Annotated in this window: 89 protein-coding genes and 2 pseudogenes (2 of these 91 cut by a window edge); 35 read left to right on the forward strand and 56 right to left on the reverse strand. The window is 68.9% G+C overall.

Features of this window, described 5'->3' with window-relative positions; genetic code table 11:
- From BST44_RS00225 to BST44_RS00245, 5 genes and pseudogenes are all read right to left on the reverse strand, one after another.
- On the reverse strand, positions 1 to 607 hold the 5' end (the start) of the coding sequence (locus BST44_RS00225) for a non-ribosomal peptide synthetase (RefSeq protein ID WP_083174240.1). Its footprint begins 5,933 nt before the window's first position; the window shows 607 of its 6,540 coding nt (coding positions 1-607); its start codon is at positions 605 to 607; the stop codon falls past the left edge of the window.
- 4 nt (positions 608 to 611) lie between these two features.
- A pseudogene (gene mbtD, locus BST44_RS00230) lies at positions 612 to 3,618 on the reverse strand (mycobactin polyketide synthase MbtD); the annotation flags it as partial.
- Positions 3,618 to 4,934 (reverse strand): beta-ketoacyl [acyl carrier protein] synthase domain-containing protein, encoded by a 1,317-nt coding sequence (locus BST44_RS00235; protein ID WP_083174242.1) that lies wholly within the window; start codon positions 4,932 to 4,934, stop codon positions 3,618 to 3,620. The pseudogene mbtD and the gene BST44_RS00235, both read right to left, overlap by 1 nt.
- Positions 4,927 to 5,691, reverse strand: a complete 765-nt coding sequence (locus BST44_RS00240; protein ID WP_083174243.1) for a thioesterase II family protein — start codon at positions 5,689 to 5,691, stop codon at positions 4,927 to 4,929. The genes BST44_RS00235 and BST44_RS00240 overlap by 8 nt, the downstream gene beginning before the upstream one ends.
- Positions 5,688 to 9,191 carry a non-ribosomal peptide synthetase gene (locus tag BST44_RS00245; RefSeq protein ID WP_083174245.1) on the reverse strand — a complete coding sequence of 1,168 codons (3,504 nt, stop codon included), beginning with the start codon at positions 9,189 to 9,191 and terminating at the stop codon, positions 5,688 to 5,690. The genes BST44_RS00240 and BST44_RS00245 overlap by 4 nt, the downstream gene beginning before the upstream one ends.
- A 100-nt stretch (positions 9,192 to 9,291) precedes the next feature.
- Here BST44_RS00245 and BST44_RS00250 point away from each other — a divergent pair, with 100 nt between their 5' ends.
- Positions 9,292 to 10,947: a (2,3-dihydroxybenzoyl)adenylate synthase gene (locus BST44_RS00250; RefSeq protein WP_083174246.1), complete on the forward strand. Its 1,656-nt coding sequence runs from the start codon at positions 9,292 to 9,294 to the stop codon at positions 10,945 to 10,947.
- Between the two features lie 46 nt (positions 10,948 to 10,993).
- On the opposite strand, the gene BST44_RS00255 is transcribed toward BST44_RS00250, so the two are convergent.
- Entirely contained in the window at positions 10,994 to 11,422 is a 429-nt protein-coding gene (locus BST44_RS00255; RefSeq protein ID WP_083174248.1) for a cellulose-binding domain-containing protein, read from the reverse strand.
- 198 nt (positions 11,423 to 11,620) lie between these two features.
- Here BST44_RS00255 and BST44_RS00260 point away from each other — a divergent pair, with 198 nt between their 5' ends.
- Genes BST44_RS00260 through BST44_RS00280 form a run of 5 tightly spaced genes read left to right on the forward strand, consistent with a single transcriptional unit; the run spans position 11,621 to position 16,848 of the window.
- The gene (locus BST44_RS00260; RefSeq protein ID WP_083174249.1) at positions 11,621 to 12,631 is read left to right on the forward strand and encodes an alpha/beta hydrolase; all 1,011 of its coding nucleotides are present in this window, start codon (positions 11,621 to 11,623) and stop codon (positions 12,629 to 12,631) included.
- A 3-nt stretch (positions 12,632 to 12,634) separates the two neighbouring features.
- Positions 12,635 to 13,483, forward strand: coding sequence for an SDR family NAD(P)-dependent oxidoreductase (locus BST44_RS00265; protein ID WP_083174251.1), 849 nt, complete (start codon positions 12,635 to 12,637; stop codon positions 13,481 to 13,483).
- 24 nt (positions 13,484 to 13,507) lie between these two features.
- Complete coding sequence (locus BST44_RS00270) at positions 13,508 to 14,428, forward strand: reductase (RefSeq protein ID WP_083174252.1); 921 nt, start codon at positions 13,508 to 13,510, stop codon at positions 14,426 to 14,428.
- A 2-nt stretch (positions 14,429 to 14,430) separates the two neighbouring features.
- Positions 14,431 to 15,927, forward strand: coding sequence for a flavin-containing monooxygenase (locus BST44_RS00275; RefSeq protein ID WP_439330685.1), 1,497 nt, complete (start codon positions 14,431 to 14,433; stop codon positions 15,925 to 15,927).
- Positions 15,928 to 15,930: 3 nt separating this feature from the next.
- Positions 15,931 to 16,848 (forward strand): MerR family transcriptional regulator, encoded by a 918-nt coding sequence (locus BST44_RS00280; RefSeq protein ID WP_083174254.1) that lies wholly within the window; start codon positions 15,931 to 15,933, stop codon positions 16,846 to 16,848.
- Positions 16,849 to 16,879: 31 nt separating this feature from the next.
- Here the strand turns inward: BST44_RS00280 and BST44_RS31280 are convergent, their stop codons facing one another.
- The 3 genes from BST44_RS31280 to BST44_RS00290 form a co-directional block, all read right to left on the reverse strand.
- Positions 16,880 to 17,014, reverse strand: coding sequence for a hypothetical protein (locus BST44_RS31280; RefSeq protein ID WP_279628962.1), 135 nt, complete (start codon positions 17,012 to 17,014; stop codon positions 16,880 to 16,882).
- A gap of 142 nt (positions 17,015 to 17,156) precedes the next feature.
- Entirely contained in the window at positions 17,157 to 18,173 is a 1,017-nt protein-coding gene (locus BST44_RS00285; protein WP_083174255.1) for an acyl-ACP desaturase, read from the reverse strand.
- A 142-nt stretch (positions 18,174 to 18,315) separates the two neighbouring features.
- A complete protein-coding gene (locus BST44_RS00290) occupies positions 18,316 to 19,668 on the reverse strand; it encodes a salicylate synthase (protein WP_083174257.1) in 1,353 nt (450 codons plus the stop codon).
- Between the two features lie 385 nt (positions 19,669 to 20,053).
- Between BST44_RS00290 and BST44_RS00295 the strand changes: the two genes are divergently transcribed.
- From BST44_RS00295 to BST44_RS00305, 3 genes are all read left to right on the forward strand, one after another.
- Complete coding sequence (locus tag BST44_RS00295; protein WP_083174258.1) at positions 20,054 to 20,266, forward strand: hypothetical protein; 213 nt, start codon at positions 20,054 to 20,056, stop codon at positions 20,264 to 20,266.
- 289 nt (positions 20,267 to 20,555) lie between these two features.
- Positions 20,556 to 21,791 carry a sodium-dependent bicarbonate transport family permease gene (locus BST44_RS00300; protein WP_083174260.1) on the forward strand — a complete coding sequence of 412 codons (1,236 nt, stop codon included), beginning with the start codon at positions 20,556 to 20,558 and terminating at the stop codon, positions 21,789 to 21,791.
- A 201-nt stretch (positions 21,792 to 21,992) separates the two neighbouring features.
- Positions 21,993 to 23,219, forward strand: coding sequence for a sodium-dependent bicarbonate transport family permease (locus BST44_RS00305; protein ID WP_083174261.1), 1,227 nt, complete (start codon positions 21,993 to 21,995; stop codon positions 23,217 to 23,219).
- 3 nt (positions 23,220 to 23,222) lie between these two features.
- Here BST44_RS00305 and hemW read toward each other — a convergent pair whose 3' ends face one another.
- Positions 23,223 to 24,395: a radical SAM family heme chaperone HemW gene (hemW, locus tag BST44_RS00310; protein ID WP_083174263.1), complete on the reverse strand. Its 1,173-nt coding sequence runs from the start codon at positions 24,393 to 24,395 to the stop codon at positions 23,223 to 23,225.
- Between the two features lie 219 nt (positions 24,396 to 24,614).
- Here hemW and BST44_RS31505 point away from each other — a divergent pair, with 219 nt between their 5' ends.
- The 3 genes from BST44_RS31505 to BST44_RS00325 all read left to right on the forward strand — a co-directional run bounded on the left by BST44_RS31505 (position 24,615) and on the right by BST44_RS00325 (position 27,199).
- Positions 24,615 to 24,671, forward strand: coding sequence for an Ms4527A family Cys-rich leader peptide (locus tag BST44_RS31505; protein WP_368072687.1), 57 nt, complete (start codon positions 24,615 to 24,617; stop codon positions 24,669 to 24,671).
- Positions 24,672 to 24,779: 108 nt separating this feature from the next.
- A complete protein-coding gene (locus BST44_RS00320) occupies positions 24,780 to 26,459 on the forward strand; it encodes a nitrite/sulfite reductase (protein ID WP_083174266.1) in 1,680 nt (559 codons plus the stop codon).
- Complete coding sequence (locus BST44_RS00325) at positions 26,456 to 27,199, forward strand: phosphoadenylyl-sulfate reductase (RefSeq protein ID WP_083174267.1); 744 nt, start codon at positions 26,456 to 26,458, stop codon at positions 27,197 to 27,199. Before BST44_RS00320 ends, BST44_RS00325 begins: the two co-directional genes overlap by 4 nt.
- 12 nt (positions 27,200 to 27,211) lie before the next feature.
- Here the strand turns inward: BST44_RS00325 and BST44_RS00330 are convergent, their stop codons facing one another.
- The 5 genes from BST44_RS00330 to BST44_RS00350 all read right to left on the reverse strand — a co-directional run bounded on the left by BST44_RS00330 (position 27,212) and on the right by BST44_RS00350 (position 31,565).
- Positions 27,212 to 28,303, reverse strand: a complete 1,092-nt coding sequence (locus tag BST44_RS00330) for a sulfate/molybdate ABC transporter ATP-binding protein (protein WP_083174269.1) — start codon at positions 28,301 to 28,303, stop codon at positions 27,212 to 27,214.
- Positions 28,300 to 29,133, reverse strand: coding sequence for a sulfate ABC transporter permease subunit CysW (gene cysW / locus BST44_RS00335; protein WP_083174271.1), 834 nt, complete (start codon positions 29,131 to 29,133; stop codon positions 28,300 to 28,302). Before cysW ends, BST44_RS00330 begins: the two co-directional genes overlap by 4 nt.
- On the reverse strand, positions 29,130 to 30,017 hold the full coding sequence (gene cysT / locus BST44_RS00340) for a sulfate ABC transporter permease subunit CysT (protein WP_208619701.1): 888 nt from the start codon (positions 30,015 to 30,017) through the stop codon (positions 29,130 to 29,132). Before cysT ends, cysW begins: the two co-directional genes overlap by 4 nt.
- Positions 30,014 to 31,051, reverse strand: a complete 1,038-nt coding sequence (locus BST44_RS00345) for a sulfate ABC transporter substrate-binding protein (RefSeq protein ID WP_083174272.1) — start codon at positions 31,049 to 31,051, stop codon at positions 30,014 to 30,016. Before BST44_RS00345 ends, cysT begins: the two co-directional genes overlap by 4 nt.
- A gap of 319 nt (positions 31,052 to 31,370) precedes the next feature.
- Complete coding sequence (locus BST44_RS00350) at positions 31,371 to 31,565, reverse strand: hypothetical protein (RefSeq protein ID WP_083174274.1); 195 nt, start codon at positions 31,563 to 31,565, stop codon at positions 31,371 to 31,373.
- Between the two features lie 53 nt (positions 31,566 to 31,618).
- On the opposite strand from BST44_RS00350, the gene BST44_RS00355 reads away from it, so the two are divergent.
- Positions 31,619 to 32,854: an FAD-dependent oxidoreductase gene (locus BST44_RS00355; protein ID WP_083174275.1), complete on the forward strand. Its 1,236-nt coding sequence runs from the start codon at positions 31,619 to 31,621 to the stop codon at positions 32,852 to 32,854.
- Positions 32,855 to 32,919: 65 nt separating this feature from the next.
- Positions 32,920 to 34,959 carry a glycoside hydrolase family 15 protein gene (locus BST44_RS00360; RefSeq protein ID WP_083174277.1) on the forward strand — a complete coding sequence of 680 codons (2,040 nt, stop codon included), beginning with the start codon at positions 32,920 to 32,922 and terminating at the stop codon, positions 34,957 to 34,959.
- 28 nt (positions 34,960 to 34,987) lie between these two features.
- Here BST44_RS00360 and BST44_RS00365 read toward each other — a convergent pair whose 3' ends face one another.
- The 4 genes from BST44_RS00365 to lepA form a co-directional block, all read right to left on the reverse strand.
- On the reverse strand, positions 34,988 to 35,746 hold the full coding sequence (locus BST44_RS00365) for a sensor domain-containing protein (RefSeq protein ID WP_083174278.1): 759 nt from the start codon (positions 35,744 to 35,746) through the stop codon (positions 34,988 to 34,990).
- A gap of 150 nt (positions 35,747 to 35,896) precedes the next feature.
- Entirely contained in the window at positions 35,897 to 36,676 is a 780-nt protein-coding gene (locus BST44_RS00370) for a sensor domain-containing protein (protein ID WP_083174280.1), read from the reverse strand.
- Positions 36,676 to 37,401, reverse strand: coding sequence for a sensor domain-containing protein (locus BST44_RS00375; protein ID WP_083174718.1), 726 nt, complete (start codon positions 37,399 to 37,401; stop codon positions 36,676 to 36,678). Before BST44_RS00375 ends, BST44_RS00370 begins: the two co-directional genes overlap by 1 nt.
- A gap of 5 nt (positions 37,402 to 37,406) precedes the next feature.
- The gene (gene lepA, locus BST44_RS00380; protein ID WP_083174281.1) at positions 37,407 to 39,293 is read right to left on the reverse strand and encodes a translation elongation factor 4; all 1,887 of its coding nucleotides are present in this window, start codon (positions 39,291 to 39,293) and stop codon (positions 37,407 to 37,409) included.
- Positions 39,294 to 39,372: 79 nt separating this feature from the next.
- Here lepA and BST44_RS00385 point away from each other — a divergent pair, with 79 nt between their 5' ends.
- On the forward strand, positions 39,373 to 39,972 hold the full coding sequence (locus BST44_RS00385) for a type II toxin-antitoxin system PemK/MazF family toxin (RefSeq protein ID WP_083174283.1): 600 nt from the start codon (positions 39,373 to 39,375) through the stop codon (positions 39,970 to 39,972).
- Between the two features lie 74 nt (positions 39,973 to 40,046).
- Here BST44_RS00385 and BST44_RS00390 read toward each other — a convergent pair whose 3' ends face one another.
- The gene (locus tag BST44_RS00390; protein ID WP_040622910.1) at positions 40,047 to 40,475 is read right to left on the reverse strand and encodes a CBS domain-containing protein; all 429 of its coding nucleotides are present in this window, start codon (positions 40,473 to 40,475) and stop codon (positions 40,047 to 40,049) included.
- A 197-nt stretch (positions 40,476 to 40,672) separates the two neighbouring features.
- Between BST44_RS00390 and BST44_RS00395 the strand changes: the two genes are divergently transcribed.
- On the forward strand, positions 40,673 to 41,512 hold the full coding sequence (locus tag BST44_RS00395; protein WP_083174284.1) for a ribonuclease Z: 840 nt from the start codon (positions 40,673 to 40,675) through the stop codon (positions 41,510 to 41,512).
- Positions 41,513 to 41,578: 66 nt separating this feature from the next.
- Here BST44_RS00395 and BST44_RS00400 read toward each other — a convergent pair whose 3' ends face one another.
- The 3 genes from BST44_RS00400 to BST44_RS00410 are packed head-to-tail and all read right to left on the reverse strand — an operon-like array spanning position 41,579 to position 45,071.
- Positions 41,579 to 42,418 (reverse strand): transglutaminase family protein, encoded by an 840-nt coding sequence (locus BST44_RS00400; RefSeq protein WP_083174286.1) that lies wholly within the window; start codon positions 42,416 to 42,418, stop codon positions 41,579 to 41,581.
- Positions 42,418 to 43,395: an alpha-E domain-containing protein gene (locus tag BST44_RS00405; RefSeq protein WP_083174287.1), complete on the reverse strand. Its 978-nt coding sequence runs from the start codon at positions 43,393 to 43,395 to the stop codon at positions 42,418 to 42,420. Before BST44_RS00405 ends, BST44_RS00400 begins: the two co-directional genes overlap by 1 nt.
- Positions 43,395 to 45,071 (reverse strand): circularly permuted type 2 ATP-grasp protein, encoded by a 1,677-nt coding sequence (locus BST44_RS00410; protein WP_083174288.1) that lies wholly within the window; start codon positions 45,069 to 45,071, stop codon positions 43,395 to 43,397. Before BST44_RS00410 ends, BST44_RS00405 begins: the two co-directional genes overlap by 1 nt.
- 146 nt (positions 45,072 to 45,217) lie before the next feature.
- Here BST44_RS00410 and rpsT point away from each other — a divergent pair, with 146 nt between their 5' ends.
- Positions 45,218 to 45,478 (forward strand): 30S ribosomal protein S20, encoded by a 261-nt coding sequence (gene rpsT, locus BST44_RS00415; protein ID WP_083174290.1) that lies wholly within the window; start codon positions 45,218 to 45,220, stop codon positions 45,476 to 45,478.
- A gap of 15 nt (positions 45,479 to 45,493) precedes the next feature.
- Here the strand turns inward: rpsT and holA are convergent, their stop codons facing one another.
- Genes holA through BST44_RS00430 form a run of 3 tightly spaced genes read right to left on the reverse strand, consistent with a single transcriptional unit; the run spans position 45,494 to position 48,941 of the window.
- The gene (gene holA, locus BST44_RS00420; RefSeq protein ID WP_083174291.1) at positions 45,494 to 46,471 is read right to left on the reverse strand and encodes a DNA polymerase III subunit delta; all 978 of its coding nucleotides are present in this window, start codon (positions 46,469 to 46,471) and stop codon (positions 45,494 to 45,496) included.
- Positions 46,472 to 46,497: 26 nt separating this feature from the next.
- Positions 46,498 to 48,087: a ComEC/Rec2 family competence protein gene (locus tag BST44_RS00425; protein ID WP_083174293.1), complete on the reverse strand. Its 1,590-nt coding sequence runs from the start codon at positions 48,085 to 48,087 to the stop codon at positions 46,498 to 46,500.
- Positions 48,088 to 48,092: 5 nt separating this feature from the next.
- Positions 48,093 to 48,941, reverse strand: a complete 849-nt coding sequence (locus BST44_RS00430) for a ComEA family DNA-binding protein (RefSeq protein WP_083174294.1) — start codon at positions 48,939 to 48,941, stop codon at positions 48,093 to 48,095.
- Between the two features lie 195 nt (positions 48,942 to 49,136).
- Here BST44_RS00430 and BST44_RS00435 point away from each other — a divergent pair, with 195 nt between their 5' ends.
- From BST44_RS00435 to BST44_RS00445, 3 genes are read left to right on the forward strand one after another with little or no spacing between them, the layout of a single operon-like run.
- Positions 49,137 to 50,297: an acyl-CoA dehydrogenase family protein gene (locus tag BST44_RS00435; RefSeq protein ID WP_083174296.1), complete on the forward strand. Its 1,161-nt coding sequence runs from the start codon at positions 49,137 to 49,139 to the stop codon at positions 50,295 to 50,297.
- Between the two features lie 7 nt (positions 50,298 to 50,304).
- Complete coding sequence (locus tag BST44_RS00440) at positions 50,305 to 51,411, forward strand: acyl-CoA dehydrogenase family protein (protein ID WP_083174297.1); 1,107 nt, start codon at positions 50,305 to 50,307, stop codon at positions 51,409 to 51,411.
- 3 nt (positions 51,412 to 51,414) lie between these two features.
- Positions 51,415 to 51,846, forward strand: coding sequence for a PPOX class F420-dependent oxidoreductase (locus tag BST44_RS00445; RefSeq protein WP_083174299.1), 432 nt, complete (start codon positions 51,415 to 51,417; stop codon positions 51,844 to 51,846).
- 17 nt (positions 51,847 to 51,863) lie between these two features.
- On the opposite strand, the gene BST44_RS00450 is transcribed toward BST44_RS00445, so the two are convergent.
- On the reverse strand, positions 51,864 to 62,858 hold the full coding sequence (locus BST44_RS00450) for a type I polyketide synthase (protein ID WP_083174300.1): 10,995 nt from the start codon (positions 62,856 to 62,858) through the stop codon (positions 51,864 to 51,866).
- Positions 62,859 to 63,183: 325 nt separating this feature from the next.
- On the opposite strand from BST44_RS00450, the gene BST44_RS00455 reads away from it, so the two are divergent.
- The 6 genes from BST44_RS00455 to BST44_RS00480 all read left to right on the forward strand — a co-directional run bounded on the left by BST44_RS00455 (position 63,184) and on the right by BST44_RS00480 (position 73,539).
- Entirely contained in the window at positions 63,184 to 64,605 is a 1,422-nt protein-coding gene (locus BST44_RS00455) for a condensation domain-containing protein (RefSeq protein WP_083174302.1), read from the forward strand.
- 75 nt (positions 64,606 to 64,680) lie between these two features.
- Positions 64,681 to 67,680 carry an MMPL/RND family transporter gene (locus BST44_RS00460; RefSeq protein WP_279628963.1) on the forward strand — a complete coding sequence of 1,000 codons (3,000 nt, stop codon included), beginning with the start codon at positions 64,681 to 64,683 and terminating at the stop codon, positions 67,678 to 67,680.
- 79 nt (positions 67,681 to 67,759) lie between these two features.
- Positions 67,760 to 68,860: an acyltransferase PE gene (gene pe / locus BST44_RS00465; RefSeq protein WP_083174721.1), complete on the forward strand. Its 1,101-nt coding sequence runs from the start codon at positions 67,760 to 67,762 to the stop codon at positions 68,858 to 68,860.
- 76 nt (positions 68,861 to 68,936) lie between these two features.
- Entirely contained in the window at positions 68,937 to 69,995 is a 1,059-nt protein-coding gene (locus tag BST44_RS00470) for an NAD(P)H-dependent amine dehydrogenase family protein (protein WP_083174303.1), read from the forward strand.
- A gap of 209 nt (positions 69,996 to 70,204) precedes the next feature.
- The gene (locus BST44_RS00475) at positions 70,205 to 70,633 is read left to right on the forward strand and encodes an MmpS family transport accessory protein (RefSeq protein ID WP_244184693.1); all 429 of its coding nucleotides are present in this window, start codon (positions 70,205 to 70,207) and stop codon (positions 70,631 to 70,633) included.
- Entirely contained in the window at positions 70,630 to 73,539 is a 2,910-nt protein-coding gene (locus BST44_RS00480) for an MMPL/RND family transporter (RefSeq protein ID WP_083174306.1), read from the forward strand. The genes BST44_RS00475 and BST44_RS00480 overlap by 4 nt, the downstream gene beginning before the upstream one ends.
- On the opposite strand, the gene BST44_RS00485 is transcribed toward BST44_RS00480, so the two are convergent.
- The 10 genes from BST44_RS00485 to BST44_RS00530 form a co-directional block, all read right to left on the reverse strand.
- Complete coding sequence (locus BST44_RS00485) at positions 73,536 to 74,366, reverse strand: DegV family protein (RefSeq protein WP_083174308.1); 831 nt, start codon at positions 74,364 to 74,366, stop codon at positions 73,536 to 73,538. The two genes, BST44_RS00480 and BST44_RS00485, sit on opposite strands and share 4 nt — an antisense overlap.
- Before the next feature lie 6 nt (positions 74,367 to 74,372).
- Positions 74,373 to 75,110 (reverse strand): diglucosylglycerate octanoyltransferase, encoded by a 738-nt coding sequence (gene octT, locus BST44_RS00490; protein ID WP_083174310.1) that lies wholly within the window; start codon positions 75,108 to 75,110, stop codon positions 74,373 to 74,375.
- Positions 75,100 to 75,774 carry a glucosyl-3-phosphoglycerate phosphatase gene (gpgP, locus tag BST44_RS00495; RefSeq protein WP_083174312.1) on the reverse strand — a complete coding sequence of 225 codons (675 nt, stop codon included), beginning with the start codon at positions 75,772 to 75,774 and terminating at the stop codon, positions 75,100 to 75,102. Before gpgP ends, octT begins: the two co-directional genes overlap by 11 nt.
- Positions 75,771 to 76,160, reverse strand: coding sequence for a ribosome silencing factor (gene rsfS, locus BST44_RS00500; RefSeq protein ID WP_083174313.1), 390 nt, complete (start codon positions 76,158 to 76,160; stop codon positions 75,771 to 75,773). The genes gpgP and rsfS overlap by 4 nt, the downstream gene beginning before the upstream one ends.
- The gene (gene nadD, locus BST44_RS00505; RefSeq protein WP_279628965.1) at positions 76,157 to 76,813 is read right to left on the reverse strand and encodes a nicotinate-nucleotide adenylyltransferase; all 657 of its coding nucleotides are present in this window, start codon (positions 76,811 to 76,813) and stop codon (positions 76,157 to 76,159) included. The genes rsfS and nadD overlap by 4 nt, the downstream gene beginning before the upstream one ends.
- 155 nt (positions 76,814 to 76,968) lie before the next feature.
- Positions 76,969 to 78,417, reverse strand: a complete 1,449-nt coding sequence (locus BST44_RS00510) for a vWA domain-containing protein (RefSeq protein ID WP_083174316.1) — start codon at positions 78,415 to 78,417, stop codon at positions 76,969 to 76,971.
- A 10-nt stretch (positions 78,418 to 78,427) separates the two neighbouring features.
- Complete coding sequence (locus BST44_RS00515) at positions 78,428 to 79,303, reverse strand: AAA family ATPase (RefSeq protein ID WP_007169523.1); 876 nt, start codon at positions 79,301 to 79,303, stop codon at positions 78,428 to 78,430.
- Between the two features lie 34 nt (positions 79,304 to 79,337).
- Positions 79,338 to 80,597, reverse strand: coding sequence for a glutamate-5-semialdehyde dehydrogenase (locus BST44_RS00520; RefSeq protein ID WP_083174318.1), 1,260 nt, complete (start codon positions 80,595 to 80,597; stop codon positions 79,338 to 79,340).
- 105 nt (positions 80,598 to 80,702) lie between these two features.
- Positions 80,703 to 82,148 (reverse strand): mechanosensitive ion channel domain-containing protein, encoded by a 1,446-nt coding sequence (locus BST44_RS00525; protein WP_083174319.1) that lies wholly within the window; start codon positions 82,146 to 82,148, stop codon positions 80,703 to 80,705.
- Entirely contained in the window at positions 82,145 to 84,379 is a 2,235-nt protein-coding gene (locus BST44_RS00530; RefSeq protein WP_142274306.1) for an adenylate/guanylate cyclase domain-containing protein, read from the reverse strand. The genes BST44_RS00525 and BST44_RS00530 overlap by 4 nt, the downstream gene beginning before the upstream one ends.
- A 147-nt stretch (positions 84,380 to 84,526) precedes the next feature.
- Here BST44_RS00530 and BST44_RS00535 point away from each other — a divergent pair, with 147 nt between their 5' ends.
- The 3 genes from BST44_RS00535 to BST44_RS00545 all read left to right on the forward strand — a co-directional run bounded on the left by BST44_RS00535 (position 84,527) and on the right by BST44_RS00545 (position 86,656).
- On the forward strand, positions 84,527 to 85,204 hold the full coding sequence (locus tag BST44_RS00535; protein ID WP_083174321.1) for a cation efflux transmembrane domain-containing protein: 678 nt from the start codon (positions 84,527 to 84,529) through the stop codon (positions 85,202 to 85,204).
- A 64-nt stretch (positions 85,205 to 85,268) separates the two neighbouring features.
- Positions 85,269 to 86,147 (forward strand): PfkB family carbohydrate kinase, encoded by an 879-nt coding sequence (locus tag BST44_RS00540; RefSeq protein WP_083174323.1) that lies wholly within the window; start codon positions 85,269 to 85,271, stop codon positions 86,145 to 86,147.
- A gap of 101 nt (positions 86,148 to 86,248) precedes the next feature.
- Positions 86,249 to 86,656: a hypothetical protein gene (locus tag BST44_RS00545; RefSeq protein ID WP_083174724.1), complete on the forward strand. Its 408-nt coding sequence runs from the start codon at positions 86,249 to 86,251 to the stop codon at positions 86,654 to 86,656.
- Positions 86,657 to 86,706: 50 nt separating this feature from the next.
- Here BST44_RS00545 and BST44_RS00550 read toward each other — a convergent pair whose 3' ends face one another.
- Entirely contained in the window at positions 86,707 to 88,749 is a 2,043-nt protein-coding gene (locus tag BST44_RS00550) for an NAD(+) synthase (protein ID WP_083174324.1), read from the reverse strand.
- 59 nt (positions 88,750 to 88,808) lie between these two features.
- On the opposite strand from BST44_RS00550, the gene BST44_RS00555 reads away from it, so the two are divergent.
- Both BST44_RS00555 and BST44_RS00560 read left to right on the forward strand, forming a co-directional pair.
- Positions 88,809 to 89,348, forward strand: a complete 540-nt coding sequence (locus tag BST44_RS00555) for a cysteine hydrolase family protein (RefSeq protein ID WP_083174326.1) — start codon at positions 88,809 to 88,811, stop codon at positions 89,346 to 89,348.
- Between the two features lie 39 nt (positions 89,349 to 89,387).
- Positions 89,388 to 90,236, forward strand: a complete 849-nt coding sequence (locus tag BST44_RS00560; RefSeq protein ID WP_083174327.1) for an SIR2 family NAD-dependent protein deacylase — start codon at positions 89,388 to 89,390, stop codon at positions 90,234 to 90,236.
- Here BST44_RS00560 and BST44_RS00565 read toward each other — a convergent pair.
- A complete protein-coding gene (locus BST44_RS00565) occupies positions 90,233 to 91,510 on the reverse strand; it encodes a cytochrome P450 (RefSeq protein ID WP_083174329.1) in 1,278 nt (425 codons plus the stop codon). The two genes, BST44_RS00560 and BST44_RS00565, sit on opposite strands and share 4 nt — an antisense overlap.
- A gap of 102 nt (positions 91,511 to 91,612) precedes the next feature.
- Here BST44_RS00565 and BST44_RS00570 point away from each other — a divergent pair, with 102 nt between their 5' ends.
- The 3 genes from BST44_RS00570 to BST44_RS00580 are packed head-to-tail and all read left to right on the forward strand — an operon-like array spanning position 91,613 to position 93,261.
- A complete protein-coding gene (locus BST44_RS00570) occupies positions 91,613 to 92,293 on the forward strand; it encodes a TetR/AcrR family transcriptional regulator (protein ID WP_083174330.1) in 681 nt (226 codons plus the stop codon).
- Positions 92,294 to 92,326: 33 nt separating this feature from the next.
- On the forward strand, positions 92,327 to 92,818 hold the full coding sequence (locus BST44_RS00575; RefSeq protein ID WP_083174332.1) for a MarR family winged helix-turn-helix transcriptional regulator: 492 nt from the start codon (positions 92,327 to 92,329) through the stop codon (positions 92,816 to 92,818).
- Between the two features lie 23 nt (positions 92,819 to 92,841).
- Positions 92,842 to 93,261: a DUF5313 domain-containing protein gene (locus BST44_RS00580; RefSeq protein ID WP_083174333.1), complete on the forward strand. Its 420-nt coding sequence runs from the start codon at positions 92,842 to 92,844 to the stop codon at positions 93,259 to 93,261.
- Here BST44_RS00580 and proB read toward each other — a convergent pair whose 3' ends face one another.
- From proB to clpX, 16 genes are all read right to left on the reverse strand, one after another.
- Entirely contained in the window at positions 93,262 to 94,365 is a 1,104-nt protein-coding gene (gene proB / locus BST44_RS00585; protein ID WP_083174335.1) for a glutamate 5-kinase, read from the reverse strand.
- Complete coding sequence (gene obgE / locus BST44_RS00590; RefSeq protein ID WP_083174336.1) at positions 94,362 to 95,804, reverse strand: GTPase ObgE; 1,443 nt, start codon at positions 95,802 to 95,804, stop codon at positions 94,362 to 94,364. Before obgE ends, proB begins: the two co-directional genes overlap by 4 nt.
- A gap of 80 nt (positions 95,805 to 95,884) precedes the next feature.
- A complete protein-coding gene (rpmA, locus tag BST44_RS00595; RefSeq protein WP_083174338.1) occupies positions 95,885 to 96,151 on the reverse strand; it encodes a 50S ribosomal protein L27 in 267 nt (88 codons plus the stop codon).
- A gap of 15 nt (positions 96,152 to 96,166) precedes the next feature.
- Positions 96,167 to 96,478, reverse strand: coding sequence for a 50S ribosomal protein L21 (gene rplU / locus BST44_RS00600; protein ID WP_007169506.1), 312 nt, complete (start codon positions 96,476 to 96,478; stop codon positions 96,167 to 96,169).
- Positions 96,479 to 96,680: 202 nt separating this feature from the next.
- The gene (rne, locus tag BST44_RS00605; protein ID WP_083174339.1) at positions 96,681 to 99,500 is read right to left on the reverse strand and encodes a ribonuclease E; all 2,820 of its coding nucleotides are present in this window, start codon (positions 99,498 to 99,500) and stop codon (positions 96,681 to 96,683) included.
- A 327-nt stretch (positions 99,501 to 99,827) separates the two neighbouring features.
- Entirely contained in the window at positions 99,828 to 100,238 is a 411-nt protein-coding gene (gene ndk / locus BST44_RS00610; protein ID WP_083174341.1) for a nucleoside-diphosphate kinase, read from the reverse strand.
- A gap of 72 nt (positions 100,239 to 100,310) precedes the next feature.
- Positions 100,311 to 100,661 (reverse strand): DUF4233 domain-containing protein, encoded by a 351-nt coding sequence (locus tag BST44_RS00615; protein ID WP_083174342.1) that lies wholly within the window; start codon positions 100,659 to 100,661, stop codon positions 100,311 to 100,313.
- Positions 100,658 to 102,115, reverse strand: coding sequence for a bifunctional tetrahydrofolate synthase/dihydrofolate synthase (gene folC, locus BST44_RS00620; RefSeq protein ID WP_083174344.1), 1,458 nt, complete (start codon positions 102,113 to 102,115; stop codon positions 100,658 to 100,660). The genes BST44_RS00615 and folC overlap by 4 nt, the downstream gene beginning before the upstream one ends.
- A gap of 7 nt (positions 102,116 to 102,122) precedes the next feature.
- On the reverse strand, positions 102,123 to 104,780 hold the full coding sequence (locus tag BST44_RS00625) for a valine--tRNA ligase (RefSeq protein ID WP_083174346.1): 2,658 nt from the start codon (positions 104,778 to 104,780) through the stop codon (positions 102,123 to 102,125).
- A 62-nt stretch (positions 104,781 to 104,842) separates the two neighbouring features.
- Positions 104,843 to 106,102, reverse strand: coding sequence for a saccharopine dehydrogenase family protein (locus tag BST44_RS00630; RefSeq protein WP_083174347.1), 1,260 nt, complete (start codon positions 106,100 to 106,102; stop codon positions 104,843 to 104,845).
- A gap of 97 nt (positions 106,103 to 106,199) precedes the next feature.
- Positions 106,200 to 106,673, reverse strand: coding sequence for a transglycosylase family protein (locus tag BST44_RS00635; protein WP_083174726.1), 474 nt, complete (start codon positions 106,671 to 106,673; stop codon positions 106,200 to 106,202).
- Between the two features lie 1,041 nt (positions 106,674 to 107,714).
- Positions 107,715 to 108,323 (reverse strand): molybdenum cofactor guanylyltransferase, encoded by a 609-nt coding sequence (mobA, locus tag BST44_RS00640; protein WP_083174349.1) that lies wholly within the window; start codon positions 108,321 to 108,323, stop codon positions 107,715 to 107,717.
- 1 nt (position 108,324) lies between these two features.
- Positions 108,325 to 109,416, reverse strand: a complete 1,092-nt coding sequence (locus BST44_RS00645; protein WP_083174350.1) for a 2-oxoacid:ferredoxin oxidoreductase subunit beta — start codon at positions 109,414 to 109,416, stop codon at positions 108,325 to 108,327.
- On the reverse strand, positions 109,413 to 111,386 hold the full coding sequence (locus tag BST44_RS00650) for a 2-oxoacid:acceptor oxidoreductase subunit alpha (protein WP_142274307.1): 1,974 nt from the start codon (positions 111,384 to 111,386) through the stop codon (positions 109,413 to 109,415). The genes BST44_RS00645 and BST44_RS00650 overlap by 4 nt, the downstream gene beginning before the upstream one ends.
- Positions 111,387 to 111,617: 231 nt before the next feature.
- Positions 111,618 to 112,868, reverse strand: a complete 1,251-nt coding sequence (locus tag BST44_RS00655; RefSeq protein WP_142274308.1) for an MFS transporter — start codon at positions 112,866 to 112,868, stop codon at positions 111,618 to 111,620.
- A gap of 40 nt (positions 112,869 to 112,908) precedes the next feature.
- A complete protein-coding gene (gene clpX, locus BST44_RS00660) occupies positions 112,909 to 114,189 on the reverse strand; it encodes an ATP-dependent Clp protease ATP-binding subunit ClpX (protein WP_007169491.1) in 1,281 nt (426 codons plus the stop codon).
- Positions 114,190 to 114,571: 382 nt separating this feature from the next.
- Between clpX and BST44_RS30780 the strand changes: the two are divergent.
- Positions 114,572 to 114,677 (forward strand): annotated as a pseudogene (locus BST44_RS30780) (homocysteine S-methyltransferase); the annotation flags it as partial.
- Between the two features lie 83 nt (positions 114,678 to 114,760).
- On the opposite strand, the gene clpP2 reads toward BST44_RS30780, so the two are convergent.
- Positions 114,761 to 115,343 carry the 3' portion of an ATP-dependent CLP protease proteolytic subunit ClpP2 gene (gene clpP2, locus BST44_RS00665; protein ID WP_065445937.1) on the reverse strand. The gene runs 62 nt beyond the window's last position, so the window shows 583 of its 645 coding nt (coding positions 63-645); its start codon lies off the right edge, out of view; it ends in the stop codon at positions 114,761 to 114,763.

A 115,343-nucleotide genomic window follows, 5' to 3' on the forward strand; every position in this document is an offset into this window, starting at 1 on the left:
CGAAGCCGTCGGGATCGGTGTACGCGCGGGTCAGGTCGGCGAAGAATGGTGTCCACGACGCGTCGTCCCAGGCGATGTGGTGGGCGGTGATCAGCAGCATCAGCTCGTCGGCGGACAGACGGGCCACGGTCACCCGCAGCGGCGAATCCGTGGACAGGTCGAAGGGCCGCCGAAAGTCCCGCTGCGCCAGCACGTCCAGCCGCAACCGCCGGGCCTGGTCGGTGAGCCCCGAGAGGTCGTGTTCGGCCCACTGGGGCCGCAGCTCCGCGCGGACGACGGGATGCGGGTCGCCGTCCGCGCCCGTGCCGTACGTGGTGTGCAGCACGGGGTGCCGCGCCGCCACCGCGTCGACCGCGCGCCGCAAGCGCCCGGTGTCGACGCTGCCGGTGACGCGGTAGGACACACAGACGTTGAGCAGCGCGCTAGCCGGGTCCACCGACTGCACGAACCACATCCGGTGCTGGCCGACGGACATGCGCGGCTCTTCGCCGGTCGCCGCGGGGGCCTCGACGGCCGGTCTGGCCAGGCCCCGTTCGGCGATCTTGCGGCGCAGCAGTTCCAGGCGCTCGTCCTCGAGCCGGTTGCCGATCCCGGTGGTGTCCGTCACGCTGAGAGTCCAACCTTTCCAGCTTCGCGAGCGTCGAATGTTGCGTCCGATCCAGGCCCGCCCGTTGAGCCGGCGCGCAATGCGTCGATCAATTCGTCGAGGGTGATCCCGCCGAGCATGCGGGCGACCGGGACCGACCGTCCGACCGTGCGGCGCAGCCGCTTACGCAGATCGAGCGCGAGCAACGAGTCCACCCCGAGGTCGATCAGCGGCGCGGCCGGGTCGATCGACACCGAGTCGCCCAGGTGCAGCGTCGCGGCGAGCTGGTCGCGCACCACCTCGGCGAGCGGCTTGGCGAGTCGGCCGTCCACTCCCCCGTCGTCGTCTCGAGACGCGTCGAACGGCACGGCCATGCCCTGACTCTCGAAGAACACCCCGAGCCGGTCGGGGTCCGCGTCGAAGATCAACGGATCGCCGTCGTAGCGGTACAGGCCGGCCTCGATCGCCCGGTCCGGAACCATCGCGATCAGACCGGAGCGTTCTGTGCGGGCGATCTCGTCGGCCGCCACGACCCCGGCGGCCTGCCACAGTCCCCACCGGATCGCCGTGCAGTCGCGTCCCGTGCCGCGCAGCCGGGCGGCCAGCACGTCGAGCATCCGGTTGGAGGCGGCGTAGGCCGCGTGGCCGTAGCCGCCCCACACCCCGAACACCGAGGAGCAGGCCAGGATTCGGCAATCCGGTCGCAGCGGCCAGGACCCGGCCAGCAGGGCGAGGCCGCGCACCTTTGCCGCACACACCGCGGCGACACCTTCGCCGCTTAGGTCGGACCGGGAGTGGGCCTCGGCGATGCCGGCGGTATGAATCAGCAGCGACGCGCCGGTGCCGGCGTGCCGCGCGGCGACGGCACGCACGGCGGCCGCATCCGTGATGTCGCAGCGCGGTGCGTGCACGTCGGCGTCGTGGTTTTCGGTGAGCCGGCGCAGGGCGTCGCGGCCGATGCCGTTGCGGCTCAACAGGGTGACCGTGCGCGCGCCACGCTCGATGCAGTACCGCGCATATTGCAGGCCGATGGCCCCGCTGCCGCCGGTGATCACCACGTGCTCGAGCGCGGCGGCGTCCAGCGGCCGCCCGGTCGCCGTGTCGCGGCAGTTCCGGAAGGTCCGGACGTAGGCCCGCGGTGACCCGCCGTCGCGCAGCGCCACCTCACCGGGTTCGCCCAGCAGCGCGTCGACGACGGCGCTCGCCGTCCGGGGGTCGGCGTCGCGGCCACCCAGGTCGACATGCCCGAAGGCCTGGTCGGCGAATTCGAAGCCGACGCTGCGATGCATCGCGGCCAGCGCCGCCTGCGCCGGCCGGGCGTCGGCGTCACCGGCATCGACGGTCTCGGCGCACGCGGTGAGCAACCACACCGCCCGGCAGCGCGGGCCGATCAGGGCGGCGTAGTCGGGCAGGCCCGCGTCCGGCCGGGCGGCGAGCTGGTCGATCGCGGCGGTGGCGTCCGCCGCGTCGAGGGCGGGCGCGACGATGGCGAGGATCTCCGCGTCGTGCGGCGACACCAGTCGGCAATCACGGCGCGCCTCAATGGCTTCCGTCAGCCGTTGCGGTAAGGCGCCGTCGGCGGGGTCGGCGGCGACGACGCCGATGTCCGCCCCCGCCGCCGCCGGCGGCGTCGCTTGCCGCCAATGTTCGACGGCGGCGGTGAGCGCCGGGCCCGGCGGCGTGTCGATCAGCGGTTCTGGCGCGGCCCAAAGATGCACCGCCCGCATGGGCGCGTTCGGGAACCCGCGTAGCGGCGGGCGGGCGCCACCGGGGATGGCGTTGGCCCATCGGCAGCCGGGATCGGCGGCCGCCACGGCGGCGATGTTGGCCGCCAGCACGTCGGTGATCGCGCCGTCCCGGTGCCCCGAGCCGACGACGACGGTCGTCCGCTCGTCGACGAGGTCCGCCAACGGGTACAGCAGCGAGGGATGCGCGGACATCTCCACGAAGGCGGTGGCCCCGAGCCTCCGGGCCGACTCCACCGCGCGATCGAAACGTACTGTGCTGCAGAGGTTTTCATACCAGTAGTCGGTGAAGTCCGCGTCCGGGTCGACCTGCGCGCCGAAGGTCGACCCGACGAATCGCACCGGGCTGTCCCGGAATGCGGACTCCGGAATCAGCTCGACGAGCTTGGCGCGCAACCGCCGCAGGACGCTGGTGTGCCCCGGGTAGTCCACGGAGAGCTGGTGGGTGAACATGCCGCGCTGCCGGGCCAGTCGCACCGCGGCCGCCACGGCCTCATGGTCACCGGACACCACGGTCGACGACGGGCCGTTGACCGCCGAAACTTCCAGCCAGCCCGCCGTTTCCGCGATCAGGGACTCGGCCTCCCCCATGCCGGCGCCGAATACCGCCATGGCGTAGCGACCCGACAGTTGGTCGATGATCGCGGCGCGGGCGCCGACGAGCCTGACCGCGTCGGGCAACGATACGGTTCCCGCCACGTACGCCGCCGCGACCTCGCCGAGGCTGTGTCCGACGGTCATCGCGGGGAGCACGCCGTGGCATCGCCATTCGTGGGCGAGGCTGACCGCGTGGGTGAATTGCGCCCCCTGGATCTCGGTGCGCGACCAGTCGCGGTCGCGCTCCCCGGTCAGGTAGGGCAACGGGGAGGGCAACCCCGCGGCGCGGTATGCCTGGGCGCATCGGTCGGCCTCGGCCCGGTACGCCGGCAACTGGTGATAGGCCTGGGCGCCCATCGCCTGCCATTGGTTGCCCTGGCCGGGAAACACGAAGGCGATGCACGGCGCGGTGGGGAGGGAGGACCGGTGGACCAGCGGGTGCTCCTCGCCGCGGGTGAGGGCGGACAGCCCCGCGGCCAGTTCGGCCCGGTCGGCCGCCCGGACCACCGCGCGGTGCCGGCGCACCCGCCGCAGACGCAGCGGGGTGGACGCGATCGCCGCAATATCGGCGCCCGCGCCGGCCCCGCCCAGGAAGGCCATTACGGCCCCGGCGTCCTGACTGATCAGCTGTTCGTCGTGGGCGGACAGCAGCACCGGCAACCGGCCGTCGGGCAGCGGGGAGGTCAGCATCAGGCGACCTCGGGGAGGGAGACGATGACGTGCGCGTTGGTGCCGGCGATGCCGAACGCCGACGCCGCGGCGATCCGCTGCCCGCCGGCCGCGGGCCACGGGGTCAGGGTCTTCGCCAGGCGCAATCCTTGCTTTTCCCAGTCGATTTCGGGGCTCGGGTCCGCCGCGTGCAGGGTCGGCGGGATGGCGCCGTGCTCGGCGGCCACCATCACCTTGGCCAGCCCGAGCGCCCCGCTGGCTGCCAGCGCGTGCCCCACGTTCGATTTCACCGAGCCCAGCAGCGCACCGGCGCCGGGCGCCGTGTCGCCGTAGGTCTGCGCCAGCGACCGCAGTTCGGTGCGGTCGCCGAGCCGGGTGCCGGTCCCGTGGCCCTCGACCATTCCGACCTCTTCCGGCCGGATCCCGGCTTGTGTCATGGCCCGGCGGAACAGGCGGACCTGCGCCTCGCCGCTGGGGGCGCTCAGCCCGGCGCTGCGGCCGTCCTGGTTGACGGCCGTGGCGCGGACCTCGGCGACCACCCGCCGGCCGGCGCGCAGCGCGGCGGATTTGCGCTGCAGCACAAACATCGCGGCCCCCTCGGCCCACACCGTTCCGCTGGCCTGTGCGCTGTAGGGGCGGCAATGGCCGTCGTCGGAGAGGGCATGCTGCTTGGAGAACTCGACGAAGAACCCGGGCGAGCCCAGCACGTTGACCCCGCCGGCCAGCGCCAGGTCGCAGTCGCCGTTCTGCACCGATCGGACGGCCACGTGGAACGCCGCCAGCGCCGACGCGCACGACGAGTCCACCGTCAGCGCCGGCCCCGCCAACCCCAACGTGTAGGCGACCCGGCCGGAGATCACGCTCAGCGCCGTCCCGGCGAGCAGGTGGCCGCTGTGCGGGGAGAACGTGGCCATCTGCGGCCCGTATCCGGTGGCCGAGGCGCCGACGAAACACCCGGCGTCGTGGCCGGCCAGGTCGTCGGGGTTGATGCCGCTGTTCTCCAGCGCACGCCAGGACACCCGGAGCACCACGCGTTGCTGGGGGTCCATGGCGACGGCCTCGCGCGGCGAGATGCCGAAGAACTCGGGGTCGAACATCGTTGCGCCCGAGAGGAATCCGCCGCGGTCATGGATCTCCTTGAACCCACTGCGCCGCGACCCGGCGAGCAGCTCGCGGACCTGCCAACCCCGGTCGGCGGGGAACGGACCGAGCGCCTCACCGCCGTGCGCCAACAGCTCCCAGTACTTCTCGGCGGTGTCGATGCCGCCGGGCGCCTCGACGGCCATGCCGACGATCGCGACCGGGTCGTCCGTGGGGTCGAACCCGTCGTCAGACATCGCCGTTCACCCGCTCGGCCACGGCGTCGATGTGCTCGTTGAGGTAGAAATGGCCGCCGTCGTAGAGGAACAGCTCGAAGGCGCCGGCGGTGTGGCTTTCCCAGAGCCGCAACGCGGACTCCTCGACGCGGTGGTCGTCGCGCGCCCCGAGCACGCGGATGTCGGCGCGGATGCGGACGTCGGGGCCGCACTCGTAGCGGTTGACCGCTCGGTAGTCGGCCCGCACGGCCGCGGTCAGCAGCTCGGCGAACTCTTCGTCGGCGAGCAGTTCGGGGTCGGTGCCACCGAGATCGGCGATGTCGGCGAGCAATCCGTCATCGGTGGTGGGGAGTTCGGGCATCGCGGCGACCGCGGACGGCGCCGGTCCGGCCGAGACCCACAGGCGCTGCACCGCGGCGTCGTGAGATTCGGCGATCCTGGCGAACTCGAACGCGACGACGGCACCCATGCTGTGGCCGAACAGCCGCAGCGGCGCCACGCGATGCCACGGTCCGGCGTCGAACAGGCCCCGGGCGAGGTCGTGCACGGTGTCGGGGGCCGGGTGGCCGAGCCGGTCCGCGCGCTGCGGGTACTGCACGATGTAGGTGTCCCCACCCGCGGACAGCGCGGCCGCCAGCGCGCGGTAGCTTGCCGCGGCCGCCCCCGCGTGCGGGAACACCACGGTCGCGCCGGCGCGCGGGCCCGCGCCCCTACCGGGCACCCGCTTGATCCATGGCGCGAACTCGGAGGGCGCACTCAGCACCGGATCGGATGTCATTGCGGCGTCACGGCCTTCCCGGCCGGCCGCGAAGCCGAGAGCACCGTGTCGGCGTCCATCTGGCTGACCTCCAGGTACAGCTCGGCCACCTGGTCCAGCCGCGCGCCGCCGCCCTCCCGGTCGATGAGCAAAGCGGCGAGCGCCGCCACCGTTCTGGTGGCGAAGACGTCGGCGACCACGACGTGAGGCGTGTCCAGCCACGTGCGGATGCGACCCACGGCCTGGGTGGCCAGCACCGAATCGCCGCCGAGGGCAAAGAAGTCGTCGTCGCGACCGACGGTGTCCACGCCGAGCAGCTCCCCGAGGAGCGCGGCGAGAGCGGATTCCAGCGGCGTCGCCGGGGCCGAGTGGCCGGGCCGCTCGGACGCCGAAACGGCGGCGCCCAGGTCCCGGGCGACGGCGCGGCGGTCGATCTTGCCGGCGTCGGTGAACGGGATGCGCCGCACCAACGCGATGTGACGCGGAATCATGTGCGCCGGAACGAGTTCGGCCATCAGCTCCCGCATCCGCTCGGCGGTCAGCCCGGCACCCGGGCTCTCCGGGCAGACCGCCGCGGCGAGCGCCTCGGATCCACCCGCGCCGGGAAGCAGGGCGGCGACCGCGATCGCCACCCCCGGCAGCCGCCGCAACGCGGTCTCGATCTCGCCGAGTTCTACGCGGTATCCGCTGATCTTGACCCGGTGATCGGCGCGGCCGACGAACTCGAGCGTGCCGTCGGGCCAATACCTGGCCAGGTCACCGGTGCGGTACCACCTGCGCCCCGCGCGCTCGACGAAGCGCTCAGCGGTGAGATCCGGTCGGCCGCGATAGCCCCGCGCGATGCCGCGGCCGGACACCCACAGCTCGCCGGCGACCCAATCCGGGCAGTCGTCACCCGTGTCGTCGACGACGCGGCAGGCGTTGTTGGGCAGCGGCACGCCGTAGGGCAGGGCGGTCCAGTCCGCGGGCAGCGAGGCAGCGTCGGCCACCTCGAAAATGGTGTTGTGGACCGGGGTTTCGGTCGCGCCACCCAGACCGGCGAACCGCAGGTTAGGCGCCTCGGCCCGCAGGCGACGCGCCAGCTCGGGGCGCACCCAGTCACCGCCGGTGGGAATCACCCGCACCGAGGACAGCCGCCCGTGTCCGACTTCGATCAGCATCTCCAGCCAGCCCGGCATGAAGTGCAGGACCGTCACCTGGTGGGCGTCGATGAGCCGGGCCCAGGCGTCGGGGTCGCGGCGCTGCGCCTCGTCGACCACCACGATCGACCCGCCCGTCCGCAAGGTGACGAAGACGTCCATCACCGAGATGTCACCTTCCAGCGTGGACAGGGCCAGGCATCGATCCGCGGGGCCGATCTCGAAGTGGTGGGCGATGAATTCCACGGTGTTCATCGCGGCGTCGTGGGTCACCTCGACGCCCTTGGGCTCACCGGTCGAGCCGGAGGTGAACAGCACGTAGGCCAGCTGGGCGGGATCGACGCGCGGAAGGTCCGCGGCCGCGGGCGCCCCGCGCAGCACCTCGGCAAGGATCAGCTCGGGCACCGGCAGCGCCAGCAGCTGCCCCCCGCACACCAGGGCCAGGCGCACCGCGCCGGTCCGCAGGATGCGCTCCGCGCGGTCGCGGGGCTGGTCGATGCCGATCGGCAGGTAGACCGCGCCGATGCTCAGGATGCCCAGCAGCGCCGGTATCTGTTCGGCGGTCTTCGGGCCCGCCACCGCGACCGTGTCGCCAACGCCGACCCCGGCGGCGCGCAGGGCGGCGGCCACCGCCAGCGCCCGGTCGCGCAGCTGCGCGTAGCTGAGCTCACCGGAACTGGAGACTACGGCCGGCGCGTCGGGCCGCAGCCCGGCCTGCCGAAAGAACCCGTCGTGCAACGCTTCCCCGCTGGGCTCGGCGATGCGTCCGTTGACCCTGTCCCGCACCGCGCGCTGCGCCGCCGGCAGCGGCGACGGCCCGGGCGCGTCCCAGTCCTCGTCGGCCGAGGCGAGGCGGAGCAGTTCGTCGATGTGGTAGGCGAACATGGCCTCGACGACGCCGGGGGCGAAAACCCCTTCGCGCACATCCCAATTCACCAGTACGCCGCCGTCGAGCTCGGTGACCTGGGCGTCGAGCAGCACCTGCGGTCCCTGGGAGATGATCCACGCGGGTGCGCCGAATTGCGCGGTGACCTCGTCGCCGAACAGTGGGCCGAGGCCCAGCGCGCTGGTGAAGACGACCGGCGCCAGCACCTGGGTGCCGCGGTGCCGGCTGAGGTCGCGCAGCACCGACAGCCCGGGATAGGCGGCGTGCGCGGCGGCGGTCCGCATCGCGTCCTGCACGGCGGCCGCCCGCGCCGCCGCGGTCGGCGAGCCGGTGAGGTCGACGTCGAGCAGCAGCGAGGAGGTGAAGTCGCCGACGAGCGAGTCGACGTCGGGGTGCAGCGGCTGCCGACCGAACAGCGGCACGTTCAGCAGGAAGCGGGAGCTGGTCGACCAGCGGACCAGGGCGTGGGAGAACGACGCGGCCAGGGTCATCGCCGGGGTGAGCCCGCGGGCCCGGGCGCGGGAAAACAGGGCGTCGCGGGTTTCGGGATCCAGCCAATGCCACAGCCGGACGCTGCGACGCGAGCCGCGGTCGCCGGCGGTGGGCAGGCTCGGCGGGTCGGGCAGCTGCGGGATGCGTTGCGCCCACCAGTTCCGGTCGGCGTCGCGGGCCGGTTGCGGGCGCGCCTCGTCCGCCTCGACCGCGCGGCGGTACTGGCGGTAGCTGTAGTCCAGCGCGGGCAGGTCGTGACCGCGGTAGAGGGTGGCGAGGTCGGCCATCAGCGTTCGGTAGCTCATCGCGTCGGCGGCCTGCATGTCGAGGTCGACGTGCAGGCGCGAACGTTCGCCGGGCAGCCGGGTCAAAGCGAGCTCGAACACCGCCCCGTCAAGCTGCTGTTGTGATTTGGCGTCGCGGATGGCGGCCAGCCGCTGATCGACCTCCACGGCGCCCAGGTGGCGCAGGTCCTCGACCGCGACCGGGAATGCGTCGCCGGTTGCCGCGATCCGCTGCGTCCCGTCGGGCAGGAATTCCACCCGCAGCATGGGGTGGCGTCGGGCCAGCTCCGTGGCGGCCGCGCGCAGGCGCCCGGGGTCGATCGCGCCGCCGTCGAATTCGACGTAGAGGTGCCCGGCCACCCCGCCGAGAAGCTGGTTGTCCTGGCGACCGACCCACATCGCGTGCTGCATCGGGGCCAGGGCAAAGGGCTCGCCCGCGGCGTCGTCGGCCACTCCGGCGGGCGGCCGCTCGGTATCCTCGGGCGGGGCATCGGCGGTGACCAGGCCGGACCAGGCCTCGATCGTCGGGGTGGCGGCCAGCGTGGCGAAATCGACGGGAACGCCCCGCCGGCGCCAGCGGCCCGCCAGGGTCATCATCCGGAGGGAGTCCAGGCCCTGGCCGATCAGGTTGGTGCTGGGGTGGACGTCGTCGGCCCTCACGCCGAGCAGTTCGGCCACCTCCGCCCGGACGTCTACCGAGCGCGCCGAGGCACGCACCACGAACCCTCCCTGAATTAGCACAGGCTGCCCTAAGTTGTGGGGGTTACCCTATCCTTACTCACGGATCGCCGCCACCACGCCCCCCTGTCTGAGGACCTCGATGACCGCGAACGCACGGCAACCCCGGGCCGGGGCCCTCGACGGGTTCGTGCCCTTCCCCGCCGATCGGGCCGCCGCCTACCGGGCGGCCGGCTACTGGGCGGGACGAACCCTGGACACCATCCTGAGCGAGGCCGCGCGGCGCTGGCCGGAGCGCACGGCCGTGCTCGACGCCGCGGGCGGTGCCGGCCTGAGTTATGCCCGGCTCGACGAACACGCCGACCGCGCCGCCGCGGGACTGCACCGCCTGGGCATCGCCCCGGGGGACCGGGTGCTGTTGCAGCTGCCGAACGGTTGCCAGTTCGCGGTGGCGCTGTTCGGGCTGCTGCGGGCGGGCGCCATCCCGGTGATGTGCCTGCCCGGCCACCGGGCGGCCGAACTGGGACACTTCGCCGCCGTCAGCGAGGCCCGCGCGCTGGTGATCGCCGATACGGCAAGCGGTTTCGACTACCGCGCCATGGCGGAGGAGCTCGTCAAGGCCCACCCGGCGCTCGAGCACGTGATCGTCGACGGGGACCCCGGTCCGTTCACGTCGTGGGCGCGGCTGTGCGATCGGGCGGGCAGCCGTCCGCGGGTGCCGGCGCCGGATCCGGGATCGCCTGCTCTGCTGCTGGTTTCGGGTGGCACCACCGGCACCCCCAAACTCATCCCCCGCACCCACGACGATTACGTGTTCAATGCGACCGTGAGCGCGCGGGTGTGTGGGCTCACCGCCGACGACGTGTACCTGGTGCTGCTCTCGGCCGGACACAATTTCCCGTTGGCCTGCCCCGGCCTGCTCGGCGCGATGACCGTGGGCGCCACCACCGTCTTCGGTACCGACCCCAGCCCCGAGGCCGCCTTCGCCGCCATCGAGCGCCACGGCGTCACGGCCACCGCCCTGGTGCCGGCCCTGGCCAAGCTCTGGGCGCAAGCCTGCGAGTGGGAGCCGGTGACACCGAAGTCCCTGCGGCTATTGCAAGTTGGCGGGGCGAAGCTGGAGCCCGCCGACGCGCGCCTCATCCGGTCCGCGTTGACGCCCGGGTTGCAACAGGTGTTCGGGATGGCGGAGGGGCTGCTGAACTACACCCGCCCGGGCGATTCCCCCGCGCTCGTCGACCACACCCAGGGGCGGCCGCTGTGCGCGGCCGACGAATTGCGCGTCGTCGATGCCGACGGTGAACCGGTGGCGGCGGGTGAGGAAGGTGAGCTGCTGGTGCGCGGCCCGTACACCCTCAACGGCTACTACCGCGCCGAGCGCGACAACGAACGCTGCTTCGCTCCCGACGGTTTCTTCCGCAGCGGCGACCTGGTGCGGCTACGGCCCGACGGCTACCTGACCGTCACCGGGCGGGTCAAGGACGTGATCTGCCGTGCCGGTGAAACCATCTCCGCGGCGGACCTCGAGGAGCAGATGCTGCGCCACCCGTCGATCTTCTCGGCGGCGGCGGTGCCGCTGCCCGACCCCTACCTCGGCGAAAAGATCTGCGCGGCGGTGGTTTTCACCGGCCCAGCGATGACGCTGGCGGAGCTGAACGCCCACCTCGACCGGCAGGGCGTCGCCGCGCATTCCCGGCCCGACGTGCTGGTCCCGATGGCGGCGCTGCCGACGACGCCGATCGGCAAGGTCGACAAGAAGGCGATCGCCGGCAGGCTGTCGGCCGGTCAGGCGCGCTAGCCGACCTTATTGGCGCCCACCGGCCGCTTGCGCGGCCCGGCGGCCTCTAGGTGCACCGATACTGCCCGTTGAGCACGCAATTCGACGGTGGCGAGTAGGAGCCCGTGAGCAGGCCCCGGAAACCGCCCGTGGCCGACCCTCCGGGCGCAATGACGCGATTCCAGTTCGCGGGGGTGAGAACGTAGTGCGTGCCCGATTGAGCGACCGTGCTGTTCCACGTGTGCAGGATGGATTGCCCCGGCGGCATGTCGAATTCGAGCTTCCAATCGCTTAGCGGCGCCGCGCTCGCATTGGTGACGGCGAAGCGGGCGATGAAACCGGTCTGCCACGTATGTTCCACCGACAACGTCGCCGCGGCCGCGGCCGCATGAGCGACGGGGGCGGTGGCGAGCCCGAGGGCGGCAACGGTCAGAGCGGACACGGTTACGCGCAGCGCCGCACGCCAGCGCTGCAGGTAGTTGTCCAGTCGGGCCATAGCAGCCAACACTAAAGCCACACAGGCGAAATCGCCGTCGCATCGCCGGCAAGCTGCAGGACCTTTGCCCAACTGAAACCGACACGAAATTTTTGCCTTCACACACCTCGGCGCGACACGGCTCCGCGAGTTCGGCCCGCGGGCGCGTCGGCAATCCTGCCATTGACCAATGTCACCATTTGGTGTTGACTGCGTGGCATGACGGACGGCGTTCCGGCCCGCGGGTCGTTGCGGTCCCGCGGCGCGGCGGCGGTGAGTGCCTACACCCTGCGGCCGGTCACGGGTCTGCTGCCGCCCGAACGGGCATGGGGCTTGTGGGTATCTCGCCAGATCGTCGCCCGGATCATGGGAACGTTCGGCCCCCCGCTGGCGGGCACCCGCGTCGAACATGTCGACACGAGGCTGCCCGACGGCCGCCGCGTCAAGGGCGAATGGGTTCATGGACCGCGAACGCCGACAAGCGCTGCGCCGCGCTCGCTGCCGGCCGCCGGAGCCATCTATTACGTGCACGGCAGCGGTTACGCCGTGTGTTCGGCAAAGACGCACCGGCGGTTGACGTCCTGGCTGTCCTCGTCGACCGGCTTGCCGGTGTTCTGCGTCGATTACCGGCTTGCCCCCCGCCACCGTTTCCCCGCCGCGGCCGACGACGTGCGGACGGGCTGGGACTGGCTGACGCAGACATGCGGTGTACCGCCGAAACAAATGGTGATTGCCGGAGATTCGGCCGGCGGCCACTTGGCCGTCGACATGATGCTGCAACCCGACGTCGCCGACAACCATCCCGCCGCGCTCGCGCTGTTCTCCCCGCTCTACGACATCACCTTCGAGCTCTGCCTCGCCCGTGAACGCATGCGCCGCGATCCCGCGATCCGGGCGGCCGACGCGGCCCGCCTGGTCGGCATGTATCACGCCGGCGTCGACCCCGCCCACCAGCGGCTGACGCTGGACGTGGCCGCGGGCCCGCCGCTTCCGCCCACCCTGATCCAGGTCGGCGGCGCGGAGATGCTCCGAGACGACGCGCGCCAGCTCGCCGCCGACATCCACACCGCGGGTGGCCGGTGCGAACTGCAGATCTGGCCGCACCAGGTGCACGTCTTCCAGGCCTTGCCCCGCCTGACCCCCGAGGCCGCCAAGGCGGTGGCCTACGTCGCCCGGTTCGTCGCCCACGCGTTGCAGGACGCGCGCGCCACGGCCCAGGGGGTGCGCTGAGCGATGCTGGACAGGCTGCTGGGCAGATCGAAGACCAGCCGCGGCGCGTCGGCGGTCGTGACCGGCGCCGGCAGCGGCATCGGCGCGGCCTTCGCCATCGAGCTCGCCCGTCGCGGCGGGGCGGTCGTCTGCAGCGACATCGACGAAAGGGCCGCCCGCGCGACGGCCGACGCCATCGTCGAGCACGGCGGCAAGGCCACCGCAATCCGTTGCGATGTCTCGAAATTCGAGGACGTGCAGGCACTTGCCGAGCAATCGCAGGCCTGGTTCGCCGGCCCACCCACGCTGGTGATCAACAATGCCGGCGTCGGTGCCGGCGGCGCGGCCATCGGCGATGCGTCCCTGGACGACTGGGTGTGGACGCTGGGCATCAACCTGTGGGGCCCCATTCACGGCTGCCACGTGTTCACCCCGATCCTGCGGAATGCCGGGCCCGCGCACGCTCCCCGCGGCATCATCAACGTCGCCTCGGCGGCGGCGTTCGGTGCCGCCCCGGGCATGGCCCCCTACAACGTCAGCAAGGCCGGCGTGCTGTCACTTTCGGAGACCCTGGCTGCCGAATTGGCCGGTACCGGCATCAAAGTCACCGTGCTGTGCCCGACGTTCGTCAAGACCAACATCGTCGAGTCCGGGCGCATCAGCGCGCAATCCGGCGAGCTGGCCAACCGGCTGATGCGCTGGACCGGGTTTTCGCCCGACAAGGTCGCGCGGATCTGCCTGGACGCGCACGACCGCGGCGAGCTCTACTGCATGCCGCAACTCGACGCCAAGATCGGCTGGAACATCAAACGCCTGGCCCCCCAGGCGTACACGCGTGCGGCCGGCCTGGTGTCGCGCGTCAGCCTGCCCTGATCACCCAACGCAAAGGAGCTCCCGGTGGCCATCGACATGGAAGCCATGCTCGCCAAGATCAAGGACCGCCAGTGGGCGCTCGCCGACATCGACTGGGACGCCCCCGGCGCCGAAATGATCAGCGCTGAACAGCGGCCACAGCTCAAGGCATTCATGGCCGACCTGTGCTGGATCGAGAACATCGGCGCCAGGGGCTTCGCGGCGCTAGCGAAGAAGGCACCCACACCGACCATCGCCGAGATCTACCGCTACTTCCACGCCGAGGAGCAACGCCACGCCAACGCAGAACTGGCGCTGATGAAGCGCTGGGGCATGCTCGAGGACGGTGAGATCCCCGAGCCGAACGTGAACATCCGACTGGCGATCGACTGGTTGGACCGCTGGGCCGACGACATGCCGCTGTCTCTGCTGGGCACGGTCATTCCGATGCTCGAGGTCGCACTGGACGGCGCCCTGTTGAAATTCCTGCTCGACGAGGTGCACGACCCCATCTGCCACCAGGTCTTCGAGAAGATCAACAATGACGAATCACGCCACCTGGTCGTCGATTTCGAGGTCCTCGACATGATCGGGCACGCGAAGATCCGACGGTTACTGATCGACTTCGTCGGTCACAATGCCACTCCGGGTCTGATCATCGGTGCGATCATGGGCGCACCGCTGATCAACAGGATCCGCAACGAGATCACCGCCATGGGTATGGAGCCTGAGCGGCTTTACAGAGCTGTGAAAAGATTCAAAGAGCTTGGTGATCGCGGCGAACGTACCAGGCGGGTACCGACTTATCGATTCCTGAGGCGCTACGCGGGAGTGGTCACAAATCCACGCCACCCGTACCACCTGCTCGCGAATTCGATGGTATGGCTTTCCGACCGATATCCGCGGCCCCTGCTTCCGTCGATACCGACTTGGGTTGGAGAACTGACCCACGAGCCGGCGGCCTGACCGTGGCCGACAACCGCACCCATGCGGTGCTCATCATCGGAGCCGGCTTCACCGGGCTGGGGGCGGCGATCCGATTGGCCGACGCCGGAGTCGACGACGTCGTGATCGCCGAACGCGGCGACCGGGTGGGCGGAACCTGGCGCGACACGACGTATCCCGGCGCCAGCTGCGATGTGCCGTCGTTGCTGTATTCGTACTCGTTCGTCAAAAACCCCACCTGGTCGCGCACCTACTCCCCCGCCCCGGAGATCTGCCGCCACCTCGAAGACATGGCGACCAGGTTCGACGTCCGTCGCCACATCCGCTTCGGCCACGAGGTCAGCGGCCTGACCTTCGATGAGGCCGACGGGGTGTGGACCGCAACGACCAATCGTCGCACCCGATTCCGCGCCCGCACCGTGGTGCTGGCTTCCGGACCGCTGTCCGACGTCAGCTTCCCCGACATTCGCGGCCTGGACAGCTATCGCGGACACAAGGTCCACAGCGCCCGCTGGGACCACGACTACGATTTCGCGGGCAAGCGGGTCGCGGTCATCGGCACCGGCGCCAGCGCGATCCAGATCGTTCCCGAGCTGGTGAAGCAGGCCGGATTCGTCAAGGTGTTTCAGCGCACCCCGTGCTGGGTGTTGCCGCGCCTGGACACCGCCACCCCGCCGGCCGTGCAGAACCTGTTCACCAAAGTGCCTGCCGCCCAGCACCTTGCGCGGCAGGCGCTGTTCTGGGGTCACGAGGCCAGCGCCACGGCCCTGGTGTGGGACACGCCGTTGACGTCGCTGGTGGCGCGGTTGGGGCGGGCGCACCTGCGCGCCCGGGTCAAGGATCCGTGGCTGCGGCGCCAGCTGACGCCGGACTTCCGGCCGGGATGCAAGCGCATGCTGGTCTCCAGCGACTACTACCCCGCGCTGCAGCGGGAGAACTGCAAGCTCATCGACTGGCCGATCGCCACCCTCAGCCCGGCCGGCATCCGCACCAGCGACGGCATCGAGCACCACCTCGACTGCATCGTGTTCGCCACCGGCTACGACGTGCACCTGACCGGACCCCCCTTTGCGGTCACCGGGCTCGGCGGCCGGTCGCTGGCCGACGAATGGGCCGGCGGCGCACAGGCTTACAAGAGCATCAACGTGCACGGCTATCCGAATCTGTTCGTCATGACCGGACCCAACTCCGGACCGGGCCACAACTCGCTGCTGGTCTACATCGAGGGTCAGCTCGAGTACGCGGTGCGCGGCATCCGAGCCATCCTCGACGACGACCTGCGCTACCTGGATGTGCGCGAAGAGGCGCAGCGCCGGCACAACGCCGACCTGCAGCGCCGGCTCACCAGGACGACGTGGATGTCCGGCTGCCGCAGCTGGTATCTCACCAGGGACGGGTACAACGGGTCGATGTACCCCGGTTTCGCGACGCAGTATCTTCGCCAGATGAGGGATTTTCGCTACCAGGATTACCAAGCCGTGGCGCGCGGCGCCCGGGCGTATGCCGCCTCGTCGGGCTGACAGGTGGCACCCGAGCGCCCGCTCGACCGCTCGTCGCGACCCGAACCGGGCACGATCGCTAGCGTGCTGCACAACGTGCGGCGCGCGCCCAAGCGCGTGCGGCGCCAGTCGCGAGACTTCATCGAAACCGCAGTGTCGCAGCTTTTCGACGCGGCGGTGCGTCACCCACAGGGCGTACCCGCATCCGGTGAGTACCGGATCGAGGATCTGGCCCGGCTGGCCGGCACCACCACCCGCAATATCCGGGTCTACCGCGACCGCGGCCTGCTACCCCCGCCGTTGCGCGTCGGCCGCATCGCGCTCTTCAACGACACCCATCTGACCCGCCTGCGGCTGATCACCTCGATGCTCGACCGCGGATACAACATCGCGCACGTGCGCGAAATGCTCAGCGCCTGGGAGGAGGGCAAGAACCTGGGCGACGTGCTGGGCCTCGAGACGGCCATCGTCGGCACGTGGACGACCGAAAAACCGGAGACCATGCCGCTGGCCGACGCGCGGCGGCTCGTCGACGACCCGGACGCCTTCGAGCGGCTGGTGCGGCTGCAGGTCATCCGGCTCGATGGGGAGAGGGTCACCGTCACTCGCCCCAAGCTGATCGAGGCGTTCAACGAAATCCGCGGCTACGGCGTCAAATTGGAGAAGCTCGTCGACCTGCACGAGCAGATCGTGCCGGAAATCGACAAGATCAGCGACATGCTGGTGCGCGCCGGAGCCGAGCACGTGCTGGACCGCATCAAGCCGGGCGAGCCGCTGCCGGCGGACGCCGAGATCGCCGAGCTGATCACGATGCTGGTGCGCTTCCGCACGCAAGCCGTGGCGACGGTGACCGCCACGCTCGCGTCCTCGATCGAGTCGAACATCGAATCACTCGTCAGCCGTGTCCTGGCCGACTACCTCGAGTCCAGCCCCTCGACCTGAACGGTATTCGCTCAGTCAGGTCGTGACGTCGCTAGGCGCCGGTGCACGTGTACGGGGTGCAGTCCACCGTCACCGGCGTGACGCACGCCGACATCGGGGTCAACGAGAGCGCGAGCATCAGCGCAAGGACCACTTTGGATTTGACACCGGACACTGACCACTCCATCCGTCGAGGATGGGACGAATGCTAAGCGCGGCCCTCCGAAAAAACATGAGAATGGCCGATATTCGCTGGCACGTACCGGCCGGCTCGCGGATTTCGGCTCCGCTCGGACGGATGACACGCCTTCAGCTGGTCCTCGACCGGATCAGTGTCCGCTCAGGGTGAGCGTCCCTTCCGTTCTCAAAACTTTGCTGGCCGTGATTCTTTCGGTCTTGCGGGCTTCTCGCTCGAGATAACGCTGCTTGGACTCCTCGAATTTGTCGGAAGCCTGCTCGAGCTCCTTGACCAGCACGGCGAGATCGTCGCGCATCCGCGCGGCGTCGCCGGTGAAGTCCTCGCGTTCGAAGATGCGCCACTTCCTGAGCACCGGCATCACCACCTCGTCGAGATGGATGCGCGGGTCGTAGACGCCGCCGACGGCGATGATCACCGCCTTGCGCCGGAATTCGGGGACCGTGAATCCGGGCATCTTGAAGTTGCGCAGGATTCGGTGCACCGACTTCATCGCCTGATTCGGGGCGATGTCCAGCCCCGCCGCGCTGACGTCCCGGTAGAAGATCATGTGCAGGTTCTCGTCGTGCGAGACCCTGGCCATCAGTTGCTCCGCGATGGGGTCTTGGGAGGCCTTGCCGGTATTGCGATGGGAGACCCGGGTGGCCAGCTCCTGGAACGACACGTACATGACCGAGTCGAATAGGCTCTCGGCAAACATGTCACCCTGCTGGTTCTGCCCCGGGCTGAAGCCCCGCGTCATTTGCTCCAGGCGGAGTTTCTCCAGCGCCACCGGGTCGACGGAGCGGGTGACCACCAGGTAGTCGCGCAGCGCCGTGCTGTGCCTGGCCTCCTCGGCGGTCCACCGGTTGACCCACTGCCCCCAGGGCCCGTCCATGCTGAAGTTCATCGCGATCTCGCGGTGATACGAGGGGAGATTGTCCTCCGTCAGCAGGTTCTGCACCATGGCCACCTGCGCGACGTCGGGGAGCCGGCCCTGCCCGGGCTCCCAATCCTGACCGTCGAGCGCGTAGAAGTTCCTGCCGTCCGACCACGGGACGTAGTCGTGCGGGTTCCACTCCTTGAACATCGACAGGTGGCGGTTGAGCAGGCCCTCCACCACGGGCTCGAGCTCGTGAAGTAGCTGCAGGTTAGTCAGGTCCTTGGACACAAAGCCCTCCAGTTATGTGTGCCGTTGAGTTACGCGCAATGTATCTGTGTCATCCGGTTACATAAAGATGACACGCGCGAAACGCGGCCAACTAGGGCCAAAGGTCCCTACGCCCGCAGGACCGCCCAGAGCCGGGTGCGAATTACTGGCGCGCGACCAGATAGGGCGCCAGCGTGGAGAGCTTTTCGCAGGTCTCCTCGAATTCCCGCTCGGGCGTGGACGCTTCGATGATGCCGGCCCCGGCCCGCAACCACGTCCTGCCGTCGCGTTGGTAGGCCGCCCGCAACGTCAACGCCGCATCCAGTCCCCCGTCGGCCGAAAACATCACGACCGCGCCGGAATACAGACCGCGCGGGCTCTCGTCGAGGCGCAGGATCGCTTCCACGCCACCCGCTTTCGGGATGCCCGAGGCGGTGACGGCCGGGAACAGCGCTTCCAGCGCGTCCATCCGGTCGTTAGACGCCCCGAGCCGCCCGCTGACCGTGGAGCCGAGGTGCTGCACGCTCCCCCGCTCCCGCACCGTCATGAAATCGGTGACCACCGCACTGCCGGGTTCGGCGATCTCGCTCATTTCCTGCAGCGAACTTCGCACCGAAATCGCGTGTTCGACAATTTCTTTCGAGTTCGACTCCAGCTCGTCCCGGGCCTGCCGGTCACGCGCCACACCTCGGCCCAGCGCGCGGGTGCCCGCCAGCGGCTCGGTCACCACGATGCCGTCGTCATGGACGGCCGCGACAAGTTCCGGACTGTAGCCGACAGCGCGAATCCCGCCCAGCCGCAACAAGAACGAGCGCACCGGCGTGTTGTGCCGACGCCCCAGCCGATAGGTGGACGGGAAGTCCACCGGGAAGGGCACTTCCAGACAGCGGGACAGGATCACCTTGTGGTAGCGGCCCGCCGCGATCTCGCCCACGGCCGCCGCCACCCGATCGCGATAGCCCGACGCGTCGGCGATGACGTCGACGCCGCGGGGCCTGCGCACCTCGCGCACGCCGTCGTCCAGCAAGCGCAGGACCGCGTCGCGGTGAACCGCCGTCGCGCCCCACAGCTGGACCGAGTCCTGGCTCACCGCGATGCGAGTGCGCGGCCAAAACACCCGGGCCAGCGGGGTTCGCGGCGCCAGCCGCTGCTGCAGCCCATAGCGGTAGACGCCGAACTCGAAGGCGATCCAGCCGAAGAGCTGGTCGGTTTCCAGCAACAACCGGTCGACGGCCTCGCCCAGAACGTGGCCGGGCCGGCCCGACCACTGCTGCCGCCGAGTCACCCCGTCCCGCACGACACGCAACTCGTCGCTGTCCAGCTCGATCATCGCCCGCACACCACTGGCCAGCAACCATTGACCACCGCGCTCGTAGAGCAGATATTCCTCGCCGGTTTGTTCGGGCAGCACCGCGGCCAGCTCGGCGGCCAGGTCGGCCGGCTCGACATCAGGGGGAAGCGGAATCGGCGAGGACGCAGATCCGGCGGAACTCGTCTGAACGCTGACCTCGGTCACGGTTAGTAAATGTAGCCTAACCTATCTACGAGCGCGCAACCGCTCCCCGCCGGGACGTGCCGAGCCGGCCGAACTCCGCCGGAGTTCAACCGCCGGCCACCCGTCGGGCCCGCCACCAGCCGAACCGACAGCGCCCCGGTCGACCCACCGTTTTACCAGCGCAAGGGACGTGATCGGGGCCAGATTCCGCCGGACGCCGGCACCGAGCTACGCACACCGGGACACCAAACGTTTGCCAATCGTTTACGAGCCGGCCGCACAGCGACCGGCCGCCGCGACGGGATTGCTCATAAAATCACCGTCTAACCGTGCGAACCCGCTCGCCGGCGGAGTAGTTGGTTGCGCGCCCGATAGTTACCCACCGCCAACCATCGAGAGGAACACCATGTTCGTGATCCGGCTTGCGAACGGCGAAGAGGTCCAGGGCGCCGACAATGACGGGCTCGAAATCAACCAGGAAACGGGTGTCCTCACGGTCTCGCGTGTCGACGGTTTCGAGGAAATCACCACCCATTACTCGCCAATGGCGTGGCTGTCGGTGACCCACCGCAAGAAGGGCGCCGGCGTCAGGCCCTCGCTCATTTCCTCGGCGCGCTAATTTCCCGTTGACCCCACAGCAAATCCACAGGACTTTCACACCAAACCCACGCCCGCCGTTCCGGTGCCGCACCCCCGGAGAGGCATCGGTCACAGCCTTCTGACCAGCGACTTTACCCCGCGCCAGCCCGCCCGGCTCGGCCCGACACGCCCGTACTTCCTGCTTTGCATTCGAGTGGCGATTTGAGACCGGCGGGGATAAGTTTTGCTCGGTCGTCGGGATGTTCGTGGTGGCTCCGCTTGCGGACGGTGCTTTCCCTGATCACCGCACTCATCGAGGGAGGCATCGAATGCTGCAAGAGTTTTGGCAAAACTTCACCCACAACCTGTTCAAGCCGCTCCTGCTCTTCTTCTACTTCGGATTCCTGATTCCGATCCTGAAGGTGCGGTTCGAATTTCCCTACGTTATTTACCAGGGCTTGACCATGTACCTGCTGCTGGCCATCGGCTGGCACGGCGGCGAAGAACTCGCGAAAATCAGCGCGGGCAGCGTCGGGGTGATCGTCGGCTTCATGGTGCTGGGCTTCGTGCTCAACTTCGTGATCGGCGGCATCGCCTACCTGTTGCTGAATTGGCTGACGTCCCTTCGACGAATCGACCGCGCAACCGTCGCGGGGTACTACGGATCTGACTCGGCGGGAACGTTCGCCACCTGCGTCGCCGTCCTGACCGCCGTCGGCATGGCGTTCAACGCCTACATGCCCGTCATGCTGGCCGTGATGGAGATTCCCGGCTGCCTGGTGGCGCTCTATTTCGTGGCGCGCCTCCGCCACCGCGGGATGGATGCGGCGGGCAACATGGCCGACGAGCCCGGCTACATCGCACCGGTCAAGGTTTCGGTTGGCCCCGGTACGGCGGCCAAGCCGCCGCACGGCGGCAGCCTCGAGGCCGAGACCGAGCGTGGCATAGAGCAGGAACTCGAATTCTCCCTGGAGAAGCTCGACCACCCCGACTGGGAGCCCGACCAGAGCCCGCCGCACACGACCGGCAAGAGGGTGCCGATCTTCTCGCGGGAGCTGTTCCAAGAGGTCTTCCTGAACCCGGGGCTCGTCCTGCTCATGGGCGGCATCATCATCGGCCTGGTCAGCGGCCTGCAGGGTCAGAAGGTGGTCGCCGACGACGACAGGTTCTTCGTCCTGGCGTTCCAGGGCGTGCTCTGCCTGTTCCTGCTCGAAATGGGCATGACGGCCTCACGGAAGTTGAAGGACCTGCGGACGGCCGGCCCCGGTTTCATCTTCTTCGGCCTGCTCGCGCCGAATATCTTTGCACCCCTTGGCATCCTGGTCGCCCACATCTACGCCTCGCTCACCCACGCCGATTTCAAGCCGGGGACGTACGTGTTGTTCGCGGTGCTGTGCGGTGCGGCGTCCTACATCGCCGTCCCGGCGGTCCAGCGGCTGGCGATCCCCGAAGCCAGCCCCACCCTGCCGTTGGCGGCGTCGCTCGGCCTGACGTTCTCCTACAACGTCACCATCGGGATCCCGCTCTACATCGAGGTCAACCGGCTGATCGCGCACTGGTTCTAGATTCGCCGAACCGGCGGTCGCGCGGCCTGCCGAACATGGTGGCCGACATGCCTTTTGACGAGGCGCGGCAAGCCGGTTGTTAATTGTTCGTAAAGAGGGTGGAGCCGGGTCGCCCACGGCCGCGGGTTTCCACTAAGTTCGTGGGCGCCGCGAGTCGGGTCCGGGCTACGGCAGCACCGGACCGCGTCGCCGGGAGGCCACATGCTTGACGAGTTGTGGCAGAACTTCATCCACAACCTGTTCAAGCCGCTGTTGCTGTTCTTCTATTTCGGGTTTCTCATCCCGATCCTCAAGGTGCGGTTCGAGTTTCCGTACGTGATCTACCAGGGCCTGACCATGTATCTGCTGGTGGCCATCGGCTGGCAGGGCGGCGAAGAACTCGCCAAAGTGAAACCGGCCGACCTCGACAACATCGCCGGGTTCGTGGCACTGGGTCTCGCGCTGAACTTCGCGATCGGGGCGCTCACCTACGTCCTGCTGAGGTATCTGACCCGGCTGCGGCGGGTCGACCGGGCGGCGGTTGCGGGCTACTACGGGTCGGATTCGGCGGGCACGTTCGCCACCTGCGTCGCCGTCCTGGCCAGCGTCAAGATCGCCTCCGACGCCTACATGCCGGTCCTGCTGGCGTTCATGGAGATCCCCGGGTGCCTGGTGGCGCTGTACCTGGTGGCCCGGCTCAGGCATCGGGGGATGGACGAGACCGGGTTCATGCCGGACGAGGACGGCTACACGACGCCCGCCGCGGTGGGGCCGGGCGCGGCCGCCCAGCACGGGCGGCCCGAGGGCGTCGACGACCGGGCGGAGCGCGGGATCGAGGAAGAGCTGGAGCTCTCGCTCGAAAAGCGGGAGCACCCGGAGTGGTACGGGGACGGCCGGCAGCGCGCGAAGGCACCGCTGCTGTCGCGCGGGATAGCACAGGAAGTGTTTTTCAACCCCGGGCTCATCCTCCTCGTCGGCGGCATCGCCATCGGCTTCATCGGTGCGCTGCAGGGCCAGAAGGTGGTGCACGACCAGAACGAGCTCTTCGTCGCCGCGTTCCAGGGTGTGCTGTGCCTGTTCCTGCTCGAGATGGGCATGACGGCCTCCCGAAAGTTGCGGGATCTCAGGTTGGCCGGCGGCGGGTTCATCGCATTCGGCCTGGTCGCGCCCAATTTGTTTGCGACCCTGGGCATCGTGGGCGCCTACGCCTACGCGAACCTGACGGACACCCACTTCCAGCCGGGTACCTATGTGCTGTTCGCCGTGCTGTGCAGTTCGGCGTCGTACATCACGCTGCCCGCCGTGCAGCGGCTGGGCATCCCCGAAGCGAGCCCGACGCTGCCGCTGGCGGCCGCGCTAGGGCTGACCTTCTCCTACACCGTCACCGTCGGGATTCCGCTCTACATCGAGATCAATCGCGCGGTCGCGCACTGGTTCCCGACCAGCTGAGCACTATCCCAGGACGGTGCGCACCACCGCGTCGGCCAGCAGGCGTCCGCGCGGCGTGAGGACGAACCGGTCGTCGGCTGACACCAGCAACCCGTCGGCGACCGCGCCCTCGGCGCGCCGCCGTTCGGCCGGGTCCAGCACGTCGTGCGGAAGCCCTTGCCGCAGCCGGGTTTTCAACAGCACGTCCTCGGTGTGCAGGGCGTCGGGGTCCAGCAGCTCGAAGCCACCCACCGGGAGCGCGGCGCGGGCCAGCATCTCCGCATAGGCATTGGGGTGCTTGACGTTCCACCACCGCACGGCGCCGACGTGGCCGTGCGCTCCCGGGCCGGCGCCCCACCACTGGCCACCGTCCCAGTAGCCGAGATTGTGTCGGCATTCACCGCCCGGCCGCGACCAGTTGGACACTTCGTACCAAGTCAGCCCGGCCTCGGACAGCCGGGCATCGACCAGCTCGTAGCGGTGCGCGAGCACGTCGTCGTCGGGAGCCGCCAGCTCGCCCCGCCGAACGCGGCGGGCGAGTGCGGTGCCCTCCTCGACGACCAGGGCGTACGCCGACACATGATCGACGCCGGTCTCGACCGCCGTGTCGACCGAACGCAGCAGGTCGTCGTCCGACTCCCCCGGCGTGCCATAGATGAGATCGAGGCTGACGTGTTCGAAGCCCGCGTCCAACGCCTCGCGGGCCGCGGCCGCCGATCGGTTCGGGGTGTGAATGCGGTCCAGCACCCCCAGCACCGTCGGCGACACCGACTGCATGCCGAGCGACACCCGCGTGTAGCCGGCCGCGCGGGCGGCATCGAAGAAGTCCGGCCAGGCCGACTCGGGGTTGGCCTCGGTGGTGATCTCGGCATCGGGCGCCAACGCGAAATGCTCCCGCACCATGTCCAGCAACGACGCCACGCGCGCGCCGCCCAGCAGGGACGGCGTCCCTCCCCCGACGAACACGGTGTCCACGGTCGGCCCGGAGAGCCGCTCCGCGGCCAGTTGCAGCTCGGTCCGCAGCGCCGCCAGCCAGGCGTCGGGATTCACTCCCCCCAACTCGGCCGGGGTGTAGGTGTTGAAATCGCAGTAACCGCAACGGGTTATGCAGAAGGGAACGTGGACGTACACCCCGAATGGCCGCCCGGGGACGGGCCGCAACTCGGGCAGCGCGACCGCTTCCTCGCGAAGTGTCATGCCAAATCATCCCACGGCGCGCCGCCCGCGACCGGGCGCCGAGCCCGCCCGAACCGTGCCACGCGGCCGCTATTCCTGGGTTTCTTTACCCGCGTGGCCGGCTTGACCGTGGAATTCCGCTCACCGTGAACGGATATTTCACCTGGTGGCGTGACCCCCCGGTGGGCGTGGCACAATGGGGGCGTGACCGTCGCTTCGCCCAGCCTGCGCATTGCGCTCGTGGCGCGGCGGCACATTGATCTCAAGCGTGTTTGCAGCTGTTGCTGTCTCCCTTGATGTCGTAGACCCGCCCACCTGTACGTCCAGCTGGCATCGGATCTGCGCCGCCGATACCACCGGTGAGCTGTGCTTCTATGCCTGCGATGTCGAAAAGGAGACCTCTTGATGACCACAGCCCGTCCCGCTGGGGCGCCCAAGAAGGCCCGCAACGAGGGCCAGTGGGCGCTGGGAGATCGGGAGCCGCTCAACCCCAACGAGGAGATGAAGCACGCCGGCGCCCCGCTCGACGTGCGCGAACGCATCGAGAACGTGTACGCCAAGGCCGGGTTCGACAGCATCGACAAGAGCGACCTGCGTGGCCGTTTCCGCTGGTGGGGCCTCTACACCCAGCGCGAACAGGGCTACGACGGCACCTTCACCGGCGACGAGAACGCCGATCTCCTGGAGGCCAAGTACTTCATGATGCGGGTGCGCTGCGACGGCGGCGCGCTGTCGGCCGCCGCGCTGCGTACGGTCGGCCAGATCTCGATCGACTTCGGCCGCGACACCGCCGACATCTCCGATCGCCAGAACGTGCAGATGCACTGGATCGAGGTCGAGAACGTCCCGGAGATCTGGCGGCGGCTCGCCGACGTGGGCCTGCAGACCGCCGAGGCGTGCGGCGACTGCCCGCGCGTCATCCTCGGTTCGCCGCTGGCCGGCGAGTCCCTCGACGAGGTGCTCGATCCGACCTGGGCGATCGACGAGATCGTGCGCCGCTACATCGGCAAGCCTGAGTTCGCCGACCTGCCCCGCAAATACAAGACCGCGATCTCGGGTCTGCAGGACGTCGCGCACGAGATCAACGACATCGCCTTCATCGGCGTCCACCACCCCGAGCACGGGCCCGGCCTGGACCTGTGGGTCGGCGGCGGCCTGTCCACCAACCCGATGCTGGCCCAGCGGGTCGGCGCCTGGGTGCCGCTGGACGAGGTGCCCGAGGTCTGGGAGGCCGTCACGTCGATTTTCCGCGATTACGGCTACCGGCGGCTGCGGTCCAAGGCCCGGTTGAAGTTCTTGATCAAGGACTGGGGCATCGAAAGGTTCCGGGAAGTCCTCGAAACCGAGTACCTCAAGCGGCCCCTGATCGACGGCCCGGCCCCCGAGCCGCTGAAGCATCCGATCGATCACGTCGGCGTACAGCGGCTCAAGAACGGGCTCAACGCCGTCGGGGCGGCCCCGATCGCCGGACGCGTCTCGGGCACCGTCCTCTCGGCGGTGGCCGACCTGATGGAGGCCGCCGGCTCGGACCGGGTGCGGTTCACCCCCTACCAGAAGCTGGTCATCCTCGACGTCGCCGACGACAAGCTCGACGATGTGCTCGCCGGGCTGGAGGCGCTGGGACTGCAAACCACACCGTCGCGGTGGCGCCGAAACCTGATGGCCTGCACCGGGATCGAATACTGCAAGCTGTCGTTCGCCGAAACCCGGGGCAAGGCACAGGTTTTGGTGCCCGAGCTGGAACGCCGACTCGAGGACGTCAACGCGGCGCTCGACGTGCCGATCACCGTCAACATCAACGGTTGCCCGAATTCGTGTGCCCGGATACAGGTGGCCGACATCGGCTTCAAGGGTCAAATGGTCGACGACGGTCACGGCGGCTCCGTCGAGGGCTTTCAGGTGCACCTGGGCGGCAGCCTCGGACTGGACAGCGGATTCGGGCGGAAGCTGCGCCAGCACAAGGTCACCAGCGACGAATTGGGCGACTACATCGACCGGGTGGTGCGCAACTTCCTCAAGCACCGCAGTGCGGGAGAACGGTTCGCGCAGTGGGCGATTCGGGCGGAAGAGGACGATCTTCGATGAGTGGGCAGGCAACGAAACGGACCGAAGCAGAACTGCGGGACCTCGCGGCGCGTGGCGCCGCGGAGCTCGAGGGCGCCAGCGCCACCGAGGTGTTGCGTTGGACCGATGAGACCTTCGGCGGAGTCAACGGGCCCCGCGGCTGGGCGACCTGCAACTACGTGCTGACCTCCAGCATGCAGGAGGCCGTGTTGATCGATCTGGCGGCCAGGGTCCGGCCGGGCGTGCCGGTGGTCTTCCTGGACACGGGCTACCACTTCGCCGAAACCATCGGAACCCGGGACGCCGTCGAGTCGGTCTACGACATCCACCTGCTCGACATCACCCCCGAGCGGACGGTGGCCGAGCAGGACCGGTTGCTGGGGAAGAACCTGTTCACCCGCGATCCGGGCGAGTGCTGCCGGTTGCGCAAGGTGGTGCCGCTGCGGCGGGTACTGAGCGGATACTCCGCCTGGGTGACCGGATTACGCCGCAGCGAGGCGGCGACTCGCGCCAACGCGCCGGTGATCGCCTTCGACGAGGGCTTCAAGCTGGTGAAGATCAACCCGCTGGTGGCGTGGACCGACGAGGACATGCAGAACTACATCGACGAGCACGGGGTGTTGGTCAATCCGCTTGTCTACGACGGGTATCCGTCGATCGGCTGCGCTCCGTGCACGGCGAAGCCGCTCGCCGGCGCCGACCCGCGCAGCGGGCGCTGGCAGGGGTTGTCGAAGACCGAGTGCGGGCTGCACGCCTCCTGAGGCGCCCGCCGGTCAGGCCGACGTCAGCGTCGTCTGATCCTGGCCGGCGCCGGGATCGTCGCCACCGTTGGCCGACGCGTTGACGCTGATCGGCGGCACCCGAGTCGCCCGCACGTAAACGGTGTCGCCCTCGTTCAGGGCCAGCGCCTCGGCGTCGCCCCGGGTGATCTGGGCGATGAAGGAGCCGCCGGTGGCGGCGCTGGTCAGTTCCACCCGCACCTCGAAGCCCAGCACCACCACGCGATCGACGGTCGCCCGCAGGACGCCGGTGGATTCCCCGGTGCCGTCGGCCGCGGCGACCGCCATGTCCGGGGTGCGGCCGACCCGGATGTCGTGCGGCCGCACCAGCGTGCCGTTCAGCGTGGAAACCGCGCCCAGGAAGGACATCACGAACGCGTTCGCCGGGGCGTCGTAGACCTCCGTGGGGGTTCCGACCTGCTCGATGCGGCCCTGGTTGAGCACGGCGATCCGGTCGGCGACGTCGAGCGCCTCGGACTGGTCGTGGGTGACCAGCACCGTGGTCACGTGCACCTCGTCGTGCAGGCGGCGCAACCACGCCCGCAGGTCCTCGCGCACCTTGGCGTCCAGCGCGCCGAACGGCTCGTCGAGCAACAGCACCTGGGGGTCGACCGCCAAGGCCCGCGCAAGTGCCATCCGCTGTCGTTGGCCACCGGACAGCTGGTTGGGATAGCGGTTCTGAAACCCGCTCAGCCCCACCACTTCCAGCAGGTTGTCGACCTTGGCCTTGACCTCCGCCTTGGGCCGCTTGCGGATCTTCAACCCGTAGGCCACGTTGTCCCGGACGGTCAGATGCTTGAACGCCGCATAATGCTGGAACACGAAGCCGATCCCGCGGCGTTGCGGCGGCACCCGGGTCACGTCGAGTCCGTCGATCGTGACCGTTCCGCTGTCGGGCCGGTCGAGGCCGGCGATGGCACGCAACAGGGTCGACTTGCCGGAACCGCTGGGCCCCAACAACGCGGTCAGGGAACCGGCGGGCACGACGAAGTTGACGTTGTCCAGCGCCACGAAATCGCCGTAGCGCTTGCACGCGTCCCGCACGACGATCGCGTGTTCGGTGCGGGCCGCCCCCGGGCCGGTCATGCCCACATCTCCTTGTCGGCCCGGGCCGCTCGCGTCCGGCGGACGTCGAGCAGCACCTGGAAGATCAGCACCAGCACCGAGACCGCCATCAGCAGCGTCGACAGCGCGTAGGCCCCGTACTCGGCGCCCCGGTTGTAGCGATCCGACACAAGCAGCGTCAGCGTTTGCGATGTTCCCGGCAGGTTGGACGACACCATGATCACCGCGCCGTATTCGCCGAGCGTACGGGCGACGGTCAGCACGATGCCGTAGGTCAGCCCCCACCGGATGGACGGCAGCGTGATCCGCCAAAACGTTTGCCACCAACCGGAACCCAGCGTCGCCGCCGCCTCCTCCTGATCGGTGCCCAATTCGTGCAGGACCGGTTCCACCTCACGCACGACGAACGGCAGGGTGACGAAGACGCTCGCGAGCACGATGCCGGGCAGACCGAAGATGATTTTGAAGCCAAGATCCTTCTCGAGGAAGCCGAAGGCGCCGGCCGATCCCCACAGCAGGATCAGCGCGACGCCCACGATGACCGGCGACACCGCGAACGGCAGGTCGATGATCGCCTGCAGGACGCCTTTGCCACGGAATCGGTTGCGCGCCAGGACCAGTGCGGTCGGGATGCCGAACAGCACGTTCAGCGGCACCACGATGGCCACCACCAGAAGCGACAGGTCCAGCGCCGAGATCGCGGCGGGGGTGCTGACCCAGTCGAAGAACTGGCCGAACCCGGGCCGGAACGTGCGCCACAGGATCAGCGCGACCGGGACGACGACCAGCACGAAGACATAGGCCAGCGCGACATAGCGGATCAGGTAGCGCACCCGGGCCGACGACGTCACGCGGCCATCTCCTCGCGTTTGGCGGCGCGCGAGCCGACGATGCGCAGCACGAGCAGCACCAGGAACGAAATCACCAGCAACACAATCGAGATCGCCGCGGCGCCGGTGCGATCGTCGTTCTCGATCAAGGTCCGTATCCACTGCGATGACACTTCGGTCTTTCCCGGCACCGCCCCGCCGATCAGCACCACCGAACCGAACTCGCCGATCGCGCGCGAGAACGCCAGGCCCGCGCCGGACAACAGCGCCGGCGTCAACGACGGCAGCACGACCGACGTGAAGATCTTCGGCGCGGTGGCGCCCAGCGAGGCCGCCGCCTCCTCGGTCTCGCGATCGATTTCCAGCAGCACCGGCTGGACCGCCCGCACCACGAACGGCAGCGTCACGAAGGCCAACGCCACCGCCACCCCCCACGCGGTGTGTTGCAGATGCAGACCGACCGGGCTGTTGTTGCCGTACAGGGCCAGCATCACCAGGCTGGCGACGATGGTGGGCAGCGCGAACGGAAGATCGATGACCGCGTCGACCAGCCGCTTGCCGGCGAAGTCGTCGCGGACCAGCACCCAGGCGATCAGCAGGCCGAACACCAGATTGACGACGGTCACTGCGGCCGAAATTGTCAGCGTCACCCGGAACGAGTCCAGCGCGGCGTTCGACGTGACCGCCGACCAGAACGCCTCCCAGCCGCCACCGACGGCCTGCCAGGCGATCGCGGCGAGCGGCAGCAACACGATCACCGACAGCCAGACGACGGCCACCCCGAAGCGCAGCGTCGCGCCGGCCGGCCCGCGGCCACGCCGCCCGCCCCCGAGGGGCGCGTCACCGCCGGCGTCGTCGAATCCGGACCCGGCCAGGCGCGGCCCCCCGGTCGTCGCCGCCGTCATCCGGTGGCCTGCATGTAGATCTTGGTGATGCTGCCGGTGCTCTTGTCGAACAGCTGCGGGTCGATCGCGTTCCAGCCGCCCAGGTCGGCGACCGTCCACAGTTTCGCCGGTACCGGATACTGGTCGCGGAATTCGGCCGCCACGGCCGGATCGACCGGACGGAAACCGGCCTGCGCCCACAACTTCTGCGCCGCGGCTGTGTACTGGAAGTTCTTGAAGGCGGTCGCGGCGCCCAGGTGCGTGCTGGTGCTCACCACCGCCACCGGGTTCTCGATCTTGAAGGTCTGTTGCGGGATGACGTGTTCGACCGGTTTGCCCGCGCGCTCGGTGGCGATCGCCTCGTTCTCGTAGCTGATCAACACGTCCCCGCTGCCCTGGACGAACACGTCGGTGGCTTCCCGGCCCGACCCGGGGCGCAGTTTGACGTGTTCGCTCACCAGCTTGCCGACGAAATCGATTCCCGCCTGGCCGTCCTGGCCGCCACGGCTCTCAACGGCGTACGGCGCGAGCAGATTCCACTTGGCCGAGCCCGAACTCAACGGGCTGGGCGTGATCACCTCGACGCCGGGGCGGACGAGGTCGTCCCAGTCCTTGATGTTCTTGGGATTGCCCTTACGCACCACCAGGGCGACCACCGACCCGAACGGGATGCCCTTGGTGGCGTCGGCGTTCCACTCTTTGGAAACCTTGCCCGCCTTCACCAGCCGGGTGATGTCCGGTTCGACCGAGAAGTTGACCACGTCGGCCGGTTTGCCGTCGAGGACTCCGCGCGACTGGTCACCGGAGGCGCCGTAGGAGGTGACCACCTGCACGGCCTTGCCCTCGTCGGCGGCGTTGAACGCGGGAATCACCTTGCTCCAGCCGGGTTCCGGGGCGGAGTAGGCGACCAGGGTCAGGCTGGTGTGCGCGTTGGCGGGCCCGCCCCCGCCGACAACGTCGCTGGCACCGCCGCCGCACCCTGCGACGACGGCGACGATCAGCGCGAGCGTGACCACCGGCCGCCAGCGCGGCGCGCCGGTGATGTCGTTGGGCATTCGGGCCTTCCAGAGCGGGGACTTACGGTTTTTGGTCCCGTTTTCCTGCGGAAAGGCGCCTTGAACGAGGGGAGACCTCACACAACCCCATACCAGACCGCACACGGGTTTGGCAGTCAGCGACAACAGTGCACGAAGACATGGCGCTCCACGACGCCGGATGTCTCATGCATGGCCGGAAGCCTAACAGGAATCGGCAGGCCCGCCAGCGAGCGAGGGGACGGCGACCCGCTCGCTCAGTGCGTCAGGCACCACGCGACGATCACCAGCACCACGAGCGAGACCAGAATCAGCGTCACGTGTGACCGAGGCATGCGCGTTACCCGGGCGCCTCACCGGCGTGGCGGGCGCGGCGCATCAGGGCGATGCTCTTGCCGAGCAGGCCGTCGAGGAGCCCCGCCGTGACGGCGGCCACCAACAGCACGACCGGCATCACCACCATCGCCTGGAGAACGAAAGCGAGCCCGGAAAGCCACAGCTCGTTGCCGTCCCACCAACTCAGGAACGCGGTCACGGGCTCACCCTATTCGGCCGTGCGGCGGAAAACCAATGTGCCAAGATCGGCGCATGCCCACCCAGCCCCCCACGCCAGCGGCGACGGCCTGCCTGATCGCCGGCGGCGGCCCGGCGGGAATGGTGCTGGGGCTGCTGCTGGCCCGCGCCGGTGTTGACGTCACGGTGATGGAAAAGCACGCGGACTTCCTGCGTGACTTTCGCGGCGACACCGTGCACGCGAGCACCCTGCGGCTGCTCGACGAACTGGGTCTGGGTCCGCGGTTCGCGCAGATCCCGCATCGCCTCATCGACACCGTCCACATGGAGATACAGAACGAGCCGGTCGGGCTCGACCTGACCCGCCTTCCGGGCGCGCACAAGCACATCGCCCTGGTGCCGCAATGGGACTTCCTGGAGCTGGTGGCCACCGCCGCCGAGGCCGAGCCGGGCTTCCGGCTGATGCGCAGCACCGAGGTGACCGGCGTGCTCCGGGACGGGGCCCGCGTCGTCGGGGTGACCTACCGCGACCAGACCGGGGAGGTCAAGACCATGCGCGCCGATTTGACCGTGGCCTGCGACGGCCGCTCGTCCACGGTGCGGTCGGCGCTGGGCCTGCAACCGCACAGCTTCGGCGCGCCCATGGACGTGTGGTGGTTCCGGTTGCCCCGCCACCCCGGAGACCCCCGGGGGCTGGCCGGCGTGCTGCGGGCCGGACACGCGGTGATCTCGATCGATCGGGGCGACTACTACCAGATCGCCTACATCATTCCGAAGGGAACCGACGCCCGGCTACGGTCCGAGGGCATCGAAGCGCTGCATCGGGCGCTGGTCGGCATGGTGCCCTGGCTCGGCGACCGCGTGCAGGAACTGACGTCGTTCGACGATGTGAAATTGCTTGACGTGCAACTGAATCGGCTTCGCCGCTGGTATGCCGACGGCGTCTTGTTGATCGGCGACTCCGCGCACGCGATGTCGCCGGTCGGCGGGGTCGGCATCAACCTCGCGGTGGCCGACGCGGTGGCCGCCGCGCGCATCCTGGCCGGCGCCCTACGCGCGGGACGGGCGCCCACGTGGCGGCTGGCCCGGGTACAAGCGCGCCGCTGGCTTCCCACGGTGCTGCTGCAGGGCGCGCAACGGCTGATCCATGCCAACGTGATTGCCGCCGCGGTCGGCGGCACCGAGCACCGGGCGCCGCGGGGCGTGCGGCTGGTGAGCCGTTCCATCGCGTTGCGGCGGCTGGTCGGTTACCTCGTCGCGATCGGCCCGCTCCCCGAGCGCGCCCCGCGGTTCGCCAGGCGCCCCGGGTGAGGAAAGAGTGACGCCACGTCGGCGAAAAAATGGACGGGAGCGGGTTAACAGTCGATGATGTCGGGATGGTCTTGCACGCCGAACCGGCCGATCAGTCCGCCAATGGCGAACCCGAGGAAGCGTTGGTAACGGCTCCCGAACCGACCGTGGACTCGGCGATCGATTGGAATTCGCCGGCCCCGCTCGGCTCCAGCGGGGCGTTGCGGAACCCGTTTCCGCCGATCGCCGATTACGCCTTCCTGTCGGACTGGGAGACGACGTGCCTCATCTCCCCGGCCGGGTCCGTCGAATGGCTGTGCGTGCCGCGGCCGGACTCCCCCAGCGTGTTCGGCGCCATCCTGGACCGCAGCGCCGGCCACTTCCGGCTCGGCCCCTATGGCGTCTCGGTGCCGTCGGCCCGCCGGTACCTGCCCGGCAGCCTGATCATGGAGACCACGTGGCAAACCCACACCGGGTGGCTGATCGTGCGCGACGCGCTGGTGATGGGGCCGTGGCACGACATCGAGCGCCGGTCGCGGACGCACCGTCGCACGCCGATGGACTGGGACGCCGAGCACATCCTGCTGCGCACGGTGCGCTGCGTCAGCGGCACGGTCGAGCTGATGATGAGCTGCGAGCCCGCCTTCGACTACCACCGCGTCGGCGCCACGTGGGAGTACTCGGCCAACGCGTACGGCGAGGCGATCGCGCGCGCGACCAAGCAGCCCGACGCCCACCCGACCCTGCGGCTCACCACCAACCTGCGGATCGGGCTGGAGGGCCGCGAAGCGCGCGCCCGCACCCGGATGAAAGAGGGCGACGACGTGTTCGTCGCCCTGAGCTGGACCAAGCACCCGGCGCCGCAGACCTACGAAGAGGCCGCCGACAAGATGTGGCAGACCACCGAATGCTGGCGGCAATGGATCAACATCGGCAACTTCCCCGACCACCCGTGGCGGGCCTACCTGCAGCGCAGCGCGCTCACGTTGAAGGGGCTGACGTACTCACCCACCGGCGCGCTGCTGGCGGCCGCCACCACCTCGCTGCCGGAAACGCCGCAGGGCGAACGCAATTGGGACTACCGCTACGCGTGGGTGCGTGATTCGACGTTCGCGTTGTGGGGCCTGTACACACTCGGGCTCGACCGCGAGGCCGACGACTTCTTCGCGTTCATCGCCGACGTCTCCGGCGCCAACAGCAACGAACGCCACCCGCTGCAGGTGATGTACGGCGTGGGCGGCGAACGGAGCCTGGTCGAGGAAGATCTGCATCACCTGTCCGGCTACGACCACGCCCGGCCGGTGCGCATCGGCAACGGCGCCTACGACCAGGTCCAGCACGACATCTGGGGCTCGATCCTCGACTCGTTCTACCTGCACTGCAAATCCCGCGAGCAGATCCCGGAGAGCCTGTGGCCGGTGCTCAAGAAGCAGGTCGAAGAGGCGATCAAGCATTGGCGCGAGCCCGACCGGGGCATCTGGGAGGTCCGCGGCGAGCCGCAGCACTTCACCTCGTCGAAGGTGATGTGCTGGGTGGCGCTCGACCGCGGCGCGAAGCTGGCCGAGCGGCAGGGCGAGAAGAGCTACGCCCAGCAGTGGCGGGGCATCGCCGAGGAGATCAAGGACGACATCCTGCAACACGGGGTGGATTCGCGCGGCGTGTTCACCCAGCGCTATGGCAGCGACGCGCTGGACGCCTCACTGCTGCTGGTGGTGCTGACCCGCTTCCTGCCGCCGGACGACCCGCGGGTGCGCAACACCGTGCTGGCCATCGCCGACGAACTCACCTCAGAAGGCCTGGTGCTGCGCTACCGCGTGGAGGAGACCGACGACGGGCTGTCCGGCGAGGAAGGCACGTTCACCATCTGCTCGTTCTGGCTGGTTTCGGCGCTGGTGGAGATCGGCGAGGTGGGGCGCGCCAAGCGGTTGTGCGAGCGGCTGCTGTCCTACGCGAGCCCGCTGCACCTCTACGCCGAGGAGATCGAGCCGCGGACCGGCCGGCATTTGGGCAACTTCCCCCAGGCGTTCACCCACCTGGCGCTGATCAACGCGGTGGTGCACGTGATCCGCGCCGAGGAGGAGGCCGACGGCTCCGGGATGTTCCAGCCGGCCAACGCGCCGATGTAGGCCGTCCCGACTGCGCTCGAAGCGCGTCCTAGCTCAGCGCCGTCACCTTGTCCCGCATGACCTGCGCAATGTCCAGCGCGCTGCTGTTGACGTCGCCTGCTCCTTGGGACAGCGGGCCGAAGGTGTTGACGAAGTCAACCTCGACCTCGATAAGGCAGTTGTCCCGGACGCCGAGGGCCCGCCCGGACGGGATGGACTCAGAGAGTGGACTGGCGAGGTTGAATCCCATCGAAACGGTCGCCGCCAAAACCGAACTCGCGACCTGTACGTCGCTGATTTTCACCTCGAGCCCGAACGACCCGCCCGACGGGTTCAAGACCTTGCCCTCGCAGGATCGCCACTCTTGAGAGATCTTGTCGAAGAGGGCGTTGGCGTCGGCAGCCTTCTCCAGGCTGACCACGCCCTCTTTTACCCGGGTCACCGGCGCGGACTTGGCCTCGGGCCGCCACGTCTCCAGCGCGACGCCCCTGACGTTGCTGGTGCGGTAAGCGCCGTCCTGCAGCATCACGGCGACGCCCATGCAGTCGGCGGGCCAGGCCGACGTGTCACCCCGCAGACTCTCGGGGCCGCCAAAGAGCGGTGGCGATTGCGGATCAACGGTCAGCGGCTGCTTGACGATTCGCGACAGCGCACTCCGGCCCAGCAGCACCCGCTGAATGGCCTGCCCGCCCACCGATCCCGGCGTCGATCCCGGCGCGCGCCGCGCCACACCTCCGACCGTCACCGAGCAGCCGGCGACCAACATCGCCACCCCGAGCAGGGCTACGAGTAACCAACGGCTTTTCATCTGTTCACGGACACTTCTCGCTTGGCTCAACTTCCTGCCCGAGATACTACGTTCGCGGGTGCGGAAACGGCGGCAAGCCGCACCGAAAGCACAGGTCAAGCACAGGCCGACCCCAGCGAAACCCCAGCTTGCGCCCGGGGCCGGAGCCGCTCAGCTCAGTGCGCTGACCTTGTCCATCATCGCGTGCGCGAGGTCGACGGCGCTTCGGTGCACATCACCGGACCCCTCGTCCGACGGCCGCGTCGAATTGAAGAACGCCACCTCGACTTCCACGAGGCAGTTTCCCCGGACGCCGATCGCCCGAGCTTCGGGCCGGGGTCCGCTGGACGGCAATCCGGGCAACTGTGTGTCAATCGAAATGGTGGCCGCGACAACGGAATCCGTGACGCGCACGTCGGAAATGGTGTCCAAGAAGACGATCGCGGGGCGGTCCGTGATGATGCTGGGGCGGCCGATGATCACGGTTGTGCCGTCGCACTCGCGCCATTGCTGGGCAAAGTCCCGGAACAGCGCGGCGGCCCCGGCCGTGCTGGACAGGGCGACCACCCCCTCGGCCACGCTGATCACTTTCGCCGGCCCGTGGGTGTTCCACCACGTCTCCCGCGCCGCGTTCTTGACGTCGCCGGATTGATAGGCGGTCTTCACCATCATCGAGGTGACGCCGGCGCAGTTGGCGGGTGTGACCGCCCCGAAGGCGGGCGGCAACACCTCGGGACCGCCGAACCGTGCCGGAAGCTCGGTTTTGCTACCGAAGGACTGTCCGAGCAGCTTCGCCAGCTCGCCGTCGTCGAGGAGCACCTTCTTGACGGCCTGCCCCGTGACCGGGCGGGGTTTGAGACCGGGCGCGGGCCGCGCGGTGCCGTCGACGGTGCAGCCGGCGGCCAGGGCCACGGCGGCCAGGCAGGCGAGGACGGTTCGGCCGGTTGACATCAACTGCTACTCGACACCTTCCGCAACATGACGTCGACGAGATCGATCGCCCTGGTTCCGGCCTGCACTCGCGGGCCGTCGGCGACTTTGGCCTCGGCGATCACGTCGCCCCGAACGCCGACGGCCCGCTCGTCCGGGGCCGGCGGAGCGTGATGGTTGTCCCAGGCGATGACGGTCGCCGACAGGACCGGCCCGTCGATCCGGGTGTCGGTCGGCTTCGAGTACAACTCGGTGCCGGACGAGTCGTGGGTGTACATGGTGACCGTGGTGCCCTCGCAGTGCTGCCATTGCCTGACGAACGACGCGAAGAGCCGTTGCGCGTCGGCCGTCGACGCCAGCCTGATCGCCGTCGCGGTTGCGCTGGACACCGCCACGCCGGAGTCGTAATTCCAGTAGTCCAGCGTCGCGGCGGCACGCACGTGGCCGGGTTCGTAGACGACACGCATCGCCGGTGCGACGACACCGAGGCATTCGATCGGCGCGGCGCCGCCGCTGTCGCGAATCCCGTTGGGCAGCACGTCGATACCACCCACCAGAGCGGGGGCGTGCGGCGGCAGCCGGTTTCCGACGGCCGCGCTGACCTCCGTGTCGTCCGGCAGGACTTGCTCGAGCGGCAGCACGGATCCGCCGAGCCGGCCCGCGCGCGTGGGCGTCCCGGCGACCGTCGTGACGCAGCCGGTGCCGAGCATGCCGATGCCGGCCAGGGCAACGGCGCGCGTCAGCATCACGGCTACTTCTTGCCTGACGAATTTGATTTGTCCCCGGCGGCGTCCGTGGACAGCGCCGCCACGAACGCCTCCTGCGGCACGTCCACCCGCCCGATTGTCTTCATCCGCTTCTTGCCTTCCTTCTGCTTTTCCAGCAGCTTGCGCTTGCGGGTGATGTCCCCGCCGTAGCACTTGGAGAGCACGTCCTTGCGGATCGCCCGGATGTTCTCGCGGGCGATGATTTTCGATCCGATGGCGGCCTGCACCGGCACCTCGAACTGCTGGCGCGGAATCAGCTCCTTGAGCTTGGTGGTCATCTTGTTGCCGTAGGCGAACGCCGAATCCTTGTGCACGATCGCGCTGAACGCGTCTACCGCCTCGCCCTGCAGCAGGATGTCGACCTTGACCAGCTGGGCCTCCTGCTCGCCCGCCTCCTCGTAGTCGAGGCTGGCGTAGCCGCGGGTGCGCGACTTCAGCGAGTCGAAGAAGTCGAAGATGATCTCACCGAGCGGCATCGTGTAGCGCAGTTCCACCCGTTCGGGTGACAGATAGTCCATGCCGCCCAGCTCGCCGCGGCGGGACTGGCACAGCTCCATGATGGTTCCGATGTATTCGCTGGGCGCGATGATGGTGGTCTTGACAACCGGCTCGTAGACGGTGCGCACCTTGCCCTCCGGCCAGTCGGACGGGTTGGTGACGACGATCTCGGTGTCGTCCTCCTTGATCACCCGGTAGACGACGTTGGGCGACGTCGAGATCAGGTCCAGGCCGAACTCGCGCTCCAGGCGTTCGCGGGTGATCTCCATGTGCAGCAGGCCCAGGAAACCGCACCGGAACCCGAAGCCCAGCGCCACCGACGTCTCCGGCTCGTAGGTCAGGGCCGCGTCGTTGAGCTGCAGCTTGTCCAGGGCGTCGCGCAAGTCCGGGTAGTCGGAGCCGTCCACCGGATACAGACCGGAGTAGACCATCGGCTTGGGCTCGCGGTAGCCCGTCAGCGCCTCGGTGGCACCGCGCCGGGCCGTCGTGACCGTGTCACCGACCTTGGACTGGCGGACGTCCTTCACCCCGGTGATCAGGTAGCCCACCTCGCCCACCCCCAGGCCGTCGCTGGCCTTGGGTTCCGGGGAGACGATGCCCACCTCGAGCAGCTCGTGGGTGGCGCCGGTGGACATCATCAGGATGCGTTCGCGCGGGACGATCTTGCCGTCCATCACCCGGACGTAGGTGACCACCCCGCGGTAGATGTCGTAGACGGAGTCGAAGATCATCGCGCGGGTGGGCGCGTCGGCGTCGCCCTGGGGATGCGGCACCAGCCGGACCACCTCGTCGAGCAGGTGGGCCACGCCCTCGCCGGTCTTGCCGGACACCCGCAGCACGTCGCCGGGCTCGCAGCCGATGATGTGCGCGAGCTCGCCCGCGTAGCGGTCCGGGTCGGCCGCGGGCAGGTCGATCTTGTTGAGCACCGGGATGATCGTCAGGTCGCGATCCAGGGCCAGGTACAGGTTGGCCAGGGTCTGCGCCTCGATGCCCTGCGCCGCGTCGACCAGCAGCACCGCACCCTCGCACGCCTCCAGCGCCCGCGACACCTCGTAGGTGAAGTCGACGTGGCCCGGGGTGTCGATCAGGTGCAGGACGAACTCCTCGTCGCCGACCTTCCAGGGCAGCCGGACGTTTTGCGCCTTGATGGTGATCCCGCGCTCGCGCTCGATGTCCATCCGATCGAGGTACTGGGCGCGCATCATCCGCTCATCGACGACGCCGGTGAGCTGAAGCATCCGGTCCGCCAGCGTGGACTTGCCGTGATCGATGTGGGCGATGATGCAGAAGTTCCTGATCTGCGCCGGCGCGGTGAAGGTCTTGTCGGCGAAACTGCTGATGGGAATCTCCTGGTCTGGCGGCACGTGCGGCATGTCCAGGGTATCCAGGCGGGGCGGTCAAGACCTACTTGGACACAATCGCACCCACGTGGGGCGCGTCTATGCTGCGAATATGGCGTCGGCCCGCAAATCCCAGTGGAAGACGTTCCAGCGGTTTGCCGAGAACCTGGTCTTCGACCGGGCCCCGCGGCTGGCCCGGCACGTGCAGAACTCGCAGACCGTGCTGCGGGAACTGCAGCAGGCGGTGAAGATCACCGCGAACGTGATCGCCGCGGCCGCGCCGCAACCGCCCGCGGTCGCCGCGGGCCGCCCGGTGACCAGCGCGAGCTTCCCCACCGCGCACCGGGCGCGCAAGCTGGTCTACGCCCCGGACCTCGACGGCCGGGCCGATCCGGGCGAGATCGTCTGGACCTGGGTGGTTTACGAGGACGACCCGACCCGCGGCAAGGACCGCCCCGTGCTGGTGGTCGGTCGCGACCGCCGGGTGCTGCTGGGGTTGATGGTGTCCAGCCAGGAGCGCCACGCCGAGGACCGCGACTGGATCGGGATCGGCTCCGGGGCTTGGGATTACGAGGGCAGGCCGAGCTGGGTGCGGCTGGACCGGGTCCTCGACGTGCCCGAAGAGAGCATTCGCCGCGAGGGCGCGATCCTGGACCGGGAGATCTTCGACCTGGTGGCCGAGCGGTTGCGCGCGGATTACTCCTGGAGCTGACCCGTCGAGCGTGTGAGCACGGCGAGACGGCGGCGAGATCTGCGCGCTGAATGCACGCTCGGCGAAGCGGCGGGTCAGCCCTGCGTGATGTAGGACTGCAGCTGTTGTTGCTCGGCCTCGAGCTCTTCCATGCGGGTCTTCACCACGTCGCCGATGCTGACGATGCCGATCAGCTTCTTGCCGTCGAGCACCGGGACGTGGCGCACCCGGTTCTTGGTCATCAGCACGCTCAGCGAATCGACCGTGTCGGCCTTGGTGCAGGTGGCGACGGTGGTGGTCATGATCTTGGAGATCGGACGAGACAGCACGCTGGCGCCATGCGTGTGCAGTTGGCGCACCACGTCGCGTTCGGAGACGATGCCGACGACGCCCTCGTCGCCGACCACCACCATGGCCCCGATGTTCTGTTCGGCGAGGCCGGCGAGCAGCTCTTTGACCGTCGCCTCGGGATTGATGGTCACCACCGCCGCGCCCTTGTTCCGCAAGACGTCCGCAATCCGCATCAAGGCCTCCAGCCGGTTGTGATCCGCTTCACACCAGGCTACGGCTAACTCGCGCGGCGCAAAAGCCGCGACGAGAACCGGTAGCCGATCCGTGTCCATACCCTGACGTCACCGTTCGAAACCGGCGCGTGGCGCCCGGCGCGCCGGATCGGCCGATTGGGCCACCGGGGAGGGCGGCGGCTTGCAAGATAGGGGCCATGATCGAGATCACGCTGCTCGGGACCGGGAGCCCGATCCCCGACCCCAACCGCGCCGGGCCGTCGACTCTGGTGCGCGCCGGCGGGCAGGTGTTCCTGGTGGACTGCGGCCGGGGCGTGCTGCAGCGCGCGGCGGCCGTGGGCGTGGGCGCCGCCGGATTGACGGCGCTGCTGATCACGCACCTGCACAGCGACCACATCGGAGACCTGGGCGACCTCCTCATCACGCGCTGGATCAGCACCTTCGCCCCGGACCCCGCGCCGCTGCCCATCATCGGACCGCCCGGGATCGCCGAGACGGTCGAGGCGACGCTGAAGGCGTTCCGCCACGACATCGAGTACCGGATCGCCCATCATGCCGACCTGAACGCCCCACCGGCGGTCGAGGTCCACGAGTGCACCGAGGGGGCGGTGTGGGACCGCGACGGCGTGTCGATCCGGGTGGCGCCGACGGATCACCGGCCGGTGGCGCCGACCGTCGGGTTCCGTATCGACTACGGGACGGCGTCGGTCGTGCTCGCCGGCGACACGGTGCCCTGCCCCGGCCTCGACCGGTTGGCCGCCGGCGCCGGCGCGTTGGTGCACACCGTGATCCGCAAGGACATCGTCGGCAACATCCCGCAACAACGGCTCCAAGACATCTGCGACTACCACTCGTCGGTCGAAGAGGCGGCCGCGACCGCCGCCCGCGCCGGGGTCGGCACCCTCGTCATGACGCACTACGTGCCGGCGCTGGTGGCCGGCCAGGAAGAACAGTGGCGGGCCCTGGCGGCATCGCAGTTCGGCGGGCGGATCGAACTGGGCGACGACCTGCATCGCGTCGAGATCGACGCGCCGTAGGGGTCATTCCAGCGCCCGGGCCACGGGGCCCGCGCAGCGGCGGCTGACCGTCGCCGGGCCAGGCGGCTACGCCAGCCGGGTGACCTCCACCACGACGTCGAGGTCGGTCGCCCCCTGACCGGAGTAGATGCCCTTCAGGGGAGGCACGTCGGTGTAGTCGCGGCCGGCGCCGACGCTGACGTACTGCTCGGAGATCTCGGTTTCGTTGGTGGGGTCATAGCTCCACCAGCCGCCCGTCCATGCCTGAATCCAGGCGTGGCTGCGCCCGTCCACGGTGTCCCCGACGACGGCGTTGTGCTTGGGGTGCAGGTAACCCGACACGTAGTGCGCCGGAATTCCCATGGCCCGCAACAACATCAGGGACAGGTGCACGAAGTCCTGGCAGACACCCTTGCCCGCGTTCAGCGCGTCCAGCCCCGACGAGTGCACGCTGGTGGTTCCCGGGAGATAGTCCAGCTCCTCGCGCACCCAGCGGGCCGCGGCGGCGACGGCCTCGGCCGGCCGATGCGCCTTGGCGATCTTCTTCGCCACGGAGGCAATCTTTTTGCTCGCCGGGGTGTGCCGGGTGGGGCGAAGCAATTCGTCGAATCGATCGATCACCACCTCCGACCGCAGGTCGCCCCAGCCGACGTCGGTCACCGGCGGTTCCGGCCGCTCGGTTTCGACCACCGAGGACGACGTCACCGTGAGGTCGGTGTGCGGCGCGTGCAGGTCGAACGCCGTGACCGCGGTGCCCCAGTAGTCGACGTAGCGATAGGACCGGGTCGCCGGAATCGTCTCGACCCGGTTGAGGATGACGTTCTGCCTGCTGTTGGACCGGGGGGTCAGCCGCGCCTCGTTGTAGGAGGCGGTCACCGCCGACTGGTAGGCGTACCCGGTGGTGTGCACCACCCGCAGCCGCCACATCAGTTCTCCCCTTGCCTGGCGACCAACCGGGCGATATCACCGGCGTCCGACCACGCCACCCATGGCGTGACGTGAAAGTACTGCACCGACAACGCTTCTCCGACTTCGCGGCAGGTGCGCTGCAAGCCCGCCAGCCGGATCTCCAAGGACTCCAGCAGGACGCCGGGTTGCACGAATTCCAGTTCGCTGCGGGCCTGCCCCAGCAACCGCTGCGCCTCGCCGGTGGCACCGATCCGGCTCTGCCGACTGTGCAGCAGTTCGTCGAGGTTGTGCTCGGCCAGCCGCAGCGAATAGAACACCGAGCGGGGGAACAGCCGGTCGAGCAGCATGAACTCGACCACCCGGCCGGCGTCGAGCACGCCGCGATAGGTGCGCAGATAGGTGTCGTGCGCGCCCGCCGAGCGCAGCAGCGTCACCCACGCCGGCGACGACGCGCTGTCTCCCACCCGCGAGAGCAACAGCCGCACCGTCATGTCGACCCGCTCGATAGCCCGGCCCAGCACCATGAAGCGGTACCCGTCGTCGCGGGACAGCGTCGAGTCGGCCAACCCCGCGAACATCGCCGCCCGGCCCTCGATGTAGGACAGGAACTCATGCGGCCCGAGGCGTTTGGCGGCGCGCTCGCGTTCACCCAGCGCGTGGTAGGTGGTGTTGAGGCACTCCCAGATCTCGCTCGACGTCACCTCCCGCGCCGACTTGGCGTTCTCCCGCGCCGCCGTGACGGCGTCGACGATCGACGAGCCGCCCGAGGCGTTGGTGCTGAAGGCCACCAGATCGGTCAACGACCACACGTCCAGGTCGTGCGTCGGGGGGTCGATCCCCAGCACCCGCAGCAGCAGCCGGGACGCCTGGTCCGGGTCGACACTGGAATCCTCGAGCAGCTGGTGCAGGACCACATCGAGGATGCGCGCGGTGTCGTCGGCGCGCTCGACATAGCGACCGATCCAGAACAGCGCCTCGGCGTTGCGGGCCAGCATCAGCGCTTCCCCCGCCGCTGTTGTTGCAGGAGCTGCTGTTCCTGCGGTGATTCGCGGGTCTGGGACTGCGTTTGCGTCCGCCGCGGCGCGCCGTCCGACGCCGGGTCGGGCATGGACTCCGGCAGCGAGCGCACGACTTCGGCGGCGCCCAGCTCGTGCTCGCCGGCCGAGGTTCGCGACGACGCCAGCACCCAGGTGTCCTTGGAGCCACCGCCCTGGCTCGAGTTGACCACCCGAGAACCTTCGACCAGGGCCACCCGGGTGAGCCCGCCGGGCAGCACCCACACGTCGTCGCCGTCGTTGACCGCGAAGGGCCGCAGGTCGACGTACCGGGGCGCCAGCGTGTTCCCGATCTGCGTGGGCACGGTGGACAGTTCCATCATCGGCTGGGCGATCCAGCTGCGCGGATCGTCGCGAACCTTCTTGGCGACGGTGGCCAACTCTTTGTCGGACGCCTCCGGCCCGAACACGATGCCGTACCCGCCCGAGCCCTCGACCGGCTTGAGGACCAACTCGTCGATGCGGTCGAGCACCTCTTCGCGTTCGTCGTCCAGCCAGCACCGGTAGGTCTCGACGTTGGCCAGCAGCGGCTTCTCGCCCAGGTAGTACTCGATCATGGTCGGCACGTAGGTGTAGACCAACTTGTCGTCGCCCACACCGTTGCCGATGGCGCTGGAGATGACGACGTTCCCGGCGCGCGCGGCGTTGACCAGGCCGGCCACGCCCAGCACCGAGTCCGCGCGGAACTGCAGCGGGTCCAGGAAGGCGTCGTCGATCCGCCGGTAGATGACGTCGACCTGCACCTCCCCTTCGGTGGTGCGCATGTACACCTGGTTGTCCCGGCAGAACAGGTCGCGCCCCTCGACCAGCTCGACGCCCATCTGGCGGGCCAGCAGCGAGTGCTCGAAGTACGCCGAGTTGTACACCCCCGGGGTCAGCACCACCACCGTCGGATCGGCCTCGTTGGTGGCCGCCGAGTTGCGCAGGGCGCGCAGCAGGTGCGACGCGTAGGCGTCGACCGCGCGCACCCGGTGGGTGGCGAACAGGTTGGGGAAGACCCGTGCCATGGTCCGCCGGTTCTCCATGACATAGGAGACGCCCGACGGCGAACGCAGATTGTCCTCGAGGACCCGGAAGTTGCCCTTCTCGTCGCGGATCAGGTCGATACCCGCCACGTGGATGCGGACGCCGTTGGGCGGGACGATGCCCATCGCCTGCCGGTGGAAATGCTCGCAGGAGGTGACCAGGCGGCGCGGGATGATGTCGTCGTTCAGGATCTCCTGGTCGCCGTAGATGTCGTCGAGATACATCTCCAGGGCCTTGACGCGTTGGACGATGCCGCGCTCCAGCCGGCTCCACTCGGCGGCCGAGATCACCCGGGGAACCAGGTCCAGCGGGAACGGCCGCTCCTGCCCCGACAGCGAGAAGGTGATGCCCTGGTCGATGAACGCGCGGCCCAGCGCCTCGGCGCGGGCCCGGAGATCGGAGGCGTCCGACGGCGCGAGCTCGGCGTAGATGCCCTTGTAGGGTCCCCGAACGGCGCCCTGGGCGTCGAACATCTCGTCAAAGGCCGCCGAGTAAAGATCCGTCGAGGTGTTGTACCCGCCGAAGATGCGCTCGGCGCGCGCGGCGCGTAACGCTCGTCCCGTGTCCTCGAGCTGGCTGGGAAGACTCACTTTTCAGATGCTGCCTCACATTGGCGTTATGGCAGGCCACGGGTTCCCGTTTTGGGAGAAAACGTAACCGACTGATAACCTGGGCAGTCGCTGTGGTGATATCCGGCGCCGGAAAACCAACGTCGAAGCGGAGAAGGAAACTAAGCGTGGCCAACATCAAGTCGCAGCAGAAGCGCAATCGCACCAACGAGCGCGCCCGCCTGCGCAACAAGTCGGTGAAGTCTTCGCTGCGCACCGCCGTCCGCGCGTTCCGCGAGGCGACCCACGCCGGCGACAAAGAGAAGGCCACGGAGCTGCTCGCGTCGACCACCCGCAAGCTGGACAAGGCGGCCAGCAAGGGCGTGATCCACAAGAACCAGGCGGCCAACAAGAAGTCGGCCCTGGCCCGCGCGCTCAACAAGCTCTGAGGCCCGCCCGCCCGCTCATCGGTTCCGGTGGGCGGCCAGCTCGGCCACCTGCCTGACCGCCGATTCCAGTGCGTAGTCGGCATCCGCGACCGCGCCCTTGACGTTGGCGTTGAGCGCGGCCACCACCTTCATCGCGGCCGCCACACTGTCGCGCGACCAGTAGCGCGCCTGCTTCTGCGCCTTCTGCACCCGCCAGGGCGGCATCCCCAACTGCGACGCCAACCGATAGGGATCGCCTGAGAGCGGGCCGACCCGGCCGATCGTGTGCACCGCCTCGGCAAGCGCGTCGGCCAACACCACCAGCGGCTCGCCACGCATCATCGCCCACCGCAGCGCCTCCGCCGCTCCCGCGACGTCGCCGGCCACCGCCTTGTCCGCGATGTCGAACCCCTTCACCTCGGCTTTGCCGCTGTGGTAGCGCCGGACCGCGGCGGCATCCACCACCCCGCCGGTGTCGGCCACCAGCTGCGAACACGCGGCCGCCAGCTCCCGCACGTCGGAGCCGACCGCGTCCAGCATGGCCGTCACGGTGTCCTCGTCGACCTTGACCCGCAGCGCCCGGAACTCCTTGCGGACGAAGTCGACCCGCTCGCCGGCCTTGGTGATCCGCGCGCACGGATGCACGACGGCGCCCAGTGACTGCAGCTCGGTCGCCAGGGCCTTGGCCCGACCGCCGCCCGAATGCACCACCACTAGCATCGTGCCCAGCGGCAGGTCGGCCGCGGCCGACGCGATGACCGCGGCGGCCTCCTTGCCGGCTTCGCCGGCGGCCTCCAGCACGACGATGCGCTCGTCGCCGAACAGCGACGGGCTCAGCAGCTCGGCGAGCTCGTAGGTACTGACGTCACCGGCCCGCATCCGGCTGACCGGGACGTCGGCCTCGTTGTGGGCGCCGGCCCGCTGGCGCGCCGACCGCAACACGTCGGCCACCGCCCGCTCGACCAGCAGCTCCTCGTCTCCCAGGACCAGGTGCAACGGCGAAACCTCGCTCACCCCACGATGGTGTCACGACGCACCGACTACGCCGCCGCGGGATCCAGCAGCGTCGACAGCCACCACGCCAGCGCGCACAGGACCGCCGTCAGCGCGCCCAGGCCGGCCGCGGCGCCGAACCAGCGCCGGCCGCGCAGGCGCTCGACCGTCACGACGATCAGCGCTGTCAGCCCGGCGACCAGCAGCACCCCGGGCGCCCCGGAGGGGACGGGCACCGTCGCGGCGGGCACCCCCGCCGACCATCGCGCCACCCGCAAGACCCACCACACCTCCGGGCCGGTGAAGCGGATCAACAGCTGCGCGCCGGACGGCCATGCCAGGCTCGACACGGCCGCCGCGCTCCCCAGCACGGTGATCGGCGCGATCACCGGTGCCGCGGCGAGGTTGGCGGCCACCGCCACCAGGCTGACGCGCCCCGAGATGCCGGCCACCAGCGGGGCGGTCACCGCGTGCGCCGCTGCGGCGATCGCCAGCGCGTCGGCCAGCGGCTTGGGGCAGCCCCGCCCCACCAGGCGGCGCGACCAGGCCGGCGCGACGAGGACCAACGCGGCCGTCGCGACCGCCGACAACGCGAAGCCCACGTCGACGGCCAGCTGCGGGGCGACCGCGAGCAGGACCAGCACGGTGCCGCAGAGCGCCGGGATCGCCTGCCGCCGCCGCGACGAGAGCATCCCCGCCAGCCCGATGGCGCCCATGACGGCCGCACGCAACACGCTCGCCGTCGGTTGCACGACGACGACGAAGGCGACCAGCGTCAGCCCGGCGAGGGCGACGGCCGCCCGCGGGCCGATCCACCGCGCCGAGAACAGCACGGCGGCACAGACGATGGTCACGTTGGCACCCGACACCGCCATCAGGTGGGTCATGCCCGCCGCGCGAAAGTCGCGGTCCGTCTCGACCGTGACCGCCGAGGTGTCGCCCAGTACCAGGGCGCGCAGCATCGCCGCCTGCTCGGCGGGCAGCGCACCGCGCACCGCGGCGGCGAACCGGCCGCGCACCGCGTGGGCCGCCCGCTGCACGGCGCCGGCGGTGCCGACGTCCGGGCGGCCCGACGCGTTGAGCACCGCGATGGTGAGGTCGCGGTGGGTCGGCCGCCCGATCCGCGCGGTGAAGCGCACCGGCCGGCCCACCATCAGCCCGTCCGGCTCCGACTCGAAATCCGACGCGCGCGCGAAAACGACCACGCGGCCCGACATTTCGGCGTCGTGCAGGCGTTGCAGCGTGGCGCGGAACATGAGGCGGCCGCGCCCCAACGACACCGGGCTCTCGGTCGGGGTGACGGTCACCGGTGTGGCCGTTCCGAACGCCGCGGTGACCGGGTGGCGGTCCACCGCTTCGGCGCGCAGCGCGACCGCGAACCCGAACCCCGCTCCGGTGACGCCGACCGCGACCAGGCCGGCGCCGAGGCCCCGCAGCCGTGCTGGCTCGCCGCGCCGCCACGCGCGCCACGCCAGCACGCCCGAGGCCGCCGTCAGCGCGGCACAGCCCAACGCCACGTCTCGGCCGATCGGCCACCAGATCCCGGCGGCGGTCACCACCCAGCAGGTGAACGCGGCCGGCACCAGGCGCGCGTCGACCCGCTCCGCGCCCGGGTCGACGACGCCGGAACCGTGCATCCGCTTCAGACACGGACCAGGGCGCGCAACTTCTCCAGCCGCGCCGGACCGATGCCGTCGACCTCGGCGAGCTGGTCGACGCTGGTGAACTTGCCGTTGGCCTGCCGCCAGGCGACGATCGCCGCCGCCGTGACCGGCCCGACGCCGGGCAGCGCGTCCAAATCCTCGGCGGTCGCGGTGTTGAGGTCCAGCGCCTCACCCGCCTTCGGCTTGCCCGGCCCCCCGCCGGGCCGCGGGGGTGCCGGCTTCGGGGTCGAACCGGTAGCCACCGAGCTGCCCAACGCCGTCGGCTGCCCGGGGGCGGGGGCCAGCCCGACCACGATCTGCTCGCCGTCACCCAGCGGGCGCGCCATGTTCAGCCCGATGGTGTCGGCCCCGTTCACCGCGCCGCCCGCGGCCTGCAGCGCGTCGGCGACCCGCGCGCCGGCCGCGAGGGTGACCAGCCCGGGGCTGCGCACCAGGCCGACCACGCTGACCACCACGGGCCGGTCCGGTCCGGCGGCCGGGCTCGCCGAGGGCGGCTTGGGGCCCGCCGTCGACGCCCTCTCCACGGGCGGCAGCTTGGCCGACATCACCGGCGCCGGGCGGTCGCGCAGCACGGTGAACACCGTGACCAGCACCGCCAGCGCGGCCACGATCGCCAGCCCGATGGCGCCGGCCCGCCCAGGGTCGGCGCGCAGCCTGGCCGCCCAGCCGCGATCCGCGGACCCGTCGGGCAGCCACCGCGGCAGCAGCGAATTCTGGTCCCCGTCTGCCGCCTCCGCCGTCGACGCTTGCCCCGCGCCGTCGGGGTCGGCGTCCGGGTCGGCGCCGAGTCGCCTCTGCAGGCGCGCCACGGGCAGTTCTGATCGCATGCACCGACCGTAGGTGCGGCGACCGCCCGATCGGCCCCGCGCGCCGCCATCGCGACCGGAGGCTGTGGACTAAACCGAGGCTGTGCACAACCGCCGGGTGGGATGGGTCACTATGGAGGCAAGAACGCACCGCCAGGACCGGGCATCCATCCGACGCTGGTAACCACGTTCAGCCCCAGACGACAGGAGGTCGCCGTGCAACTGGCGCTCACACCGGAGGAAGCCGCTTTCCGCGACGAACTCCGCACCATCTACACCACCAAGATTCCGGAGGAGCTACGCGAGCGGGTGCGCCGAGGCGCGGCGGAGGTGAACCGCGACGACATCGTCACCAGCCACAAGATCCTGCACGAGCAGGGTCTGGCGGTGCCGAACTGGCCGGTCGAGTGGGGGGGCAAGGACTGGACGCCGACCCAGCACCAGATCTGGGCCGACGAGATGCAGCTGGCCTGCGTCCCCGAACCGCTGAACTTCAACACCAAGATGGTGGGCCCGGTGATCGCCGAATTCGGTTCCGAGGAGGTCAAAAAACGCTTCCTACCGCCGACGGCCAGCCTCGACATCTGGTGGTGTCAGGGATTCTCCGAGCCCGAGGCGGGTTCGGACCTGGCGTCGCTGCGCACCACCGCCGTGCGCGACGGCGACAGCTACGTCGTCAACGGCCAGAAGACCTGGACCACGCTCGGCCAGTACGCGGACTGGATCTTCTGCCTGGTCCGCACCGACCCGCAGGCGCCCAAGCGGCAGGCAGGCATTTCGTTCCTGCTGTTCGACATGAAGACGCCGGGTGTCACGCTTCGGCCCATCAAGACGATCGACGGCGGTCACGAGGTCAACGAGATCTTCTTCGAAGACGTCCGCGTGCCCGCCAATCAGCTTGTCGGAGAAGAGAACAAGGGCTGGACGTACGCGAAGTTCCTGCTCGGCAATGAGCGCACCGGCATCGCCGGCGTCGGGCGGACCAAGGTGCGCCTGGCCGAGGTGAAGAAGCACGCCGCGGCGACCGGGGTGCTGGCGGATCCGCTGTTCGCGGCCCGGCTGGCCGAGGCCGAAAACGAGCTGCTGGCACTGGAACTCACGCAGTCGCGGGTGGTCACGGACTCCGCGAACGGACAACCCAATCCGGCGTCGTCGGTGCTGAAACTGCGCGGCAGCCAGCTGCAGCAGGTGGCCACCGAACTGCTCGTCGAGGTGGCCGGTCCCGACTCGCTGCCCACCGACGGCGAAGGCATTGCGTCTCCGGACTGGGCGCAACACAGTGCGCCGCATTACCTCAACTACCGCAAGACGTCCATCTATGGCGGCAGCAACGAGGTGCAGCGCAACATCATCGCGTCCACCATCCTGGGATTGTGAGGCAGACATGGACTTTCAGTTGACCGACGAGCAGACCCTGCTGCGCGACACCACCCGCGAGCTGTTGTCCCGCAGCTACGACCCGGAGAGCCGCAACAAGGTCATCGGCACCGACCTGGGCTGGAGCCGCGAGGTGTGGAGCCAGCTCGCCGACACCGGGATCCTCGGCCTCGGCTTCGACCCGGATGAGGCGGGCCAGCTCGAGATCATGGTCGTGCTCGCCGAGGCGGGGCGCCGGCTGGCACCCGAACCGATCTTGCACGCCGCGCTCGCGCCGGGTGCGCTGATCGCCGAGCTGGGCACCGACGCCCAAAAAGAACAGCTCGACGACGTCGCCGCCGGCCAACGCCTGCTGGCCTTCGCCCATCTGGAACCGGGCCGCCGCGCGCCCGCCGCGGATTTGGACACCAAGGCTGTGCCGCAAGGCGATTCATGGACGGTGAGCGGACGCAAGAACCCGGTGCTGGCCGGTGACTGCGCCGACGCTCTGGTGGTCAGCGCGGCCCTGCCGGACGGCGGCACCGGCCTGTTCCTGGTGGACGCCGCCTCCGTCACGCGTCATCCGTACCGGACATTCGACGGGCAACGCGGCGCGCAGATCGACCTGGACGCCGCACCCGCCGAGCCCTTGGGCGAGGCGGTTGACGCATCGCAGACCGTCCGCGACGCCATCATCCGCATCCAGGCGTCGTTGTGCGCCGAGGCGGTCGGGGCGATGGAGGAAGCGCTGCGGCTGACCACCGACTATCTCAAGACCCGCAAGCAGTTCGGGGTCACGCTCAACAAATTCCAGGCACTCACCCAGCGGGCGGCCGACATGTACGTGTCCCTCGAACTGGCGCGCAGCATGAGCCTGTACGCGTCGATGTCGATCGCGGACGGCAACCTCGACCCGGTGATCGCCTCGCGGGCCAAGCTGCAGATCGGCCGGTCGGGCCGGCACATCGCCCAGGAGTCGATCCAGCTGCACGGCGGCATCGGGGTGACCGCGGAATACCCGGTGGCCCACTATGCGGCCCGGCTCACCGCGATCGAGCACACATTGGGCACCTCCGGCGACCACCTGCACAATCTGATCGACCACATCGGCGACTACGACCTCGCCCGGCTCTAGCGGATGTCCGAACCCGCCACGCTGTCGGACAGGGTCGTCGAGTTCCTCTCCGCCGGCACCCGTACCGGCATGCTCGGTTACGTCGCCGCCGACGGCCGCCCGCTGGTCGCACCGGTGTGGTTCGTCGTCGACGATGGCCAATTGGCGTTCAACACCGGCCGGGACACGCCGAAAGACCGTGCGCTGCACCGGGACCCGCGGGTGGTGATCTGCGTCGACGATCCTCATCCGCCGTATTCGTTCGTCCAGGTGCAGGGTGTCGCCACGGTGAGCGAGGACCCCGCGGAGGTGCTGGACGTCGCCACCCGGGCCGGGGCCCGCTACATGGGCCCCGAGCGCGCCGAGGAGTTCGGCCGACGCAACTCCGCCCCGGGCGAGCTGGTGGTGCGCGTGCGCCCCACCAAGGTCATCGCCGGCTTCGACATCAGCGACTGACGCCGCACCGCCCGGCGCTATCCCGACTGCGGGATCACGTCCGGGACCTGAGCGGCCAGGTACTCGGCGAGCGCGCTGATCGTCGGGTAGTCGAAAACCGCTGTGGCGCTGATCGTGAACGCGCCACCGAACTGGCCGTACAACCGGTTACGGAGTTCGACCGCCATCAGTGAGTCGGTGCCCAGGTCCAAGAAGCGACTGCTGGCGGCGGGCGGTTGCGCGAGACGCAGGAATTGCTGCACCTCCTGCTGCAGGAATTCCGCCAGGAAGCTGGCCCGCTGCGACTCCGGCACCTCGTGCAGCTTCTTGAGAAGCTCGCTGTCGCCGGGGGCCGGCGCGCCGGCGCTCGGTAACAGGTGATCCAGAATCGGTGGGCGAGAACCGCCGAGCATCTTCGCGGCGCGTTGCCAATTGGCCTTGATCACGGTCGCCTGCCCGGTTCCCTGCGCGACGATCTCACCGAGCGCGTTGAGGGCCGCCGTCGGCTCCATCGAAACCAGGCCTTGCGCACCGAGATTGGCGCGCGCCGCCTCCGACGCGGCCATGCCGCCGTGGGCCCAGGGGCCGAAGTTGACACTGGTGGCGGGCAGGCCTTGCGCTCGGCGTTCGGCGACGAGGCCGTCGAGCAGCGCGTTGGCGGTCGCGTAGTTGCCCTGGCCCGGGGAACCGAGCACGCTCGAGATCGACGAGTAGACGATGAAGAAGTCCAGATCGTCCTTTCTGGTCAGCCGGTCGAGATGCCAGGCGCCCAACGCTTTCGGCAGCAGGGCCGTCCGGAAGCGTTTGACGTTCTGCTGCGGCAGCAGGGCGTCGTCGAGGACGCCCGCGAGGTGCGCGACGCCGCCGAGCGGCGGCAGCTCCGCCCGGATCCGCTCCAGCAGTTCCTCGACCTGCGACTCGTCGCCGACGTCGGCCGCCAAGGTGTGAATCCGGCAGCGGTAGCGCTCGGTGATATCGGAGATCGCCTGCTGCGCGGCCGCGTCGGGTTCGCGTCGGCCGGTCAACACGATCTCCCCGGCACCGAGCTGGGCCAGGTATGAGGCCGTGCGCAGGCCGAGGGCGCCGAGGCCTCCGGTGATCAGGTAGGTCCGATCGGCTTGCGGCTGAAGCGGATTGGGCATCTGCAGGACGATTTTCCCAATGTGGCGCGCTTGCTGCATCCGGCGGAACGCGGTCTTGGCCTCGGTCAGCGGGTAGATCTCGGCGGGCAGCGGCGCCCATTCGCCACTCCCCAACCCGTCCGACACCTCGGCGAGCAGCCCTCGGATGCGCTCCGGGTCCTGCAGGATGGTCCCGTCCAGTGCCACCACTTCGTAGGCGATGTCGGGGCGCGCCGCCGCCATCCGCTCGGGGGTCCAGATGTCCCGCTTGGCGATCTCGGCGAACCGGCCGTTCCGGGCGGTGGCCCGCACGGTCGCCTCGACGAAGCCCTCGTTGGTCAGGCTGTTGAGCACCACGTCGACGCCGGCGCCGTCGGTGTCGGCCAGGATCTGGTCGGCGAAGTCCGTCGTGCGCGAGTCGTAGACATACTCCACACCCAATTTGCGCAGGGTCGCACGTTTGTAGGTGCTGGCGGTGGCGAAGACGATCGCGCCGTGCTGCTGCGCCATCTGGATGGCGGCCAGGCCGACGCCGCCGCTGGCGGCGTGGATGAGCACGCGGTCACCGGGCTTGAGCTGCGCCCAGTCGAACGCCAGCCGGGCCGTGAGTGCGGCGGCGGGAATGCTGGCCGCCGCCACCGCGCTCAGTTCGTGCGGCACCGGCGCCAGCAACTGAGCGGGCACATTGATCCGGCTGGCGAACGCGCCCTGCATGAAGCCGAAGACGCGTTGACCGACCTCGAATCCGGTGACGCCGGCACCCACCTCGGTGACGATGCCGGAGAAGTCGCCGCCGATCAGCCCCGGGTCGCCCGGATAGAGGCCGAGCACGTTGAGCACATCCCGGAAGTTCAGACCGGCCGCTTCCACCCGAATTTGCACCTGGCCGGCGACCGGCGGCGGCACGTCGGTCTCGGTGAGACGCAGATTGTCGATCGCGCCGCGCTCGGTGGGTGCCAGGACGTAGTCGCCCGCGCGCGGCACCGCCAGATGGCCGCTGCGCGCCCAGGGCAGCAGCCTGGACGCCAGGAACTTCCCTTGTCGCAGTGCAAGTTCCGGTTCCTGAAGGGCCGTGTCGGGTGCGGCGAGCAGGCTCGCCAGCGAGCGCACGGCTTCGCCGGATCCGTCGTGGTCGGTCAACCTGCACCGCAGCGTCGGCTGCTCGGCGATGATGGTGCGGCCCAGCCCCCACAGCGCCGACTGCACCGGGTCGACCCGCTCACCCGGTTCGGTCGCCACACCGCGTTCGGTGATGATCCGCAGTCCCCCAGGCAAATTCACTTGCTGTTCGGCCAGCAGGGCGTGCACGGCGCTGAGCAGGTTGCCGATGCCGGTCTCCAGGCGGGTGCGGAATTCCTCGTTCGACTCCTCCGCGCCCGGTCGACCGGCGCCGCGCCAGACGATGCCGGTGATCGGCGCACCGCTCTGCTCCGCCTGGGCGAACAGCCGCCGCCACTCGCCGGTATCCATCGCGCCATTCGTCTGGACGCAACCCGGCAGCTCGGCCGCCAGCTCGTCGAAACCGGCGACCAACCAAGGGCCGCTGGCCTTTTCGCCCGCGCCGGCATCGCTGCTCGGTGCCGGCACCTCGTGCCAGCCGAGGGTGTAGAGCAGCCGGGCGACGTCGCCGCCGAGCCCGCGCAGCAACGCCTCCCGGGGCGCGCGTTTGACGGTGAACTCGTGTATCCCACCCAGGTGGCGGCCCGCCCGGTCCACGAAATCCAGGTCGAAGACCTGGGTCTCGCTGTCGACCCCACCGGTATGCCACCTCGCGCGGCAGTAGAACCGGCGTGGCATCCGCTCGGCCAGCACCACCCGCCCGTACCGCAGCGGGAGGAACAGGTCGGGAACCGCGCCTTGTTCGGTCGCCGCGAGAAGCGCAGGAAACGCGGGGAAGGCGACGCCGGTGCACAGGTCCAGCAGCACCGGGTGGACCGGCTCACTCCCGAGGTGTTCGGCGAGTTCGTCGCCGACGACGACATCGCCGACCGCCTCACCCTCACCCACCCACAGTGATTTCAGGGACGTTGACCAGGTGGGCCCCCAGGCCAGCTCCATGTCGGCGAAGGTGTCGAACAGCTGTTGCGGCCGGGTGCGGTTCAACCGCTCGATCGCGGCGTCGACGGCATCCGCCCGACCCGGCTCGTCGGCGCCGCCGGTGACGATGGCGCCGTCGGCGTTCAGCGACCACTCGGCATCGCGGACACCGTAGGGCCGGCTGTGCACCTGGAAGGTCCAGCCACCGCGGCCCTCCGACGGGTGCAGGGTCAGCTGCACCTCGCGAGAACTCTTGTCGGCCAGGATGATTGGCTCGTAGAAGAAGACGTCTCGCACCTGGGCGGGGGTCCCGACCGCGGCCAGGGCCATCGCCGCGTACGTCGCTCCCGGCACGACGACGGTGCCGTAAATGACGTGATGGGACAGCCACGGTTGCGTCTTGACGGACAGCCGGCTGGTGTAGACGACATCTCCGGAGGCGAGATCCTTTGCGCTGCCCAGGATCCCGGGCACGGCGGCGCCCTGACCGTCGACGCCGACGGTCCCCGACGCCTTGGGCCAGAAGTGGCGGCGCTGGAACGGATAGGTGGGCAGGTCGAGTCTGCGGCGCGGCGCCCGATGCAGCGCGGCGAACTCCGGCCGATGCCCGGCGACGTAGGCCGCGCCGAGCGCTTCGGCGATCTGACGCCGCCCGCCGGCACCCTTGCGCAGGGAGACGATCGCACGCGGCGCGGCGGAGTGTTCGGGCCAGGCCTGCACCGCGGCAGCGGTCAGAATCGGCTGGGGGCCGATCTCCATCAACACCGAGCAGCCCAGCGCCGCCACCGTGCGCACGCTTTCGGTGAACTGCACCGGCTGGCGGGAATGCCGCCGCCAATACTGCGCGTCCAGCGGGGTTTCCGCCGTGAGGACCGCGCCGGTGCGATTGCAGACCAGGGGCCGGGTGGGGGTGGCGAACTGCAGCCGCGCCGCATACGCCTCGAATTCGTCGAGCACCGGTTCGAGCAGTTCCGAGTGGAACGCGTGGCTGGTGTCCAACCACGTGCAGCGGATCCCGTCGTCGCTGAAGGTCGCGACGACCTGTTCCAGATCGGCGGCCGGACCCGACAACACCGTGTTGCGGCCGTTGTAGGCGGCGACCGAGACCGCGGGGAAGCGGTTGGCCGCGTCCTCCACCTGCTCGGCTTCGGCGAACACCGCCACCATGCGGCCGCCTTCGGGCAGGCTGCCGAACAGCCGGCCGCGTTCGGCCATCAGCCGGGCCCCGTCTTCGAGGCTGAACACGCCGGCCACGCACGCCGCCGCGTACTGGCCGACGCTGTGGCCGAGCACCACGTCGGGTTCGATGCCCCACGACTGCCACAACCGGGCCAGGCCCATCTCGACGGCGAAGAGCGCCGGCTGCGCAAAGGAGGTGTGCCGCAGCGTTTCTGCGGCGCCGCCCCCGGCGCCCCGGTCGGCGTCGAACAGCACCTCCAACAACGGACGGGGCAGCACGCCGTCGATCGCTTCCGCGCACCGCGTCACCGTCTGGGCGAATACCGGCTCGGTGTCGAACAGCTCGCGGGCCATCCCCGGGTACTGGCTGCCCTGCCCGGTGAACAGCCACGCCGTCTTCGGCGGGTCGGCGCACTCGCCGCGCAGCACGCCGGGCCGGAGCCGGTTCTCGGCCAATTCGGCCAGCACCTCGCGCGCGCCCTGCACCGAATCCGCGACCAGCGCGGCCCGATGCTCGAAATGCGAACGGCCGACCCCGGCCGTGAAGCAGACGTCGGCGATGTCGGCCTCGGGATGCGCGCCCAGCCAGTCCTTATACCGCTGCGCCAGCGCCACCAACGCCTGCGGTGAGCGCGCCGACAACGGGAACAGCTCGACCCGAGCTTCGGCGGCGGCCGACTCCGGCACCGCCGCAACGACTTCCGGCGGCTCGCCGGTGACCGGCTGGGGCGGCGCCTCCTCGATCAGCACATGTGCGTTCGTGCCGGTGAACCCGAACGAACTGACCCCGGCGCGGCGCGGCCTGCCGTTGGCCTGCCAGGGCATCGCCGTAGCGACGACCCGCACCGGCAGGGAGTCCCAGGGGATGTGCGGCGACGGATTCTGGAAGTGCAGGTTCCGGGGCAGCAGTTCGTGCTGCAGAGACAACACCACCTTGATCAGACCCGCGACCCCGGCGGCGGACTCGAGGTGGCCGAGGTTGGTCTTCGCCGATCCGATCAGCAGGGGCCGGTGGGGGTCACGGTCGGCGCCGTAGACGGCGGCGGCGGCCTGCACCTCGATCGGGTCCCCCAGGGAGGTGCCCGTCCCGTGCGCCTCGAGGTAATCGACGTCTCCGCCACGGACCCCGGCCCGGGCCAGCGCCGCAGCAATAAGCCGTTGCTGCGCACCGCCGTTCGGCACCGTCAAACCGCTGGAGGCGCCGTCCTGATTGACCGCGCTGCCGCGGATGACCGCGCAAATGCGGTCGCCGCTGCGCTGCGCGTCGCTGAGCCTCTTGAGCACCAGGATTCCGCATCCCTCGCTGCGGACGTAGCCGTCGGCGGCGGCGTCGAAGGTCTTGCACCGGCCGTCGGGCGACAGCATCCTGGCGCGTGAGGCGGCAACGATCGATGCCGGGCTCAGCAGGACGTTCACCCCGCCGGCCAGGGCCAGATCGCAGTCGCCGGAGTGCAATGCCTGGCAGGCCTGGTGGACGGCCACCAGCGACGAGCTGCACGCGGTATCCACCGCCACCGCCGGGCCTTCCAGCCCGAGCGCGAAGGCGACCCGGCCCGCGATCGCGTTGAGCGCGTTGCCGGTGATGAAGTGGGCCTCGATGCTTTCGACCGAGTCCCGCGACAGCAGGTGGGAATACTCGTTGGCGGCGACGCCCACGAAGATGCCGCTGCGGCTGCCGCGCAACGCCGCGGGCGAATACCCGGCGCGCTCCAGCCCCTCCCAGGCGATCTCCAGCATCAACCGCTGCTGCGGGTCCATCCATACGGCCTCACGCGGGGAGATGCCGAAGAACTCGGGGTCGAATCCGGCGATGCCGTCGAGGAATCCGCCACTGCGGCTATAGATCTTGCCCGGTGTCTCCGGATCCGGGTCGTAGTATTCGTCGATCTCGAAGCGGTCGTCCGGGATCTCCCGGATCGCGTCGACACCACCGGACAACACCTCCCAATACCCCTCGGGGTCGGGCGAGGCGGGGAACCGGCACGCCACCGCGACGATCGCGATCGGCTCGTCCGCGGGACCGGAGGACGCCGCCGGGGGCCGGGCACTCGCCTTGGCGGTCGTCGCCGCGCCCAGGCCGAGGACGTCGGCGAGCAGAAACTCGGCGACGTCGGCGACGCGCGGATAGTCCATCGCCAGCGTTGCCGGCAGTCCCCTGCCCACCGTGTGCTCCACGCGGCGCCGCAATTCGACGGCCATCAGCGAATCCATGCCGAGGTCGAAGAATCCGGCCTCCTCGCGAATCTCCGCCGGGTCGATCCGCGTCACCTCGGCGACGACGTCGCGCAGGTAGTCGACCAGGAGCTTTTTCCTCTGCTGCGCCGGTGCGAGGGTGAGCCTTTCGACGAATTCGGTGTGCCCGGAGGGTGCGGGGAGCGGCAGTGACTCGGGCACCTCGCGCCCCAGTTCCTCGAGGAATGACCGCTTGCCCGCCTGCTGATAGAGCGGCAGGAAACGGCCCCAGTCGATCCGGGCCACCACGCCCTGCGGGGCGGAAGCCACCGCGAACTCGGCCATGCCCGCCAACGCATCCGCGGGCGGCAGCGTGCGGACCCCGCGCTGTTCCAGCCGCGCACGGGCGTCCGCGTCGGCCATTCCCGCCGCCCACGGACCAAAGTTGACGCTGATCCCCGTGATGCCCTGTTCCCTCAGCCGCCAAGACAATCCGTCGAGGAACGCGTTGGCGGCGCCGTAGGCCGTCTGGCCGAAGCTGCCCCACACCGAGGCGATCGACGACGTGCTGAGGAAGAAGTCCAGCGGCAGGTCCGCGACGGCCTCACTCAAATGCCAGGCGCCCCATACCTTTCCGGCGAACACGCGGTCGACTTCGGCGTCGTCCAGATTGCGCAGCGGCGTGGTACCGATCTCGCCCGCCGCGTGGACGATGCCGGCGAGCGGCGGGAGTTCGGCCTGCACGGTCCCCAGCAGCCGGGCGACATCGTGCGGATTGGCGACATCGGCGGACACGACCCGGATTTCGCAGCCCGACTTCTCTCGTGCGGCATCGATGCGCTGTTGGACCGCATCGTCGGGTGAGCGCCGGCTCGTCAGCACGAGATGCCGGGCACCGTGCGCGGCCAGGTATCCGGCGATCTCCAAGCCGACCGCACCCAGGCCGCCGGTCACCAAGTACGTTGCGTCCGCCCGCAATGTGAGCGGCGTTCCGATCGGCTGCCCTTCCCTTCGCGTCAGCCGGGGAACGAAGACACCCTCAGCGCGCAGCGCGACTTGGTCTTCGCCACGCGGCGCCGCCACCACCTGGCTGATCAGCCGGGTCCATTCGTCGGCGCTGCCTTCGGACAGGTCCGCCAGCCCGCCCCACAACTGGGGGTGCTCCAGGGAAGCGGCACGCCCGAAACCCCACAGGCAGGTCTGCGCCGGCCGTACGCTGTCGGCGCCGGTGACACGTTGCGCGCCACGGGTTATCAGCCAGATCGGTGCGCGCAGTTCGGCGGCCGCCGCGGCGCAAAAGAGCCGGCGTGTTCCGCTCAGCACGTGGTGTTGCATCCGCAACAGCGAGCGCATCGAAGGCGCGTTGTCCCGATCGATCCCCGCGCAGTGCAGGATGCGTAGCGTCGGTTGGTCCGCCGCCGCGCCGCGCAGCTCCGCTTCGAGCCGCTCCTCGTCCGCATCGGACACCGGCAGACCGACGACGCGAAACGCCTGCCCCCGTGCCGTCAGCGCGTCGGTCAGCGGACCGACCGCCCGGGCGTCGTCGCTGATCACCAGCCAGTCAGAGCCCGCGCCGCTGCCCGCAGGCGCGGCCGGAGCCACGGCTTTCTCCCAGCGGATCTCGTAACGGACATCCGCGATGGACTGGGTGTCGCGCTGCCGGTTGTGTTGGGCGGCAAGCCTGCTCAGCACCTCTGCGGTGTGCCCGTCGTCGTCGCCGCCGTCGAGCAGCGCGGCCAGCTCCTCGATCCGGCCCTCCTCGAGGAGCCGGACGGCTCCCGTGCGCGCGGCGTCGGTTTTCGCCGCGGTCGGACCGGGCGCGGCGTCCTTGTCGCGGAACCAGTACTGGCGATGCTGGAACGGATAGGTGGGCAAGTCGAGCTTGCGCGTCGGGTCGTGCTGCAGGGCGCCGAAATCGGGCAGGTGGCCACCGACGTAGGCGCTCGCCAGCGCTTCGGCGATCTGGCGGTGGTCGCCGCCGGTCCGACGCAACGACGCGATCGCGCGCGGCGCGGCGGCCGGGTCGGGCCACGCCCGCACCGCCGCAGCGGTGAGCACCGGCTGCGGGCCCACCTCGAGCAGCACCGCGCAGCCGAGTTCGGCCAAAGTGGCCACGCTCTTGGCGAATTCGACCGGCTGGCGCGCGTGGCGGCGCCAGTACGGGCCATCGAGTTGCGCATTCCTGCCGAGGGCGGCGCCGGTGCGGTTGCACACCAAAGTCCGTTGCGGCGAGCCGAAGTCGAACCGGGCCGCATACGCCTCGAACTCATCGAGGATCGGATCCAGCAGCGCCGAATGGAACGCGTGGCTGGTCTCCAGCCAGTCGCACCGGACCCCGTCGGCGGCCAGCGCTGCCACCGCCCTCTCCAGGTCGTCCGCCGGCCCCGACAGCACGGTGTTGGCACCGTTGTAGGCGGCCACCGACAGCCGGGGGAACTCGTCGGTGCAACCCTCCACCCGTTCCGCCGCGGCGAAGACCGCGACCATCCGACCGCCCGCCGGCAAACTGCCGAAAAGACGGCCGCGTTCGGCCATCAGCCGCGCGCCGTCCTCGAGGCTGAACACGCCCGCGACGCAGGCGGCGGCGTACTGGCCGACGCTGTGACCCAGCACCACGTCGGGTTCCAGACCCCACGACTGCCAGAGCCGGGCCAAACCCATCTCCACGGCGAACAACGCCGGCTGCGCATAGCTGGTCTGCCGGAGGTTGTCGTCGCTCCCGGGGCCGCCGGATTCGAAAATCACGTCCAGCAGCGGCTTTTCGAGCAGGCCGTCGACCACCGCGGCGCACCGGGCCATGGTCTCGGCGAACACCGGCTCGGTTTCGAACAACTCCCGGGCCATGCCGGCGAACTGGCTGCCCTGCCCCGGGAACAACCACGCCGTCTTCGGCCTGTCGTCACACGTTCCGCGGATGAGGCCGGGCGCGGGACGGTCGTCGGCGAGCGCGCCGAGCAATTCGGTGGCGGATTCCGTCGAATTGACCACCAGCGCGGCCCGGTGCTCGAAATGGGCGCGGCCCGCGCCGGCGGTGAAGCACACCTCCGACAACGTGGCCTCCGGGTGCGCGGTCAACCAGCCGCGGTATCGGTCGGCGAGCTGGGCCAGGGCCGCCGGGGTGCGCGCCGACAGCGGCAGCACGCCGAACCGCCGGGCCTCGGGCTCCACGACGGGACGCGCGGCCGCGGCAGGCACGCCTGCCTCCTGGGGCGCTTCCTCCAGGATGACGTGCGCGTTGGTGCCGGAGAACCCGAACGAACTGACGCCGGCGACGCGGGGGCGCCCGTTGCGTTGCCAGCCGGTGGCCTCGTCCAGGACCCGCACCGCCAGCCGGTCCCAGGGAATGTAGGGGGAGGGATTACGGAAGTTCAGGTGCTTGGGCAATTGCTCGTGCTCGAGCGACAGGACGACCTTGATGATCCCGGCGATCCCCGCGGCCGCCTCCAGATGCCCGATGTTCGTCTTCACCGATCCGATCAGCAGCGGCCGGTCCGGGTCGCGACCCTCGCCGAATACCGCAGCCGCGGCCTGGACTTCGATCGGGTCGCCCAACGACGTCCCGGTCCCGTGCGCCTCCAGATATCCGACGTCCTGCGCGGCGACGCCGGCGCGCTCGAGCGCCTCGGCGATCACGCGCTGCTGGGCGACGCCGTTCGGCACGGTCAAGCCACCCGATGCCCCGTCCTGATTCACCGCACTGCCCCGGACCACGGCCCGGATCCGGTCACCGTCGCGAATCGCGTCGTCGAGCCGCTTCAGGACGATGACGCCGCAGCCCTCGCCCCGCACGTAGCCGTCCGCGGCGGCGTCGAACGTCTTGCAGCGGCCATCGGGCGCGAGCATGTGCGCCCGCGAAAAGGTGATCATGGTCGCGGGGCTGAGCAGGACGTTTGCCCCGCCGGCCAGCGCGACGTCGCACTCCCCCAACCGCAGCGCTTGGCAGGCCTGGTGGACGGCCACCAACGACGAGCTGCACGCCGTGTCGACCGTGACCGCGGGGCCTTGCAACCCCAGCCGGTAACTGATCCGGCCCGCCGCCGCGGCGGCCGCCGTGCCGATCGCCATGTAGGCGTCGATCTCGTCGTAGCTCAGCTCATCCGACACCATGCTGAGGTAGTCGTGGGTGGACAGGCCGATGAAGACACCGGTGTTCGTGTTCGCCAAAGCCGTTGGGGCCGTGCCCCAATGCTCCACCGCCTGCCATGCCGTCTCCAGCAACAGCCGATGCTGCGGGTCCATCAACATGACCTCGCGCGCCGAGACCCCGAAGAACGGCGCGTCGAAGCCCGCGACATCGTCCACGAAGCCCGCCCGGCGGCTCACGATCTTGCCGGCCGCGTCGGCGTCGGCGCCGAAGAAGTCCTCGACGTTCCACCGCTCGCCGGGCACCTCCGACACCGCATCTCGCCCGTGGCGCAACACGTCCCAGAATTCGGCCGCGTCGGCGGCTCCCGGAACACGTGCCGCGTAGCCGACTATCGCAAAGCGCGTCGCCCGCTCCGGTCGATCCCCGACGGTTGCCATGCATCTGTCCTCTCGCCTCGGCCGGCGAAGGTCGATCCCCAGCCTCCTGCGACGGGTCCGTGATTGCTCCGCAATGAAACGCTTGACCCGCCCACTGCACCACATGCCGGCCCAATGCGCAGCAGAATGATCTCCTGGGCGAGTAGTGTCGCCGGATGCCGGACTGCGTACCGCGCCGGGCCGTGCAACACCATAATCGGTCACCACACCTGTGGCTACATTCGAAGCAGCCCGGCATGTCGGGATGGGTGGCCGCCGAGGCGGTCATCGTCGTCTCACCACCGGCGGACCGAAGGCTGCAGCCCCGCACATCGAGGAGAAAAGATTGCGCATCGGGAAAATTACGATCGGCTCGATCGGTGAGTGGACGCTGAGCCCGGGCGTAGTCGTCTCCTGGCACCCGACGCCGGCGGCCCGGGAGCGGGCCCGGGCGGCGCCGGCAAGCCCGGTGCCGGTCAGTTACATGCAGGCCCAGCACCTCCACGGCTATCGCCGGCAAACGACGGCGGGGCTCGACTATTCACGGCAGATCATCGCGACGTGCGAAGTCCCGGGCCGGTGCGATGTCGCCGCGATGAACGACGCGCTCAACGCATATCTGCGTAGGCACGATACGTACCGCAGTTGGTTCGAATACACCGATAGCGGGGACATCGTTCGTCACACCATCGAGGATCCCGACGACATCGAATTCGCTCCCACCGACCACGGCGAAATGACCGTCGAAGATTTGCACGAGCATGTGGTGTCGACGCCGGATCCGCTGCATTGGGAGTGCTTCAGCTTCGGGATCGTGCAAAACGCGGATCACTTCACGTTCTACGCCAGTATCGACCACGTCCACGGGGACGCGGCGCTGATCGGCATCACGATGGTGGAGTCGCATGCGATGTACACGGCGCTGACGGGCGGCGCCGGCCCCCTCGCCCTGCCCACCGCCGGCAGTTTCGACGATTTCTGCGTCGAGGAACGCCGGTACACGTCGGCGTTGACCGTGGATTCGCCGCCGGTCCGCGCCTGGATTGACTTCGCGGAGAACAACAACGGAAGCCTGCCGGAGTTTCCCCTTCCACTGGGCAACCCCATGGAGCCGGCCAGGAGCGACATGATCACGGACACCCTGATGGACGCGCAGCAGACGGCGCGGTTCGAATCGGCCTGTTCGGCGGCGGGCGCCCGCTTCGTCGGCGGCTTGTTCGCGTGCCTCGCCCAGGTCGAGCACGAATTCACCGGCGCCGCCACGTATTACGGTCTCACTCCCCGGGATACCCGCAGGACTTCGGACAACTTCATGACTCAGGGCTGGTTCACCGGCCTGGTGCCGATCACGATCCCGATAGCCGCCGTGTCCTTCGGTGATGCCGCCTGGGCCGCCCAAAGTTGCTTTGATTCGAGTTTGGACATGGCAAAGGTGCCGTATTACCGCGTAATGGAATTGGCGCCGTGGCTGAGTAGGCCGCGCCCCAATTTTCCTGTGACGAATTTCTTGCACGGCGACGCCGCCCCGATGAATGCCGTGCTGGCCGCGGCCGAGATGGGTTATACGAACAATATCGGCATCTACTCGGACGGACGATATTCGTACCAACTCACGATCTACATCTTCCGCTACCAGGACGGCACCTCGATGGCGATCATGTTTCCCGACAACGCCGTTGCCCAGAAATCGGTTGCCCGTTATGTCGCGGCGATGAAGTCCGTGTGCCTGCGGGTCGCCGACAGCGGGCATTGGGGCCGCGTTGCGTAGGGAGGAGTAGACGATGGCGACTGCCTCACTCCGGATTCGCCGTTTGCCGGCGGCCGGATCCGAAGCGAGGTCGCTGTGCGACGGCTAGCCGGTCTCGTGGTGCGTTGGCCCGGCCTGGTGATCGGGCTCTGGGTCGTGATCGCGGTCGCGCTGCCGTTGACGTTTCCGCCCCTGACCGAGATGGCACAACAGCACCCCCTCGCGATCCTGCCCAGCGACGCCCCGTCGGCCGTGTCCGCCCGAAAGATGACCGAAGCGTTCCACGAGTCGGGCGCCGAAGACCTGCTCCTGGTCGTCCTCACGAACGAAAAAGGGCTCGGGCCCGCCGACGAGGCCGCCTACCGCAAACTGGTGACCGCGCTGCACGCGGACACGCGAGACGTGCTGATGCTGCAGGACTTCGTCAACACGCCGCCCCTGCGTCCCGTCTTGACCAGCAAGGACCACAAGTCCTGGGTGCTGCCGGTGGGCCTGGCCGGCGAACTGGGCACACCGAAGTCCTACGCCGCCTACCTCCGCGTCGCCGACATCGTCAAACGCAACGTTGCCGGATCGCCGCTGACGGCGAACCTGACCGGACCCGCGGCCACCGTCAGCGACCTCACCGTGGCGGGCGAACGGGATCGCCTTCCCATCGAACTTGCGATCGGCATCCTGGTGCTCGTCGTGTTGCTGGTGGTCTACCGCAACCCGCTCACCATGCTGCTGCCGCTGGTAGCGATCGGGGCGTCGATGGTCATCGCGCAGGCCGTCGTCGCCGGCATCTCCCAGGTCGGCGGCTTGGGCGTGTCGAACCAGTCCATCGTCTTCTTGAGCGCCATCATCGCCGGCGCGGGAACCGATTATGCGGTCTTCCTGATCAGCCGCTATCACGACTACTTGCGCCGCGGCGCGGACTTCGACGACGCCGTGCAGCGGGCGTTGATGTCGATCGGAAAAGTGATCGCGGCCTCCGCGGCCACGGTCGGAATCACCTTTCTCGGCATAAGTTTCGCCCGGATGGGCGTGTTCTCCACGGTGGGCGTGTCCTCGGCCATCGGGATCGGGGTCGCGTTCCTCGCGGCGATGACGTTGTTGCCCGCCATCCTGGTCGTGGCCGGGCCGCGCGGCTGGGTCACACCCCCGCGCGAACTGACCGCCCGGTTCTGGCGGCGGTCGGGGATCCGCATCGTGCGCCGCCCGAAGGCCCATCTGGTCGCCAGCGTGCTGGTGCTGATCGTTCTGGCGGGCTGCGCCGGCCTGGTGCGCTTCAACTACGACGACCGCAAGGCTCTGCCGCCCTCGGCCCCGAGTTCGATCGGGTACACCGCGCTGGATCGCCATTTCCCGGTCAACCAATCCATTCCCGAATACATCCTCGTGCAGTCGCCGCACGACCTGCGCACGCCGCGAGCGCTCGCGGATCTGGAGCAGATGGCCGACCGGGTCAGCCAACTGCCCGGCATCGCCCGGGTCAGCGGCGTGACGCGGCCCGCGGGAGCCGTGCCGGAACAGTTCAGGGCGACGTATCAGGCGGGCGCCATCGGCGCTCGCCTCGGCGCCGGGTCCGCCCTGATCAGCGACCACACCGACGAGCTGAACCGGCTGTCCGTCGGCGCCAACACGCTGGCCGACAACCTGGGCGATGTGCGGGGCCGGGTCAACCAGATGGTCGCCGGGATGCAAGGCCTGAGCGACGCCTTCGCGTCGATGAGGAGCCAGTACGGCGGTGACAAGTTGGTCAGGGAGGTCGTCACGGCGGCCAAGCTCGTCAGCAGCATCAACTCGCTCGGCCGCACCATCGGCGTGAACTTCGCCGCGATCAAGGACATGTTCGCGTGGGTGGCCCCGGTGCTGGCGGCGCTGCAGGGCAACCCGGTCTGCGACGCGGATCCCTCCTGCAGCGCCACCCGGGCCCAGTTCGAGCGCGTGGTGAACGCGCGCGGTGACGGCAGCCTCGACCAGATCAACGACCTGGCGACGCAGCTGCAGGCGTTTCAAGACCGGCAGACCCTCAACGCATCGGTCGATCACCTGCGTGTCGCGCTCGCCGGCTTCGTCAGGGCGCTGCATGCCATGGGCCTGGACCAGCCCGGCGGCCTGCAGGCGGACCTGAACCAGCTGCAGCAGGGCGCCGACCGGTTCGCCGGCGGGAGCCGGCAAGTGGCCGATGGAGTGGACCAACTCGTCGATCAGATCAAACAGATGGGCGCCGGGCTCGGTGAGGCGTCGGCCTTCCTCCTCACGCTCAAACGGGACGCCGCAGAACCGTCGATGGCGGGGTTCAATGTTCCCGCGCAGCTCCTGCACATGGAGGAGTTCAAGAAGGCCGCCAAGGCGTTCATCTCACCCGACGGCCACTCGGTGCGGTATCTGGTGCAGACCAAACTCAATCCGTTCAGCCCGGAGGCCATGGACCAGGTCGGCGTCATCGGCGACACCGCGCGCGGAGCACAACCGAACACCGCGTTGGCGGACGCCAAGATCTCGATGGTGGGGTATCCCGTCATGCTGCGGGACACGCGGGACTTCTATGAGCACGACATCAAATTCATCGTCGGCGTCACCATCATCGTCGTGCTGCTGACCTTGATCGCGCTGTTGCGGGCGGTCGTGGCACCGCTGTACCTGGTCGCCTCCGTCGTCATTTCCTACCTGTCGGCGGTGGGCATCGGCGTCGTGACGTTCCAATTCGTGCTCGGCCAGCAATTGCATTGGAGCGTTCCGCCGTTGGCCTTCGTGGTGTTGGTCGCCGTCGGGGCCGATTACAACATGCTCTTCGTCTCGCGAATGCGCGACGAGTCGCCGCACAGCATGCGCTACGGCGTCATCCGCACCTTGAGTTCGACCGGCGGTGTGATCACCGCGGCGGGCCTGATCTTCGCCGCCTCGATGTGGGGTCTGGTGTTCTCCAGCATCGGCACCGTGGTCCAGGGCGGTTTCGTCATCGGAATCGGAATCTTGCTCGACACCTTCCTGGTTCGCACCATAACCGTGCCCGCCCTGGCTACGCTGGTCGGACGGGCGAGCTGGTGGCCATCGCGACCGGAAACGCAGCGGTCGCGATGGCGTTCACCGGCCCGGCCCGCGGAGTAGGTCCAGCACCGGGCGGGTGAGCGGGTCCACGTGCGATATGCGAAACTACGAGACCAAGTCGGGCAGGCGGGAAGTGGCGATGCGGAAACTACTCGCGGGGGTTACCGCTCTGGTAACCCTCGGCGCCACAGGGTGTTTCGGCCTCGGCATCGCGACGGCCGACGACTCCGCGGACAGCGCGACGCCCGACGACGGGATGGCGTACGCGCTGGGCGGCGCTCACGTCCCCGGCATTCCCTATGACGAGTACGGCAGGCGGCTGGGTGCCGGGTGGTTTCCGGGCCTGACGCGAGAGATCGTCGACTACCCGGCGGGGCAGGTCCAGGGCCACGTGCTCGAACGGCTCTTTCCTGGGATCGGCCGGCTCGACGAAGCCTTCCCGGGCCTGGGCGTGGACGGGCCAAGCATCGGCGAGTCGGTGGCCGTCGGCGAGGACAACCTGGACGCGGCCATCCGCCGGGGCGGCCCCGGCGCCGCGATCGGCCTGTCCGAGGGTTCGCTCGTGGTGGACGCCGAGCAGGCGCGGCTGGCGAACGACCCGACCGCTCCACCGCCAAATCAATTGATCTTCAGCACCTTTGGCAATCCGGTGGGACGTCACGCCTTCGGCCAGAGCTTTCTGACCTCCTTTTTCCCGGTCGGCGCCGTCGTTCCCGCAATGGACTACCGCATACCGCCGCCCGTGGAAAGCCAGTACGACACCAAGGCGTTCGTCGCGGCGTACGACATGATCGCCGACTTCCCCGACCGGCCGGACAACCTGCTGGCCCTCGCCAACACCCTGGTGGGCGAGGCGACCGGGCATACCGCGGTCGCGTTCACCGACCCGAGCATGGTGCCGCCGCAGAACATCAGAACCACCGTCAACTCCCGGGGCGCGACGACAACGACGTACCTGATCCCCGAAAAACACCTCCCGCTGGTGATACCGCTGGGCTACCTCGGGGTGCCGGAAGACGAGCTGAACCAACTCGACGCCGAGCTGGCGCCCATGGTGAACGCGGGATACTCGCGCAACGACGACCCGCAGACCGCACCCATCCAAGTGGATCCGGTGCGGGGCTTCGACCCCGCGGCCGTGATCGCCCCGGCCAGCCAGGCCACCTTCGGCGGCGGGGCCGACCCATTTTCGCAGCTGATGTCCAGCGCCATGGCCGCGTTCAATCAGGGCGGCCGCTGACCGGCACCGGCCGTATCGAGCCGGATGGCATGTCGGTGATAATGACTCACGTCCGCCCGCCGTCAAAGGAGACGCGATGAGCAAGCCCCCGACAGAACGCCCGCTGCGGGTGATCCAGTGGACGACCGGAAACATCGGGCGGCGTTCGCTGCACGCCATCATCGGCAGACCCGACATGGAGTTGGTCGGGGTGTACGCGCACGGGGCGGACAAGGTCGGGGTGGACGCCGCCGAACTGGCCGGCTGGCCGGAACCGACCGGCGTGCTCGCAACCAACGACATCGACGCGCTGCTCGCGCTCGGTGCCGACGCGTGCTGCTACAACCCGTTGTGGCCCAACATCGATGAGTTGGTGCGCCTGCTGGAATCGGGTGTCAACGTGTGCTCCAGCGCGGCCTGGATCACCGGGGGCAAGCAGACGCCCGAGGACCGGGAACGCATTGTGGACGCCTGCAAGCGGGGCGGTGCGACGATCTTCGGCAGCGGCGCGCACCCGGGCATGACCAACATGGTCGGTATGGTGCTCAGCGGCTCGTGCGAGCGCGTCGACGAGATCCGCATCACCGAATCGGTGGACTGCTCGACCTACGAATCGGCGGAAACCCAAACGGCGATGGGCTTTTCGCAGGATCCCGACACGCCGGGGCTCGCCGAAAGCGTGCGGCGCGAGAGCGAGGTCTTCGCCGAATCGGCCGCCATGATGGCCGACGCGATCGGGGCGAAGCTGGACCGGATGACCTTCGACGTGACCTTCACCGCCGCGACCGCCGATTCCGACCTGGGCTTCATGCGGATACCTGCGGGAACGGTGGGCGGCGTCTACGGTTACCACCGCGGCTGGGAGGGCGACCGCAACGTGGTCAGCGTGGGGTTCAACTGGACCATGGGCAGTCACGTGGTGCCGCCCAAGCCGTTGGAGCACGGCCACGTCATTCAGGTGTTCGGGCTGCCCAACATGCGCACCGTCCTGCATTGCCTACCGCCGAAGGACTGGACGGAGCCCGGTTTCATGGGATTGGGCATGATCTACACGGCGATGCCGGTCACCAACGCGGTCCCGGCCGTGGTGGCCGCCGAACCCGGGATCGTGACGCTTGCCGATTTGCCGCCGGTCACCGGCCGGGTGGCCCGGTAAGCGCCGGGCACGTATGCCCTTCGCCACATCGGAGGCCCCGGAGGAACGCTTGCGTGCACTAAGGTTTAGAGTGCTTAGCTGAGCAAATAGTCGGAAAGACATCGATGTCGTCGGCGACAGGTTCGGGCTTTGCGGCAGCGCCGGGGTGGCGGTAAGCGGAAGGCGGTCAGGTGGTGTCTAGTCCAGGCTCAGGTCCACGTACCGGCGCCGTGACTCGGGTGCTCAAGCGGGCGTGGATACCGCTGGTTTTGGTAGTTGTCCTCGCCCTTTCGACGTTGATCGTGTCGCGGCTCCACAAGATTTTCGGCTCGCAGGATCTCAACGCGAACGCCGGCAAGGGGATCGAAATCGTGCAGTTCAATCCGAAGGTCGTGGTCTACGACATCACCGGTCCGCCGGGGGCCACCGCCAACATCAATTACTGGGACGAGAACGCCAACACCCATCAGGTCAACGCGGCGCCGCTGCCGTGGTCGACCACCATCTCCACCACCCTGCCGTCGGTGAGCGCCAACATCATGGCGCAGAGCGACAGCAGTGAGATCGGCTGCAAGATCACCGTCGACGGCGTCGTCCGCGAACAGCACAACTCCGACGGCCACAACGCGCAGACCTTCTGCCTGGTGAAGTCCGCATGAGCGACGCGAACAGCCGGGGCCGTCTGGGCACCGAGGACACCGAGGACACCGGACCGATCCAAACGGCGGACGGGGCGAAGGCCGCGCGCGGTCACCGGCCCTACCTCCCCCATTCGATCCGCATCTTCGCGGTGCCGATCATTTTGGTCTGGGTGTTCGTCACGGTGCTGGTCAACGTCATCGTCCCCACGCTGGAAAAGGTCGGCGAGGCCCATTCGGCGCCGATGACCCCCCTGGACGCGCCGTCGATGAAGGCGATGATGCGCCTGGGCCACAACTTCCACGAGTTCGACTCCAACAGCACCGTCATGATCGTGCTGGAGGGTCAGCAGCCGCTGGGGCAGGACGCGCACCAGTACTACGACAAACTGATCCGGGACCTGCGCAAGGATCCCCAGCACATCCAGCACATCCAGGACTTCTGGGGTGACCGGCTCACCGCGGCCGGCGCGCAGAGCGCCGACGCCAAGGGCGCCTACGTCATGATCAACCTGGCCGGCAACCAGGGCACCACGCTGGCGAACGAATCCGTGGACGCCGTGCGCAAGGTGATCGACGAGAACAAGGCGCCGCCGGGCGTGAAGGCCTACGTCACCGGTCCGGCCGCGCTGTCCGACGACATGCACATCATCGGTAACGCCAGCCTGGCCAAGATCACCCTGTTCACCTTGGGTGCCATCGCGATCATGCTGCTGCTGGTCTACCGGTCGATTGTCACCACGCTGGTCCAGCTGTTCATGACCTTTGTCGCGCTGGCGTGTTCGCGGGGTGTCGTCGCGGTTCTCGCGTACCACAATGCGTTCGGGCTCACCACGTTCGCCGCCAACATCCTGACCATGCTGGCGATCGCTGCCGGCACCGACTACGGCATCTTCCTGGTGGGCCGCTATCAGGAGGCGTTGCGCGCGGGCGAGGACCGGGAGACGGCGTACTACACCACCTTCAAGGGGGTGGCCCCCGTTGTCCTGGGATCCGGGCTCACCATCGCCGGTGCGACGTATTGCCTGAGCTTCACGCGGCTGCCCTGGTTCAACACCATGGGCGCTCCAGTGGCGATCGGCATGCTGGTGGTGGTGCTGGCGGGACTGACGCTGGGACCCGCGGTTGTCTTCGTCGGCAGTCGGTTTCACCTCTTCGAGACCAAGCGGGCGGCCAAGGGCGGGCGGCTGTGGCGCCGGGTAGGCACCGCGGTGGTGCGCTGGCCCGCACCGGTTTTGGCGGTCAGCGCCGCGGTCGTCTTGATCGGCATGGTCGCGCTGCCGAGCTACAAGACGAGCTACAACGACCGCTACTACCTGCCGGCCTCCGCGCCGTCCAACCTCGGGCAAGCGGCCGCCGACCGCCACTTCTCGCAGGCCCGGATGAACCCCGACATGCTGATGATCGAGTCCGACCACGACATGCGGAACCCGGCCGACATGCTGGTGTTGGACCGGGTCGCCAAGAACGAGATGCGCACGCTCGGCATCGCCATGGTCCAGGACATCACCAGGCCGCTGGGCATCCCAATTCAACACAGCTCCATACCGTTCCAGAACAGCATCCAGAGCCAGACCACGATGCAGAACATGAGCTTCCTCAAGGAGCGCATCGCCGACATCCTCAGGATGGCCGACGATCTGCAGACCCAGATCGACACCACGCAGCGGCAGTACGAGGTGTCGCTGGACCTGGCCAAGGCGGCGGACGACAGCGCGAAGACCACGGCGGTCACGTCGCAGATCACCGACACCTTGCGTGACCACATCGCGGACTTCGACGACACCTTCCGGCCGATACGCAGCGTTTTCTACTGGGAGAGGCACTGTTACGACATCCCGGTCTGCATCGGGTTGCGGTCCCTGTTCGACACGTTCGACGGGTTCGACCAGCTCGCCGAGCAGTTCCACTACCTCACAGCCGACATCCAGCACACCGCCAAAGCCTCGCGCGACCTGACGGAACTGTTCCCCACGCTGATCACCACGCTGAAGACGACCAGGGGCATCACGCTCACCCTGTACCAGACGTTCAAGGCGATGATCGACCAGATGGAGGCGATGAGCAACACCGCGATCGTCATGGGCCAGAGCTTCGACGCGTCGAAGAACGACGATTTCTTCTATCTGCCCCCGGAGGCGTTCGACAACCCGGATTTCCAGACGGGCCTTCGCATGTTTTTGTCGCCGGACGGTAAGTCGGCACGATTCTTCATCACCCACCAGAGCGATCCGATGACGCCGGAAGGCATTTCGCGAGTCGACGCCGAGCGCACCGCCGCGCAGGAGGGACTCAAGCAGTCCTCCCTGTCCGACGCCAGGGTCTATTTGGGCGGCACGGCCCCCACCTTCCGAGACATGGCCGACGGCGAGAAATACGACCTGATGATCGCCGTGGTGTCGGCCCTGACGCTGATCTTCATGATCATGCTGCTGCTCACCCGGAGTGTGGTGGCCGCGCTGGTGATCGTCGGCACCGCGGCGAGCTCGATCGCGGCGTCCTTCGGGTTGTCGGTGCTCATCTGGCAGGACCTGTTCGGCATCAGGATCCACTGGATCGTGATGGCGCTGTCGGTCATCATCCTGCTGGCCGTCGGCTCCGACTACAACCTGCTGCTGGTCTCCCGGTTCAAGGAAGAGATCCATGCCGGCCTCAAGACCGGCATCATCCGGTCGATGGCCGGCACCGGCGGGGTGGTGACGGCGGCGGGTCTGGTATTCGCGTTCACCATGGCGTCGATGCTCGGCAGCGACCTGCGGGTGCTGGGCCAATTCGGGTCGACGGTGTGCATCGGTCTGCTGCTCGACACCCTGATCGTGCGCACGTTGCTGATGCCGTCCATCGCGACACTGCTGGGCCGCTGGTTCTGGTGGCCGCAGGTGGTGCATCCGCGCGGCGACAACGCCAAGCGCGCGGTGCCGGCTTAGGTCGGCAGTTGCACGACGACCGCGACCGCCCCGGCGCCGACGTGCAGGGCCAGCACCGGCCCCAGCGGGGTGACGATCGCCGGCTCGCACGCCGGTAACCGCCGCGCCAGCTCCGTCGCCACCTCCTTGGCGCCGTCCGGGTTGGCGACGTGGTGCACCGCCAGGGCGGCGGGGCTGTCGCCGGCGACCTCGCAGACCCGCTCGATCATCGCCGCCGTCGCGTGGCTGACGGTGCGCACCCGTTGAGCGAGAACGAGTTTGCCGTCGTCGATGCGCAGCAGCGGCTTGAGCGCCAGCGCCGTGCCCAGCCAGGCCTTGGCGCCGCCGATCCGTCCGCTGCGGCGCAGGTTGTCCAGCCGATGCACGACCATGAACGCGTGGCTATGGCGCACAGCCAGATTCGCCGCGTCGGCGACGGCATCCGGGCCCGCGCCCGTGGCCGCGGCGCGGGCCGCGGCCAACGCCACAAAGCCCGTGCCCATCGCGGTCGACTTCGAGTCGACGACCCGCACGTGCGGGTCCAGGTCGGCGGCGGTCCGTTCGGCGGCAGCACAGGTCCCCGACAGCGCCGACGAAATGTGCACCGCCACCACGCCGTCCCCGCCACTGTCGGCCAACGCCTGCTGGTAGGCGTTGGCCAGTTCGGCCGGCGTGGCCGCCGCCGTGGTGGCGTGGCGCTTGTAAATGTCCTCGGGGACCTCGTCCACCCCGTCCCGCAGGTCTGCCCCCTCGAGCAGGATGTGCAACGGTACGACGCGGATCGCCCACTTCTGAAGCAGGTCGGCCGGCAAGCGTGCCGACGCGTCGGTCACCACCACGACGGTCACGAGCGGCTACCCGTGTGGCTTGTCGGTCGCCAGGCCGGCTTCGGCCAGCGCCTTCAGCATCAGCTCGGCAACCGCCTGGTGCGCTTCGAAATTCCAGTGGATGCCGTCGGGGTTGCCCCGTCCGGTCATGATCTGCTCGGCGACAGCAGCTTTCAGATCCACCAGGGGGATATCGTGGCCCTGCGCCCACTCGGTGATGGCGGCGGCGGTGGCCGCCCGGCCGTGATGTGCCCGGCCGTACGTGTCGGCGATGTGCACCGACGGCAGCGACGCCACGATCGGGATGCCCGGACGGTTGAAATCGATTGCGCCGCGGGTCTGTTCGAGGTAATCGGCGCTCAGGTGCGGGGGCAGCGCGGACCGGGCCACCGGCGAGAGCCTGGGCTGCAGCCAGCCGTAGCCGTCGCGGACCCAGCGCCGCAACCACGGCGGCCGCACATAGCGGATCAGTTCGCGCAGCGCCGTCGGCAAAACCGACGGGAGCGAATCCATGCCGCCGGTGGCGAAGATGACGGCGCCCGCCCGCGGCAGCGCCGCCCAGGCGCGCGGGTCCTGAGTGGCCGCCCACCAGATGTCGCGGCAGGTCCAGCCGATGCGGCCGATGAGTTCGACGTCCCAACCCAGTTGGGCCGCAACGATGTTGGGCCAGATTCGGGGGTCGTCGGCCGGCAGCCCGCCGGTGGGCCCGTAGTAGGCCAGCGAGTCGGCGAATATCAGCAGGGTGGGCCGTGCATCAGAGGACATCGTTGGACACCTGCGCCGAAGCGTTCCACACGTCGAGGCGCCAGCGGATGCCCTCCAGGCCCGCGTCCTGATCGTCGGCGTGGCCGGAAAGCTGCACCCAGCTGGCGTTGCCCATCCCGCCCAAGACCGGCCAGTTCGCGACGGGAAGCCGCAGCAGCGCGGCCGACAACGCGGCGATCAGGCCGCCGTGGGCCACCAGCACCACGGGCCGATCGGCATGCTGGGGGTCGCCCCATTCCGCCTCGCCGGACACCAGTTCGCCGACCAGCGGCACGCTGCGGGCGGCGACGTCGACCCGGCTTTCGCCGCCATGCGGGGCCCACGTGGCGTCCTCACGCCAGGCCAGCCGCGCGCCGGGGGCCTGCGCGTCGACCTCGGTGTGGGTCAATCCCTGCCAGTCGCCGAGATGGGTCTCCCGCAACCGCGGGTCGACGCGGATGGGGAGGCCGGTGCGCTCCCCCAGCCTGACCGCCGTGTCGTAGGCGCGATGCAGGTCCGACGACACGATCAGCAACGGCTGCAGCTTGCCGAGCACCTCGGCGGCGGCGAGCGCCTGTGCCCTGCCGAGCTCGCTCAGTTGGGAATCCAGCTGACCCTGCATGCGGCTACCTGCATTGAACTCGGTTTGCCCGTGCCGCAACATGATCAGGCGACGAATCGTCATTGCGAGCCCGCCGAGTCTTCGGGGGCGTCGGCGAGGTCCACCGGCACCACCGGGCAGTCACCCCACAACCGGTCCAGGGCATAGAAGTCGCGGTCGTCCTGGTGCTGGATGTGCACGACGATGTCGCGGTAGTCCAGCAGCGTCCAGCGGCCCTCGCGGGTGCCCTCCCGGCGCGCCGGCTTGTAGCCCGCCCTGCGCATCTTCTCCTCGACCTCGTCGACGATGGCGTTGACCTGGCGCTCGTTGGACGCCGAGGCGATGACGAAGCAGTCGGTGATCACCAGCTGGCCCGACACGTCGATCACCACGACGTCGTCGGCCAGCTTCGAGGCGGCCGCGCCGGCGGCGACCGTCGCCATGTCGATGGCTTCCTGGGTCGCGGTCATGTGTTGTTCCCGGCGGGCAGGGTTGAGCGGCTCACGGAATCCTTCGAATTTCCGCCGGTTTGATAGAGCCGGCGTTTGGAGACGTATTGCACGACGCCGTCGGGCATCAGATACCAGAGGGGGCGATGTTGTTCGGCGCGCAGGCGGCAATCGGTCGACGAGATCGCCAGCGCCGGGATCTCAACGAGCGTCAGCACGTCCTCGGCCAGCTCGCCCAGCACGCCGGTGATGTGTTCGCGCCGCAGCTCGTAGCCGGGTCGGCTGACGCCGACGAACCGCGCCAACTGGAACAGCTCCTCCCAGCCCTGCCAGGACAGGATCGAAGCCAGCGCGTCGGCGCCGGTGATGAAGTAGAGCTGCGAATCGGGGTTGAGGGCGTGCAGGTCACGCAGCGTGTCCTTGGTATAGGTGGGACCGGCGCGGTCGATGTCGACCCGGCTCACCGAGAAACGCGGGTTGGACGCGGTGGCGATCACGGTCATCAGGTACCGGTCCTCGGCGGCGGAGACGTGCCGGTCCTTCTGCCAGGGCTGACCGCTGGGCACGAACACCACCTCGTCGAGGTCGAACAGGTCGGCGACCTCGCTGGCGGCAACCAGGTGCCCGTAATGGATGGGGTCGAACGTCCCACCCATCACGCCCAGCCTGCGCAGCTGCTTTTGCACGATTTGCCAGCTTACTTGAGGCCGCGACCCGGCCCGATTTCTCGGCCCGGTGCCGCGAGCGCCCGCCTCCCCCGAACGTCACGCCAGCATGACCCCGGCAGCCGAGCGTCACGCCAGCGTGACGCGGGCACGAAGACCGCCCCTCAGACCGGCAGCAGCTGATCGATCACCGCGGCCAATTGCTTGGCCGACCGGCATTCGTGCATGGTGATCACCTCTTGGTAGCGCGGCACCGCCGAGTCGCCGCTGCCCCACAGGTGCCTGGGCTCCGGGTTGAGCCAGTGCGCGTGCCGGCTGGCGGTCACCATGTGGCTCAGCAAGTCGGTCTCCGGGTTGCGGTAGTTGGTGCGCCCGTCGCCCAGCACCAGCAGCGAGCTGCGCGGCGACAGCACGTTGGGAAACGCCTGCACGAACGACGCGAAGGCGTTGCCGTAGTCGGAGTGCCCGTCGCGGCTGTAGACACCGGCCTCGCGGGTTATCCGCTGGATCGCGACGGCCAGGTCGGCTTCGGGCCCGAACATGTGGGTCACCTCGTCGGTGGTGTCGATGAAGGCGAACACCCGCACCCGCGAGAACTGTTGACGCAGAGCGTGCACCAGCAGCAGGGTGAAGTGACTGAACCCGGCGACCGAACCCGAAACGTCGCACAACACCACCAGTTCCGGCCGCGCGGGACGGGGTTTGGCCAGCACCACGTCGATCGGCACGCCGCCCGTGGACATCGACTTGCGTAGCGTCTTGCGCAGGTCGATCACCCCGGCGCGGCTGCGCCGCCGCCGCGCCGCCAGCCGGGTCGCCAGGGTCCGGGCCAGCGGCGCCACCACGCGTTGCATCTGCCGCAGCTGTTCGCCGGAGGCGCGCAGGAACTCGACGTTCTCGGAAAGCTGCGGGATGCCGTACATCTGGACGTGATCGCGGCCGAGCTGCTCGGCGGTGCGGCGCTTGGTCTCCGCGTCGACCATCTTACGCAGTTGCGTGATTCGCTGCGCGGCAAGGGCTTTGGCGATCTGCTCCTGGGTGGGGGTGGGCTCGTCGCCGTAGGGGGCGAGCAGCCCGGCCAGCAGCTTGCCCTCCAGCTCGTCCAGCGCCATGGCCTTGAGCGCCTGGTAGGAGGAGAACGACGGGCCGCGGCTGGAACTGTACTTGCCGTAGGCCTCCACGATCCGCGCGACCATCGCCACCAGGCGCTCGTCCATGTCCGCGAGGTCGGGGTTCTCGTTGAGCAGGTCGAGCAGCATCTGCCGCATCGCCTCCACGTCGTCGGGCGGCAATGCGTCGTCGGCCTGCGGCCCGTCGGCCCCTTCGTCGGCGACCACCGCACGCGCGCCCAGCGCCGCGGGGAACCACAGGTCGAACATGGAGTCGTAGGTCTCGCGGTGATCGGGCCGGCGCAGCACGGCGCAGGCGATGCCCTCGCGCAGCACCTCACGATCCCCCAGACCGAGGGTGGCCATCACCCGGCCGGCATCCACGGTCTCGGACGGGCCCACCGAAATGCCAACTCCGCGTAGCGCTTCCACGAAACCCACCAGGTGTCCGGGCAGCCCGTGCGGGGCGAGCGGCCGGGTGGGTCGGATGCGGCGGGGGGGCATCGGTGCGTTCCTAGTTCAGCCGCAGCTCGCCGCTCGCGCGCTGCTGGTCGGACTGATGTTTGAGGACCACGCCAAGGGTGGCGGCGACGACGGAATCGTCGATCGTGTCCAGCCCCAGCGCGAGCAGCGTGCGGCCCCAGTCGATGGTCTCGGCGATGGACGGCACCTTCTTGAGCTGCATGCCGCGCAGCACGCCGATGATGCGCACCAGTTCCTCGGCGAGGTGCTGGGGCAACTCGGGCACCCGCGACAGCAGGATCCGGCGTTCCAGTTCGGGGCTGGGAAAGTCGATGTGCAGGAACAGGCAGCGACGCTTGAGCGCCTCGGAGAGTTCGCGGGTGGCGTTGGAGGTCAGCACCACGAGCGGCGTCCGCTCGGCGGTGATCGTGCCAAGTTCGGGGACGGTCACCGCGAAGTCGGACAGCACCTCGAGCAGCAGGCCCTCGATTTCGATGTCGGCCTTGTCGGTTTCGTCGATCAGCAGCACCGTCGGCTCGGTGCGCCGGATCGCGGTCAACAGCGGGCGTTGCAGCAGGAATTCCTCGCTGAAGACGTCGTCCTTGGTCTGGTCCCAGTCGCCGGAGCCGGCCTGAATGCGGAGTATCTGCTTGGCGTGGTTCCACTCGTAGAGGGCGCGGGCCTCGTCGACCCCCTCGTAGCACTGCAGGCGAACCAGCCCGGAACCGGTGGCCTGGGCGATGGCGCGGGCCAGCTCGGTCTTGCCGACGCCGGCGGGCCCCTCCACCAGCAGCGGCTTGCCCAGCCGGTCGGCAAGGAACACCGCGGTCGCGGTCGCGGTGTCGGGCAGGTAACCGGTCTCGGCCAACCGTCGCGAGACGTCGTCGATGTCGGCGAACAACGGCTTAGGCCGGGCTGGCACGCTCACTATCTCGGTTCTCCTAAAACACTTTTCGTCGATCTCAGGCGGGACGGACTTGTCCGTCGCCCCACGCGATCCACTTGGTCGAGGTCAATTCCGGCAGCCCCATCGGACCGCGCGCATGCAATTTCTGGGTGGAGATGCCGATCTCGGCGCCGAAACCGAACTGCTCGCCGTCGGTGAACGCCGTCGACGCGTTGATCATCACCGCGGCGGCATCCACACCGTCGCTAAATCGTTGCGCCGCGGCCATATTGCTCGTCACGATCGCCTCGGTGTGCCCGGTGCCGTACTCGTTGATGTGCGCGATCGCGGCGTCGATGCCGTCGACCACCGCGACCGCGATATCCATCGACAGGTACTCGCGGCGCAGGTCGTCCTCCGCCGCGTCCGCCGAGAACCCGCCGTGCACGGTCACGCCGGCGTCCTCGAGTGCGGTCACCAACCGAGGCAGCGCCTTCTTGGCGATGGCGGCGTCGACCAACAGCGTTTCGGCGGCGTTGCAGACACTGGGCCGGCGGGTCTTGGAGTTCAACAGGATCCGTTCCGCGACGTCCAGGTCGGCGCCTTCGTGCACGTACACGTGGCAGTTGCCGACACCGGTCTCGATGGTGGGCACCTGCGCGTCACGGACCACCGCGTTGATCAAGCTCGCTCCCCCGCGCGGTATCACCACGTCGACCAGGCCGCGGGCCTGGATGAGGTGCGTCACGGTGGCGCGATCCTCGGCCGAAAGCAGTTGCACCGCATCGGCGGGCAGGTCCTCACTGACCAACGACGCCCGCAGCACCTGCACGAGCGCCTGGTTGGACCGCGACGCCGAGGAACTCCCGCGCAACAACACGGCGTTGCCCGACTTGAGCGCCAGACCGAAGGCGTCGACGGTGACGTTGGGCCGGCCCTCGTAGATCATGCCGACGACGCCGAGGGGCACCCGCTGCTGCCGCAGATGCAGACCGTTGGGCAGGGTGTAACCGCGCAGTACCTCCCCGACCGGGTCGGGCAGGCCGGCGACCTGGCGCAGGCCCGCGGCGATGCCCTCGACCCGCTCGGGGTCCAGCGCCAACCGGTCGAGCATCGCGGCCGGCGTGCCGGCGGCCTCCGCGGCGCTGAGATCTTCGGCGTTGGCCGAGAGGATCAGGTCGGTGTGGGCCGCTATCGCGTCGGCCGCGGACCGCAGCGCCTGGTCTTTGGCGACGGTCGGCAGCAACGCCAGCACGCGGGAGGCGACCCGGGCCCGGCGAGCCGCGTTGTGAACCTCGCGGCGCAAGTCAGGAAGCGATGGTGCTTGCAGACTCATTGAACCAGGGTATCGGGCCTGAGCCGGCCAGGTGAGGCGGCCCGGGTATTACGGCATCCGGTCCGGGCGTAACGCGCCGGCCACCGAGACCTCGGCGGCGGTCGGTCAGCGCCGCGGATTCGCCGACTCGTGCGGCTCGACGCCGACCAGGCCGATCCGGTCGTGGCGGGTCGCCTCTCGCACCTTGGTCTGCCGCTCGTCGATCAGTCGTCCTAAGTCTTGCAGCAGCAACGGTTTACGCATCACCAGATGTTCGAGGTGCTCGCGGTCGATCTGCAGCGCTGTGACTTCGTCCAGCGCGTACGCGCCGGCGAGGTTCGGTTGACGGGTCAGCGCGGTCAGACCGAGGAAGGATCCCTCGTCGAGGATGCTGACCGGGATCACCGAACCGTCGTCGGTCGTCGCGGTCAACCGCACCCGGCCCGCGATCAAGAAGGTCATCCCGGAGGACACCTGACCGGTCGACTCGATGACTTCGTCGGCGCCGTAGCGGACGATCTTCGCGTACGGCACCAACGATTGCTGGTCGGTGTGACTCAGCCGCAGCGCGGGCGCGACGACGGTGCGCAACGCCTTCTCCACCCGCGGCTTGGTCGAATAGTTGTCGTCGGCGCCGTCGAGGCGCAGGCGCGCCCGGCGGGCGGCGTACCACACCCAGCGCAGGAACGTCGCCTCGGTGGCTTCGGCGTCGGCTGGCGACAGGAGCCGGACGGTCGTGCGGTACTGGCCGCCGCCCAGGGCGACCGTGGTGGGCGGGGCCCCGGGTTTGCGGGCCGGTAGCGCGCCGGCGACCCGCGTCAACATCGCACACACCTTGTCCGGCGAATCGCCGGCCGCGAATTTCGTGGCGATCGCACAGTCGTACGCCCGGGACGGGCGGCTCAGATTGGTGAACGAGGTGCTGGCCAGCATCGAGTTGGGCATGATGCGGATTCCGCTGCCGGTGTCGATGTGCACGGAACGCCAGTTCACTTCGACGACGCGTCCCCGCGTCGTGCCCGTGTCCAGCCAATCGTCGATCCGGAACGGCTGCTCGAACAGCATGAACAGGCCGGACACCACCTGGCCGACGGAGTTCTGCAGCATCAGGCCGATCACCACCGACGTGATGCCCAGCGCGGTGAACAGGCCGCCGATGCGCACGCCCCAGATGTAGGAGAGCATCAGCGCCAGGCCGACACCGATGACCCCGAAGCGGGCGACGTCGACGAAGATCGCGGGCAGTCGCTTACGCCAGCTCTCTTCGGGCGCGCCCTCGAACACGGTGGCGTTCAGGGCCGACAGCACCAGCACCAGCACCAGCAGGCCGAACACCGTGGTGAGGATCCGCACCGAGCCCTCCCCGGCCGGCACCTGCGAAGCCTTGACGACCAGGAGCAGCAGCGCGCCCAGCGGCAGCAGGTAGTTGCGCAGCAGGCTCACCTGCCTGGCCAGGTGGCTTCTCCGGCGGACCAGCGCGCGGTGCAGTTCGGTGAGCAGGATCAGGCCGACCGGGAATCCGATCGCGATGCCGATCGCCCAGTAGAACCACGATGATTCGAACAAGTTCATGATCGCTCCGACAGCCGGTAGATCGCCTGGTCGGTACCGCCGACCGAGATCGTTCCGGCCGGCGCGAATTGGCGCACGTCACGCATCGCGTCGTAGACCTGCGAGGTGACGTAGATGCCGGATTGGTCTGAGCCGCTTTGCATTTGGTAGGCCAGGCTCACCGCGGCACCCCACATGTCATAGACCAGACCCGAGCGGCCGACGAGTCCGCTGATGACGTTGCCGGTGCTGATGCCCACTCGGAGGCGCAACTCGTGACCGGTCGAGCTGTTGAATCGCTCGATGATGTGGCGCATTTCGACGGCGAAGTCGACGCTGCGGTGAATGCTGTCCAGGCGGGGCGTGACCACCCCACAGCTCGCGAGATAGCCGTTGTGGAAGGTGCGAATGCGCTCGACTCCCAGTGATTCTGCCGCCGAGTCGAACTGGCGGAACAGTTCGTCGACGATCCCGACCAGTTCGTCGCCCGAAAGGTCCACGGAAACCTCGTCGAGCCCGACGATTTCGGCGAAGATGATCGCCACGTCTTGGTGTTCCTGCGCGATGGTCTCCTGGCCCTCGCGATACCGCTGGACGACGGACTCGGGCATCAGCGCGAGCAATAAGCGGTCGTTCTCCCGGCGCTGTTCGTTGAGCAATTCCTCCTTGATCGCCAAGTTGCGGCTCATCTCGTTGAAAGCCGCGGTGAGCTCGCCGATTTCGTCGCGCGTCTTGACCGGGATGTTGACCTCGTAGTCGCCGGAGCTGATCTTCTGCGTGCCGGCCTGCAGCCGCCGGATCGGCCGCAACATCAGCTGGGCCAGCACCATCGACGCTACGCAGATGGCGAAGATCATGATCGAAACTGCCAGCACGAGCGTCCTGCTGAACCTGCCGAGCCGCGCGAAGGCATCGGAGTTGTCACGGGTGGCCAGGATCGACCAGTCCAGGTCGGAGTTCGGCACCGTCAGCGGGGCGTAGGCCTCCAGCTCCCTGTTGCCCAGATAGTCGGTGGCGCTCAGCACGCCGGTCTGTCCGCGGTGGGCGGCACGAAGACCCGCGGTCGGGACCGGCTGCACCAGTGTCGTGCCACCGAGGCGGATCGCTTCTTCCACGACGTTGGGCGGGGTGCCCGCTGCCACCGCCTCGCGCCGGTACTCCGCCGGGTCTTCCAGGAAAAGCCTTGAATCCGAACGCATCAGGTTGTCGGGCCCGGCCAGGTACGTCTCCGTCGCCGGGCCCATGCCGGCGGCCTCCCAATGCTTGTCGGCGGTCATGATCTTGTTGATCTTCGAGATCGGCAACGGCAGGGCCATCACGCCGTTGAATTTGCCGTTCATCCCCACCGGCGAGACCACCCACGCCGTGGGGACGTCGAGTTGCGGCTGGTACGGCTGGAAGTCGGTGATCCAGACGAAGTTGAGATCGTTGGACCGCAGGGCCTTTTGGTATGCGTCGCGCAGATTGGATTCGCGATAGGGGCCGGTGAGGATATTGGTGCCGAGGTCCGGGCCCTTGTTCACCGAGAAGACGACGTTGCCCTGCATGTCCAGCAACAGCGCGTCCGGGTACTCGAAGCGGGTGACGATGTCGCGCATGTAGAAGCTGTAGCGGGCACTGGCGGCCGACCACGCGCTGCCGTCGCCGGCGTCGTCGACCTTCCTCGCCTCGGCGATCGACGAGTTCGGCGCGGTGTAGTACGCCTGCAGGTACTTCTGCGCGTTGGAACTCGGGAAGATCGCGTTGCGATCGAGTTCCTCACCGGTGATCCGCTTGATCGGCTTGATCATGTTGTTGTCGTAATAGTTGACGAGCGCCTGCTGCTGGGCCGGGGTGATGGTCGCGTTGGACAGCTGCGCGAAGCCGTCGGTGAACGCCGTCGTCGCCTCGACGATGCTGAAACCGCCGCTGTAGACGATCAAGGAATTCGTCACCTCTTTGAAAAGCGACTGCACCTGTCGCGCCTGAGACTCGCGCAGCTCGGTGAGTCGCTCGGACTCGACCTGCCGCAGCGCGTTGCGGCCCGACGACGCCCCGATGAATCCGATCACCCCGATCGACAGGATGCTGCACAGCAGCAAGGTGAGCAGCAGTTTGGATTGCAGGCCGATCCGGAAAAGCCGACGGCGGCGGGACTTTTGGATTGTGCGGGCTTCGCCCTCCGGAGCCGCGGTCGCTTCGGTCGTGGGTTGGGCGCGCTCGGGTGCGGTCAGGGAAGCCGGTCCAGCGTCTTGTAGCTCGCTCGATGTCACTCGACTTCGCCCTTCCTCGGACACGCAGCATCGCTCACGCAGCACACTAGCGCGCGTGTCTCGAGATAGGAGTGATTGCGGCAAAGCGCCCGACGCGGAAATGCCCGCCCCCTCATTCGCCCGGTGGAGCGCGCATATCCTGGCGCTATGGGTGAAGGGTGCGCGGACGGTTGCGGCTGCGGGGCGACCGACGTGAGAACCACCCAACGGCCGGAGCGCGACGCCGGATGGGCGCGCGCGGCGCGGTGGGCGCGCTGGCTGGCGTGGGCGAGCCTGCTGTGGATGTGCGCGGAGGGTGCGCTCGGCCTGTGGCAGGGCTTCGCCGCCGGGTCGATCTCGCTGATCGGCTGGGCGCTCGGCAGCGCGGTCGAGGGCCTGGCGAGCGTGATCGTCGTGTGGCGGTTTACCGGTTCTCGGACGCTGTCGGAGACTTCGGAGCGCCGGGCACAACGCGGGGTGGCGGTTTCGTTCTGGCTCATCGCGCCGTACATCGCCGTCGAATCGGTCCGGAATCTGCTCACCGGGGCCCACCCACAGACGACGATGATCGGGATCGCGCTGACCGCCGTGGCCCTCGTTTTGATGCCGGTGTTGGGATCGGCCAAACGGCGACTCGGCACGCGCTTGGACTCGCGAGCGACCGCCGGGGAGGGCACCCAGAACTATTTGTGCGCCGCCCAGTCCGCCGCGGTGCTACTCACGCTGGCCGTGATCGCCGTGTGGCCGGCCGGCTGGTGGCTGGACCCGGCGGTGGGGCTCGTCATCGCCGCCATTGCGGTCCGGGAGGGGTTCGAGGCGTGGCGCGGCGGGGAATGCGGATGTTGAACCCCGCGGCAAAACCCATGCACTGCACAGCGTTTGGCGCGTTCGATCGGTCAACGTGCCGGTAATGGCGCGGGTTTGTGTGGTCGGCAGCGTCAACATGGACGTCTCGCTACGCGTCGACACCCTGCCCCGCCCCGGCGAGACGGTGCTGGCGGCGTCGTTGACCCACGCTCCCGGCGGCAAGGGCGCCAACCAGGCCGTGGCGGCGGCCCGGGCGGGCGCACGGGTGCAATTCGTCGGAACCGTCGGCGACGACCCGGCCGCCGGTCAGTTGCGCACCCACCTGCTGAGCAACGGCGTCGGGCTCGACGCCACCGGCGAAACGCCCGGCCCGAGCGGCACGGCCATCGTCGTGGTCGACGCCCACGCCGAGAACACCATCGTCGTGGCGCCGGGGGCCAACGGCCGGCTGACGCTGGACACCCCGGCCGCGCGGAGCGTCATCGCCCGCTGCGACATCTTATTGACGCAACTGGAAATTCCGGTGCACGCGGCGGTGGCGGCGGCACGGCACGCCCGTTCCGCCGGGGCGGTGGTCATGGTCAACGCCTCGCCCGCCGGCCAGGACCGGGCCACGCTCGCCGACCTGGCGGCCCTGGCCGACGTGGTGATCGCCAACGAGGCCGAGGCCGACGCCTGGCCCTGGCGCCCCGATCACCTGGTGACCACCCTGGGTGCGCGCGGCGCGCGGTATGCAGGCGTCGACGGCGACTTCGCGGTGCCCGCTCCGGAGGTGGCCGCGGTGGACACCGCCGGGGCCGGGGACGTTTTCGCCGGGGTGCTGGCCGGAAGCTGGCCACCCCGTCCGGGTTCGCCCGCCGAGCGGCTGGACGCGTTACGGCGCGCCTGCGCCGCGGGCGCGCTCGCCACGCGGGTGCCCGGCGCCGGCGACTGCGCCCCGGACGCCGGGGCGATCGACGCGGCGCTCGAATCACCCTCCTGACCTGCTCTTGGCAGCAGTTGGCAGCGGCTGGCGTCGATCTGGCAGTGAATTGCGGGCAGCGTCGGTGGCGATCGCTGAACGCCATCGACGAAAGGAACATCATGTCCGCCACCACGATTGACCGCACGGGCACCCGAGACGGCCTGCTTCGCCTGGCGATGCGCGCCGACGCCGCCATCAGCGGGCTGGTCGGCCTGGCCGGTATCCCACTGGCCGGCCGGCTCGCCGAGCTCTCGGGCACCACCAAGGCGTTCGAGTACGCGATGGGAGCGTTCCTGATCGGCTACGGCGTGGCGGTGTTCGGGCTCGCCCGCCTGCCGTCGGTGCGCCGCGCCGGGATGGGCGTCGTCATCGCCAACGTGGCGTACACGGTGGCCGCCGTGGTTCTGGTGCTCGCCGATGTCTTCCCGTTGACCTCGACCGGCGTCGCGTTGAACCTGGCGGCCGGCGCCTACACGCTGGTGTTCGCGGAGCTGCAATACCAGGGCTGGCGCCGCGCGAGGGGGTGACCGTAACCTTCGTGGCCCGTCCGGCGACCCCGGGCGGGCTCACGAGCGTGCTACTCCTCGGGGATCTGCCGCTCGATCTCGTCGAGCCAGATCCGCGCGGACATGTCCGACGGGGCGCGCCAATCCCCGCGAGGTGACAGCGCACCGCCGTGCGACACCTTGGGGCCGTTGGGCAACGCCGAGCGTTTGAACTGGCTGAACGAGTAGAAGCGCTGCACGAACACCCCCAGCCAGTGCCGAATCTCCTTCAGCGAGTAGGTCGGTCGTTTGTCCTCGGGGAATCCCGGCGGCCAGTTGCCACGCTCGGGGTCGCTCCAGGCGTGCCAGGCCAAGAAGGCGATCTTGGACGGCCGGAACCCGTAGCGCAGCACGTGGAACAGCGAAAAGTCTTGCAGCGCATAGGGACCGACCTTGTCCTCGCTGCTCTGCAGGTCTTCCTCTTCGCCTCTCGGTACGAGCTCCGGGGAGATCTCGGTGTCCAGCACCGACTGCAGCACGTCGGTGACGTCGGAGGAGAACTGGCCGGACGAGATGACCCAGCGGATCAGGTGCTGGATGAGCGTCTTCGGGACACCGCCATTGACGTTGTAGTGCGACATCTGGTCGCCCACCCCGTAGGTCGACCAGCCCAGCCCGATTTCGGAGAGGTCACCGGTACCGAGCACGATGCCGCCGCGCTGGTTGGCCAGCCGGAACAGATAGTCGGTGCGCAGGCCGGCCTGCACGTTTTCGAAGGTCACGTCGTAGACCTTCTCGCCGCGCCCGAACGGATGGTCCATCTCCTTGAACATCAGCATCGCGGTCTCGGTGATGTCGATCTCGGAGAAGGTGACGCCGAGCGCGCGGCACAGCTCGATGGCGTTGCGCTTGGTGCGATCGCCGGTGGCGAATCCCGGCAGCGTGAACGCCAGAATGTCGCTGCGCGGCCGTCGTTCCCGGTCCATCGCGCGCGCCGCGACGATCAACGCGTGCGTCGAGTCCAGTCCACCGGAGATCCCGATCACGATCTTGGGGAAGTTCAGGGCGCGCAGCCGCTGCTCGAGCCCGGCCACCTGGATGTTGTAGGCCTCGTAGCAATCCTGTTCCAGCCGTTCGCGGTTCGCCGGGACGAACGGGAAACGCTCGATATCCCGGTGCAGTCCGATATCGCCACCGGGCGGACCCAGGCGGAAGTCCACGCGCCGGAAGGACTCGGCCGACCCGCGGTGGTGGCGCCGGTTGTCGTCGAATGTCCCCATCCGCAGCCGTTCCGAGCGCAACAGGTCGATGTCGACGTCGGCGACGCTGCGCCGCTCCCCTTTCGGGAAGCGTTCCGACGAGGCCAGCAGCTCGCCGTTCTCCCACACCATGGTTTGGCCGTCCCAGGCCAGGTCGGTGGTCGACTCCCCCTCGCCCGCGGCGGCGTAGACGTAGGCGGCGAGGCATCGTGCCGACGCGGAGCGGGCCAGCAGGCAGCGGTCCTCGGCGCGCCCGATCGTGATGGGGCTGCCGGACAGGTTGGCCAGCACCGTCGCCCCGGCGAGCGCGGCCTCCGCGCTGGGCGGAATCGGCACAAACATGTCCTCGCAGATTTCGACGTGCAACACGAAGCCTGGGATGTCCGACGCGGCGAACAGCAAGTCGGGACCGAACGGGACGTCGGCGTCGCAGATCCGGATCGTGCCGCGTTCGTCGTCCCCGGGCGCGATCTGGCGGCGCTCGTAGAACTCGCGGTAGGTGGGCAGGTACGACTTGGGCACCACCCCGAGCACCGCGCCGCGGTGAACGACGATCGCCGTGTTGTAGATGCGATGCCGATGACGCAGCGGGGCACCGACAACCAGGATCGGCAGCAGATCGCTCGAGGCGGCCACGATGCCCTCGACGGCGGCTTGGACGTCGTCGAGCAACAGGTCTTGCATCACGATGTCCTCGATCGAGTACCCGGACAACGTCAGCTCCGGGAAGACGGCCACCGCGACGCCGTCGTCGTGACACTCGCGCGCCAACCTTAGGACCGACTCCGCGTTGGCCGCCGGATCGGCGATCGTGGTGTGGTGGGTGCACGCGGCAACCCTGACGAAGCCCTGGCTGTAAGCGTTATAGAAGTCCATCGCCCTTCCATTGTCGCCTGACCTGTGTCAACCCGTGGCCGCCGGGTATCCCCTCCATCATGAGCGATACTGCCGTGGTGGTGGTCGACATGATGAACACCTATCAGCATCCCGATGCTGAGGAACTCATACCCAATGTCGACAAGATCATCGACCCGCTGGCCGATCTGGTCCGGCGCGCACGCAAATCGGACAACGTAGACCTGGTGTACGTCAACGACAACTACGGCGACTTCGCCGCCCAGTTCTCCGACATCGTCGCGTCCGCGCTCGACGGGGCGCGGCCCGATCTCGTGAAGCCCGTCGTGCCGTCCGGCGGTTGCCGCGTGATGACCAAGGTGCGGCACAGCGCCTTCTACGCCACCGCGCTGGCGTACCTGCTGAACCGCCTGGAGACCAAGCGGTTGGTGATCGCCGGGCAGGTCACCGAGCAGTGCATCCTCTACACCGCGCTCGACGCCTACGTGCGCCACTTTCCCGTCGTGATCCCGACCGACGCCGTCGCAGGCATCGACGCCGGGCTCGCCGAGGCGGCCCTGAAAATGATGGCGAAGAACATGTCCGCGGAGCTCACCACCGCCGCGGAGTGCCTCGGTTAGCCCCGCCTCGCCGCAGCACGGGCCCGTACGCTGGACGGCGTGACCGTGCGCTCCGCCGAATCCCCGGAATTGGTCGCGCTGCTGGCCGGTCGCCGGATCGCGGTCCTCACGGGTGCGGGGCTGTCCACCGACTCCGGCATCCCCGACTACCGGGGGCCCGATTCGCCGCCAAGCAAACCCATGACGATCCGCCAGTTCACCTCCGATCCGGCGTTCCGCCAGCGCTACTGGGCGCGCAACCACGTCGGCTGGCGACACATGGACGACACCCTGCCCAACGCCGGGCACCGGGCCCTGGCCGCGCTCGAACGCGCCCGTGTCGTCACCGGGGTGATCACCCAGAACGTCGACCTGCTGCACACCAAGGCCGGCAGCGAGAACGTCGTCAATCTGCACGGCACCTACGCGCGGGTGGTCTGCCTGGACTGCGCTTACACCATGAGCCGCGCGGCCCTGGCCGAACGACTGGAAGCGCTCAACCCGGGATTCATCGAACGCGCCGAAGCGCTCGGCGGGCTCGCGGTGGCACCCGACGCCGACGCCGTCGTGGCCGATACCGCGTCTTTCCGCTACCTCGACTGCCCGCGTTGCGGCGGCATGCTCAAGCCGGACATCGTCTACTTCGGCGAAAGCGTCGCCAAAAGTGTTGTGGACCAAGCCTATTCACTGGTGGATGAAGCCGACGTACTGCTGGTCGCGGGCTCGTCGCTGACCGTGTTCTCCGGCTACCGGTTCGCGCGTCACGCCGCCGCGCTGAGCAGACCGATCGGCATCGTCAACCGGGGCCGCACCCGTGGGGACGATCTGGCCACCGTCAAGGTCGACGGCGGCTGCTCCGAGCTGCTGACTCTGCTGACCGACGAGTTATCGCCGATAACAACGCGTTAGAACGTGCACGGCATGCTGCGGACGGCGTGGATGAAGTTGCCGGCCACGTACGTCGGCTCCCCCGCCTGAATCTCCGGGAGCTGCCGCAACAGCTCGCCAAAGATGGCACGCAGCTGCGCCCGCGCCACGTGGGCACCGAGGCAGAAGTGGAGTCCGCCCCCGCCGAAGCCGACGTGCGGGTTGGAGCTCCGGCTCACATCGAAGCGCTCGGGATGGTCGAACGCCTCGGTGTCCCAGTTCCCGGAGGGGTAGAACATCACCACCTTCTCGCCCGCCCGGATCGTCTGGCCGCCCAGCTCGAAATCCGTTGCCGCCGTGCGACGGAAGGTCATCACCGGGCTTGCCCAGCGAACGAACTCCTCGACGGCCGTGCCGATCCGGTCGTCGAAATCCTGCAGCAGCCACGCTCGCTGGTCGGGGAAGTCGGTGAGCGCCTTCATGGCGTGGCTGGTCGTCTGCCGAGTGGTGTCGTTGGCCGCCACGGACAGCAGCACGAAGAAGGCGGCCACCTCCGCGTCGGTCAGCCGGTCGCCGTCCACCTCGGCGTTCACTAGGCCGCTGATCAGGTCGTCGCCGGGATGCTCGCGGCGCTCGGCGGCGAGCGCACCGGCCACCTGGTGCACGTACGTCTGGTTCTCGACCAAGACCTCCATCGGGTGGCGGCCATCGAGGTACGCCGGGTCGGCCCACGACACCATCGCGTCCGTGGCGCGCGCCATGTGCTCACGCTCGGATTCGGGGATGCCGACCATGTCCGACAGCGTGCGGATGGGCAGCTCCTTGGCGCAGTGATCGACGAAGTCCGCCCCACTGCCGGCGGCGCGAAGCTCGTCGACGATGGCCCTGGCGTTGGCCCTGATCGAGTCCTCGATGCGGCGGACCTGCCTCGGGGTGAACGCGGCGCTGACCAGCTTGCGCAGCTTGGTGTGCCGCGGCGGATCCATCGCCAGGAATGACTGCGACGCCTCGAGCAGCTCCACCGGGATGTTCTCGAACATCACGCCCTGGCCGGACAGGAAAACCTCGTTGTTGCGGCTGACCGTGACGATGTCGGCGCGCCGGGTTACCGCCCAATAGCCCGAATCGTCCGGATCGGGCATCAGGGCATCCTCGACCGGAGGATGCCAACTGACCGGCCGCTCGGCCCGCAACTCCGCGAACGAACGTTCCCGGTCGGCCGCCGTCGTCGACCAGAACGCCCGTGAGGACAGGTCGATGGGGTCGTAGGCGCGGCCGGGCTTCTCGGTACCCGACGTTCCGGTCATCACGGTCATGGTGGTCCTCCGTTACGTATGACCTCGGTCACAGACTGCTAGCGACACTATTCCTAGACATACTGTCTAGTCAAGTTGTCAAACCGGTTCTATGCTGGGGGAATGCCATCGGTCACCCGGAAACCGCAGGCGGCCCGCGAACAGGGCCGCCAGCAACGCCGAGAGCAGATCGAGCGCCGGTTGCTCGACGCCACCGAACGCCTGATGGGCGGCGGCGCCAGTTACACCGAGCTCAGCGTGGACCGGCTGGCGACCGAGGCCGGCATTTCCCGCGCCAGCTTCTACATCTACTTCGAGGACAAGGGACACCTGCTGCGCCGCCTGGCCAACCAGGTGTTCACCGACCTGGCCGACAGCGCGGATCGTTGGTGGAGCGTGTCGTCGCGCCACGATCCGGAAGACGTCCGCGCCGCGATGGGCGGCATCATCGCCAGCTATCGACGTCACCAGCCGGTGCTCGTCGCACTCAACGAGATGGCCGGCTACGACCCGCTGGTCGCGGCGACCTACCGCAACCTGCTGACCGCGATCACCGGCCGGATGACCCGCGTCATCGAGGAAGGCCAGGCCGACGGCTCGATCCGCCCCGCGCTGGCTGCGGCCACCACCGCCAGCGCGCTGACGTGGATGGTGGAGCGGGCCTGCCAGCAGAACCTTCCGGTCAAGCCGCCCGACTACGACGCCGAGCTGGCCGAGTCACTTTCTCAAATCGTTTGGGGCGCCTTATATCTCAAATCGATGCCGCCGAGCCGCGGGACCCGTCCTGTGACGGACATAACGTAGTTAGTGCCCTAAGTATTAGGGTACATTGTAAACATGGCCACGCCGACCGCCCCGGAGATCGACCCGCTCGCCCTCGAACAGCAGGTCTGCTTCGCGCTGAGCGTGACCAACCGGGCAGTGTTGGCGGTCTACCGGCCGCTCCTGGAGCCGCTGGGACTGACCCATCCCCAGTATCTGGTGATGCTGACGCTGTGGGATCACCAGAAGGTGGCAACGCCACAGCAGAAGCCGCTGTCGGTCAAGGAGATCGCGACCACGTTGCAGATGGATTCGGCCACGCTTTCGCCGATGCTCAAGCGTTTGGAGGCGCTCGGCCTGATCACCCGGACGCGGAGCGCCGTCGACGAGCGCTCCACCGACGTGAAGCTCACCGACCGCGGCACCGCCTTGCGTCGGCGCGCGCTGAAGATTCCGCCCGCCGTGGTCGCGCGTCTGGGCGTCGACATGCCCGAACTCCGGCACCTGCATGAGGTGCTCACCCGGATCAATTCGGCCGCTTTGGCAGCGGGCGCATTGCAGTCCTGAACCGCTCGCCCCTAGGAGCCGCTATGACCAGCACCAAACCCAGCCTGTGGCAACAGATCGCCTATTCGTACGGTCGATGCCTACCCAGCTCGATGAACGAATGGGTGGCAAACGACCTGGCGGGCAAGGGGGCCGTGCGCCGGCACATGATCCGCTGGGGCATACCACCGCTGTTCGTGCTGGCGCCCTTCTGGCTGCTGCCGGCGTCGCTGTATGTGCACACCGAGATGACTGCGCCGCTCTACATCTGGGCCCTGCTGATCTCGCTGGCCCTGAACAAGGTCTGGCGCCGGCACCGGCTGGCGCAGCATGGGCTGGACCCGAACCTGGTCGACGTCATCAAGAACAAGAAGCAAGCCAAGATGCACGAGGACTACGCCCGCCGTTTCGGGCCGCGTCCCGAATCGGCGGCCTGGCAGGACAACAGCAACCCGTTCAGCTAGCTACACCGCGACCAGGTCGTCGGCGTGCACTGCGGGCCGGCGCAGCTCGCCGGGCAACGCGGACGTCGACCGACCCATCATGGTCGCCAGCTCGGCGGCGTCGTAGGCCACCACGCCCCGGGCCACCATCGCCGTGTCCGGGCCGCGCAATTCGACGACGTCGCCGGCGTAGAACCGCCCCGACACGGCGGTGATGCCGGCGGCGAGCAGCGAGCGACGCTGCGTCACCACGGCGCGCACCGCGCCCTCGTCCATGGTCAGCGCGCCGGCCACCTCGGCGGCGTACCGCACCCAGAACCGGCGGGCCGACATCCGAACCGGCCGCGCGGCAAACACCGTGCCCACCGAGGCGTCGGTGAGCGCCGTCGCGGCGTCGGTCGCGGCCGCCAGCAGGACCGGCACCCCGGCGTCGGCGGCCAGCAGTGCCGACGACATCTTCGACACCATGCCACCGGTACCCAGGTCGCTGCCCGGCCCGGCGACCACGCCGGACAGATCCGCGGCACCGGAAACTTCGGGAATGAATTTGGCAGCCTTCGCTTTTCGCGGATCGGAGTCGTAGAGGCCGTCGATGTCGGAGAGCAGCACCAAAGCATCCGCGCCGACCAGGTGGGCCACCAGCGCCGACAGCCGATCGTTGTCCCCGAACCGGATCTCGTTGGTGGCCACCGTGTCGTTCTCGTTGACGATCGCCACCGCGTGCAGGGCCCGCAGCCGGTCCAGGGTGCGCTGGGCGTTCGTGTGCTGGGCGCGCAGGGAGATGTCGTGCGCGGTGAGCAGCACCTGCCCCACCGTGCGGCCATACCGCGCGAACGCCGCGCTCCACGCGTTCACCAGCGCGACCTGGCCGACGCTGGCCGCCGCCTGCTTGGTCGCCAAATCCTTGGGACGACGGGACAATCCGAGCGGCTCGATGCCGGCGGCGATGGCCCCCGAAGAGACGATGACGACGTCGGTGCCCGCCTTCATCCGCGACTCGATGGCGTCGGCGAGCCCGGCCAGCCGGCCGGCGTCGAACACCCCGGAGTCTGTGGTCAGGGCGTTGGTCCCCACCTTGACCACCAGGCTGCGCGCGGCCCGGATGGCGTCACGATGAGAGGTCACGACTCGTCACCGCGCTGCCGGCGCTGGCGCCGGGCCGCCTTGCGCTCCGCGGCGCCGGTGCGCTCGCTGCGTTCCAACCGGGCATCGGTGCCCCGGCCGGTCAGCATGACCTGTTGTCCCGCAGGTGTTTGCGGTTCCCAGTCGAATGTCATGTCCCCGATGGTCACGGCGCAGCCGGGTCGTGCGCCCAGCCGGAGCAACTCGTCCTCGACGCCCAACCGGGCCAGGCGGTCGGCGAGATAGCCCACGGCTTCGTCGTTGTCGAAGTTCGTCTGCCGCACCCAACGCCGGGGCCGGACGCCGGTGACCACGAAGCCGCCCTCGCCGTCGGGTTCGACCGTGAATCCGCTGTCGTCGACCGGCACCGGACGGATCACCGGCCGTCGCGGTACCACCGCCGGCCGGGCGGCATTGTATTCGGAGATCATCCGCCACAACCCGAACACCAACGGCTGCAGACCTTCCCGTGACACCGTCGACACGACGAACACCGGCCAGCCGCGCTCGGCGATCTCGTCGCGGACGAATTCGGCGAGCTCGCGCGCCTCCGGCACGTCGATCTTGTTGAGCACCACCGCCCGTGGCCGCTCGGCGAGGTCGCCCAGCGTCACATCGCCCTGCAGGGTGGGCGTGTAGGCGGCGAGCTCGGCTTCCAGGGCGTCGATGTCGGAGATCGGGTCGCGGCCCGGCTCGGCGGTGGCGCAGTCCACGACGTGGACCAGCACGGCGCAGCGCTCGATGTGCCGGAGGAAATCCAGCCCCAGGCCGCGGCCCTGCGACGCGCCGGGGATGAGCCCCGGCACGTCGGCGACGGTGAAGGTGTGCTCGCCCGCCGAGACCACCCCGAGGTTGGGCACCAGGGTGGTGAACGGGTAGTCGGCGATCTTCGGTTTGGCAGCCGAGATCGCCGACACCAGTGAGGATTTCCCGGCGGAGGGGAAGCCGATGAGCCCGGCGTCGGCGACGGTCTTGAGCTCCAGCGTCAGGTCCCGCGCCTCGCCCTGCTCACCGAGCAGCGCGAAGCCGGGGGCCTTGCGGGCGCGCGACGCGAGCGCCGCATTGCCCAGGCCGCCACGGCCGCCGGCCGCGGCTTCGAAGCGGGTGCCCGCACCCACCAGATCGGCCAGCAGGCGGCCGTTCTCGTCCAACACGACGGTGCCGTCGGGGACCTTGACCTCCAGATCCGCGCCCGCCGCACCGTCGCGGTTGTTGCCCATCCCCTGCTTGCCCGACGGCGCGGTGACGTGCGGATGAAAATGGAAGTCCAGCAGGGTGTGCACCTGCGGGTCGACGACGAAGACGATGCTGCCGCCGCGGCCGCCATTGCCGCCATCGGGACCGCCCAGCGGCTTGAATTTCTCGCGATGGACCGACGCGCAGCCGTTACCGCCCGAACCCGCACGTGCGTGGATGACGACCCGATCGACAAATCGAGGCATCGGAGGTCCTCCCAACCGCCGAGCGTGCACTCACTGCGAAATTGGTGCCGATCTTCGCAGCGAGTGCACGCTCGCGATGGTCAGTCGGTGGTCTGGCCGGCGGTGACGATGTTGACGGTTTTGCGTCCGCGCTTGGTGCCGAACTCGACGGCTCCGGACGCCTTGGCGAACAACGTGTCGTCGCCACCGCGCCCGACGTTCAGACCGGGGTGGAACTTCGTTCCACGCTGGCGAACGATGATCTCGCCCGCCTTGACGATCTGGCCGCCGAACCGCTTCACGCCCAGCCGCTGAGCGGCGGAATCGCGACCGTTGCGCGAGCTGGAAGCGCCCTTCTTGTGTGCCATGTCTGTCGCCTCCCGCTACTTGATTCCGGTGACCTTCAGGACCGTCAGCTGCTGACGGTGCCCCTGACGCTTGTGGTAGCCGGTCTTGTTCCTGAACTTGTGGATACGGATCTTGGGGCCCTTGGTGTGCTCGAGCACCTCGCCCGTCACCGCCACCTTGGCCAGCGCGGCGGCGTCGGTGGTCACCTTCGCGCCGTCGACGACCAGGGTGACCGGCAGCGACACGTTCGCGCCCGGGTCGGAGTCGAGCTTTTCGACCTTGACCACGTCACCGACGGCGACCTTGTACTGCTTGCCGCCCGTCTTGACGATTGCGTAGGTCGCCATCGTTGCTCCTGCCTTCTTTCCTCTGCTCAGCCGGTTCGTCGGCTCCTCGCGCGCGAACCACCGGCGGTGCGCGTGGTGGGTCTGGGTTGCGGGTCCGCGCCGATCGCCCGGGAGCCCCGCTGTCGCCGGCCAAGTCCGCACGGCCTGACGACAACTGTCCTAGGGTACTTGACCAGCGGCTACAGGGTCAAACCGGACCGCATCAGTCCACGTGGATCGGCGGGCCGGCCGGCCTGCCCGCCGCGCGGCGGCGGCGCGGTCGTCCGAACCCCGATCCGGCGTCGGCGGAGTCATCGGAATCCGAATCCTCCTCGTCGTCGAGATCGTCGTCGTCCATCTCGAGATCGTCGTCGTCCTCGCCGAGGTCTTCCTCGTCGTCCAGATCCTCGTCGTCGTCTTCGTCGAGATCGTCGTCGGCGTCCTCATCGGCGTCGTCGGCGTCCTCATCGGAGTCGTCGGTGTCCTCGTCGGACTCCTCGAAGTCCTCCTGGTCGGTGTCCTCGACGTTCCGTTGCTCCCGCTCGTCGACGTCGTGGGTCGCTTCGTCGGCGGATTCGTCGGCTTCTTCGTCGTCACGCTCACCCTGTGCGGACCCGCCGGCAGCCATCGCCTTGAACATCGGATGTTCGCCGGGAGCGTGTGCGGGCACCTTGGCCACGACCGGCTCCTCGGCCCCTTTCTTCTTGGACCGCCTGCCACGGCGACCGCCCGACTCGGACTTGCGCCCGTTCGAAGGGGCCGAGTCCACCGGGTCGGTGTGCAGCACGATGCCGCGGCCGCCGCAGTGGGTGCACGACGTCGAGAAGGCCTCGATCAACCCGGTACCCAACCGCTTGCGGGTCAGCTGGACCAAGCCCAGCGACGTCACCTCGGACACCTGATGGCGGGTGCGGTCGCGGGCCAGCGCCTCGGTCAACCGGCGCAACACCAGGTCACGGTTGGACTCGAGGACCATGTCGATGAAGTCGATGACCACGATGCCGCCGATGTCGCGCAGCCGAAGCTGGCGCACGATCTCCTCGGCCGCCTCCAGGTTGTTCTTGGTGACCGTCTGCTCGAGGTTGCCGCCGGACCCGGTGAACTTGCCGGTGTTGACGTCCACCACCGTCATGGCCTCGGTGCGGTCGATGACCAGCGTGCCGCCCGACGGCAGCCACACCTTGCGCTCCATCGCCTTGGCAAGTTGCTCGTCGATGCGATGCACGGCGAACACGTCGGGGCCGGCCTGACCCTCCGGGCCACTGGGTGGCTCGTATTTATTCAACTTCGAAACCAAGTCGGGCGCAACGGAATTCACGTAATCGGTGATCGTCGTCCACGCTTCGTCGCCGGAGACGATGAGGCCGGCGAAATCCTCGTTGAACAGGTCACGGATGACCTTGACCAGCACGTCCGGCTCCTCGTAGAGCGCGACCGCCGCGCCGGCGGCCTTCTGCGTGACCTCGGTAGCCTTGGCCTCGATCTGCTTCCAGCGCTCCTGCAGGCGGGTGACGTCGCCACGGATGTCGTCCTCTTTGACGCCCTCGGACGCGGTCCGGATGATCACTCCGGCATCGGACGGCACCACCTCGCGCAGGATTTCCTTGAGCCGCTGGCGTTCGGTGTCGGGCAGCTTGCGGCTGATCCCGGTCGACGACGCGCCCGGCACGTAGACCAGGTACCGACCAGCCAGCGACACCTGGGTGGTCAGCCGGGCGCCCTTGTGCCCGACGGGGTCCTTGCTGACCTGCACGACGACATAGTCGCCCGGCTTGAGCGCCTGTTCGATCTTGCGGTCGGAGCCGCCCAGGCCGGCGGCTTCCCAGTTCACCTCGCCGGCGTAGAGCACGCCGTTGCGGCCCCGGCCGATGTCGACGAACGCCGCCTCCATCGAGGGCAGGACGTTCTGCACGATCCCGAGGTAGATGTTGCCCACCAGCGAGGCGGAGGCGGCCGAGGTGACGAAGTGCTCGACGACGATGCCGTCTTCGAGCACCGCGATCTGGGTGTAGCGCGCCCCCTGATGCGGCGGCTCGCTGCGCACCCGGTCGCGCACGACCATGATCCGTTCGACGGCCTCGCGGCGCGCCAGGAACTCCGCCTCGCTCAGAACCGGGGGGCGGCGCCGTCCGGCATCGCGGCCGTCGCGCCGCCGTTGCCGCTTGGCCTCCAGCCGGGTGGAGCCGTCGATGCCCTTGATCTCGGCGTTCGACGAGCCGTTTCCGCCATTGCCGCCGCTCTTGCCGCCGCGGGGCGCCCGCTCGTGCACCACCGTGTTGGGCGGGTCGTCGGACGACGAGTTTTCGTCACCGTCATCGCCCGAGCCCGACTTGCGGCGCCGCCGCCTGCGGCGACGGCGATTGCCACCCTCCGCCGAACCGTCGTCACCGGTCTCGGAGTCATCGGAGTCGTCGTCGTCACCGTCGTCGTCTTCGGCGTCGGAGGATTCGCCGCGGCCCCCCTGCTGGCCACGATCGGGCTCGTCGTCGTCACCGGAGTCGTTCGGGCCGTCGGATCCGCCCTGCTCACCGCGTCCACGGCCGCGCCCGCGTCGGCCCCGCCGTCGCCGCCGGTTGGCGGGCCGATCGGTCTGCTCGTCGTCTTCGTCGTCGGCTTCGGAATCGTCGGAGTCGTCCGAGTCGGCGTCGTCGGCGCTTCGCCTGCCTTCGACCTCGATCGGCTGCGGCGCGACGAACAGCGGCATGTAATGCGGCCGCTCGCCGGCGGTCTCCAGCATGAGCCGGGATTCGGGTTCCTCGGCCGCGGCTTCGACATTCTCGCCGCCGGCGACCGCGGCCGCGCCCTCGGCACCCCCATCATCGGGCTGGGCGGCCAGCAGGTCGCGGACCCGGACCGCGTCGTCGCGGTCCACGGTGGAGTGCGCGCTGCGGATCCGCCCGTCGAGCGCGCTCAGCGCGTCCAGCACCCGCTTACTGGTGGTTCCCAGCGTCCGTGCCAGCGAATGAACTCTCAGGCGGTCCGGCAGTTCGTCGTGCCGGGTCGGCTCTTCGGATGACTCTGCGGATGGTGCACCGTCTACCACGTATTCTCCTCAAGCCCCCGGGCGCGTCCTTTGCGACGCGGCCACGCGAGGGCTTCGCTATGGGCCCGGGTGGTTTCCCCGGGCTTGTGATGGTCTCGCCCCGAGCGGTTCGCGGGGAACGCACTCGGCGCCGTGCTGAATGACGGCCTGACATGCCGCGCACCAACGCGGGGGGCGATGATCGCGCTTGTCTAAGTCTTCATTCGAGTGTCCGACGCCGGTCCGGCGACGTTCACCCTTCATCAGTATCCCACATCACTCGGCGAGCCCACCCGCCCCCGAGCGAACGCGCCGTCGGCGGCGTGCCGCCGCCCATTTGCTGGAGCGCTATGCGTCCGGAAACCAGAGGGCGATTTCGCGCTTCGCGGACTCGGCGGAATCGGAGCCGTGCACCAGGTTGAACTGCGTCTCCAACCCGAAATCGCCCCGGATGGTGCCCGGCGTGGCCTTGTCCACCGGGTCGGTGCCGCCGGCGAGCTGCCGAAACGCTGCGATCGCCCGCGGCCCCTCGACGATCGCCGCCACCACCGGCCCGGAGGTGATGAAATCCAGCAGCGACCCGAAGAACGGCTTGCCGTCGTGCTCGGCGTAGTGCTCGGCGGCCAGGTCCTTGCCGACGTGCCGAAGCTCCAGCGCAGCGAGGGTCAGGCCTTTCCGCTCGATGCGGCTGAGGATTTCCCCTACCAGCCGGCGCTCGACGCCGTCCGGCTTGATCAGTACCAGGGTCCGTTCGGTCACGGCGCACAGCGTACAGAACCGGGCGGAAATCGGTCGGGTCGCGACCGGGGCCGGGCCTGGAAGCCGGCTCACCTACCGCTGCCGACGCCGCACCTCGGCCCGGAAGTAGGCGATCAAGGCCCACAAACCGGTGAACAGCACCCCGATGAATCCCACGCCCGGGTACACGGCGAACCCGGCGAGCAGGAGCACCTGGACCGCCAGGTTCACCCAAATCGCCCAGGGTTTGCGCTGCACGCCGCCCAACAGGACGAGCAGCGCGGCGACCCCGATCAGGTAGCACAGGGACACCGAGGTCAGCCCGCCGCCGACCTCGCTCACCACCGGAATCGCCAGCAGCACCACGATCGCTTCCAGAAGCAGCGTCGCGGCCATCACCGCGCCGAAACTCTTCCACGGGTCAGCCCGGTTCTGATCGGTCATTCCGGATCACGACCGAACAGCGTCCGCGCCGCCCCCGCGGTGACCACCGAGCCGGTGATGACGATCCCCGTGCCCGAGAAGGCCTCGGCGTCCCCGTCCAACGCCGCGTCGTCGACCAGCGCGGTCGCGGCGTCGATGGCGTCGCGCAAGTTGTCCGCGGAAATCACCCGATCGGGCCCGAACCGCTCCTGCGCCGCCAGCGCCAGCGCCTCGACGTCCAGCGCCCGCGGCGACCCGTTGTGGGTCACGACGACCGCGTCCAGCACCGGCTCGAGCGCGGCGAGGATCCCGTTCGCGTCCTTGTCGGCCAGCACGCTGAGCACGCCGACCAGGTAGCGGAAGTCGAACTCGTCAGTGAGGGTCTGCGCCAGCGCGGCCGCGCCGCCCGGGTTGTGCGCGGCGTCGATGAACACGGTGGGCGCGCTGCGCATGCGTTCCAGCCGGCCCGGGCTGGTCACGGAGGCGAACCCGGCCCGCACCGCCTCGACGTCGAGTTGCCGCTGCGCGCCGGCGCCGAAGAAGGCTTCCACCGCCGCAAGCGCCACCGCCGCGTTGTGCGCCTGGTGTTCGCCGTGCAGGGGCAGGTAGATGTCGGAATACACGCCGCCGAGGCCCTGCAGTTCCAGCACCTGCCCGCCGATCGCGACCTGACGACCCAACACCGCGAACTCGGAATCCTCGCGGGCCACCGCGGCGTCGGCGCGCACGGTCTGGGCCAGCAGCACCTCCATTGCCTCCGGCACCTGGCGCGCGATGACGGCGACGGTGTCGGGTGCGCCTTCTGGCGCCGTGGTGATGATGCCGGCCTTCTCCCCGGCGATGGCGGCGATGTCGTCACCGAGGTATTCGACGTGGTCGATGCCGACCGGGGTGACGACAGCCACCGGCGCGTCGATGACGTTGGTGGCATCCCACCGGCCGCCCATGCCGACCTCGATGACCGCGACGTCGACCGGCGCGTCCGCGAACGCGGCGAACGCCATCGCGGTCAGCACCTCGAACTTGCTCATGGCCGGGCCACCGGCGTCTTGCGATTGCGCGTCGATCATCTGCACGAACGGCTCGATCTCGCGGTACGTCGCCACGTACTGCGCCGGGCTGATCGGCCGACCGTCGATCGCGATCCGCTCGACCGCCGACTGCAGGTGCGGGCTGGTGGTCCGCCCGGTGCGCCGGCCCAGTGCCGTCACCAGCGCGTCGACCATGCGCGCCACCGAGGTCTTGCCGTTGGTGCCGGCGATGTGGATCGAGGGGTAGGCCAGCTGCGGCGAGCCCAGCAGATCCATCAGCGCGCTGATCCGGGTCAGGCTCGGCTCGATCTTGGTCTCCGGCCAGCGTTGGTCCAGCAGGTGTTCGACCTGCAACAGGGAGGCGATCTCGTCCGGGGTGGGGGCCAGGCTGATGGCCTCGCCGTTCTCGTGGTCGTCCTCGCGCCAGTCGTGGGGCTCGGTCATCGAGCACTCACTGCAGCCCGGCCAGCCGCGCGTTGATCCGGTCGGTCTCGTCCTGCGCCACGCGCTGACGGTCGCGGATCTTGCCGACGACGTTCGGCGGCGCCTTGGCCAGGAATTCCTCGTTGGCCAGTTTGGCGGTGGTCGACGCCAGTTCCTTTTGCGCCGCGGCGAGGTCTTTTTCCAGGCGGCGGCGTTCGGCGGCGACGTCGATGGTGCCCGACGTGTCGAGTTCGACCACGACCGTGCGGTTCATGCCGGGGCCGAGCCGCACCTCCAACGACACCGACGGCTCGAAATCGTCGCCCGGTGCGGTGAGCCAGGCCAGCGACGTCACCGCGGCCACCTGAGCGCTCAGGTCGGCGCCGTCCACCCCACCAAGCCGGGCCGGCACTTTCTGCCGGTCGGCCAGGCCCTGGTCGCTCCGGAACCGGCGCACCTCGGTGACCAGTCGTTGCATATCGCTGACCCGTTGTGCGGCAACCGGATCCAGGCTGAAGCCCGACGATGTCGGCCACTCGGCGATCACCAGCGACTCCCGATTGGTCAGCGCCTGCCACAACGCCTCGGTGAGGAACGGGATCACGGGGTGCAGCAGCCGCAGCAGTGTGTCCAGCACGGCCGCGAGCACGGCGGTGGTGTGGGCGTTACCCTCGGCCAGCTGCGTCTTGGCCAATTCGACGTACCAGTCACAGAATTCGTCCCAGGCGAAGTGGTAGAGCGCCTCGCAGGCGCGGCTGAACTCGTAGCCGTCGAGGGCCGCGTCGACTTCGGCGCGAACCTCTTCCAGCCGCCCCAGGATCCAGCGGTCGGCGTCGGTCAGCTCACGCTCGGGCGGCAGCGGAACCACCGCCGCGCCGTTGAGCAGCGCGTAACGGGTGGCGTTGAACAGCTTGGTGCAAAAATTGCGCGACGCCCGGACGGCGTCCTCGCTGACGGCCAGGTCGCCACCCGGGCTGGCGCCACGGGCCAGGGTGAACCTGAGCGCGTCCGCCCCGAACATGTCGACCCAGTCCAGCGGGTCGATGACGTTGCCCTTGGACTTGCTCATCTTGCGGCCGAATTCGTCGCGTATCAGCCCGTGCAGGAAGACATCGGTGAACGGCACCTGCGGGCCGCGACGGCCGCCGAGCGTGATGGCGTCGTCGCCGCCAACGAAGGTGCCGAACATCATCATCCGGGCGACCCAGAAGAACAAGATGTCGTACCCGGTGACCAAAACGCTTGTGGGATAGAACTTTTCCAGCTCGGGAGTCTTCTCCGGCCAGCCCAGCGTGGAGAACGGCCACAGGGCCGAGGAGAACCAGGTGTCCAGCACGTCGGGATCCTGCTCCCAGCCCTCCGGCGGTGTCTCGTCCGGGCCGACGCACACCTGCTCGCCGCCCGGGCCGTACCAGATCGGGATGCGGTGGCCCCACCACAGCTGCCGCGAGATGCACCAGTCGTGCATGTCGTCGACCCAGGCGAACCAGCGCGGTTCCAGGCTGGTGGGGTGAATCACGGTGTCGCCGTTGCGAACCGCATCACCGGCGGCCTTGGCCAGCGTCTCGACCCGGACCCACCATTGCAGCGACAGCCGCGGTTCGATCGGCTCACCGCTGCGTTCGGAATGCCCGACGCTGTGCAGATAGGGGCGCTTCTCCTCGACGATACGACCTTCGGCGGCCAACGCCTCGCGCACCGCGACGCGAGCATCGAATCGGTCCATGCCGTCGAATTGCGTTCCGGTGTCGGCGATCCGGCCCTTGGTGTCCATGATCGAGATCATCGGCAGTTGATGCCGCAGGCCGATTTCGAAATCATTGGGGTCGTGGGCGGGCGTGACTTTAACCGCACCCGTGCCGAATTCGGGGTCCACGTGTTCGTCGGCGACGATCAGCAGCTGCCGGTCGACGAAGGGGTGCGGCAGGGTGGTGCCGACGAGGTGTCGGTAGCGCTCGTCCTCGGGGTGAACCGCGATGGCGGTGTCTCCGAGCATCGTCTCGACACGCGTGGTGGCGACCACGATGTGGGGCTGCGAATCATCGAGCGAGCCGTAGCGGAACGACACCAGTTCGCCTTCGACCTCTTCGTAGGTGACCTCGATGTCGGAGAGCGCCGTCTGAAGAACCGTGGACCAGTTCACCAGCCGCTCGGCGCGGTAGATCAGCCCGGCGTCGTAGAGCCGCTTGAAGATCGTGCGGACCGCCCGCGACAGGCCCTCGTCCATGGTGAACCGGTCACGGCTCCAGGCGACCCCGTCGCCGAGCCGGCGCATCTGGCCGCCGATCGCGCCCCCGGACTCGCGCTTCCAGTCCCACACCTTTTCGACGAACAGCTCGCGGCCGAAGTCCTCCTTGGTCTTGCCGTCGACGGCGAGCTGGCGTTCCACCACGCTCTGGGTGGCGATGCCCGCGTGGTCCATGCCCGGCTGCCAGAGCACCTCGTAACCCTGCATCCTCTTGCGACGGGTCAGGGCATCCATCATCGTGTGTTCCAGCGCGTGACCCATGTGCAGACTGCCGGTCACGTTGGGCGGCGGCAGCACGATCGAGTAGCCGGGTTTGTTGCTCGTCGGGTCGGCCTCGAAGTACCCCGCGTCGAGCCACTTCTGGTAGATGACACTTTCGGCCGCAGCGGGATCCCACGACTTGGGCAGCTCGGTGGCGGGGCTGTGGCTGGCGGTCACCCGTCAATTCTAGGGAGCGGCATTTGCCCCGATGTAGGTGCCCAAATCGCAGGTGAGCCGGGTCACTGCGCGAGCCGGTCCACCTGCAGCGTCACACCCGCGGCGGGGAACCTGTCCAGCAGCGCGTCACCCATCGCGGCCGCGGGGGTGAGCACGCCGCGCAGGTTGGGCAGCTTGTCGCGGTCGAACGCGAGTGCAAGGCCGCACTCCCCCAGCAGCACCGAGGTCGCCTTGTAGCCGGGGTCTCCGCGCTGCTCCATGCGCGCCACGTAGCGGGCGCCGGTGGTCGTGGTGGTGTAGGTCTCGATCCGGTAGTAACCGCGCTCGCGCGCCGCCTCGCTGGGACCCGTCCCGGGCTTGGGGACGATCCGCTCGACCAGCCGGCGCGGCAGCAGCCGGAAATAGCGGCTGCCCAATCCGAAGGTGGCGTTGGCGATCCCACCCACCGCCGCGGATGCCACGGGCGCCAGCGGCGACGATCCCAGGCTCATGCTTTCGGTGTAACGGAACTGCCGGCCATAAGCCCAGTCCAGTAATGCGTTGCTGCGCCGCACGATACGAGTGTTGTAGGGCGCCATCACGAATCCCGACGTCCACACGCCGGTCAGTTCCGGCGCGATCTGACGGCCACGGCGCCACGGCAGGTCGGGCTGCGGACCGATCTCCGGCTCGGCGCTGCGGTCGGTGCTCAGCGTGTACGGGTCCGCGAGTTGGCGGCGAGCGTCGGGATCGCGGGACGCCGCGTCCAGCACCTCCAGCATCGACGCGACTGTCCCGCCGGATACCCCGCCGGAGAAGGACCGGACGACGAGGTCGGTCTCGGCGAGCTCGCCGGCGCCGTCGTCGCGTGCCGCCCGGTACAGCGCGTAGACACTGAGGTCGGAAGGGACGGAATCGAATCCGCAGGCATGCACGATGCGGGCGCCGGTGTCGGCCGCCTGCTTGTGGTAGGAGTCGATGCTCTCGCGAACGAACATCGCCTCGCCGGTCAGGTCGGCGTAGTCGGTGCCCGCCGCCGCGCAGGCGCCCACCAGCGGCAGCCCGTAGCGGGTATAGGGCCCGACGGTGGTGATGACGACCTGGGTGCGGGCCGCCATGTCGTTCAGCGTCGTGGGCGACGATGCGTCGGCCGCGACGAGCGGCCAGGACCGCGCGGATTCACCCAGCGTGTCGCGGACGGCCCGCAAGCGGTCGGTCGATCTGCCGGCCAGCGCCACGCGGATGTTCGGCCCGGACCGGGCCAGGTATTCAGCGGTCAACTTCCCGACGAAGCCGGTCGCCCCGTACAACACGATGTCGAATTCGCGCGGCGTTGCGGTCACGGGCCCGACGCTACCCGACCCGCGGGTAAGGCCTACAGACAAGTAGTGCCGGGCCCGAGGGCCCGGCACTACTTGTTACTGCTTATTACTGCGACCGTCAGCCGCGGCGCCCGCAGACCGGCCATGCGCCGATGCCCTGCGAGTGCAGGACGTTCTCGGCGACCCGGATCTGCTCCTCGCGGCTCGCGCCCGCGGGAGAGCCCGACCCACCGTTGGCACGCCAGGTGCTCGGGGTGAACTGCAGGCCACCGGAGAACCCGTTACCGGTGCTGATCGACCAGTTGCCACCCGACTCGCACTGCGCGATGGCATCCCAGTTCACGCTGTAGGCCCGCACCGGCGGAGGCGGCGCCGCCTCCGGGCCCGGAGGCGGCGGCACGTTCGGGTCGAAGCCCGCGGGCGCCGGCGGCGGCGCGTCCGGAGCCGGGGGCGGCGGGGGCGCGTCCGGCGCCCCGGCGGGCGCCGTACTGGGGTCGAAGCCCATCGGCTCCGCAGTCGCGGTGGCCGACGGGATGGTCACGAGGGTGCCCGTGACCGCGGCAAGAACGAGCGTCTTACGGACGTTCTTCAATATCTTTCCTTTCGCGGTGCGCGCGCGCCAAAGCAAGCCCACGGGGTGGGCTGACGATGTGGTTGATGTGGACAACCTGCTTCGGGACGTGCCGACTTGTCCTGGCACGACAGCGGTGGGCTCGAGTCGCCCAGCGGGTTGCTACCCGCCGGCCACGGACCGGCTTCGCCGTCCGCGGCCCCGCTCACACGCGGGGTCCGTGATTCTGTTTTCAGTTACTCTTCCGTAACCCGTTGCGGGCTAACAGGGACCGTACGAGACCCGGCGGCATTCGTCATCTTCGGAAAACGGATATCTCGTTTCGGTAACGGGCCGATCACGGCCCGATCCCGTCGCGCTTTCGGCAGGTCAGCACCGCAATTCCGGCAGGTACCCAAGATTTGCAAACGCTTTCAAATCGTGAGCCGAATCACGGCCATTTTGTGAACTGGCCCACGTATTTGCGGTCGCACGTCCAGCACGTGTGGCTACCGTCGCCTCGGTTCCGCCGGAGCGAAGCGGCGCAGCCTACAACAAGTTACGCGATTACGTCAGATGCCACGCCCTGGACGTGCGACTGAATTGCGTTGTGCCGCTGCTCAACTTGCATCGTTCCAATAGCGCACGTGATGTCCGTGTCCCGCGCCTGGGTCGGGCACGCCGAACGTGAAATATGGTCATCCACAGTGTATTTCGCCGCAGCTCCGGTGCGTTATCGCCAGCCGGCGCCCCCACGGCAGCGCCGGGCGGTGCGGCTCGCCTTCGGCGAGCGCTTTGCTCATCGCGCATGGCATTCCGGCCGACGCGGCGCGTGACCGCGTCGCGGGCCCAGCCACTACGTCGGCCATTCGAGTCCGAAAACGCCGTTCTCCCAACAGATCACGATCCGGCACCCGATATCGGTCATTTCGTCAGCGCTGCAGCGCCGAAAGGCGCTATTCAGCGGAAAGCAAACTCGGCTTGTGTCGAATAGGCTCGCGGATTACTGCGAATGGCCGCGGCGCCCGGACGTTCACCCAGAATGTGTCCGGCGCGGTATGCCCGCCGGCTTGCCGGGCCGCGTCAGCCGCGCGCTTGCGCGAGGGCGCGCAGCTCGGCGTCGGTGTTGACGTTGGTCAGCGGCCGCGAATCCGACGTCACGACGCGCTGGGCATCCGATGCGTCCACCAAAGCGCGCATCTTGCGCTCCCCGGCGGCCACCAACGCGTCGACACGGTCAGCCAGGTCGGTCCGGTACACCGCCGCCAGGTAATGGTCCTGGCCGTCCCACGGCAGCACCACTTCCGCGCCGGTCTCCTGTGCCCGCCGGGCGAGGTCGTCGATGAGTTCGACGCCCAGGAAGGGCATGTCGACGGCGCAGACGAAGGCAAGCCGGGCACCGGCATCGGCGGCCGCGCGCAACGCCCGTCCCGTCGCCGGCAGCGGCCCCAGTCCGCGCAGTTCGTCGCGCAGGACCCGGGCAGACAAGTCGGGCAGCGGTTGACCCTGGGCGGCCATGACGAGGACGGGGTCGCAACGCTGTTGGAGGATGCCGACCACATGCTCGACCATCGTGGCCGCGCCGGATCCCCCGACAGAACCGGGGACCGGGAGGCTCGCCTTGTCGCGGCCCATGCGCTGCGACGCGCCGCCGGCCAGGACCACCCCGGCCAGTGAAATCGTCTCGCCCACGTCAGTCGACGGTCCAGGTGTCGCGCCCACGCAGCAATGATTGCAGAGCGGCGTCGTCGAACGGCTTGGAGGCCCGCGCGGCCTGCACTTGCGACCGCGCCGCGTCGTCGTAGGTCGGCCTGCTGACGTCCCGGAAGATGCCGAGCACGGTGTGCTCGAGGTTTTGATCGGAGAGCCGGGACAGCGCGAAGGCGTAGGCCGAGTCGTCGGTGTGCGCGTCGTGCACCATGATCTCGTCCACGGCCACGTCGGCGGTCTTGGCGAACTCGAGGCCGAAGCCCGACTTCACCACGCAGTACTCGCCGTCGGCGCCGAAGGTGATCGGCTCGCCGTGGCGGATGTTGACGACCCGCTCCTCGGCGCCCTCCTTGCGCAGCACGTCGAAGGAGCCGTCATTGAAAATCGGGCAGTCCTGCAGGATTTCGACCACGGCGGCACCACGGTGCTCCGCGGCGGCGCGCAGCACCTCGGTCAGACCGTTGCGGTCGGAGTCCAGGGCGCGGCCGACGAACGTCGCCTCGGCGCCCAGCGCCAGCGACACCGGGTTGAACGGATGATCGAGCGAACCCATGGGCGTCGACTTGGTGATCTTGCCGACCTCCGACGTCGGCGAGTACTGCCCCTTGGTCAGCCCGTAGATCCGGTTGTTGAACAACAGGATCGTGATGTTGACGTTGCGGCGCAACGCGTGGATCAGGTGGTTGCCGCCGATCGACAGGGCATCGCCGTCGCCGGTCACCACCCACACCGACAGGTCCTCGCGGGCCAGCGCCAGGCCGGTCGCGATCGCCGGTGCGCGGCCGTGGATGGAGTGAAAGCCGTAGGTCTCCAAGTAATACGGGAATCGGCTCGAGCAACCGATGCCGCTGATGAACACGATGTTCTCGCGACGCAACCCGAGCTCGGGCAGGAAGTTGCGGATCGTGTTGAGGATGACGTAGTCACCACACCCGGGACACCAGCGAACCTCCTGGTCGCTGGTGAAGTCCTTGCCCTTCTGCGGCTGATCCGTGGTGGGCACGCCGTCGTTCTTCTTCAACCCCGGGGTCAGCCCGAGATCCGTGCCCGCCAGATTTCCCATCAGGTCGGTCATTCGCTAGCTCCCGCTCCAACCGTTGCTGCCGCCATTCTGGCGACCATGGTCTTGTCTTGCTCGATTTCGGCCAGCGTGCCGCCGGTCGCGGCGCGGATCACGCGCCCGATCTCGTCGGCCAGGAACGCGACACCCTGGACCTTGCTGACCGATTGCACGTCGACCAGGTACTTGCCCCGGAGCAGCAGCGCCAGCTGGCCGAGGTTCATCTCCGGGCACACCACCGTCGGGTAGCGCCGCAGCACCTCGCCCAGGTTCGCCGGGAACGGGTTCAGGTAGCGCAGGTGCGCGTGCGCCACCTTGACGCCCTTGCGTCGCGCCCGCCGGCAGGCCTCACCGATCGGGCCGTATGAGCTGCCCCACCCGATCAGCAGCAACTCGGCGTCCCCGCTCGGGTCGTCGACCTCGAGATCCGGGACCGAGATGCCGTCAATCTTGGCCTGGCGCAATCGAACCATCAGGTCGTGGTTGACCGGCTCGTAGGAGATGGCGCCCGACCCATTCGCCGCTTCCAGGCCGCCGATGCGGTGCTCGAGCCCGGGGGTCCCTGGAACGGCGAATTGGCGAGCCAGCGTCTCCGGGTCGCGGTTGTACGGCTGGAAGGGCTCGTCCGGCTTGGCGAAGGTGTGATTGATCGGCTGCAGCGTGCCGACGTCCGGAATCCGCCACGGCTCCGAACCGTTGGCGATCGCGCCGTCGGACAACAGGATCACCGGCGTGTGGTACGAGACCGCGATGCGCACGGCCTCGATCGCGGTTTCGAAGCAGTCGGACGGCGAGCGCGGCGCCAACACGGCAACCGGCGACTCCCCGTTGCGGCCGTACAACGCCTGCAGCAGGTCGGCCTGCTCGGTCTTGGTGGGCAGCCCTGTCGAGGGGCCGCCGCGCTGGACGTCGATGACCAGCAGCGGCAATTCGGTCATCACCGCAAGGCCCAGCGCTTCGGACTTCAGCGAGATCCCGGGGCCCGACGTGCTCGTGACGCCGAGCGCACCGCCATAGGAGGCGCCGATCGCTGCGCAGATGCCGCCGATCTCGTCCTCGGCCTGGAAGGTGATCACGTTGAAGTTCTTGTGCTTGGACAGCTCGTGCAGGATGTCCGACGCCGGCGTGATCGGGTAGCTGCCGAGCACCACCTGAATGCCGGCCAGTTGACCCGCCGCGACGATGCCGTAGGCCATCGCGGTGTTGCCGGAGATCTGCCGGTATTCGCCGGAGGGCAGCGTCGCGCGGGAAACCTCGTAGGTGGTGCCGAACGCCTCGGTCGTCTCGCCGTAGTTCCAGCCCGCCTTGAGGGCCAACACATTTGCTTCCGCGATGTCGGGCTTGCGGGCGAACTTCTCCCGGATGAACTTCTCGCTGGTCTCGATCGGACGGCCGTACATCCAGGACAGCAGGCCGAGCGCGAACATGTTCTTCGCGCGCTGGCCGTCCTTCTTCGACGCGCCGATCGCCTCGACGGCGCCGAGCGTCAGGGTGGTCATGGCGACGGAATGCACGACGTAGTCGGACAACTCGTCGGACTCGAGGGGGTTCGTGACATAACCCACCTTGGTCAGGTTGCGCTTGGTGAACTCGTCGGAGTTCGCGATCACCATGCCGCCGCGGGGCAGGTCGCCGATGTTGGCCTTGAGCGCCGCCGGGTTCATCGCGACGAGCACGTCCGGACGGTCACCGGCGGTCAGGATGTCGTAGTCGGCGATCTGGATCTGGAAGGACGAGACCCCGGGCAGGGTGCCTGCGGGGGCGCGGATTTCGGCGGGATAGTTCGGCTGGGTCGCCAGGTCGTTACCGAAAAGCGCTGCCTCGGACGTGAACCGGTCGCCGGTCAGCTGCATGCCGTCGCCGGAGTCCCCGGCGAAGCGAATGACGACCTGTTCCAGGCGCTGGCGGCCGGACCCGCCGCCGGAGGGGGACCCATTCGAGCCGTTGTGAGAATCAGACCAGGCTCCGCTGCCGTTCGGATCCACGTGTCCGCCTTCCATTCGTCATCCGGATAGGCACTTCGCTGGAGTTTTAGGGTACGCGCCGTAGTAGCGGCTCCCGCGCCCTCGAGCTTGTGTGTCACTAGTAGTACCAATTATGGCACTTCTTTAAGGCGAGAATGGGCGTCTCTAAACCCTTACATGCAGCGGCTTTACGCCTAAAGCCGAAGTCAGCGCGGGGACGGTGGTGCGGTCGGTGCAAAACTGTGGTATTGGTCACTTTCGCGCGGCGGCGCGCAATTCTCTCGGCGCCGTTTCCGGCATCGCGATCAGGTAGAGGAAAAAGCCGGCAGCGGCGAGCGCTCCCAGGAAGGCGAAGGCGGCGTCGTAGCCGGCGGCCACCACGATCCAGCCCGCGACGAGATTCGACACCGACGCGCCGATCCCCGTCGCAGCCGTCACCGCGCCGAGGCTGGCGTTGAACCGGCCGCTGCCGTGCGTGACGTCCTGGACCACAAGGGGAAACAGCGCCCCGAACACGCCGGCACCCACGCCGTCCAGCAGCTGCACCCCGACCAGCCAGTACGGGTCGCCGGACAGGGTGTAGAGGATTCCGCGGGCGGCCAACACCCCGAAGCCGATCAGGAAGATCGGCTTCCGTCCCCACGAATCGGCCTTGGCCCCGGCCAGATAGGCCACCGGCACCATCACCACCTGCGCGGCCACGATGCAGCCGGCCATCAGCGCGGTGCCGACGTCCTTGTTGTGCAGCGCCAGCAGCTGACCGACCAGCGGCAGCATGGCGGCGTTGGCGAAGTGGAAGGCGACGACGGTCGCCGCGAAGATCATCAGCCTGCGGTTGTGCAGCAGCGCCGCCAGCCGGGACGGGCGCTCGTGCGGGCCGCCCGGCACGTGGTCCATGCCGCGGGCGACGTCGTGGTCGATCGCATCACCGGGAATCCGCAGCGTCGCAAGCACACTGGTGGCCGCCATGACCGCGAGCACCCAGAACACCACCACCGGCCCGAAGACGTAGGCCAGCCCGCCGGTGATGGCGGCGGCCGACGCGTTGCCCGCGTGGTTGAACGACTCGTTGCGCCCGATCCGCCGGGAGAACAAGCGGGGCCCCACGACGCCCAGGGTGATCGCGGCCAGAGCCGGCGCGAAGACCGACCCGGCGATCCCGGTCAGGGCCTGCAATACCGAGATCGAGTAGAGCCCGGGGAACATCGGCATCGCCAGCGACCCGGCGGTGACGGTCAGGGCGCCGCCGATGATCAGCGCCCGCTTGGCCGTGCTGCGGTCCACCAACGCGCCGGCCGGCGCCTGCGCGACGATCGCCCCGATTCCCCCGACCGCCATGACGAACCCGATCGACGCCTGATCCCAGTGATGGGCCAGCAACAGGTAGATCGACAGGTAGGGTCCCAGCCCGTCGCGGACGTCGGCGAGAAGAAAGTTCAGCAGGTCGAGCGCGCGCGTCAGCCGCCGGGATACCGGGCTGTCGATCTCAGCGGCGGCCGGCATGGGCATCTAGTACCCAAACGGGCGGCCGGCCGAGCGGGTGTCAGGCGCTCTTGTCGCGGCGCTCGCTGCGCGACGGCTTGCGCGGCACGATCGTCGGCAGCACGTTGTCCTGCACGGTCTCCTTGGTCACCACGACCTTGGCGACGTCGTCGCGGCTCGGGATGTCATACATCACCGGCAGCAGGACCTCTTCCATGATGGCCCGCAGGCCGCGTGCCCCCGTGCCGCGGTGGATGGCCTGATCGGCGATCGCCTCCAGCGCGTCGTCGGTGAACTCGAGCTCGACGCCGTCCATCTCGAACAGCCGGGTGTACTGCTTGACCAGAGCGTTCTTCGGCTCGGACAGGATCTTGACCAAGGACTCCCGGTCCAGGTTGGTCACCGACGCGACCACCGGCAGCCGGCCGATGAACTCGGGGATCAGGCCGAACTTGATCAGGTCCTCGGGCATGACCTCGGCGAAGTGGTCAGTGGTGTCGATCTCGGCCTTCGAGCGCACCTCGGCGCCGAAGCCCAGGCCGCGCTTGCCGACGCGCTCGTAGATGATCTTCTCCAAGCCGGCGAACGCACCCGCGACGATGAACAGCACGTTGGTGGTGTCGATCTGGATGAACTCTTGGTGCGGGTGCTTGCGGCCGCCCTGCGGGGGCACCGACGCCTGGGTGCCCTCCAGGATCTTCAGCAGGGCCTGCTGCACACCCTCGCCGGAGACGTCGCGGGTGATCGAGGGGTTCTCGCTCTTGCGGGCGATCTTGTCGACCTCGTCGATGTAGATGATGCCCGTCTCGGCGCGCTTGACGTCGTAGTCGGCGGCCTGAATGAGTTTGAGCAGAATGTTTTCGACGTCCTCGCCGACGTATCCGGCTTCGGTCAGCGCGGTGGCGTCGGCGATCGCGAACGGCACGTTGAGCATCTTGGCGAGCGTCTGGGCCAGGTACGTCTTGCCGCAGCCGGTGGGACCGAGCATCAGGATGTTGGACTTGGTCAGCTCGACCGGCTCGTGCCGGGAGTCACGGCCCTTCTCCCCGGCCTGGATGCGCTTGTAGTGGTTGTAGACGGCGACGGCGAGCGTCCGCTTGGCGGTGTCCTGCCCGATGACGTATCCCTCCAAGAACTCCCGGATTTCGACGGGCTTGGGGAGTTCGTCGAGTTTGACGTCGTCGGCGTCGGCGAGTTCCTCTTCGATGATCTCGTTGCACAGATCGATGCATTCATCGCAGATGTACACACCGGGGCCAGCAATGAGTTTCTTGACCTGCTTCTGGCTCTTCCCGCAGAACGAGCACTTCAGCAGGTCACCGCCGTCTCCGATGCGCGCCATGGTGCTGAGGGCCTACTTCCTTTTCGCCGTTCGTCTTGCTCTGCCGCATGTATGCCCCGACGCTACCCGCTAGATCGGGCCCGAGGCGACCGTTAAGGCCGAATCGCGTCGGTGGTATTCATGCCGTCCGTCTGGTTGAAACATATAGCCACACCGCGCCCGTCACTCGCGAACGACGCGCTTTGCGTGTCTTTGGCGTGTCGCGGTCGTTATCCGACCGAGGCTCGTGCGCCACTTCCGCTGGCGATGCCGGCCGGGACGGAGCCCGGGCAGATCCCCACGAAATCACCCTACCGTGGCTGGGTGGAATTGGCTCTGAGCAGCGATTCGGTCCTGATCAACGAACGGCCCGGCGACCGAGCTTCAGGCGCGCGGTCACGACCTGACCGACGCGTGTGCGGTCGGCCAGGCTCCTGGCGGACGACCCGCACGAAATCGTCGCCGTCCACGCCGCCTACTTCGGCGCCGGCGCGACGATCGCGAGCTCACGGCGATTGCCCCGCGAGCGTAACCGGGCTGCGAATTCCGGTGCCGATTTCGCGGTGCGGTTACGCTCGCGGCGACCAAGCCGTCAGGCGGTCTGCGCGGAAAGCTTCCGGTACTCCAGCACGGTGTCGATGATCCCGTACTCCTTGGCCTCTTCCGCGGTCAGGATCTTGTCCCGGTCGGTGTCCTTGCGGACCGTCGCGGCGTCCTTGCCGGTGTGGCGGGCCAGCGTGGTCTCCATCAGCGTGCGCATCCGCTCGATCTCGGCCGCCTGGATCTCCAGATCGGAGAACTGGCCCTGGATCACACCCTGCAGCGACGGCTGGTGGATCAGCACCCGGGCGTTGGGCAGCGCCATCCGCTTACCGGGAGTGCCCGCGGCCAGCAGCACCGCGGCGGCGGAGGCGGCCTGACCCAGGCACACCGTCTGGATGTCGGCGCGCACGTACTGCATGGTGTCGTAGATCGCCATCAGCGAGGTGAACCCGCCGCCGGGCGAGTTGATGTACATGGTGATGTCGCGATCGGGGTCCAGCGACTCCAGCACCAGCAGCTGCGCCATGATGTCGTTCGCCGAGGCGTCGTCGACCTGGACGCCGAGGAAGATGATGCGCTCCTCGAACAGCTTGTTGTAGGGGTTGGACTCCTTGACGCCGAAGCTGGAGTGC

Origin of the sequence: Mycobacterium scrofulaceum (assembly GCF_002086735.1) — a bacterium.
In the GTDB taxonomy this organism is placed as follows: Bacteria; Actinomycetota; Actinomycetes; order Mycobacteriales; family Mycobacteriaceae; genus Mycobacterium; species Mycobacterium scrofulaceum.

Coding starts and splice junctions, on each gene's coding strand:
- BST44_RS00655 (WP_142274308.1), bottom strand. CDS start 112,868: ATGCCGGCCGCCGCTGAGATCGACAGCCCGGTATCCCGGCGGCTGACG.
- rplU (WP_007169506.1), bottom strand. CDS start 96,478: ATGGCGACCTACGCAATCGTCAAGACGGGCGGCAAGCAGTACAAGGTC.
- BST44_RS00370 (WP_083174280.1), bottom strand. CDS start 36,676: ATGTCAACCGGCCGAACCGTCCTCGCCTGCCTGGCCGCCGTGGCCCTG.
- BST44_RS00375 (WP_083174718.1), bottom strand. CDS start 37,401: ATGCTGACGCGCGCCGTTGCCCTGGCCGGCATCGGCATGCTCGGCACC.
- BST44_RS00565 (WP_083174329.1), bottom strand. CDS start 91,510: ATGACCGTGATGACCGGAACGTCGGGTACCGAGAAGCCCGGCCGCGCC.
- BST44_RS00390 (WP_040622910.1), bottom strand. CDS start 40,475: ATGCGGATTGCGGACGTCTTGCGGAACAAGGGCGCGGCGGTGGTGACC.
- clpX (WP_007169491.1), bottom strand. CDS start 114,189: ATGGCGCGCATCGGAGACGGCGGTGACCTGCTGAAGTGCTCGTTCTGC.
- BST44_RS00615 (WP_083174342.1), bottom strand. CDS start 100,661: ATGACCGATCAGAACCGGGCTGACCCGTGGAAGAGTTTCGGCGCGGTG.
- BST44_RS00480 (WP_083174306.1), top strand. CDS start 70,630: ATGAGCGACGCGAACAGCCGGGGCCGTCTGGGCACCGAGGACACCGAG.
- BST44_RS00260 (WP_083174249.1), top strand. CDS start 11,621: ATGACGGACGGCGTTCCGGCCCGCGGGTCGTTGCGGTCCCGCGGCGCG.
- BST44_RS00235 (WP_083174242.1), bottom strand. CDS start 4,934: ATGTCTGACGACGGGTTCGACCCCACGGACGACCCGGTCGCGATCGTC.
- BST44_RS00425 (WP_083174293.1), bottom strand. CDS start 48,087: ATGCACGGTTCCGGCGTCGTCGACCCGGGCGCGGAGCGGGTCGACGCG.
- BST44_RS00305 (WP_083174261.1), top strand. CDS start 21,993: ATGCTTGACGAGTTGTGGCAGAACTTCATCCACAACCTGTTCAAGCCG.
- cysT (WP_208619701.1), bottom strand. CDS start 30,017: ATGACGGCGGCGACGACCGGGGGGCCGCGCCTGGCCGGGTCCGGATTC.
- BST44_RS00330 (WP_083174269.1), bottom strand. CDS start 28,303: ATGACCGGCCCGGGGGCGGCCCGCACCGAACACGCGATCGTCGTGCGG.
- BST44_RS00535 (WP_083174321.1), top strand. CDS start 84,527: ATGGGTGAAGGGTGCGCGGACGGTTGCGGCTGCGGGGCGACCGACGTG.
- BST44_RS00550 (WP_083174324.1), bottom strand. CDS start 88,749: ATGGACTTCTATAACGCTTACAGCCAGGGCTTCGTCAGGGTTGCCGCG.
- pe (WP_083174721.1), top strand. CDS start 67,760: ATGCGGAAACTACTCGCGGGGGTTACCGCTCTGGTAACCCTCGGCGCC.
- folC (WP_083174344.1), bottom strand. CDS start 102,115: ATGACCGAGCCCCACGACTGGCGCGAGGACGACCACGAGAACGGCGAG.
- BST44_RS00345 (WP_083174272.1), bottom strand. CDS start 31,051: ATGCCCAACGACATCACCGGCGCGCCGCGCTGGCGGCCGGTGGTCACG.
- octT (WP_083174310.1), bottom strand. CDS start 75,110: ATGTCCTCTGATGCACGGCCCACCCTGCTGATATTCGCCGACTCGCTG.
- BST44_RS00250 (WP_083174246.1), top strand. CDS start 9,292: ATGACCGCGAACGCACGGCAACCCCGGGCCGGGGCCCTCGACGGGTTC.
- BST44_RS00555 (WP_083174326.1), top strand. CDS start 88,809: ATGAGCGATACTGCCGTGGTGGTGGTCGACATGATGAACACCTATCAG.
- obgE (WP_083174336.1), bottom strand. CDS start 95,804: ATGCCTCGATTTGTCGATCGGGTCGTCATCCACGCACGTGCGGGTTCG.
- BST44_RS00240 (WP_083174243.1), bottom strand. CDS start 5,691: ATGACATCCGATCCGGTGCTGAGTGCGCCCTCCGAGTTCGCGCCATGG.
- BST44_RS00255 (WP_083174248.1), bottom strand. CDS start 11,422: ATGGCCCGACTGGACAACTACCTGCAGCGCTGGCGTGCGGCGCTGCGC.
- gpgP (WP_083174312.1), bottom strand. CDS start 75,774: ATGACGATTCGTCGCCTGATCATGTTGCGGCACGGGCAAACCGAGTTC.
- BST44_RS00450 (WP_083174300.1), bottom strand. CDS start 62,858: ATGGCAACCGTCGGGGATCGACCGGAGCGGGCGACGCGCTTTGCGATA.
- BST44_RS00265 (WP_083174251.1), top strand. CDS start 12,635: ATGCTGGACAGGCTGCTGGGCAGATCGAAGACCAGCCGCGGCGCGTCG.
- BST44_RS00540 (WP_083174323.1), top strand. CDS start 85,269: ATGGCGCGGGTTTGTGTGGTCGGCAGCGTCAACATGGACGTCTCGCTA.
- BST44_RS00580 (WP_083174333.1), top strand. CDS start 92,842: ATGACCAGCACCAAACCCAGCCTGTGGCAACAGATCGCCTATTCGTAC.
- BST44_RS00325 (WP_083174267.1), top strand. CDS start 26,456: ATGAGTGGGCAGGCAACGAAACGGACCGAAGCAGAACTGCGGGACCTC.
- BST44_RS00440 (WP_083174297.1), top strand. CDS start 50,305: ATGGACTTTCAGTTGACCGACGAGCAGACCCTGCTGCGCGACACCACC.
- BST44_RS00510 (WP_083174316.1), bottom strand. CDS start 78,417: ATGCCCCCCCGCCGCATCCGACCCACCCGGCCGCTCGCCCCGCACGGG.
- BST44_RS00575 (WP_083174332.1), top strand. CDS start 92,327: ATGGCCACGCCGACCGCCCCGGAGATCGACCCGCTCGCCCTCGAACAG.
- BST44_RS00385 (WP_083174283.1), top strand. CDS start 39,373: ATGGCGTCGGCCCGCAAATCCCAGTGGAAGACGTTCCAGCGGTTTGCC.
- rpmA (WP_083174338.1), bottom strand. CDS start 96,151: ATGGCACACAAGAAGGGCGCTTCCAGCTCGCGCAACGGTCGCGATTCC.
- rsfS (WP_083174313.1), bottom strand. CDS start 76,160: ATGACCGCGACCCAGGAAGCCATCGACATGGCGACGGTCGCCGCCGGC.
- BST44_RS00320 (WP_083174266.1), top strand. CDS start 24,780: ATGACCACAGCCCGTCCCGCTGGGGCGCCCAAGAAGGCCCGCAACGAG.
- BST44_RS00295 (WP_083174258.1), top strand. CDS start 20,054: ATGTTCGTGATCCGGCTTGCGAACGGCGAAGAGGTCCAGGGCGCCGAC.
- BST44_RS00405 (WP_083174287.1), bottom strand. CDS start 43,395: ATGCTGGCCCGCAACGCCGAGGCGCTGTTCTGGATCGGTCGCTATGTC.
- BST44_RS00520 (WP_083174318.1), bottom strand. CDS start 80,597: ATGAGTCTGCAAGCACCATCGCTTCCTGACTTGCGCCGCGAGGTTCAC.
- BST44_RS00300 (WP_083174260.1), top strand. CDS start 20,556: ATGCTGCAAGAGTTTTGGCAAAACTTCACCCACAACCTGTTCAAGCCG.
- BST44_RS00355 (WP_083174275.1), top strand. CDS start 31,619: ATGCCCACCCAGCCCCCCACGCCAGCGGCGACGGCCTGCCTGATCGCC.
- BST44_RS00430 (WP_083174294.1), bottom strand. CDS start 48,941: ATGCGATCAGAACTGCCCGTGGCGCGCCTGCAGAGGCGACTCGGCGCC.
- BST44_RS00395 (WP_083174284.1), top strand. CDS start 40,673: ATGATCGAGATCACGCTGCTCGGGACCGGGAGCCCGATCCCCGACCCC.
- BST44_RS00400 (WP_083174286.1), bottom strand. CDS start 42,418: ATGTGGCGGCTGCGGGTGGTGCACACCACCGGGTACGCCTACCAGTCG.
- BST44_RS00470 (WP_083174303.1), top strand. CDS start 68,937: ATGAGCAAGCCCCCGACAGAACGCCCGCTGCGGGTGATCCAGTGGACG.
- BST44_RS00360 (WP_083174277.1), top strand. CDS start 32,920: ATGGTCTTGCACGCCGAACCGGCCGATCAGTCCGCCAATGGCGAACCC.
- BST44_RS00645 (WP_083174350.1), bottom strand. CDS start 109,416: ATGACCGACCTGATGGGAAATCTGGCGGGCACGGATCTCGGGCTGACC.
- BST44_RS00365 (WP_083174278.1), bottom strand. CDS start 35,746: ATGAAAAGCCGTTGGTTACTCGTAGCCCTGCTCGGGGTGGCGATGTTG.
- BST44_RS00545 (WP_083174724.1), top strand. CDS start 86,249: ATGTCCGCCACCACGATTGACCGCACGGGCACCCGAGACGGCCTGCTT.
- BST44_RS00525 (WP_083174319.1), bottom strand. CDS start 82,148: ATGAACTTGTTCGAATCATCGTGGTTCTACTGGGCGATCGGCATCGCG.
- BST44_RS31280 (WP_279628962.1), bottom strand. CDS start 17,014: ATGGAGTGGTCAGTGTCCGGTGTCAAATCCAAAGTGGTCCTTGCGCTG.
- hemW (WP_083174263.1), bottom strand. CDS start 24,395: ATGACACTTCGCGAGGAAGCGGTCGCGCTGCCCGAGTTGCGGCCCGTC.
- BST44_RS00570 (WP_083174330.1), top strand. CDS start 91,613: ATGCCATCGGTCACCCGGAAACCGCAGGCGGCCCGCGAACAGGGCCGC.
- lepA (WP_083174281.1), bottom strand. CDS start 39,293: ATGCCGCACGTGCCGCCAGACCAGGAGATTCCCATCAGCAGTTTCGCC.
- BST44_RS00445 (WP_083174299.1), top strand. CDS start 51,415: ATGTCCGAACCCGCCACGCTGTCGGACAGGGTCGTCGAGTTCCTCTCC.